A 113,695-nucleotide genomic window follows, 5' to 3' on the forward strand; every position below is an offset into this window, starting at 1 on the left:
GCGGCCCCGAACTCATTACGCGCCAGCCACGGAATGGCAATCATGATGACAATCAGCAGGGTTAAGAAGCCCTTCAGCGTGCCGCTTACGGAACGGTCGGCAAATTTCCCACCGAGATAGTTGCCAATCGAGAAGCCCACGCCAATCAGTACCAGCATCGCGGTCACAAAGAGAGGCGTTGCGTGGGTGATGTCATGCAATATCGGTGAAATATAGGTGTAGAGCGTAAACATCGCCCCTGCCCCCAGCACGGTGGTGAGCAGCGCGGAGAGCACCTGCGGGCGCATCAGCACCGACAGCTCTCTGCGCACGTCAGGACGTTCACCCGCGCTGCCTTTCGGCAGGGAGAAGAACAGCGCCACCATCGCGACCACGCCCAGCCCGGCCGTTGCCAGGAAGGACATCCGCCAGCCGATCGCTTCCCCCAGCCAGGTTGCCGCAGGCACCCCGCCGATGTTGGCAATCGTTAGCCCCATAAACATGGTTGCTACGGCGCTGGCCTGCTTATGTTTTGGCACCACGCTGGCAGCCACGACCGATCCCAGCCCGAAGAACGCGCCGTGGTTAAGGCTGGTCAGAATACGAGACAGCATCAGCGTGGTGTAGTCCGGCGAAATGGCCGAAAGCACGTTACCCAGGGTGAAAATCGCCATCAGGAAAATCAGCGCATTGCGGCGCGCGCGGTGCGAAAGGAGAAGCGTCATCAGCGGCGCCCCCACCATCACGCCGATAGCATAGGCGCTGATTAACATCCCTGCCGCAGGGATCGAGACGTCCACGCCACGGGCGATGACGGGCAGTAACCCCATCGGGGAGAATTCAGTGGTGCCAATCCCAAAAGCGCCAATCGCCAGGGCCAGCAGGGGAAAATTGATTTTCATGCGTCAACTCCGGATGCCGTGTCATGTGGTGACACAGAACAAAGAAGCGGAAAGCATGACATCAATCACAAAAAATGAGAAGTTAACAAAATGGCAAAAGATTTTTGCCAGAGAAGTAACAATCGGGTCGATCGGGAGGGAGAAGGCTCTCCCTCCGCGTAAATCAGTGCAGCGCAGCCGTCAGACCGGCCGCGACAATCAGAGCCAGCACAATAACGGTGGTGAACAGCGAAAACTTCAGATCGGAACTCATCAATTTTTCTCCTTTTAATCCCCCCACGAAAAGTGAGCCTGCTCATTTTTGCATAATTTACGTCAAAAATCTTCCTGGATTTAGGCTGATAAACACTTTACCTCTTCCCCTTTTCATCAAGATAGGACAAAATTCCACGCTAAATTTATTAGCGTACCGGCCATTGACCCCCTCCTGACGTCCCGTGTCGTTTTCCCGGCGTGCCGCAATTCAAGATTGCGTGATAAGGGTGAGAGAAGGCAAACGTTTACCTTCAAGTTTTTCAGGAGTTTAGGATATGGTCTGGAGTGACATTTAATGGCAACAATTAAAGACGTAGCAAAACGCGCAAACGTTTCCACCACAACCGTATCACATGTAATTAACAAAACCCGCTTTGTGGCGGAAGAGACGCGCAACGCCGTCTGGGCAGCGATCAAAGAGCTGCACTATTCGCCAAGTGCGGTTGCGCGCAGCCTCAAGGTTAATCACACCAAGTCCATTGGATTGCTGGCCACCAGCAGTGAAGCGGCCTATTTTGCCGAGATCATTGAAGCGGTTGAGAAAAACTGCTTCCAGAAAGGCTATACCCTGATTCTGGGCAACGCGTGGAACAGCATTGAAAAACAGCGCGCCTACCTGTCGATGATGGCGCAAAAGCGCGTTGATGGCCTGCTGGTGATGTGTTCCGAGTATCCGGAGTCCGTGCTGTCCATGCTCGAAGAGTATCGCCATATTCCGATGGTGGTGATGGACTGGGGAGAAGCGCGCGCGGACTTCACCGATTCCGTTATCGATAACGCCTTTGAAGGCGGCTATATGGCCGGTCGTTATCTGATCGAACGCGGTCACCGCGAGATTGGCGTGATCCCCGGTCCGCTGGAGCGCAACACCGGCGCGGGCCGTCTGGCCGGTTTTATGAAAGCGATGGAAGAAGCGCTGATCAACGTGCCGGAAAACTGGATTGTGCAGGGCGACTTTGAGCCGGAGTCGGGCTACCGCGCAATGCAGCAGATCGTCTCCCAGCCACACCGTCCGACCGCCGTTTTCTGCGGGGGTGACATCATGGCTATGGGCGCGCTCTGCGCTGCCGACGAGCTGGGTCTGCGCGTACCGCAGGATATTTCCGTGATCGGGTATGACAACGTGCGTAACGCGCGTTTCTTCACGCCAGCGTTGACCACCATTCACCAGCCGAAAGATTCGCTGGGCGAAACGGCCTTCAATATGCTGATGGACAGGATCGTCAACAAACGTGAAGAGTCGCAGTCCATTGAAGTTCACCCGCGTCTTATCGAACGCCGTTCCGTTGCGGACGGTCCGTTCCGCGACTACCGTCGTTAATCGCTTTACGGGGCCAGCTATGCTGGCTCCCGTAACCATTCCCGGTTTAGCGTTTCGCTGTCTCCCAGATAATCCAGCAGCCAGGCCATCGCAGGCGAGACATCACTTTGCTGCCAGGTCAGGCAGCAGGCCGCATCCGGGAACGGATTCTCCAGCGTCAGCTCAACCCACTCTCCGGTATCGATGCGCGGACGCGCGAAATGAACGGGCACCATCGCGACGCACAGTCCGGCGCTGAGGCACGTCGCCGACGATTCCCAGTCAGGGGCCACCACCCGCCGCTGGTTGTCCAGAAGCCAGGTGATACGCTTAGGCAATGAACGGGAGGTATCCTCCAGCACCAGCGACGGCCAGTTGCGTAGCGTATCATCGCTGAGCGGCCCCTCCATCGCCGCCAGCGGATGATCGCTTGCCACCACGCACTTCCAGCTCAGCATCCCCATATCGCGAAAGGCGTAACGTCCCCCGACCGGGATCGCCTGCGTGGCCCCGATTGCCATCTCTGCCCTGCCGTCCGCCAGCGCATCCCAGACGCCGTTGAACACCTCCTGCGAGACCAGCAGCTCGACATCTGAAAAATGACGATAGAAATCGACGATCATCTGCCGGGTACGTTCCGGCTTAACGATGTTATCCACCGCGATGGAAAGATGTCCCCGCCAGCCGTTAGCGATCTGCTGACACTGTTCGCGGGTGATCTGCATTTTTTTGATAACAGAACGCCCTTCCTTCAAAAACCACGCCCCTGCGGGCGTTAATTCCACATCACGATGGCGCCGCTCAAACAGCGGAACCGCCAGCCACTCCTCCAGCTGACGCACCGTGTAGCTGATGGCCGAAGGGACGCGGTGCAGCTCCTGCGCTGCACCGCTAAAGCTGCCATTACGCGCGACAGCATCGACCACTTCAAGAGAATAATCTGACCACATTTTCTGCCTGCAAAAAATTTGAATGCACCCGCCAAATATTAGCGTTTCACAAGCGGCTTTGCACTCCCTACACTCTGCGCCAACGTACACCTGCCTCCTCAGGAGAATAAGAGAATGCAACCCAGGAAAGGATTTTTAGTCTGGCTCGGCGGCTTAAGCGTGCTGGGCTTTTTGGCCACCGACATGTACCTGCCCGCGTTTGCCGCGATGCAGGAAGACCTGCAAACCCCTGCGGCGGCCATCAGCGCCAGCCTGAGCCTGTTCCTTGCCGGTTTCGCTTTCGCGCAGCTGCTTTGGGGACCGCTCTCGGATCGCTTTGGTCGTAAACCGGTACTGTTGCTGGGCCTGGCCATTTTTGCCGTGGGCTGCCTGGGGATGCTGTGGGTGCGCGATGCCACCTGGTTGCTGGTGCTGCGCTTTATTCAGGCCGTGGGCGTCTGTGCTGCGGCGGTGACCTGGCAGGCGCTGGTGACCGACTACTATCCGGCTAACCGCACAAACCGTATTTTCGCCACCATTATGCCGCTGGTGGGTCTTTCCCCTGCCCTGGCTCCGCTGCTGGGCAGCTGGATCCTCGCGCACTTTGACTGGCAGGCCATTTTTGCCACGCTGTTTGCCATCACGCTGGTGCTGATGCTGCCGGCGTTTGCCCTCAAGCCCGCGCATAAAAAAGAGGCGCATGCGGATGCGAAGCCGATTACCTTCACCTCCCTGCTGAGCGCCAAGGCGTATCGCGGGAATGTCCTGATCTATGCCGCCTGCTCGGCCAGCTTCTTCGCGTGGCTCACCGGTTCGCCGTTTATTCTGCACGATATGGGCTACAGCCCGGCGGCCATCGGCCTGAGCTATGTTCCGCAGACTATTGCGTTCCTGGTGGGCGGATACGGCTGTCGCGCGGCGCTGCAAAAATGGGAAGGTCAGCAGATGCTGCCATGGCTGCTGGTGCTGTATGCGCTGAGCGTCATCGGCACCTGGGCCGTCGGGTTTATTCCGGGCGCGGGCCTGGCTGAAATTTTGATCCCCTTCTGCGTGATGGCCGTGGCGAACGGGGCGATTTACCCGATCGTGGTGGCACAAGCGTTACGTCCGTTCCCGCAGGCGACAGGCCGCGCCGCCGCGCTGCAAAATACCCTGCAGCTGGGTCTGTGCTTCCTGGCAAGTCTGGTGGTCTCGGCGCTGATTGCGACGCCACTGTTAACCACCACCAGCGTGATGCTGGTCACCGTTGCGCTGGCGGTGATGGGCTATCGCCTGCAGGCCTCCGCGCAGCGTGAGCAGGATAGCGGCGCTCAGGTGGAAACCTCGCATGCCTGATTGCGCCAGAAATCATGTTACATTTCAGTGATTAGGTTGCTAACAATTTTCTATTGAATCACCAAATTTTGAGGCCTATACTAAATTTGGTTCGATTAAATACGATAAATATTAAGTGTTAACGGGAGCCGGAGCGCTCCCGTTTTACCATGGAAGGCATTTCGGCAAGGGTTATCTCCCTTCCTCTGTTCTACGTCGGATATTAGCCTCGCGGTATTTACCGTGAGATTTCTCACAAACCAAAAAAAGCGTCTACGCTGTTTGAAGGTTCTGATCACATCAGGGTGATGGAGAAGCTATGAGTTCATCGTGTATAGAAGAAGTCAGCGTTCCGGACGATAACTGGTCCCGGATCGTCAGTGAACTGTTAGGTCGAGCAGGCATCACTATCAATGGATCATCGCCATCCGATCCTCAGGTTAAACATCCCGACTTTTTTAAACGCGTATTGCGGGAGGGATCGTTAGGCCTGGGAGAAAGTTATATGGACGGCTGGTGGGAGTGCGAACGTCTGGATACCTTTTTTGCCAGCGTGCTGCGTGCCGGTCTGGAAAACCAACTCCCGCGCAATCTGAAAGACACCCTGCGCGTCGCCTCTGCCCGACTGTTCAATCTGCAAAGTAAAAAACGCGCGTGGATCGTCGGCAAAGAGCATTACGATCTCGGCAATGACCTGTTCAGCCGTATGCTGGACCCGTTCATGCAGTACTCCTGCGCCTACTGGAAAGACGCGTCGACGCTTGAGGAAGCGCAGCAGGCAAAGCTGCGTCTGATTAGCGAGAAGCTGCAGCTACAGCCCGGCATGCGCGTGCTGGATATCGGCTGCGGCTGGGGTGGGCTGGCGTATTTTATGGCGAAGCACTATGGCGTCAGCGTAGTGGGCGTCACGATTTCAGCGGAACAGCAAAAAATGGCGCGAGAGCGCTGTCAGGGTCTTGATGTGGATATCCGGCTGCAGGACTACCGTGACCTGAACGAGCAGTTCGACCGGATCGTTTCCGTCGGCATGTTCGAGCACGTGGGGCCAAAAAACTACGATACCTACTTTGAGGTGGTGGATCGTAATCTGAAACCGGACGGGCTCTTCCTGCTGCACACCATCGGCTCTAAGCGGACCGACAATAACGTTGACCCGTGGATCAATAAATACATCTTTCCGAATGGCTGTTTACCGTCCGTTCGCCAGATCGCCAACGCCAGTGAATCCCATTTCGTGATGGAAGACTGGCATAACTTTGGCGCGGACTACGACACCACCTTAATGGCGTGGCATGAACGTTTCCAGAAAGCCTGGCCCGAGATTGCGGACAACTATTCAGAACGATTCAAACGGATGTTTAGCTATTATCTGAATGCCTGCGCGGGGGCGTTTCGCGCACGGGATATTCAGCTCTGGCAGGTGGTATTCAGCCGGGGGATTGAACACGGACTGCGTGTCGCACGCTAAAAAAATAACCCCGGCTATCCGGGGTTATTTTTTATTCTTCTTCTGCGGTCTTTATTATTGCGGCTTCTTTTGCTGCCAGCACGCGCTCCACCGTATCCACCACCGCCTGGGTTTGCGGATCGATTTCGATATTCACACGATGCCCCAGTTTTTTGGTGCCCAGCGTGGTGCGCTGCAGCGTTTCAGGAATTAAATGCACGCAAAAACGCGTTGGCGTCACTTCTCCCACCGTCAGGCTAATCCCGTCAATGCCAATAAATCCTTTATAGAGGATGTATTTCATTAATGACGGGTCCTGCATTTTAAACCAGATTTGACGGTTATTTTCCGAGGTCACGATTTTCGCCACTTCGGCAGTGGTCATGATGTGGCCGGACATCAGGTGGCCGCCAATCTCATCGCTGAACTTCGCCGCGCGCTCAACGTTGACGGTATCGCCTACCACCAGCTCGCCCAGGTTAGTGATCCGCAGCGTCTCTTTCATTAAATCAAAGCTAATCTGGTTGCCGTTAATTTCGGTCACGGTCAGGCAGCAGCCGTTATGCGCAATCGACGCACCGGTTTCAATGCCCTCAAGCATATATTCCGGCAGCTCAACAACATGAGTACGGAAATTAGGTTTTTCATCAATGGACACCACTTTGGCGGTGCCCTGCACAATACCAGTAAACATGCTTACAACTCCTGTTTTTTCCGGACGGTGGTGACACCGTTTAATCCCACCACAATAACAGTTGGAAAAACAGGTTGCCAGCGGAGCGCATTTTCTGGCGATTTTTTCACTAGATAAATAGCTAAAGCCCGCTACAATAGCTGGCACCCCCCTGCATTTTCTTCTCGCTGCCCGTTTCGGCGGCTTTTTTAGTCTCTCAAATAACAACAAAATAAAGGTGTTCACGTGCAGAAGTACATGAATGAAGCGCGCCAGTTATTGGCACTGGCTATACCAGTGATCATCGCGCAAGTGGCCCAGACCGCAATGGGATTTGTGGATACGGTAATGGCAGGTGGCTACAGCGCCACCGATATGGCGGCCGTGGCTATCGGTACGTCAATCTGGCTTCCGGCCATCCTGTTCGGCCACGGTCTGCTGCTCGCACTCACGCCTGTTATCGCTCAGCTCAATGGCTCGGGTCGTCGCGAGCGCATTGCCCATCAGGTCCGTCAGGGGTTCTGGCTGGCAGGGTTTGTCTCCGTGCTGATCATGGTCGTGCTCTGGAACGCGGGCCATATCATCCGCGCGATGCATAACATTGACCCGGCCCTGGCGGATAAAGCCGTGGGCTATCTGCGTGCCCTGCTTTGGGGTGCGCCCGGCTACCTCTTTTTCCAGGTAGCGCGTAACCAGTGTGAAGGTCTGGCGAAAACCAAGCCCGGGATGGTGATGGGTTTTATCGGGCTGCTGGTCAACATCCCGGTTAACTATATCTTTATCTACGGTCATTTCGGGATGCCGGAACTGGGCGGCGTCGGCTGCGGCGTGGCGACAGCCGCCGTTTACTGGGTGATGTTCTTCTCAATGCTTACCTTCGTGAAGCACGCCCGCTCCATGCGAGACATTCGCAACGAGAACAGATTCAGCACGCCGGACTGGAGCATCATGACGCGTCTGGTGCAGTTAGGGTTGCCGATTGCCCTTGCGCTGTTCTTTGAGGTGACCCTGTTTGCCGTGGTTGCCCTGCTGGTCTCCCCGCTGGGCATTGTGAACGTGGCCGGACACCAGATTGCGCTGAACTTCAGCTCCCTGATGTTCGTCCTGCCAATGTCGCTGGCCGCGGCAGTGACGATTCGCGTGGGCTTCCGCCTGGGACAAGGTTCGACGCTCGATGCGCAAACCGCCGCGCGGACCGGACTGGGCGTCGGCGTCTGCATGGCCATTTGCACAGCGCTTTTCACCGTGGCGCTGCGCGAGCAGATTGCCCTGCTCTATAACGACAATCCGGAAGTCGTTACGCTGGCATCGCACCTGATGCTGCTGGCTGCGATTTACCAGATTTCGGACTCCATCCAGGTGATTGGCAGCGGCGTGCTGCGCGGTTATAAAGACACGCGCTCCATTTTCTTTATCACTTTCATCGCCTACTGGGTGCTGGGTCTGCCGTGTGGTTATATTCTGGCCCTGACCGACCTTGTGGTTGACCGCATGGGACCGGCGGGGTTCTGGATGGGCTTTATCATCGGCCTGACGTCGGCGGCGATTATGATGATGATGCGCATGCGCTTCCTGCAGCGCCAGCCATCAACGATCATTTTGCAACGCGCTGCCCGTTAAATACGCAGTAGCCGCCACCCGGCGGCTACTTTCTCTTCACTTTGCGCGGTAATACAGCAATCGCGTGAAATCAGAGAGAAAATTGCATTTTCCCTCTTGCCACCTCGGTGCTGTGCCGCTAATATTCGTCCCCGTTGTCACCGACAACACGTTGCGTTCATAGCTCAGTTGGTTAGAGCACCACCTTGACATGGTGGGGGTCGTTGGTTCGAGTCCAATTGAACGCACCATTCTGCGTCCGTAGCTCAGTTGGTTAGAGCACCACCTTGACATGGTGGGGGTCGGTGGTTCGAGTCCACTCGGACGCACCATTTCAGTCCTGAAATGGTGCAAATTCTCCTCTGATAGCCTGAATTTTCCTAATCCTTCATTTTCATTACTGTTCTCCTGCTACGCTTTTCTCATGGAAAAAAGAGAGGACAACCGTCGATGAAGAAAATCGCCATTATCGGTTCCGGCCCAACAGGGATTTATACCTTTTACGCCCTTCTTAAAAACCCGCAGCCGCTTTCGGTCTCCGTCTTTGAACAAAGTGATGAAGCGGGCGTGGGTATGCCCTATAACGACGACGATAACTCTCGTCTGATGCTGGCAAATATCGCAAGTATTGAAATCCCGCCCATTTTTATGACCTACCTCGACTGGCTCAAAGGCCAGAGCGAAGCCCATCTGGCACGCTTTAAGGTTGATAAAGCCCGCCTGCATGACCGACAGTTCCTGCCCCGGCTCCTGCTGGGTGAGTATTTCCGCGACAGCTTTCGGTCCATCGTAAAAGAGGCGGAAAAACGGGGATTTCAGGTTGATGTCCATAAATCCGCCCAGGTCACCGATATCGTGCCCTCGAAAGAAGGCGTTACGCTTTCCGTCAACGGCAGCGCCTTTCCTGAACGCTTCGACCTTGCGGTTATCGCCACCGGCCACGTCTGGCCAGAGGAGGATGAAGCCACGCGCACGTTCTTCCCCAGCCCGTGGTCCGGTCTGATGGACGCCAGTATTCCGCCCTGTCGCGTCGGTATTATGGGGACATCGTTAAGCGGTCTCGACGCGGCCATGGCGGTCGTAATGCAGCACGGTGCGTTTCGCGATGATAAATTTGTGCTAAATAAAGGCAGCGAGGCGCTGGAGATTGTCCTGATGTCCCGGACGGGCATTCTGCCGGAAGCCGATTTTTACTGCCCTATTCCTTACGAGCCGCTGTCGATATTGACCGAACGCGTGTTAGAAAGCGAGATTGCCAAAGGACCGGATGGCCTGCTCGATCGTATCTTTGTCCTGATGGTCAAAGAGCTTCAGCTTGCCGATCCGGCGTGGTGCGAAAAAATGTCTCTGCATACGCTGAATGCGGACACCCTTCGTGAGGCCTGGTTTGAGGATCGTAAACGGCACGGACCCTTTACCTGGGCGGAAGATAACCTGAAAGAAGTTGAGAAAAATAAACGCGAACGCCGTACCGTGGCCTGGCGCTATACCGTGCTTCGGCTGCATGAAGTGGTTCAGGAGATCGTTCCCCATCTCAGCGATCGAGACGTTGAACGCTTCAAACAGGGGCTGGCTCGGGTATTTATCGACAACTATGCCGCCATCCCTCCGCAGTCTATCCGCAGGCTGCTCGCACTTCGCGAAGCCGGCATCATCAGCGTGGCCGCGCTCGGTGACGACTACACGCTCGACGTTGGCAGCGATCGAACGGTGATAACCACACAAGAGACCGTTTACCGCTTCGACGTTTTTATTGATGCGCGCGGGCAAAGGCCGCTCAAAACGAAAGATCTGCCCTTCCCGACGCTGCGAAAACAGCTGGAAGCGACCGGCGATGAGATACCCGATATCGGCGAGGATTACACCTTAAAAGCGCCTGACACCGTTCGCGGGCGCATCACCTTCGGTGCGATACCTTGGCTGATGCACGATCGTCCCTTCGTTCAGGGGCTGGCGGAGTGTGCAGAGATTGCAGAGGCGATGGCGCAAGCGGCGGAAAAACCCGCGTCGGGGGTGCGGCGGAGATTGCCCTATTTTGAAAACTGACAGGGCATCCGTGCCCTGCTGTCGCGGATTACTCGAAGAAGACTTCCGGGTTTTCCGACAGCGAAACGAAGGTTTTCGTCTCTTTATTCAGGGCGAGGATTTCGCCGCTTTCAATGTCGTACACCCAGCCGTGCAGTCGGATGGAGTTATTACGCAGGCCCACCGCGACGGAAGGATGGGTCTTAATGTTGCTCAGTTGCGCAAACACGTTCTCCTGCACCATCGCATTGACCTTATCGATCGGCTTATCCCAAGTTTTTTTCTCCACCACGGCTTTCGCCGCGTCGGAATAGCGCAGCCAGTGTGACACGGCAGGCATCGGCTCCAGGTTCGCGTTATCGGCAATCGCCTTCATCGCGCCGCAGTTGGAGTGACCACAAATCACGATATCCGTGACGCCCAGCGCCACAACGGCGTATTCGATGGTAGCGGACACACCGCCAGGCTCGGGTCCGAACGGCGGCACGATGTTGCCAGCATTACGAATGACAAAGAGTTGTCCTGGCTCTTGCTGGGTGACAAGTTCCGGGACCAGACGGCTGTCGGAGCATGAGATGAACAGCGCTTTGGGATTCTGGCTGGACGCTAAACTGCGGAAGAGTTCTTTACGTTGCGGGAAAATCTCTTTTTGAAAGCTGAGAAAACCTTCAATGATATGTTGCATAGCAATGTCTCTTTTATCTGTTTTAGTTTAGGTATGATCGAGATCACACTCGTAAAGTTTACCCATCGGGGTTTACTTCAGACAAGCAATATATTTCTGGCCCGAGCGCTGCACAATTTCGTCCGCGTTAGCGAGGATGTTCTGCCCTTCGAACGCGCCGTACAGACGTTCAAACGTTCTGCCTTCCAGATGATTCACGACCGACGCCACGGTGCGGGCCGGCAGTGGAAGATAGTTCGGGTAGCTCCACATAAACGAGACGGCGTCTTTACCCGGCGTGACCTGCAGAATATCGCCCGCCAGCAGCACCCCGTCCCCCTCCTGCCAGTGCAGCACCGTTCCCCCGGCAAAATGCCCCCCCAGACGCAGCAAGGTGACCGACGGGAAAATCTCCAGCGCATCCCCCTCCCAGAAATGAATGGCCGGGCTGTCGCGCATCACCCACTCGCTGTCGCTGGCGTGCAGGTACACCGGCGCATCATACGCCGCAGCCCACTCCTGCATCGTGGTGTAATAGTGCGGATGTGAAATCGCAATCGCGCTGATGCCGCCGAGGGCGGTAATGAGCGTTTTGGTTGCGGGGTCGAGGTTGGCGATACAGTCCCAGAGAATATTGCCGTGGGGCGTTTGCAGCAGCAGCGCCCGCTGGTTGATCGCAAACGCCGGGACCGTTTTGATCCCAAACAATCGCGGCTCCAGCTGCTGCCATTTGTTGCTATGCGTGGCGGTGACGGTATCGAGATCGGTCCACGCCTGCCCCGTGCTGGGGACATACTGGCGTTCATCCTCGCAGATCGGGCATTTCTCAGGCCGTGTATCGTAAGCCGTTCCGCAGGTTTTACAGAGTGTAATCATGTGCTCTCCTCAGCGATAAAGCACTGAGTATGGCAGGGATTATCCTTATGTGCTGCGAGGTACATTGCTGGCTTTTTTTGCCCTATACTGTGCCAGTATCGAAAACTGAACAGAGCAGGTGCAACATGGAAATTGATCTCGATAATTTAGTCTTTAACGGTCTGGATGAAGCAGAAGAGCGTAATGCGGAACGTCTGGACGACGCGGATAAAAAAGCGCAGGCGATTGTCGCCGACGACGACTGCGGCGACGCCTGCAAGATCTAATAAAAAAGCACCGGGAAACCGGTGCTTTTTTATTTCACTCGTTAAACGTCACGCACACCTCGTTCCAGTACGTTTCGCGCGTGCGGCGCAGTTCAGCGTGACGTTTTATCATGGAACCACTCCGGGTCAATGTTGGCAACGTCTACGCCATACAGGCTGGCGACAGGCAGTATTGACTCAAGAACACGTTGCGCGCTGTTCTCCGCATTCACTGGTCGGGTCGCAAAAAACCGCCGTAACGTGCTGATCCACTTTTTCATCGCCTTACCCTCTCTCGCCGTGTCTGACCTCAGTTAAGCACTCAAATGCCGCGCGGGTGAAATACCAAAATCCACTGTCCATGTGCAGGATTTGCAAATAGCCTCCCGTTCTTTTCACGCTTCATTAACACCTTGTTCACTAATGCTTTTTTGCTCAAAGCAAAGAACGATTTCTTATTTGGCGATAGCTTTCGCTTATGGGAGCGTAGCGGGGTAAAACAAAAACAACGGGATGGCGTATGACTATGGCAGCAAACATGAAAGGGTTTACCAAACGGACACTGGTTCTGGGATTACTGGCGGCGGGGAGCCTGCTTTCAGCGCAGGCACAGGCCGATCAGCTGGCGGATATTAAGGCCGCAGGGGTGGTGAAAGTGGCCACGTTTGACGCCAACCCGCCGTTTGGCTCGATTGATGCCAAAACGCACGAGATCGTGGGTTACGACGTGGACTTCGCCAAAGCGCTGGCAAAATCGCTCGGCGTGAAGCTTGAACTGGTTGCCACCAATCCGGCCAACCGTATTCCGCTGCTGCAGTCCGGGAAAGCAGACCTGATCGTGGCAGATATCACCATCACCCCGGAACGCGCGCAGGTGATTGATTTCTCGACGCCTTACTTCGTCACCGGCCAGCAGTTCCTCGTTCCGGTGAAATCACCGGACAAGCTCGATGACTATAGCCGGGCGCGCATTGGCGCGGTCAAAGGCACGACGGGCGAGCAGGCGCTGCACCAGCGTTTCCCGCAGTCCCGCGTCCTCTCTTATGACGACATTCCCCTGGCGTTGACCGCACTGCGCAATGGTAACGTCCAGGCCATTACCCAGGACAGCACCATTCTGGCCGGTCTGCTGGCGCAGGCGCCGGATAAAGCGAACTTCAAAATCCTGCCCGATCTGCTCAGTAAAGAAGAGATTGGCGTGGGGGTGAGGAAAGGTGAAACGGCGCTGCTGAAGGCCGTTAACGACGAGCTGGTTAATCTCGAGAAGAACGGTCAGGCAGCAAAAATCTACGATGTCTGGTTTGGCCCAAACACGCCTGCCCCGCAGCCTCGCGCCTTTAAAATAGAAGCCAGATAATTATGCTCTCAGGTTTATTTTCACACTCCGCGGCCGGTGCCGCGGATTTTTCACATCTGGAACAGGCCAGCGTCGAGTTTCGTCATGTGGACAAACGCTACGGTGACCATCAGGTTTTAAACGACATTAATCTCACCATCACCCCCGGTGAAGTGGTCGCCATCCTCGGCCCGTCGGGTTCCGGTAAATCCACCCTGATTCGTCTCATCAACCAGCTTGAAACCCTGAGCGGCGGGGAGATTCTGATCGATAACAAGCCTACCGGAAAGCTCTCCGGTACCGGGCTGCGTCAGCTGCGTAGCCGCGTGGGGTTTGTGTTCCAGCAATTCAATCTTTACGCCCATCTCACCGCCAGCCAGAACATCACCCTGGCACTGGAGCACGTTCACGGCTGGAATCCACAGCCTGCCCAGGCGCGCGCGCTGGCCCTGCTGGAGAAGGTCGGGATGCTGGAAAAAGCCCACCATTTCCCGGCAGAGCTTTCCGGCGGGCAGCAGCAGCGCGTCGCGATTGCCCGTGCCCTGGCCTCTTCACCACAAATCATCCTGTTCGATGAGCCCACCTCGGCGCTGGATCCGGAGATGATTGGTGAAGTGCTGTTTGTGATGAAAGCCCTCGCCCACAGCGGGATCACGATGATTGTCGTAACCCATGAGATGCAGTTCGCCCGGGAGATTGCCGACAGAGTCGTCTTTATCGACGGGGGGCAAATTCTGGAAATTGCGCCGCCGGCGCAATTTTTCAGTCGGCCCTCGCATCCGCGCGCGCAGCGGTTCCTGCAAAAGGTGCTCAACCCGCTGCATCAGGAGCATCTGTAATGCCCGCGCTCGACTGGCAGGGGGTACTGACCGGACAGCCTCTGCAGTGGATACTCTCCGGATTCCTCACCACCCTGTGGGTAACGCTTGCCGGGATGATGCTGGCCAGCCTGCTCGCATTGCTCTTTATGCTTCTGCGCCTTTCCGGCGGACGCCTCGGGAACGCGGTCGTTAGCAGCTGGGTGTCGCTGTTTCGCAATACGCCGCTGCTGGTGCAGCTGCTGTTCTGGTATTTTGCCGCCTGGAACGGTCTACCGCAGGCGTTCCGCGACGCGGTGAACGCGGATCACAGCTGGTCAATTCTGCCCGGCGACGTCTGGTGGTTTACGCCCGAATTTTTATGTTCTGCCTGGGGGTTGGGTGTCTTTACCTCGGCGTTTTTAATTGAAGAGGTGGAGTCGGGCTTACGTTCCGTACCTGCCGGACAGCGGGAGGCGGCGCTCGCTCAGGGATTCTCCGCGTGGCGCCTGTTTCGCTACATCCTGCTGCCGCAGGGGCTGGCCAACGCCTGGCAGCCGGTCGTTGGCCAGTACCTTAATCTGATGAAGCTCTCCTCGCTCGCCAGCGGGATTGGCTTCGCCGAGCTGACCTATCAGGTCAGGCAGATTGAGAGCTATAACGCGCACGCGCTGGAAGCATTTACCTTCGGAACCGCACTCTATCTGCTGACCGGCCTGGTCATGGGGATGGTGCTGGTTCGCATTGGACCTGAAGCGAAACGTAAACGCCCAAACGTCGCCACCTCAGGGAGTGAAAAACATGATTGCCGGACTTAATGTCATCACCGATAACCTCGATTATCTGCTGTGGGGACGCGCGGCAACGGGTGAACCGGGGGGCGTATTGCTCTCGTTGATGATGGCGATTGGGGCCGCCGTCATTGCTCTGCCCGGTGGGATAGTGCTCGCGTGTCTGGCCTGGCGCTTTACCGGGCTCGTGCGCAAGACCCTCTTTTTGTGGGCAGAGCTGATTCGCGGTATCCCGCTCATCTTCGTAATTTTCTGGATGTGGTATCTCCTGCCGCTCATTACCGGGGGCGATCTGCCGGGGGCGCTGACCGTCACGCTGGCGCTGGCCTGGTTTACGGCGGCTACCGTAATGCACTCGGTACTGGCCGGACTTAATGCGCTACCGTCCGGGCAGTACGAAGCTGCACTGTCACAGGGATTCAGCACGCAGCAAACCCTGTGGCGCGTGCTGCTGCCACAGGCGCTGAGGAACATTCTGCCGTCGCTGGTGGGGATTTTTATCAGCCTGCTGAAGGATACGTCGTTGGCGTTTATCGTGAACGTCCCGGAACTGACCACGGTGGCGGGACAGGTCAACAACCGGGTGCAAATCTACCCGGCGGCCATTTTTATCTTTACGGGCGTGGTCTACTACCTGCTCTGCTGCTCGCTCGAGCAGCTTGCGAAGCGCTGGCGCTTTACCCGGCCAGCGCTTTAACCACCGTTTCCATCGCTTCGGTTGTCAATTCACTGCGTTTCACGCGCTGGTTCGCCAGCGCGGTACGCAGGACTCCGGCAATGACAATATGCTTTGGCTCCTGCCCTAAATCACGCATCTCAAGCACCACCTTCCCGACCACCCGGCACATCTCCTGGTACAGCGCTTCATCTTTGGTCACGTTACCCATCGTCATCACTCCATTGCCTGTTAAACGTTGAGCTTAAATGATTCTCCAGCCGGATACAAAAAAGAAGCCCGGCGAGAAACTCGCCGGGCTTCATCTGTAAAATCAGTAAATTAGTTATTTACTGGAATGACCGCGCCTTTGTACTTGGTGCGGATCCAGTCCTGAATCTCTTTTGAGTGCAGCACGTTCACCAGCGCGACGATGTCTTTCTTCTTCTCGTCACCGCGATGCACGGTGATGATGTTGGCATACGGGTTGTTTTCACCGCTCTCAACCGCAATCGGGTCGTGAACCGGATCCAGACCCGCGTCAATCGCATAGTTGGCGTTAATCACCACCGCGTCGCCTTCGTTGTTGTTGTACATCTGCGGCAGCAGAGACGCTTCAACGTTAGGCGTGAACTTCAGCTTTTTCGGGTTCTCGACGATATCGCTGATGCGCGCGGTCACTTTATCGATGCCCGGCTTCAGCTTGATCACGCCCTCTTTTTCGAAGATAGAGAGAATACGCCCCTCTTCAGAAACCGCGTCACGCATGATGATTTTGCCGCCTTCCGGCAGGTCTTTCAGCGACTTGTATTTTTTGGAGTAGATGCCGATTGGCTCAATGTGGATCGCGCCCGCACTGACAAAATCGTAGTCTTTATCGCCCGCATGATCTTTCAGCACGCTGTTCAGGTAAGGAATGTGCTGGAAATAGTTCGCGTCGATGTCATGACCCGCCAGCGCGGTGTTCGGCAGAATGTAGTCCTGGAACGGTTTAATCTCCAGGTCGATCCCCTGCTTCGCCAGAATCGGCTTTGCCTGCTCCAGAATTTCGGCGTGCGGCGTGTTGGATGCGCCCACGGTCAGGGTGTCAGCCCAGGAAGCGAAGCTCAGGGCGCTCAGGGTTGCGGCAGCGATCAGTGTCAGTGTCTTTTTCATGATGTGGTTCCTGTGTGTATTTATTAGCGTTTATCTAACAGTGAAGTAATGACATCGCCGCAGAACTGGATAATGAAAACGATGATTAAAATGGTCACCGTTGCCACCAGCGTGACGTCACCATGGTTGCGCTGGAATCCTTCCAGATAAGCCAGATTTCCCAAACCACCGGCGCCAATCACCCCCGCCATTGCGCTGTAGCTCACCAGCGCAATGAGCGTCACCGTAATACCTGATACCAGTGCAGGTGATGATTCCGGCAGTAAAACCCGAAACACTAACGTGCTCAGTCGTGCGCCCATCGAGCGCGTTGCTTCTATGACGCCTTTATCCACTTCACGCAGGGCGATCTCCACCAGGCGTGCGTAGAACGGTGCGGCACCCACAATCAGCGCCGGCAGCGCCGCGTTGGCGCCAAGGATGGTGCCGACGACGGTCTTGGTGAACGGGATCAGCAGGACAATCAGAATGATGAACGGAATCGAGCGGAACACGTTCACCACAATCGAAATGACGCTGTAGACCGTCCGGTTGTGGAACAGCCCGCCGCGTGCGGTTAAAAACAGCGCCAGACCCAGCACGATACCCAGTACAAAAGTCGCCACGCCGGACAGCGCGGTCATGTACAGCGTCTCCAGCGTCGCCGCCCAGAGCTGGTCCCACTTGAGATGCGGAAAGAGATCCTCAGCCATGTTTAATCACCTCGCCTTCAATATCGCTGTGCTTCAGGTCGGCGAGGATATTGTTCAGTTGTTCATCGGATGCCACTACATGTACCCAGAGCTGGCCAAACACGCCGTGGGCGGTTTGCGTCATTTTCCCGTGCAGGATATTAAACGGCAGGCCATAGCGCAGGGTCAGTTCACCCACGATCGGCTTATGCGTGCTGTGCCCGGTAAAGGTCAGTCTGATGACCGTACCTTCCAGATCGTTTGCCAGTTCTGTATTGAACGTTTCTTCTTCAGCATACTGGCTCACCTGACGGACAAACTGCTGCGTAATCGGCTGCTGCGGATGGGTAAAGACGCTCAGCACGTCGCCCTCTTCAACGACTTTACCGTTCTCCATCACCGCCACGCGGTCGCAGATTTTGCGCACCACATGCATCTCGTGCGTGATCAGCACGATGGTCAATTTGAACCGGCGGTTAATATCGAGCAGCAGATCGAGGATCTGATCGGTGGTCTGCGGGTCAAGCGCGGACGTGGCTTCATCGCAGAGCAGCACGTCAGGGTTGTTAGCCAGCGCACGGGCGATGCCGACGCGCTGTTTCTGGCCGCCACTGAGCTGAGACGGGTAGGCATGCTCGCGACCTTTCAGGCCGACCAGCTCCACCAGCTCGGCGACGCGGGCGGTGATTTTTGCTTTCGGCACGCCGGCAATCTGCATCGAGAACGCAATATTCTCGCTGACCGTGCGCGACCACAGCAGGTTGAAGTGCTGAAACACCATGCTGATTTTCAGGCGCGCCTGACGCAGCGCTTCACCTTTTGCCGCCGAAATGTCCTGTCCATTAATGGTGACGCTACCGGCGCTGGGTTTTTCCAGGCCGTTGAGCAGACGAATCAGCGTGCTTTTACCTGCCCCGCTGTAACCGATAATCCCGTATATCTGTCCCTGTGCTATCGTCAAATTGACGTTATCAACGGCTGTGAGTGCCACCTTTCCGTTGTCAAAAACCTTCGAAATATTGCTCAGTACAATCATTATTATTCGTTATCCGTGCCGCTCATGGCGGTTTAGCAGTATGGATGTCCAAACGATAGTAAACAGGCGTTATCAGCTTTTAAATGAACAAAAAAGAATTTGTTATAACTTTCGTAAATAAACAGCGGATTTACCGGGTGGGATGCATTTAGACCAATTTCAGCAATGATTATCTGCCGGATGCATATCTGCTGGCGAATGCCTGCGAAAAACGGTCATTTTTTCAGCATTTCATGCCAATATAGCCATCCTCACATCCAGACAACTTTACGTCTTGCTGTCCTGACTTCCAAAAACGGCATTTATATTCCTTTCTGATCTAAAGAGCAGTGAATGGTTCTTTATTGAGAAAATTTCACCGCCCTATCATCCCGTCATGACATCCAGAAAGGAAAACATCATGACGATTTATCACTCCGTCACTGAACTGATTGGTCGTACCCCGCTGATCCAGCTGCATAAGCTTGATACCGGTCCCTGCTCGCTGTTCCTGAAGCTGGAGAACCAGAATCCGGGCGGTTCGATTAAGGATCGCGTTGCGCTGTCGATGATTAACGAAGCGGAACGCACCGGGCAGCTGCAGCCGGGCGGCACGATTATTGAGGCCACGGCGGGCAATACCGGCCTCGGTCTGGCCCTGATCGCCGCCCAGAAAGGCTACTCGCTGATCCTGGTGGTGCCGGACAAAATGAGCCGCGAGAAGATTTTCCACCTGCGAGCGCTGGGTGCCCAGGTGGTGCTGACCCGCTCCGACGTCAACAAGGGCCATCCTGCCTATTACCAGGATTACGCCCAGCGTCTGGCGAACGAACTGCCCGGCGCGTTTTACATCGACCAGTTCAATAACGAAGCCAACCCGCTGGCGCACCGCACCACCACGGCGCCGGAACTGTATGAGCAGCTTGACGGCAGGATCGACGCCATCGTGGTGGGCGTCGGCTCAGGCGGTACCCTGGGCGGCCTCCAGGCGTGGTTCGCCGAGCACTCTCCGCACACGGAGTTTGTCCTGGCTGATCCGGCCGGTTCCGTTCTGGCCGACCAGGTGGAGACCGGACGCTACCACGATGCGGGCTCCTGGCTGGTTGAGGGTATTGGCGAAGACTTTATTCCGCCGCTGGCCCACATTGAAGGGGTGAATCGCGCCTGGCGTATCACCGACCGGGAAGCGTTTACCACCGCGCGCGAGCTGCTGAAAACGGAAGGCATTCTGGCGGGCTCCTCCAGCGGCACGCTGCTGGCGGCCGCGCTGAAGTATTGCCAGGCGCAGACCGCGCCGAAGCGCGTGGTGACCTTCGCCTGTGACAGCGGCAATAAATATCTCTCGAAGATGTTCAACGACGACTGGATGCGACAGCAGGGACTCATCACGCGCCCCCAGGCCGGCGATCTCTCTGACTACATTGCCCTGCGCCACGATGAAGGCGCCACCGTCACCGCCGCCCCGGACGACACGCTCTCCACCGTCCTGGCACGGATGCGCCTGTATGACATCTCCCAGTTGCCGGTGCTGGAGAACGGCAAGGTGGTGGGCATTATCGACGAGTGGGATCTCCTGCGGCACATCGGCGGCGACGGCGATCGCTTCGCGCTTCCGGTGACGGCAGCCATGACGCGTCAGGTGGAGTTCCTGGATAAACACGCCCCGGAAAGCGCCCTGAACGCCATCTTCGACCGCGGTCTGGTGGCCGTGATTAATGACAACGACCGTTTTCTCGGTCTGATTACGCGCAGCGACGTTCTGACCGCCTGGCGCAACCGTCTTCAGCAATAAAGGAATTAATGATGAAAAATCTGGCCACCCTCAGCGTCCACAGCGGCGAGTTTAACGACCAGCACGGCGCCGTCATGCCGCCGATTTACGCCACCTCGACTTTTGCGCAACCCGCGCCCGGGGAGCATACCGGATATGAGTACTCCCGCAGCGGCAACCCTACCCGCCATGCGCTGGAAACGGCGATTGCCGAACTGGAAGGCGGCACGCGCGGCTACGCCTTTGCCTCCGGTCTGGCGGCCATCTCCACGGTGCTCGAACTGCTGGATAAAGACAGCCACATCGTCGCTATTGATGATGTATACGGCGGCACATACCGTCTGATCGAGAACGTGCGCAAGCGCAGCACCGGCCTGCAGGTCAGCTGGGTTAAACCGGACGACTTAGCCGGGCTTGAGGCCGCCATTCGCCCGGATACCCGCATGGTGTGGGTCGAGACGCCAACCAACCCGCTGCTGAAGCTGGCGGATCTGGCGGCCATCGCGGCAATCGCCCGTCGTCATAACGTCATCAGCGTGGCGGATAACACCTTCGCGTCGCCGGTGATCCATCGTCCGCTGGAGTCGGGTTTCGACATTGTGGTGCACTCCGCCACCAAATACCTGAACGGCCATTCTGACGTGGTGGCCGGGCTGGCGATTGTCGGGGACAACAAGGAACTGGCGGATAAGCTGGGCTATCTGCAAAACGCGGTGGGCGGCGTACTGGATCCGTTCAGCAGCTTCCTGACGCTGCGCGGTATTCGCACGCTTGCGTTGAGGGTCGAAAAGCACAGCACCAACGCGCTGGCGATTGCGCAATGGCTCGATCAGCATCCTCTGGTCGAAAAGGTGTTCTATCCCGGCCTGGAATCACATCCGCAATATCAGCTTGCCCGTACGCAGATGGCCCTGCCCGGCGGGATGATTTCTGTCGTGGTCAAAGGCGATGCGCAACGCGCCACCGAGGTGATACGCAACCTGAAGCTGTTCACCCTCGCGGAGAGCCTGGGCGGCGTGGAAAGTCTGGTGAGTCAGCCTTACAGCATGACGCACGCCTCGATTCCGCTGGAGCAACGCCTGGCAAACGGCATTGTGCCGCAGCTGATCCGTCTGTCAGTCGGGATTGAAGATCCCAAAGACCTGATTGCCGACCTCAGCCAGGCGCTGCAGAAATAAGCAAATGGCGGCAGGTCTATCACCTGCCGCCACAAGTTGTCATCATGGCTTAACGCCTTGATAACAATATTATGAGAAACAGCACAGATTATTTCTGAAACACCGTTTCCATTTTCCTTTTATCTTAAAATCAGCGTATAATGCGCGCCAAATCCCTGGTGAATGGTTTCAGCGCTTGGAATACAAAAAACAACGTACAACTTCTCCACTCCTTCGTTGGGCTGTCACTCAGGCACACTTTCTTCTGCACGCTCATTTGATGTCTCCTATCCTTAGTGCGTGTCATATACTCTTTTGCAACACAGGTTTGACTCCGCGGCGGTGCGCCCCCGGAGCGAGATTTCCATATCCTTCCCAACTTAAAGACTAAGACTGTCATGAAAAAGACGAAAATTGTTTGTACTATCGGCCCGAAAACCGAATCTGAAGAGATGCTGACCAAAATGCTGGACGCCGGCATGAACGTGATGCGTCTGAACTTCTCCCACGGCGATTACGCAGAACACGGTCAGCGTATCCAGAACTTGCGCAACGTAATGAGCAAGACCGGTAAAAAAGCCGCGATCCTGCTGGATACCAAAGGTCCAGAAATCCGTACCATCAAACTGGAAGGCGGTAACGACGTCTCTCTGAAAGCGGGCCAGACCTTCACCTTCACCACCGACAAAACTGTTGTCGGCAACAGCGAAATCGTTGCAGTGACCTACGAAGGTTTCACCAGCGATCTGTCCGTCGGTAACACCGTGCTGGTAGACGATGGTCTGATCGGTATGGAAGTCACCGCGATCGAAGGTAACAAGGTTATCTGTAAAGTGCTGAACAACGGCGACCTGGGCGAAAACAAAGGCGTTAACCTGCCGGGCGTTTCCATCGCGCTGCCAGCCCTGGCTGAAAAAGACAAACAGGACCTGATCTTCGGTTGCGAGCAAGGCGTTGACTTCGTTGCTGCCTCCTTCATCCGTAAGCGCTCCGACGTGGTTGAAATTCGTGAGCACCTGAAAGCCCACGGCGGCGAGAAGATCCAGATCATCTCCAAAATTGAAAACCAGGAAGGCCTGAACAACTTCGACGAAATCCTCGAAGCGTCTGACGGCATCATGGTTGCACGTGGCGACCTGGGCGTAGAAATCCCGGTCGAAGAAGTGATCTTCGCGCAGAAGATGATGATCGAGAAATGCGTGCGCGCGCGTAAAGTGGTTATCACCGCAACGCAGATGCTGGACTCCATGATCAAAAACCCACGCCCAACCCGCGCTGAAGCAGGCGACGTGGCAAACGCCATCCTCGACGGTACTGATGCCGTTATGCTGTCCGGCGAATCCGCGAAAGGTAAATATCCGCTGGAAGCGGTGTCCATCATGGCCACCATCTGCGAACGTACCGACCGCGTTATGAAAAGCCGTCTGGACTACAACAACGACAGCCGCAAACTGCGCATCACCGAAGCAGTATGCCGCGGTGCTGTAGAGACGGCTGAGAAACTGGAAGCACCACTGATCGTGGTTGCCACCCAGGGCGGTAAATCTGCTCGCGCGGTGCGTAAATACTTCCCGGATGCGACTATCCTGGCACTGACCACCAACGAAACCACTGCCCGTCAGCTGGTGCTGAGCAAAGGCGTGATCCCTCACCTGGTGAAAGAGATCGCGTCTACGGATGATTTCTACCGTCTGGGTAAAGAAGTGGCGCTGGAGCTGGTGGATCGTGGTCTGGCACAGAAAGGTGACGTTGTGGTCATGGTTTCTGGTGCGCTGGTACCAAGCGGCACCACCAATACCGCATCTGTTCACGTGCTGTAATAATTTCCGAACGAATTAATTTTGATAAAAAGCGCCCGCCGGGCGCTTTTTTTATTCCTCGCATTAGCCAAAGTCATTCAAATTGCAAATCGGGTTTTTCTATTTAATTGCGAATTATCTAAGATGAATCCGATGATAAATGCCTTTTTTTACTTAGATTTTTGCCCGAAAAGGGCTGATTCGATGCTTCTTTGAGCGAACGATCAAAAATAGGTGTATTCCCATCAAAAAAATATTCTCAACCCAAAAAACTTTGTGTAATACTTGTAACGCTACATGGAGATTAACTCAATCTAGAGGGTATTAATAATGAATCGTACTAAACTGGTACTGGGCGCGGTAATCCTGGGTTCTACTCTGCTGGCTGGTTGCTCCAGCAACGCTAAAATCGATCAGCTGTCTTCTGACGTTCAGACTCTGAACGCTAAAGTTGACCAGCTGAGCAACGACGTGAACGCAATGCGTTCCGACGTTCAGGCTGCTAAAGACGACGCAGCTCGCGCTAACCAGCGTCTGGACAACCAGGCTACTAAATACCGTAAGTAATAGTACCTGTTAATAAAATGGCGCACATTGTGCGCCATTTTTTTTGCCTGCGTCAAACCACTACTGCGTCACCTTCTCCCCTTCATCTTCCGCTACCGCTGCGGACATCCGACTGTTCTGCACCGACAACACGCTATTGCTGGCTGACGGGCCGCTGCCTGACGACACGATAACCGGGATCCCGGCACGGCGTGACAGGGCTTTATCAATCAGCGCCTTGTCGCTTCCCGCCTGAGAAACAAAGGTGGCAAAGTCTGCGGAATGGGTAATGGGCGAGACCTGCGGGTTTTCTCCCTCAGCCTGCGCCAGCGGGCGGTGGACTTCAATATAGCGTTTACCATCCGGCTCCACAGAGAACTTAACGGGTTCATTGATAATCTGTACCCGCGTGCCCACCCGCACCTGTTCGAACAGGGCTTTGATGTCCGGGGCATTCATCCGCATACAGCCGGAGCTGACCCGCAGGCCGACGCTGTCCGGTGCGCTGGTGCCGTGGATGAGATATTCCCCATTGCCCACGCCTAAACGCAGTGCGAAGCGTCCCAGGGGGTTATTGGGCCCGGCAGGTACCACCGGAGGTAATTTAATTCCCTGCTCCAGAGAGCGTGCTCTGATGCCCGGCGTAGGTGTCCAGGTAGGATTAGGGATTTTCTGGCTCACGCGCGTGGTCGTGACCGGCGTTTCCAGCCCCAGCTGTCCGATGCCGAGCGGGAAGACCTGAACGATGTTTTCTCCCGGCGGGAAGTAGTAGAGCCGAAGCTCTGCGAGGTTCACCACAATGCCCTCGCGCGGCGTGTCCGGCAGCAGCATCTGCGACGGGATGGTAATCACGGTTCCCGGCGCAGGGTTTACCGGCGCAATGGTATTGTTCGTTTCCAGGATCACCTGTGCCGCCGTATTAAACCGACGGGCGATGGTCTGCAGCTTATTATCCCCTTCCTGTATCGTGTAGGTTTGATTTTGCCCAATCAGACGACTGCCTGCGGGCGGCAACGGATAGTCCATCGCGCGGGCCGAATTAAGGGCGCCGAGCGAACTGAGGAGTAATAGAGTTATTAGAGACGCGCGCTTCATGCTGAGATTCCTTATTCACTGACAGAACGCCAGAAAGCTGAAAAACCAGCGAGGCGGGAACCACCTCGCGAAACAGAATGAATGCTGTTCTGTAAGTCTAGCTAAGGATTGCAGCTTTGGCGCGGATGGCGCGAATCATCGCTTCCAGTCCCTGGGAACGAGACGGGGTGAGGTGTTGGGTCAGGGCCATTTTTTCAAACCACGGGCGGACATCAAACGCGACAATATCCTGCGCCGACATCCGGTGATAAAGAATAAAGACGACCGCAATAAGCCCTTTTACAATGGCCGCATCGCTGTCGCCGTGCAGTTCGACAGTGCCGTCATCCGACTGCGCCATCACAATCCACACCTGGCTCTGACAGCCCTGAATACTGTTCTCCGGGGTATGCGCCTCTTCGCTGAGCGGCGGCAAGCGCTGTCCCAACTCAATGATATAGAGATACTTCTCTTCCCAGTTTGCGCAACGCGAGAAGTTACGCAGCAGTTTATCTTTGTCCGGCAGTTCTGCCATCTTTCGCCTCTCCGTTAGCCCAGCAGCTGATGAATGCGCTTAAGCCCCGCCACCAGCCTGTCGACCTCTTCCGTTGTGTTGTACATCACCAGCGACGCGCGGCACATTGCCGGCACCTGGTAAAACGCCATCAGCGGCATGGCGCAGTGGTGCCCGGTACGGACCGCCACGCCGTAGTTATCGAGGAAACTGCCCACGTCATAGGCGTGATGTTTCCCGAGATTGAACGCGATCACCCCTTGCCGGTCGGCAGGCCCGTAGAGGGTCAGATCCGGCACGCCGGCAAGCTCCTCAAGCGCATAGTGCATCAGCAGCTGTTCGTACTCCTGAATGCTATCAAGGCCGATTGAGGAGACATAAGAAATCGCCGCTCCTAAACCGATAATCCCACCGGTGTTGGGCGTGCCCGCCTCAAAACGCCACGGCGCGCGCGCATAGGTGGTGCCTTCCGTCAGGCTGACGGTGGCGATCATCGACCCGCCCCCTTCCCACGGCGGCATCGCCTGCAGGATCTCTTCTTTCACATACAGCACGCCAATCCCGGTCGGCCCGTAGAGCTTGTGGCCTGAAAAGACGTAGAAATCGCAGTCCAGCGCCTGGACGTCAATCGCGTGATGCATCACCGCCTGGGCACCGTCAATCAGCACCTTTGCACCTGCCTGATGGGCCTTTTCGACGATATCTGCCACCGGGTTTTCCGTCCCCAGCACGTTGGAGACCTGGGTGACCGCCACCAGCCGCGTTTTATCGTCAAGCAATGCGTCTAGCTGCTCGAGCTGCAGCGTCCCGTCGGCATTTAACGGGATCACCCGCAGTTGCGCACCCACGCGCTCGCAGAGCATCTGCCACGGCACGATATTGGCGTGGTGCTCCATCTGGGTGATGATGATGTTATCCCCCGCGTGAACCTGAGCGTTGCCCCAGCTGTTAGCGACAAGGTTAATCCCTTCGGTGGTTCCGCGCACGAAGACCAGTTCTTCCGGCGAGCGGGCGTTAAGGAAGGCGGCCAGCTGCGTACGCACGTTTTCCATTCGCTGGGTCGCCTCGGCGCTCAGGGTATGAATACCGCGATGCACGGCGGCATAGCCGTGGCGATAAAACTCGGCTTCCGCATCCACCACCTGATTCGGCTTCTGTGCGCTGGCCGCGCTGTCCAGATAGGCCAGCGGCAGACCGTTTACTTCACGGGTCAGAACCGGGAAATCTGCCCGTACTTTCTCGACGGGAAAACTCATGCTTCGCCTCCAGGCAGGCGCTGACCGATCCGATCCAGCACCTGCAGTTTTAACTGACCATCGTGCAGCGCTTCCGTCAGTTCGGCGGCAAACGCGTAGATAATCATTTTCTGCGCCGCCTGCTGGTCGATGCCGCGCGAGCGCAGGTAGAACATCTGCTCGTCGTCGATTCGCCCGACCGTCGCACCGTGGCTGCATTTGACGTCGTCGGCGTAGATCTCCAGCTGCGGTTTAGTGTCCACTTCCGCAAGGCGGCCTAACAGCAGATTATTGTTGGTCATCTGCCCGTCGGTTTTAATGGCGTGCTGCGCCACGTTAATCAGTCCGTTAAACACCGCGCGGCCTTTATCACTGACGATGGTTTTGTGCAGCTGGCGGCTGTTGCAGTAGCCTTTGTTGTGCTCCAGCCAGGTGCGCGTGTCGCACACTTCCGATTTAACCGGCATCGCCAGGCTGTTGATGCGCAGCGTGGTGTTTTCACCGTTAAGCTGCGTGCTGGTGTTGTGGCGCAGCACCGCCCCGCCGAGCAGGAAGCTGTGGCTGTACGCCGCGGCATCCTGGCCAAGGACAATGTCGTTATGGGCAAAGTGGTGGCTCTGCGCATTCTCAAACGCCAGCTTGACATGATGAAGCTGCGCATTCGCGGCAACATTCATCGTCAGACGCGATCCGGTAAAGTGACGCGTCTCATTGAGGCTGACGTAATGTTCGATGACCGTGGCCTCCGCCCCCTCCGCCAGCTCCAGATGGTGGCGATAGTGCGCGGTATTGATTTCATCGCCGTTCAGCCCCTGAGTGATGTGCATCAGCAGCAGCGGTTTTGCCGGACGCTGGTTACGCTTCACGCGGATGTGCGTCACGCTGCGGGCCAGACTCTCGGTCAGGTGCAGGAAGACCTCAGGCTGAACCGGGGCGCTCAGGCGCTGGCGATCGTCGTTTATCTCAATCTCAAAGCCGCTCTCCTGAACCGTGTCGCTCAGTTCCGGACGGAACTGACCGTCGACGAACACCAGGCGCAGGGCATCGACACGCAAGGCCAGCGCGTCGCGCTGTACTGGGGTGAGATCCGCCAGACGAGTCACAAACTCGGCGTTCAGCAGACCCTCAAGCGGGGTGTATTTCCAGTTCTCGTGCTTACGCGTCGGCAACCCGAGACGCAGCATTTGCTGGAGATGCTGCTGCGCCTGCTCGGAGCGCGTGCCCCCCTGGGCTTCAAACAGCCGGTGCCACTGCTGGAGCGCATTACTGCTGTTCGGTAAGCCAGCCATAACCCTGCTCCTCCAGTTGTTTAACCAGCGTGAAATCACCGGATTTCACAATACGTCCCTGGTAAAGCACGTGGACGTAATCCGGCTTGATGTAGTCCAGAATGCGCTGGTAGTGGGTGACGATAATAAACGAGCGCTTGCCGTCGCGCAGGGAGTTCACTCCGTCAGCGACAATCTTCAGGGCATCGATGTCCAGACCGGAGTCGGTCTCATCCAGAATGCACAGCTCGGGTTCCAGAACCGCCATCTGCAGAATATCGTTACGCTTTTTCTCACCGCCGGAAAAACCAACGTTCACCGAGCGGGTCAGCAGATCTTCCGGCATTTTCAGCAGCTTAATCTTCTCTTCCATCAGATCCTGGAAGTCGAAGCGGTCCAGCGCCTCCAGCCCGCGATACTTACGCACCGCATTCAGCGCCGTCTGCAGGAAGAACTGGTTGCTGACGCCCGGAATTTCGACCGGGTACTGGAAGGCCATAAAGATGCCCTCGCCCGCACGGTCTTCCGGCGACATCTCCAGCAGATCTTTGCCGTTAAACTCGACCGAGCCGTGGGTCACCTCATAATCTTCGCGCCCCGCCAGCGTCGCAGAAAGCGTACTTTTCCCGGAACCGTTCGGCCCCATGATGGCGTGGACTTCCCCCGGCTTGACGTCAAAATTGAGGCCACGCAGGATGGCTTTGTCTTCTACGCTGACCTGTAAATCTTTAATGCTTAACATGTGCTTTCCTTAACCGACGCTGTGTTCAAGACTAATGGCGAGGAGTTTCTGGGCTTCAACGGCAAATTCCAGCGGCAGTTCAGAGAACACATCCTTACAGAAGCCGTTAACGATCATCGAGATGGCGTCTTCTTCGCTGATCCCGCGCTGCAGGCAGTAGAAGAGCTGATCTTCTCCTATCCGCGACGTGGTCGCCTCGTGTTCAAGCTGGGCCGTGTTATTACGGCATTCGACGTACGGGAAGGTATGCGCCCCGCAATCTGCGCCAATCAGCATCGAGTCACACTGGGTGAAGTTTCGCGCATTGGTGGCCGTCGGCATGATTTTCACCAGCCCGCGATAGCTGTTCTGGCTGTGACCGGCGGAGATGCCTTTCGAGATAATGGTCGATTTGGTGTTTTTACCAATGTGGATCATCTTGGTGCCGGTATCGGCCTGCTGATGGCCGCTGGTGAGCGCCACCGAGTAAAACTCGCCGATGGAGTTATCCCCGCGCAGAATGCAGCTTGGGTATTTCCAGGTGATGGCCGAGCCGGTTTCTGACTGGGTCCAGGACATCTTGCTATTTTCCCCTTCGCACAGCGCACGCTTGGTGACGAAGTTCAGGATACCGCCGGTATTGCCGTCGCCCGGGAACCAGTTTTGCACCGTGGAGTATTTCACCTCGGCATCTTTGTGGATGATGACCTCCACCACCGCCGCGTGCAGCTGGTAGCTGTCGCGAACCGGGGCGGAACACCCTTCTATATAGCTGACGTAGCTGCCTTCATCTGCGACCAGAATCGTGCGTTCGAACTGACCGGTCTTTTCGGCATTGATGCGGAAATAGGTGGAAAGCTCCATCGGACAGCGCACGCCTTTCGGCACGTAGATAAAGGTGCCGTCCGAGGCTACCGCCGCATTGAGCGCCGCAAAGAAGTTGTCGTTAGAGGGCACCACGGTCCCGATGTACTTTTTCACCAGTTCCGGATGATCGTGAATCGCTTCGCCGAAGGAGCAGAAAATGATCCCCTGCTCTGCCAGCTTCTCGCGGTAGGTGGTCGCCACCGAGACGGAGTCGAAAATGGCGTCTACCGCCACCTCTTTCCCTTCGCGCACCGGCACGCCCAGCTGATTAAAGGCTTCTTCCACCTCTTTGCTGAGGAAGCTGTTCTCCGCGCCGGTTTGCTGCACCGCGCCGGGCTGCGAAGCGCAGGTGTCGTCACAGCTGCCGCAGGAGGGCGCAGAGTAGTAGCTGTAATCCTGATAGTTCAGCTTGTCATAATGCGCTTTCAGCCAGTGCGGTTCTTCCATTTCCAGCCAGGCACGGAAGGCGCTCAGGCGAAACTCCAGCATCCACTCCGGCTCGTTACGTTTCGCCGAGATCGCCCGCACGACATCTTCATTGATGCCTTTTGCCAGCTCATCGGTCTGCAGCTGGGTGAAGAACCCCTCTTTATAGTTGAGGTGCCCACCGCTCCAGGTATTTACTTCACTCGTTGCTTCAGTATTACGAGACATAGTTCCGCCTATACCCCAAAGCTTTCGCCGCAGCCGCATTCGTTCTGGGCTTTCGGGTTATGAAATTTGAATAACTGGTTTAAGCCTTCGCGGACGTAGTCCACTTCGGTGCCGTCAATAAACGGCATGGCCTGCAGCGCGACGTACAGTTTCGCGCCGTCGGTCTCGAATACCAGGTCATCTTTCTCGGGTTCGGTGACGGTATCGAGCACGTAGCCAAAACCCGCGCAGCCGGTCTGTTTGACACCCAAACGCACGCCGAGGATCTCGGGCTTTTTCGCCACCAGCTCGTGAATATGTGCCGCCGCCGCTGGCGTGAGCGTTAACCCGCGCCAGGCAAAATCGGCTGGATTAAAGGTTTCTGAATGCAGTTCCATAGGTCCACCTCATCTGATAAGCCATCAGGGCATAACACCATGTTAGTGATAACGATTATCACTTCAACCCTCTGTCAGCAGGGGCATTCGGTTAAACCGCCCTTTTTGCCTACTTTTATTAAGCATAGACCCTGTGGCAGGATGCAGGCAGGATGGATTTAATTGTTCAATGCATTGATTAATAATGCATTTCGTTGTGTCATTTTTGACGGAGAGGAGAAAAGTAAAATATGCATCGGAAATGCCTATTTTTGAGATAGCCTCTTTGATTGTCGTGAACTCAGTCTAACAGATGCGATTTGGCGCACTAAAAGAAGGCCAGGGCTTCAGGTGCCCGGCCAGCAAGCGCTCCTCAGCAGTAGACAACCTGTTGATGCGAGTCTTTTTCTGAAAATCATACGCACACTCTGGAACACATTATTAATCACTGTAGCATTAACCACACTCTTGCAAAGGAAGTAAGGTGGCATATGGCGTTACAGGGGATGATGATTCATAACGCGCTAATGAATACATCGCTTATTCAGGTTCCATGCATGCGGTCACTCATGGCGCGAGGCTGGGTGGAGGTAGTAGCGGGTGGCTACATTAAAAAACCTTGCTCGTAGGGCAAGTAAAATTATTTACTTTCTCATTTTATTACTCGCTCTTGGTCATATGCTACCAGGCCCAGAGTTATATATTAACTATGATGTAGCCAGAACAACAGCAATCATTATCGCCGGAAATGAAAATGCAGAATCAATGTATGATGCCTATTCACTTATTGACTGGCTTACAATGCTAATTATCGCTACCCCTCTCTATATTTTAACAATGAAGTTAATCAAAAATTAAGGAGACAATAAAATGCCTATACCTCCCTATATGTGGCTTAAAGACGATGGCGGTGCAGATATCAAAGGATCTGTTGATGTACAAGATCGTGAAGGTAGTATTGAAATTATCGGTCTGAGCCACGGTATAAATTTACCCGTTGACAGCGCAAACGGCAAAATCACCGGCACCCGCCAGCACTCATCCATGATGATCGAGAAAGAAGTTGATAGCTCTACGCCATATCTTTACAAGGCTGCAGCAACTGGGCAGACGTTGAAAAGCGCAGAAATAAGATTTTATCACATCAATGATGCAGGTCAGGAGGTTTGCTACTACACCGTTCTTATGGAGAATGTGAAATTAACTGGCGTCCACTGTAGCGTTCCGAATATTAAGCTGGCGGGGAACGATAAAATGAATCACATAGAAAGTGTCAGCATTCAATATGAAAAAATCACCTGGAGAATTCTTGACGGTAATATTCAATTTTCAGATGCATGGAATGAGCGCCATACTCGCTGAGTATTAATAAGGGGACACCGTCCCCTATTGAACAAGTTGCCGACAGCAAAGCCCCCAGAAAAAAGCAGATGTCGTTTAAAATTAACCGGGTAAATCTCATCCGCAGGAATAATGCCTATTCTTAAGATAGCTTTTTGCAAGGAAAGTGACAAAGACAAAAAAAGGCCCTTAAGGCCTCTTACACTCAGTGATGAAATGAGACAGCAAACCCCTGCTCACGCCAGTGGTCAAGCTGTTCCTGCTGGCGAGGCGTTGGGGATTTCCCGGTCCAGACAAAGATTTTTTGCCCCGGGAAGAGTTCAGGACGCGGCGAGTCAATGGGCTCTGCCAGCACGTCAATGTGCCAGCCCTTTTGCGACAGGCGCGCGGCTTCCAGCCACAGGTGGGTGCGGTCATCACATTCCCAGCCAATCAGGAGCGCGTCTTTGCCGGCTTTTTTGCGGGACTCCGCCAAGCTTGCAATCGCAAATTCGATCAGTACGCCGTCAAACAGGCTCGCCATGTGACGCACGGTATTTTGATCCTGGTTCATACGCTGACGGACGGGAGAGATAATATTGTCAATCAGCGCATCCATCGCGTGATCGCGGCGGAATTCACCTATTTTGGCCCGCAGCTTTGCAGGACTGGCGTAGCGCAGAACGGTCATCATCTCTTCCTGGAACGAGACCCAGTTGCCCTGCGTCAGCACTTCCTTGTTTTCCAGCAAGGCTTTAACTTTTCCGACCGAAACGCCGCTTTTCATCAGGCGTTTGATCTCTTCAATGCGCAGGATATCTTCATCGTCAAACTGACGATGGCCCCCTTCGCTGCGCTGCGGCTTCAATAATCCATAACGGCGCTGCCAGGCACGCAGCGTAACGGGGTTGATACCGCATCGTTCGGCCACTTCGCCGATACTGTAATAGGCCATTAACTCCCTCACGCTCAGAACTTCCATACCTAACTGCACCAACCTTATCAGATTGTACACATCATTTGTATAACTAAGACCGCATTTTGAACGGGCGAACGGGGTTCTTTTCCATCCACCTGTTAATACATTGTTGTATAAAATTTGCCGTTCGTACAGTTAAGTCTGCCGGATTGTGTACAGCTTTATCCGAAGTCGAACTTTTTCTCCGGCCACGCAATCGCGGGAATACCCCCGTGTCGTGGGCTGGCAAAAAGATGTCCCTGGAACTGGGAAATCCCCGCGGACTCCAGCCACATCCACTCTTCCGCCTTCTCTACGCCCACCGCGCAGAACTGGATCTCAAGCGAGGAACAGCATTTGATAATCGCCTGAATAATGGCCTGACGAGGGCCACTTTTATGCACGTTCGCGACCAAATCGCGATTAATCTTAATTCTGTCCGGCTGGAACTGGGCCAGCAGCTGCAGCCCGGCAAAACCGGCACCAAAGTGATCGATCGTCACGCTGATACCCGCACTTTTTAGCTGCCTGACCGAATCCGTGAATTCATCAAAACGAGATATAGCTTCGCTCTCGGTGAACTCCACCACAATTTGCTCGGGCACAAACCCATTAGCTTCAATCGCGGTGAGCAGGAAATCCACGGCGTTAGGAATGTTTACCAGCGTCATGGGCAGCAGGTTCAGGGATAACGTCTGGTCCTGTAGCCCCAGCGCGCTGGCCATAGAAAGTGCCACCTGCTTGCTTTGCAGATCAGACGCGTACACTTCCTCCTGCGGAAGGCTGGCGAAATAGGCCCCCGGCGAGTCGCCGGACGGGGTGCGGAGAAGCGCCTCCCAGGAGACAACCTGCTGCATAAACGGATCGACTATCGGCTGGAACGCGAAGCTGCAATCCGCCCCCTTCGCGACCACCTCAGGCTGCGCGGACAAGCGCGTTTCTTCGCGAACGAATTCCCATGAGTCCGCAGGCGGCAGTTCAAAATAGTTCGCTTTTTCCGTGGCCTCGACAAAGGTGCGGAAAAACTGCAGAGGGCGGTCGTTATACGTCAGCTGGTAGCGTGTCGTCCCCTTATTGAGCACCTGCTGCAGTACCTCGTCCCGGTCGAAGTGGCGCAAGTCAAAAAGCTCCATGCCCACGTTGCCAAAACGCCGGACAGGGCCGTGATCGCGCATTAACTCGACCACGTTATGGTGGCGCGGGTCGTTGCAGATCTGCTCATAGATAGCAGAAACCTGCTCCACCGGCCCTTCAAGCAATTGAAAAAAGTGTGTGCCGTTAAACAGCAAGATCCCCGTGACATTGGATTGCCGATTTTTACGATTTGCAGCAGCGACCATTGATTCCAGCGCTTTCACCGGAACGTCCTCGCAGATATGACTGCGGTAAATGATGGTTGTGAGCATGCTTTTCCTGGGGTTAGGGTTTTGGCCACAGTAGACGTGGGTAATTTTCACTTATAGCACATTAATTGCCTGACAAATAATTTACATCTCAATCATTTACGGCAGTTGATGGGACCGTTCTTCTCGATTGTATAACTTACCAGCGCCCGACCTTTTTGTACAATATATCCTGTCACATTACCGATTCATGACAATTCAGTAACACAATGAAAATAAAGTGATTTATAAAATATATCATAAAAACATTAAAAATCTGTACATTTTATATGTACAGATTTAGGAATTGTGTATACCTTAATTGTAACGTTAGTGATTACAAAATTTTACAGGAGCGAAACATGCAGCAGAAAGGTTACGCCACAGATTCCGCAGCAGCAATCGCGCAGTACTTCGAAAAAGCCGCGCTCCCTACCCAGCAGGAGACGCTGGGCCAGGTGGTTGTAGAAATTCTCAGCGACGGGCGAAACCTTAATCGCAAATCGCTCTGTACCAAACTGCTCAGCCGCCTCGAAAAGGCCGATGGCCCGGAAGAGGAAGAGCATTACCATATGCTGCTTGGTCTGCTCTTCGAACGGTAACGTGATGAATAGCAGTGACGCAGACCGACTGATCGACACGCTTATCGGTGAAGCCGTTCTTTCTCTTCTGAAAGAGCGGGGGCCAGTGACAACCGAAGGATTGCTGCAGCGTCTGCGGGTAATGAAAGAGCATGAAAAGGATCCCCGGCGGCGGGAGACACTTGCGGTGGTGATTGCCGATATCGGCTCAAACAGCATCGCCTTTACACGTCGCAGAACCGCGCAAGGACGAACGAACAGAGAGGGACCTCTCAACGATAACCGAGACAATGTAGTGCCGTTATTTGGAAGTGGAAAACCGTCCGACCCCAAAAAAATACATTGACTGCAATTTAACAGCTACGGTGAGAACAAATGAGACAAAATATTCAGCTTCAACCCGAATACCATTCTGCTTTTTTAGACAGTGCGCTGTCGGAATATTTCCGTCACGCAGGCGATCGTTTTGCTGAAGAGTCCGCTGTTTTTTCTACTGCAGTACGCTGTGTTCTGGCCTCCGAAGGTCATCTGTCCAATAAAGCGATCATCCTCTGGCTCATTCAGACGCTGGAAGCCACAAACGACGTGGTTCAGGCGGATGTGATTCGTAAGACGCTGGAAATCGTGGTGGGTTACACGATGGACGATCTCTAAGTTCCTGCTCGCCACGCCCCTAACGTGTCATCGTCAAAACTGACGATCGGCCTGACGATGACACGCGTCTTTCCCGCTTAACACCCTGTAAAACCAGCAAAGCCAACCTGGCACGGTTCCTGCTTAACACCGTTTACGGGACTGGGTTTTCCAGTCAACTTTGCTTCATTTCTTAACAGGTCTGTTATTGATGAAAAAGATCGCCAGCGTCTGCCCCTACTGTGGTGCAGGCTGTAAATTAAACCTTGTCGTTGAAAATAACCGTATTATCCGTGCCGAAGCGGCAGAGGGCGTCACAAACCAGGGCACCCTGTGTCTGAAGGGCTTTTACGGCTGGGACTTCCTCAACGATACCCGTCTGCTCACCCCGCGCCTGACTCAGCCGATGATCCGCTACCACAAAGGCGAGGCTTTCACCCCCGTTACCTGGGAAGAGGCTATCCGCTACACCGCCCACAGGCTCACCAGCATTAAAGCGCAGCACGGGCCCCGGTCGATCATGACCACCGGCTCCTCCCGCGGAACCGGCAATGAAACAAACTATGTGATGCAAAAATTTGCCCGCGCGGTGCTGAACACCAACAACGTGGACTGCTGCGCGCGCGTCTGTCATGGCCCTTCCGTGGCCGGTTTACAGGAAACGCTCGGCAACGGCGCCATGAGCAACTCCATCAACGATATTGAAAACTCAAAATGTCTGCTGGTGTTTGGCTATAACTGCGCGGACTCCCACCCTATCGTCGCCCGGCGCGTGCTGAAAGCGCGTGAAAACGGCGCGAAAATTATCGTTTGCGATCCGCGGCGCATCGAAACGGCGCGCATCGCCGACCAGCATCTGCAGCTGAAAAACGGCAGCAACATGGCGCTGGTGAACGCCTTCGGCTACGTGCTGCTGGAAGAGGAGTTATACGACAAAAGCTACGTGGCGCGCTTTACGGAGGGGCTTGAGGCCTACCGCCAGACGGTGAAAGACTATGCGCCGGAGAAGGTTGAGCATCTTACCGGCATTCCCGCCCGCGACGTTCGCCAGGCGATGCGCACCTTCGCGGCGGCCCCTTCCGCCACCGTGATGTGGGGTATGGGCGTGACCCAGTTTGGTCAGGCTGTGGATGTGGTCAGAGGGCTTTCCAGCCTGGCGCTGCTGACCGGTAATCTCGGTCGCCCTGCCGTCGGCGTCGGGCCGGTACGCGGTCAAAATAACGTCCAGGGTGCCTGCGACATGGGCGTGCTGCCGAATATGTTCCCCGGCTATCAGGATGTGACCGATCCGGCGGTCAGGCAGAAGTTCGCCGACGCCTGGGGGATTGACGTCAATAAAATGGACGATCGCGTCGGGACGCGCATTACCGAGGTGCCTCATCTGGCGCTGGAAGGTAAGGTCAAGGCCTACTACATCATGGGGGAAGATCCGCTTCAGACCGAGGCCGATCTCGGTCTCGTTCGCAGCGGTTTTGAGGCGCTCGACTTTGTTGTGGTTCAGGACATCTTTATGACCAAAACGGCAGAAGTGGCGGACGTTCTGCTCCCTGCCACTTCCTGGGGTGAACACGGTGGCGTCTTTACCTGTGCCGATCGCGGGTTCCAGCGTTTCGGCAAAGCCATCGAAGCCAGCGGCAACGTGAAGCGCGACTGGGAGATCATCAGCCTGCTCGCCACCGAGATGGGCTACCCGATGCATTATGACTCCGACCAGCAGATCTGGGATGAGATGCGCGAGCTGTGCCCGCTCTTCTTCGGCGTGACGTATGAAAAAATGGGCGAGATGGGCCACGTGCAGTGGCCGTGCCCGACGCTGGATCATCCGGGCACGCCTTACCTGTACAAAGACAATCAGTTCGATACCCCAACCGGTAAAGGACAGCTCTTTGCCGCACCGTGGCGCGCGCCGGCGGAAACCCCGGATGAAGATTTCCCGCTGGTGCTGTGTACGGTACGCGAGGTGGGACACTACTCCTGCCGCTCGATGACCGGGAACTGCGCTGCGCTGCAGAGTCTGGCCGACGAGCCGGGCCGGGTGCAAATGCACCCTGCCGATGCGGAAAAACTGGGCATCAAGGAGGGTCAACTGGTCTGGGTACGTTCACGTCGCGGTAAAGTGATTACCCGCGCCAGCATCAGCGAGCGTATCAACAAGGGCGCGGTTTATATGACCTATCAGTGGTGGATTGGCGCCTGCAACGAGCTGACCCAGGATAATCTCGATCCCATCTCCAAAACGCCGGAAACGAAGTACTGCGCGGTACAGCTGGAGGCGATTGAGGACCAGCGCTGGGCGGAGGACTATGCCGCGTCGGCGTATCAGTCCATGAAGTCGCGGCTGATTAACGCGGTGAATGTCTAAAGAAATGTCGGGTGGCGTCACTGCCACCCGGCAACTAAACGACTACAGTCCCACCGTCTCTTCCGCTCATCCGTCGAAACCGATCAGATGGTCACGCAATTTGTTCGGGTAGGCATTTTTTTCGACCATCCTGTGAATGAGCGCCATAAGCTCATAATCACTGCGCAGATCGAATTTTTGCATCAGCAAATACTTATGCGTAAATATCGTTTTATCACTCGTCCTGAGTACATCAGCAATCTGCCCTACCGAGAATCCTCTGTAAAAATTCACCGTGACGCGGATCTGCTGCGGCGAAAGTATTTTATGCTGGCACTCGAAACAGCCGTTATGCTGCCAGCGATATCCCGGCAGTTGCGTCCGGTACCATGCAATAAAAAGCATCTCGCTAACCTGACCAAGCGGGGCGCGGCGGGAGATAAAAATGATATCCTGAAAACAGGATGTAAAAGCGGAAAAACGCCGCTCATCGTCCACCAGCCCAATCACAATCCCTTTTTTTCGCGCTTTCAATTCAGGAACACAGGTCAGCGTTTCCCCGGGGCATAGAGCGAGAATAATAATATCCGCGGCACTGACGCTGTCATAAGTAAGCTCAGTGTCAAAATGAATGTGATGCCTGAAATTATGCAGGAAAAAATCCACAAGAAAATATTGCAGGCCATTTTTAAAAAAAGAATCCGGTTCTTTAATCAGGATATTCAACATATCAATTACCAACATCTGCATATCAATAAGGACAACCAACGCGCGTGCCGATCAGTTGTATTGCATCGTCATGACCACGACGGCACTGATGCTCCCCGGCGTCGCACCGCCGGTGACAGATTTGACTGATGCCTGCATGACCATCGTCGCGGTTCTGTCTGACGCAATAGTCTGCGTAATGCTTGTCCCTGTGCCCTTTAACGCACCGGTTGCGGCCTCGCTCATCGCAATCGCGACGTTCGTGGCCGAACCGCTGTTCATGTAGTAACTCGCCCCCAAGACGGGATCGGGGTTGCCGGTAAAGGAGACCGTAACGCTGCGCGTGCCTGCCGGACACTGGGTAAACGGCAGGCTAAAAAACACAGGATCGGATGTCGACCCCGGCGTGGCCATATTGGATGCCTGAATATTGCCGAGGTTAATATCCAGACTGGTATTGCCCCCATTGAATACGCAGGGAGAGGCAATAATATTGCCAGCGACGCTGACGTTAACGCTATCCGCTGCAATAACATTGCCGCTTATTACTGCCGCGATGAACGCTGCCGTGCGCATTATATGCATCGTCATCCCCTTTACTGGTAGGTCAAATTTAAGGTTGCTGACGCATTTGCGGTACCGGGTTCTACCGTCGTTTGCGTCTGGTAATAACGCGCCGTTAATGGGAACGCTTCCTGCCCCCCTGCCGCAAGCTTCAGCGGCAAACGCGCATTGAGAGTGAGCGGTGTACCGTTATAGAGCAACTGAACGCCAACCCCTTTCGCCGTACCGGTATTACCCTGCCCCGTAAGCGCGAGCACGCTGGGTGTTGCAACGTCAGGATTCTGAATGCCGCTGAGTGATACGTTGACGTTAGCCCCCGCATCGCAGTTAAGCCCGAGATTTTGCGTATTTTGAGCGCCAGCCGGTGTGGTGCCTATCGTTGAGCCAAAAAGCGCGGCAGAAATATCGCCTATCGGAAATGTCAGTTGCGGTGTTGTAATATTGCAGGCCAGTACATTAATGGTTCCGCCCAGCAGGGTGGTCGTCAGGCCATCACGGTAAACGCCGTCACTGCCCTGCAGCATCACTACCCCCAGCACGCCCGGCGTCAGCGACCCCGACGAGACCGGTCCGGTAACGATAAGTTCTATTTTACCGCCCCACCATTCGACATAACTTGCCTGCGCATTATAGGAAAAGGTATTGGCCGGGTTTTCAAAATAATTACCCGACGAAAAACGCACGCCTATACCGTTTACATTCGTGTCATAAACATGATTACCGTAAGCACTCGGTGTCGCATTCAAATACCGCATGCTAAAACCCAGCATTAATGGATTGGCACACCCCGTTAAATAGGAACCGGTTATTGTCGCGTTTCGCGAAAATAATACGGTTCCAACTGCCACGTCACGTTGAACCGTAATGGTGCCGATGGACAAAGTTGATTCCTGCGGCGTAATCGTCGTGCAGGTTCCTGCATGAGCACTGTTCCAGCCTGCTGCGATACACAGCAGGAATATGATGTTAATTAAGCGCATGTTAAAAAACCCTAAAGACAATTGACGTTAATTTCGGTAATTCCCCCCGCCGACGGCTGCGGGGAAAGCACGTAAGGTGCGCGGCATTGCCGTTCGCTTTCCGCTCCCCACGTGACGAAGACGGTTCCCTGAGTATCCAGGCCGGTGAGATAAGCCTGGCCTTTATCGCCAACAATAACGCTGCTGCCGTCGGCGCCCTTAAGGCTTGCCATCGCGCCAAAGGGAACAAACTGGCCGTTATGCAGTAAATTAAATAACACCCGCCGCCCCACCTTCGCCTTATAGTCGGCCAAAACGATCGCTCCACGCGTCGGCGTCACCGTCCGGGTATTAATATCCAGCTCAACATCATCCGGCAGACTTTCCGGGGCAAGGGTGATGTCATTTTTACGGTATACGGAGAGATTGCTGACCACCGTATATCCGCGGTAATCCGTTTTAACGCCCGCCTGATTGCGGATATCGACGCCGTGTGCGCCCGGCGCGCTAATCAGAACATTGGTCTCGCCCAGGGGTTGCGAAAGCGTGATCCCCTCTCTGTGAGCAAGAATGCCCCCTTGCAGGCCGTAATTAAGGCGCTCGCTGTTTTTATCGTAGCTGTAGCCCGCCGTCGCTTCGCCGTAGGTTCCCTTATAATCACCGTTCAGATTGCCCGTGTAGCCGACGCCGTCCGATCCAAAGCCTTGCTGCACGTTCCAGTTCAGGGCGTGGTTTTCCAGCGCTACGCCGTTCAGGCCGATGTTGTGGGTGGTGCCATTATTCTTGCTGGCGCTTACGCCATAGTTAGCCCAGGTCTGCGGCAAAAACGTCTCCAGCGGGATACTGACGTTAAAGGCCAGCAGCTGATCTTTGTCGTACCGTTTATTGTTATCATATGAACCCGCACTGCCGTTTTTACTGTAGGTCCAGGTGAGTCCGTAACTGATGTTGTGCCAGTAGTTGTTGTAGCCCAGGCTGTATGACGCCATTGTTTTACCCGAATTCCAGTAGTCTTCACGGGCCGCGCTCAGCGTCAGCGAGCCAAGATTACCGCCCAGCGTCTGGCTCATCGTCAGCTCGGCGCGGTTTCGGCGTCGGTCCTGAAGCGCGGAGCTGTCACCGTACGAATCAAGGATCTCCTGCATACCGTAGTAACCACTGGTCGAGTAGCGGTAACCCGCAATCGAGAAATGGGTTCCGGTCCCCACAATGTTTTTGCTGTATCGTGCACGCCAGGACTGGCCATTGGATTTCTCACCGCCCTGCGGGGTGGACCAGGCCTGGGACATGTCCGCAGAAATCGCGCCGAAATCACCCATGTTTTTTCCAAGCCCGGTGGCGATCGACTGATATTTGCTCGACTCCTGCAGCCCGCCATACAGCGTTAGCCCATACGGCAGACCATAGATCCCGGTGATTTGCCCGAAAGGTGTCTTATCGACGCTGCCGTTATAAGAACGGTATTGTCCTCCGGTTACTGAATACTTGAGCCGTCCTTCGCGCTGTAAAACCGGTAATGACGCGTACGGGAGAGTGAAATGTTGCTCACTGCCATCAGCCTCTTTAACGGTGACGTCCAGATCCCCTGCGCCGCCCGTGGGGTACATATCGGTAATCTCAAAAGCGCCTGGCGCCACGTAGGTCTGATAAATCTGATAGCCGTTCTGCCGCACCACCACCTGGGCATTGGTGCGCGCGATCCCCCGCACCACGGGTGCATAGCCTTTCAGCGAATCCGGGAGCATGTCATCATCCGAAGCCAGCTGTCCGCCGCGAAACGGCATACTGTCGAACACGTCGGCTGGCGCGGAGCTATCCCCCAGGGTGAGCTGCGCTTTGAGCGGAATAATGGCCCGCTGCGCATAGGTGTAGACGGTATCCCATTTGTCCTGACCGGTTTCATCCCGCGACCAGGTGGTGTAATTTCGCAGTCGCCACGGTCCAACGTTGAGACCCGGGCGCAGGTTGGCATATTGACTGTTGCTGTTTTTACTGCCGTTTTGTTTTGCCCGGCTGTTTGCGCCGCTCAGGCTGTAATTCAACATGGCGGCGGCGATCCCTTCATCCCATAGCGCTGGCGAGACATACCCGCGTGCCGGCATATCAATGGCGGCCTGAGGAATGCTGACGATCAGTCGCTGCGCGGCAAACTGAAAATCCGTGCTGGCGTGAGGAATAGCCTGAAGGTTGACACAGGACGCGTCCTTACTGGCTAAGTCGGGAAAAAGCGCGGTTTTGACGCCCCATCTGTTGAGCTGTTCAATACTCAGACAAGGCTTAAGGCTATCGCCCTCTTCCCCACTTTTTACTGCGGTAAAATCAATATCGCTGGTCTCGATGAGTTGGTCGTCAAGGATGATGTCAACGTGGTATTTCCCTGGTGCCTGCGAACCTGATTCAAAAGCAGATAAATCAGCTTTACCCGTGCCCGGATTGTCCAGTTCAACCAACTCGGCGTTGAACGAATCACGGGCATAAACAGTCTGCATTGCATTTACCAGCGCAAAGGCGATACAGATCGCCAGACGCGCAGGCTGCATTTTTTTAGTTTTCGTTGCCATCATCATTAACCTGACCTGCTATGAGGATCGCCGCTTTTGATGAATTAAAAGCTGGCCTGATACATTCTTCCGGGGCTGCCGTAATCATTAATGACTTTGAATGAAATGTGGCTACCATTGGCACCTGCGGGTAAGCTAAATACCGCCGTTGCACCCGGTGCCACCCAGGAGACCTCATCCAGTTTTTTATCACCGACGCTTATTTCATTAAAGTTGATGACATATTGCGTTGGATTGGTGACCATGAGCTTATTCCCGCTACGCGACCAGGTTAATTTATTCGCTTGTTCTTCCGGCGTTGTTCCCTTCAGACCTGACGGGCGATAAATAAGCTTGATGCGCGTTTTGACAGCAATTTGCAGTGAGTTTTCCTGTTTTGAGGCAGACGGTATGGCTTTAATATTCAGCCAGAAAAGACTTTCTTTATCCTGGGGTAGTGAACCCGAGAGTAAAATACGTTCAATGTTTTGCTGCCCGCCATCCAGTCGATATAAAGGCGGCGTTACAATAAAAGGTGCTTTATTAGCATTACCCTCTGGCATGTCAACCCAGGACTGGATTAAATAAGGCACGCTATCAGCATTATTGATACTGATTGATGCCTCTTTTTTCCCACCATCAAAAATAACGCGGGTACCGCCAATAATGACCCCGGCATAAGCGTTCGAAAACGATGCTGTCAGGGCGGCCGATATGAGCAGGGCCTTGCTAATAAAATGCATGTTACACCTCTTGAAACACGGGGGCAGAGACTGCCCCCACGCAGAACGTCATGGAACCAACTCGTGTTCTGCTTAATGACTAGTTATAAACAACGGAGAAATTTGCCACGGAGTTTGCAGGACCGGCCGTCACCGATGCAGCCGTTGAAATATACTGCGCGTAGAAATTCAGCGTATTATCGGCGGTGCTGCTTAGCACATAGCTATAGCTGTTACTGCCGTGCAACGGCAGATCCGCTTTATCAGCGGTCATCAAATTAATAGCAACACCCGTTGCCGCTCCGGCGACGGAGGTATCAATAGCAAGCAGATCGGCGTTAGTCAGATCGGGCGTACCGTCAAAACGGACTTTGGCACTGTTGACCGTAACCGGGCAGTTCTTCAGGACGATATCGAATTTCGTTGCCGCAGTGCGGGATCCTGTTGCTGGAAATTCTGTTTTATTGTAATCGCCTAATACCACCACCTGATTTTGAGAAGCAACCGCGACATCGCAGGCAGAATCCAGGATGTTACCGTTAAAATTAACGGTTCCTGCAGCAGCGAGTGCATTGCTCATCATCAAGGCAGAACCTGTCGCAACCATCGCTAAAATAATGTTCTTTTTCATAATCTTCATTTTCCTGTTTACGGGATAACTTTATTTATTATTAAAACGTACGCAGCAGAAAGTTGATAAATAAATCACAGTGGATTCATCTTCTTTTTAATTAACGCTATAAGGTTTTTCTGACTGGCTGATTAAAATTTATATAATCATTTTGGTGAATACAACTTTTTGATGGTCTAGCTGTAGACTCTGATTTAACGTAATTTCAACAATTCTTTCAGGATACGCTTACGTCTTATTTCCTGGTCTATTAGTAGACTTGATCGTCTTTATGTTTTCATTCAAGGGGTTAGATATCAGATGCTCAACGGTCTACTTTTGGACCTTGCCGAAATATTCCCTGACTCCTTCATTTTTAAGATAATTCTCCAGGCAGATCAAAAAACGATCAGACCCGTAGTCGCTGTGAGGTATCTTATGAATACGCGTTTAACCACGCCATTGAATAACCACGAATCAACCGTTCTGGGTTTAAAACCGTTTATCCATATAGATACCCTGATTAAATCAGTGCTACCTGCTGCGGACAGAATGGTCATCTGTCGGGGAGAAACCGTACATTATTATAAAGATGATGTGCGCCAGTGTTTTTTACTTCTCCAGGGAAGCGTGGCGCTTCATCGTCGCGGCGACGGCATTGTTTTAAACTCTGAATCAGCGCCTTTTATTCTTGGCGTCAGCAGTCAATTTTCTTCGGAGCATCTCTATGTCAGGGCCCTGGAGACGGCAGAAATCGCCCGCGTGTCGCTGGAGACGTTTAATCAGATTGTTGCGCAGCAGGATTTATGGGAGCACTTTTCAAAGCTGCTGATTTATACGGCCTCACGGGTGTATGAGCACTGCGCGCAAATATCGCAAATGTCTGCCTACGACATCATTCGCTTCCAGCTTGTTGAACTCATGCAGGAGCCCGATGCCATACGGAAAAATACGACGGCCGCCGCGTACATCAAAAGCAGGACCTATCTTTCACGTAGCGGAATTATGCGTATTCTGGCAGAACTGCGGACCGGGAAGTACATCACCATGGAACGTGGGGTGCTGCTTGACATTCATCATCTGCCGCGAAAATATTGATAGCCAGCGTGCCTGTACCCGGGAGAAGCGCTATAATTAGCCAGGTTATTTTTAAGGTTGTCGGCTGCCATGTCCCTTCCAGAAAAGTCTCAACGGGGTTCTCCCTACGCGCAAGAGCTTATTTCACACCTGTTGCCTGATTGCACAACACGACATAGCGCCCGCGGCGAGCGACTGGACCTGCAAATTAACGGTCAGGGCATGTGCTATTTAATTCTCGAAGGAACCATCGCCATCTACAGAAGAAGCGATGACATGATGCTGTCTACGGCTCGCAGTCCGGCCGTGTTCGGCCTCGCCAACCTGACCGACATCTATTTCAATGATTATATTAAGACCGTCAGCCCTTGTCTGATAGGGACGCTCACCACCGAGCGGGTGAATGAAATTATCAAAGAGAAGGCGCTATGGGGACTGCTTTCTAAGCAGCTCATCTTTGTGTATAGCCGTCTTTATAACAACGTGATGCCGCAGGGCGCGCCGACGGCGTATGAGATGATTCGCCAGCAGCTGGTCAAGCTGATGGAGGAAGATGAGAGTTATCGGCTCAGCGTGACGGCGGAAAGGTATATCAGAGAGAAAACCCAGCTCTCCCGCAGCGGCGTGATGCGCATTCTGGCGGATTTAAAAACCGGCGGATTCATCGAAATGGAAGAAGGCAGGCTCATCAAAATCAATAAACTCCCCGCCCGATACTGAATGTCAGACACAAAAAAGGCCGCATTCGCGGCCCTTTGATTCTCATGTACTCAATGGACGTGAACGCCCAACCGCCAGGCAAAGTAGATCTCTTCTTTCAGCTCATTTGAAGAGAGCGCCAGCAAATCTGTAAATTCCAGCTCAAGCTGTTTCAGCTTTTTCAGGTACTGCGCCGGAGACAGGTTGCTCTTATCGCGACGTAAATATTCAATTGCCAGCTGTGTTGGGGTTATTTCAGTATCCATGATGTCCTCGCTTATGTACAAAACCTGACCAGTATACCACAACGTACTGGCTAGTTTTTGACCAAAGGCAAGACATCTGAAAACTTTACACAACCGCCGTGGTCAGCCGCGACGAGCAGCACAGGCGATCCTGCTCATCGAGGATATCTATTTGCCACACCTGATGGCGGCTTCCGGCGTGCAGCGCGCGGCAAACACCGCGCACGCGTCCGCTGCGCACCGAGCGAATGTGGTTAGCATTCACCTCAAGTCCGACAACCTTCTGCTCCCCTTCGGTGCAGAGATACCCCGCCACCGAGCCCAGCGTTTCGGCCAGCACGACGGACGCTCCGCCGTGCAATAAACCAAACGGCTGGTGGGTGCGGCTATCGACGGGCATGGTGGCCTCAATCTCATCGTCGCCAATGCGGATAAACTGGATATCCAGCAGCCCCACCATATTCCCCTCGCCCATGGCGTTCAGCGCCTGCAGCGTCACGGCACGTTTCCAGATCATCCAATTATCTCCAGTAAAGCCTGCAATGGGTGACGTACACCGTTGCCTTCTACCCGTTTTACCTGGCTGCGGCAGGAGTAACCCGTCGCCAGACAGCGGTTTCGCGGCAAACGCTGCATCGCCTGATGCCAGGATAGCTCATAGATGCCGAGCGAGTTGGCGTGGTTTTTCACTTCGTGTCCGTAGGTACCGGCCATCCCGCAGCAGCCGACGCTGACGCTCTCCAGCTTCGCACCGAAGCGGGCAAAGACAGACGCCCACTGCGCGGGGGCACCCGGCAGCGCGGTCACTTCCGTACAGTGACCGAACAGATACCACGGTTCACCACTGACATCCTGAACAGCCTTATCTTCCAGCGCCATCGGCAGCCACTCGTGCACCAGCATCACGTTGAAGTCGCCGCGCTTATCGCCCAGGGTCTGCTTGTATTCATCGCGATAGCACAGCACCAGCGCCGGATCGACGCCGACCATCGGTATCCCGAGTTGCGCCACGCGATTCAGGAAGTCAGACGTTTTCTGCGCGGTCTTCGCAAAGCGATTCAGGAAACCTTTAATGTGCTGCGCCTTGCCATTCGGGGAGAACGGCAGCACAACCGGCTGGTAACCCACTTTCTCCGCCAGACGGACGAAATCGGCCACAACCTGCGCATCGTAGTAGCTGGTGAACGGATCCTGCACCACCAGCACCACCTTCGTTTTTTGCTCAGGCGTGAGTGCCTCCAGTTGCTCCAGGGTCATGTTCGCCGAGCGATGCCCGACGAGCTGGCGCTGCAGAGACGGCACCGACAGCAGCGGCAGATCGACCATGCCGATATGTTTTTCTGAGAGCTTGCGCACCAGCGGCTGGTTGATAAAGAAGTTGAAGGTCTTCGGCGCGCGCGCCATCAGCGGCGCGTAGCTTTCCACCGTCGCCACCAGATGGTCGCGCACCGGGCGGAGGTAGCGGGTGTGATACAGCTGCAGGAAGCGCGAGCGGAATTCCGGCACATCGATTTTAATCGGGCACTGGGTGGAGCAGGCTTTACAGGCCAGACAGCCGGACATCGCCTCTTTCACCTCATGGGAGAAATCATACTCGCCCTTGTTGGCATGCCAGCTGTTGCGGGTGCGCTCAATCAGCGAACGCAGGCTAGCCCGTTTTTCCGGCAGCTCCTGCTCCAGCCTCAGCGGATCCACCCCGCGGTCGGCCAGCAGACGCAGCCACTCGCGCACCAGCGTCGCCCGCCCTTTTGGCGAGTGGATACGGTTGCTGGTGATTTTCATCGACGGGCACATCGGGCTCTTCACATCAAAGTTGAAGCACAGGCCGTTGCCGTTGCACTCCATCGCGCCGCGCCAGGAGGAGCGCACCGCAATCGGGATCTGCCTGTCGTAGGTGCCGCGCTTGACGGCATCCACCTGCAGCATTGGCGCGTCCACGCCTTCAGGCGGGCAGATTTTACCCGGGTTGAGGCGGTTATGCGGGTCGAAAGCCGCTTTCACCTTGCGCAGCTCCGCGTAGAGCTGTTCGCCGAAGAATGCCGGGCTGTATTCCGCGCGGAACCCTTTCCCGTGCTCTCCCCAGAGCAGACCGCCGTATTTGGCGGTTAAGGCCACCACGTCGTCGGAGATCTGCTTCATCAGGATCTCCTGCTGCGGGTCGCACATATCCAATGCAGGACGCACGTGCAGTACCCCGGCATCGACGTGGCCGAACATGCCATAGCTCAGGCCGTGGCTGTCCAGCAGGGCGCGAAACTCGACGATATAATCCGCCAAATGTTCAGGCGGCACGCAGGTATCTTCGGCAAAGGGAATCGGCTTCGCCGCCCCTTTCGCATTGCCGAGCAGGCCCACGGCTTTTTTACGCATCCCATAGATACGCTCAATCCCGGCCAGATCGTTACAAAGCTGCCAGCCGATCACGCCGCCCTGACCCTGCGCAATCAGCTCGTCCAGACGCTGGCAGAGCGTGGTGACCTGGCGCTCAATCAGCTCCGCATCATCGCCGGCAAACTCCACGATATTGAGACCGAGCATCTCTTTATCCGGCACGTCGGTAATCAGCTCGCTGACGGAGTGCCAGACAATGTCTTCCCTGGCCAGATTAAGCACTTTGGAGTCGACCGTTTCCACCGACAGCGCTTTCGCTTCCACCATAAACGGCGCATTGCGCAGCGCAGAGTCGAAGGAGTCATATTTCACGTTCACCAGACGACGCACCTTCGGCAAGCGGGTGATATCCAGCCGCGCCTCGGTGATAAAAGCCAGCGTCCCTTCGGAACCGGTCAGCACGCGGGTTAAATCAAACTGGGTCAGGTCGTCGTTAAAGACGTGACGCAGGTCGTACCCGGTTAGGAAGCGGTTTAGTTTGGGGAACTTATCGAGGATAAGCTGGCGGTTGTCGCGGCAGCGTTCCAGCACGGTACGATAGATGCGTCCGCTGGCGGTGTTATCTTTACCCAGCGTTTCCGCCAGTTCGACCGGCATCGGCTGGGTATCGAGGATATCGCCGCCCAGCAGAACGGCACGCACGCCCAGCACGTGATCGGAGGTTTTACCGTAGACCAGCGAGCCCTGACCGGAGGCATCCGTGTTGATCATCCCGCCAAGGGTCGCGCGGTTACTGGTGGAAAGCTCCGGGGCGAAAAAGTAGCCGTAAGGCTTGAGATACTGATTAAGCTGATCTTTGATAACGCCCGCTTCGACCCGCACCCACCCCTCTTCCGGGTTGATCTCAATGATGCGGTTCATATAGCGCGACATATCAACAATGATGCCCTGATTCAGCGCCTGACCATTGGTCCCGGTGCCGCCGCCGCGCGGCGTAAAGACCAGTGAAGCAAAGCGCTCCTGCGTCGCCAGCCGGGCGATAAGCGCCACGTCGGCCGTTGAACGAGGGAAAACCACGGCATCGGGAAGAAGCTGGTAAATACTGTTATCGGTCGCCATCGTCAGCCTGTCGGCATAGTTCGTGGCGGTATCACCTGTAAAACCCTGTTGCTCCAGTGCTTGCAAAAAATTAAGCACCAGCTGAACGACGCCAGGTGCCTGAGAAATCTGTGGGATCATGACTGTCGACCCTAATTAGAGTTGTATGAAATCGTTTGCGTGTATCTTAAAAGTTTTATCACATTTTTTTCTTATAATCTCTGCTGAATTACAGGCAAAATCCGCCTGTCAAAAACCGCCGAGATCATCAATGATTAGAGAGACGCGGTTTTCCGTTCCCGCCAGTCGTACTGGCGTTCTTTTAAGGAAAGTTTCATTTATGGTCAATCTTCGCCAGCCCAGGGATGTTGCGCAAATTTTACTGTCGGTGCTGTTTCTGGCCCTCATGATTATTGCGTGTCTGTGGATTGTTCAACCCTTTATTCTCGGCTTCGCCTGGGCCGCGACCGTGGTCGTGGCCACGTGGCCTCTGCTGCTGCGTTTGCAGAAGCTGCTGTTCGGCCGCCGCGGGTTAGCCGTGCTGGTCATGACGCTCCTGCTGTTCCTGCTGTTTATTATTCCGATTGCCCTGCTGGTGAATAGCCTGGTGGATTCCAGTGGCCCGGTTATTCGCGCCATTAGCAGCGGCGACGTGACGCTGCCGGATCTGGCCTGGCTGAACAGCATTCCGGTGGTGGGCGCCAAGCTCTACAGCGGCTGGCATAGCCTGCTGGAGATGGGCGGCAGCGCGCTGATGGCAAAAGTCCGCCCGTACATTGGTACCACGACCACCTGGTTTGTTGGTCAGGCGGCACATATCGGCCGGTTTATGATGCACTGTACCCTGATGCTGCTCTTCAGCGCCCTGCTCTACTGGCGCGGCGAGCAGGTCGCTTTAGGCGTTCGTCACTTTGCCACCCGCCTGGCGGGCAAACGCGGTGATGCTGCGGTACTGCTGGCTGCGCAGGCCGTGCGCGCGGTTGCGCTGGGCGTGGTGGTCACCGCGCTGGTGCAGGCGGTGCTGGGCGGTATCGGTCTGGCGATTTCCGGCGTACCGTACGCCACCGTATTTACCGTTGTTATGCTGATGACCTGTCTTGCGCAACTGGGACCGCTGCTGGTGCTGGTCCCTAGCATTATCTGGCTGTACTGGACGGGTGATACCACGTGGGGAACGGTGCTGCTGGTCTGGAGCTGCGTGGTCGGCACCATGGATAACGTCATTCGTCCGATCCTCATCCGCATGGGTGCTGACCTGCCGCTGATCCTGATCCTCTCCGGGGTCATTGGCGGTCTGATTGCCTTTGGCATGATTGGCCTGTTTATTGGCCCGGTTCTGCTCGCCGTTACCTGGCGCCTGTTCTCCGCCTGGGTGCATGAAATTCCGCCTCCGGGAACAGACCCGGACGTGATTCTGAGCGAACTGGAAGAGCTGGAAGAGAAGAACACGCATTAAGTTTTTTGCCGGGTGGCGCTAACGCTTACCCGGCCTACATTCCCCCTCACAATACTTTAACGCTGCTAAAGTATTTATTCGTTGCACACTGGTCAGACCCGCCGTTTCTGCATTAAACCCGCGATTAACCTCAAGAAATCTTTACGCCTCTTTAACTATTGAGACGAATCTGATCGACGCTAAAGATCACAATGCCTACTATTAGCTCACGGTTATAAATCAACACCTTGATTTATAAGCATGGAAATCCCCTGAGTGAAACAACGAATTGCTGTGTGTAGTCTTTGCCCATCTCCCACGATGGGCTTTTTTTTATCCTGACTACGCGCGTGTCACCTTACAGGTACTGAGCATCCGCCACTCGGCAGGCAGCACGCGGGTTTCCCCGGTTACCCTGACCGTCACCCTCTCGCGGATATCCGCCGACGATGCGCCAACCTGCAGTTCAAACTCGCCCGGCTCAACGATGCGTTTCCCGTCCCGGCGGGTAAAGTTGAACATCTCAACCGGTAGCGTAAAGCTGAGCGTGGCGGTTTCGCCCGGCGAGAGCGTGACGCGCTGGAAGGCTTTCAGCTCCTGGAGCGGCCGAACCTGGGTGGCGACCTTATCCCTGACGTAAACCTGCACCACCTCGCTGCCGCTGCGTTCCCCGGTATTGGTGATATCCACACTCAGCGTCACCTCGCCGTCGACCGCCGCGCTGCTTTCCGCTACGCGGGCAGCCCCCCAGCTAAACGTCGTCCAGCCGAGGCCGAAGCCAAACGGGTAACGCGAACCGAAGTGGAACGCAAACGGCGTGCCGCCGCTTTTGAGCTTGTGATTGTAGTAATACGGCATTGCCCCGGCGCTTTTCGGCACGCTCACCACCAGACGCCCCTGCGGCTCCGCCCGCCCCGTCAGCACGTCCGCAATCGCCCAGCCCCCTTCCTGCCCCGGCGCCCACGCCATTATTAGCGCCGCGACCTTATCTTCCAGCCCCTGAAGGTTGTACGGACGCCCGCCGGTCATCACGACAATCACCGGCTTGCCTGTCGCTACAAGCGCCTCCAGCAGCTGTTGCTGCACGCCCGGCAGATTCAGGGAGTCGGTGTCGGAACCTTCCCCCACGGTGCCGCTCTGGAACAGCCCGGCGAGATCGCCCACGCAGGCGACCACCACATCACTCTCCTGCGCCGCGTTCACGGCCTCGGGGATCAATGCGGTGCTTTGCGAGACCGGCGACTGCTGCATCGGTTTGCTGCCGCTGTCGCCAGGGAAGACCGGCGCGCCCGCCATCCGTTTTTCGATGATGTGACACCCTTTGGCATAGCGGACGTTCGATTCCCCGAGATACTGCTCCAGCGCCGCGCGCGGGGTCATGACCTGCAAGGTCTCTTCCACCATATCGCTGATGATCAGATGCACCGGGAAGCTGTAGCCGCTGAGTAACGCCAGCGGATCGTCTGCCGTCGGCCCCACTACCGCCACGCGGGGTTTGCCGCCTAGCGGTAAAATGCCGTTGTTTTCCAGCAGCGTGACCGATTTTGTCGCCACCTCCCGCGCGGCCTGGCGGGTCAAATCATTTTGCAGATCGATACCGTTTTCATCCGCGTACGGCTTTTCAAACAGCCCCAGGCGGAATTTTTCCGTCAGTACGCGCGCCACGATCTCATCCACTTTGGTCATAGAAATTAGCCCGCGCTCAACGGCGTCCGCCAGATGTCGCGCGCAGTCGTCTTTCGGCAGCTCAACGTCCAGCCCGGCGTTGAACGCCAGCGCGGCGGATTCGGCCGCATCGTGGGAAATCCCGTGATGCTGGTGCAGCAGGCTGACGCCGCCGTAGTCCGCCACAATAATCCCGTCGAATCCCCACTGTTCGCGCAGGACGGTGGTCAGCAGAAAGCTGTCGCTGTGCCCCGGCTGATTGTCGATATCGTGGTAGGCCGGCATCACCGACCCGGCATTGGCCAGCTTCACCGCCATTTCAAACGGCAGCAGGAAGGTGTCGTTCAGTTCGCTAAAGCCCAGATGTACCGGCGCATGGTTGCGCGCCCCTTCGCTGAACGAGTGACCCACGTAGTGCTTGAGCGTCGCCAGCAGATCACGCCTATCGCCCTGCAACCCTTTCACGTAGGCGGTTGCCATCACCCCCACCAGCCAGGGATCTTCCCCGAAGGTCTCTTCGGTCCGCCCCCAGCGCACGTCGCGGGACACGTCCAGCACCGGGGCCAGCCCCTGCTGGCAGCCGACGGACCGTGCCTCTTTACCGATCTGCTCTGCCGCGCGCTGCACCAGTTCCGGATCCCAGGTAGAGCCGTAGTTCAGCGACGACGGGAACAGGGTGGCGTCTTTACACAGCAGCCCCACCAGACACTCTTCATGAAACAACGCCGGGATGCCGAGGCGCGTCTCTTCCATCATCATCCGCTGCAGGCGGTTCGCGGCGCGCACGCCGGTTTTCGCATCAACGATGTGGGTGCCCAGCGGACGGGTGATCTGCCCGACGCCCAGCTTCAGCCGTTCGCTCAGCGCGGCCTGCTCGCTCACGCCGGCGAATTCATCGCTCAGATCGCTGCGCTCGCGGTGGTTGCCGTTTTCATCGAGAATCAGCCAGTACGCATGCATCTGGGCGAATTTCTCTTCCGGGGTCATACGCGCCAGTAAATCGGCGACGCGCTCGTGCACGGGACGTCCCGCGTCCTTATAGATAGAAGTCATATTTTACTCCTGTAGTGCGGAAGGGGTTGCCGGGCTGAGCTGCCCCGCGTCGGGTCTTACCTCACGCTTGCTGGCCAGCTCCCGGGCGATGGAATCCACCAGCCGGCTGTTGAGCTTGTAGATGGCAAGCAGCGCGACCATGCAGAGGAACAGCGCGCACGGGATAAGGGTGAACAGCGCGTTAATCGTAGAGAGTACGTGGGGTGCCTGAGTTGCCTGTCCCGGGGCGTAATCCACCATGCCAAGCACCCAGCCGACCACCGCTCCACCCAGCGCCAGACCGAATTTGATGGCAAACAGCGCGGTAGAGAAGACCAGCCCGTCCAGGCGACGACCGCTGCGGTGCTCTTCGTAGTCGACCACATCGGAAAACATGGTCCACTGCAGCGGCGTGGTCAGGTTTTGCACAAAGCTAAATACGATGTTGAGGCCAAAAATCAGCCACACCTGTGAAGGCGGCAGGAAGAAAATCAGCGCGCCGAAAATGACGAAGGAAATAATGGTCCACTGATAGGCGCGTACGCGATCAAATTTCCCCAGCAGCCGTTCAGATAATAAAGCGCCGCTTAAGGAGGCGACCATTCCGGAAACAATAAAGGCAAAAACCAGATCCGGACGCAACAGCACGTAGTTCACGTAATACATCGTGGCGGAACCGCGCGTCACCACCGCCGTTAACAGCAAAATATTAAACAGGAACACAATACGCCACTGGCTGTTACCGGCCAGCAGTTTTAAATCGGTCAGCATGGAGCCGGAGGTATCATTGCGCGGCGAATAGCGCTCGCGGGTCATCAGGAAACAGCAGAAAAAGAGCACAATGCCCAGCAGCCCCATCAGGCTCATGGCATAGAAATAGCCTTTCTGCACGTTGCCCTGGCCTAACAGTGAAACCAGCGGCAGGGCGATGACCGTCACAATCAACCCGCCGATAAACGACAGGCCAAAGCGCCACGACTGCAGGGAGTGACGCTCGCGCGGGTCTAACGTCAGCGCGCCAGGCATGGCGCAGTAAGGCACGTTAATGGCGGAATAAATCAGGCTTAAGATCGCGTAGGTCAGGCAGGCATAAACGATTTTCGCCGTCGGTCCCACGTCCGGTACATAGAAAGTGATAAGGCAGCTTACGCCAAACGGAATGGCGAACCACAGCAACCAGGGACGGAAACGACCGTGACGCGTCTGGGTGCGATCCACCAGGGCGCCAATGCACGGGTCGACAAACGCATCGACCACGCGCACCACTAAAAACATGGTGCCCATAATCGCGGCGGGCAGCCCAAAAACGTCCGTATAGAAATAGGCGAGAAATAACGTTGCCGTTTGCCAGACCAGCGCGCTGGCCATATCACCTAAGCCATAACCTATTTTATCTTTGGTACGCAATACAGAGGAGAGTGTCATTGTTATTTGCCTTTTTATCAGGTTAAAACGTATTTCAACCAGTTGCGCATCATCTGAAGGGAAATGCGCATGTAAGGCTCAAGTATTAGCAACGGTTTGCGCGCTAACAATTGTCTAAATTGACAGGCAAATTATGATATTTGGTTTTTTACTTTATTTGTGATGGGGAGCAAATAAGAGGGGGAAATAAAAAAGGCGAGGAATAATATCCTCGCCTTTTCGGGTCAACGCGGCGTTACTTGTTCAGTTCCGCCAGGCTCAGCCAGGTTTGCACCACGGTGTCCGGGTTCAGGGACAGGCTATCAATCCCCTCTTCCATCAGCCATGCGGCAAAGTCTTCATGGTCGGATGGACCCTGACCACAAATCCCAACGTATTTACCCTGCTTCTTCGCCGCACGGATGGACATGGAGAGCAGCGCTTTCACCGCCTCGTTACGCTCGTCGAACAGCTCGGAGACCACGCCGGAATCGCGGTCCAGACCCAGCGTCAGCTGCGTCATGTCGTTCGAACCGATAGAGAAGCCGTCGAAGTGCTCCAGGAACTGCTCGGCCAGCAGGGCGTTGGACGGAATTTCACACATCATGATGATCTTCAGCCCGTTCTCGCCGCGCTTCAGCCCCTGACGCGCCAGCTCGTCCACAACCGCTTTCGCCTGATCTACGGTACGTACGAACGGGATCATGATCTCCACGTTGGTCAGCCCCATGTCGTTGCGCACGCGCTTCACCGCCTCACACTCCAGCGCGAAGCAGTCGCGGAAGCTGTCGGACACGTAGCGTCCGGCCCCGCGGAAGCCCAGCATCGGGTTCTCTTCTTCCGGCTCGTAGCGCTCGCCGCCGACCAGGTTGGCGTATTCGTTAGACTTAAAGTCAGACAGACGCACGATCACGCGTTTCGGATAGAAGGCGGCGCCCAGCGTCGCGATCCCTTCGGTCAGACGGCCGACGTAGAACTCTTTCGGCGAGTCGTAGCCTTTCATCATCTCGCGGATTTCGTTCTGCAGCTTCGGATCCTGAGCGTCAAACTCCAGCAGCGCACGCGGGTGAACGCCGATCATACGGTTGATGATAAATTCCAGACGCGCCAGGCCTACGCCTTCGTTCGGCAGGCAGGCGAAGTCAAACGCGCGATCCGGGTTACCGACGTTCATCATGATCTTCAGCGGCAGGTCCGGCATGGTATCTACGCTTGAGCTCTTCACGCTGAAGTCGAGGATATCGGCGTACACGTAGCCGGTATCGCCTTCGGCACAGGAGACGGTCACGTTCTGTCCGTCCTTCATGCGCTCGGTGGCGTCACCGCAGCCGACAACCGCAGGGATACCCAGCTCGCGGGCAATGATCGCCGCGTGACAGGTACGGCCGCCGCGGTTGGTGACGATAGCCGCCGCTTTCTTCATGATCGGTTCCCAGTCCGGGTCGGTCATGTCGGTCACCAGCACGTCGCCTGGCTCAATACGGTTCATCTCGCTGATGTCGTGGATCACTTTGACCGGACCGGCACCGATGCGGTGACCGATGGCACGGCCTTCCGCCACGATTTTGCCCTGGGCGTGCAGCGTATAACGCTCCATTACCTGACCGCGTGAGCGGACGGTTTCCGGACGCGCCTGCACGATAAACAGCTTGCCGGTGTTCCCGTCTTTCGCCCATTCGATATCCATCGGACGGCCGTAGTGTTTTTCAATCTGCACCGCCTGCTTCGCCAGCTCCTGCACTTCGGCGTCGGTCAGGGAGAATCGGTCGCGCTGTTCCTGCGGTACATCTTCAATTTTAACCTGCTTGCCATGCTCCTGGGTCGGGGCATAGATCATGCGGATTTTTTTCGAGCCCATGGTGCGGCGCACCACCGACGGACGGCCAGCGGCCAGCGTAGGCTTGTGGACATAGAATTCGTCAGGGTTTACCGCGCCCTGCACGACCATCTCACCCAGACCCCACGCGGAGGTGATAAACACCACCTGGTCGAAGCCGGATTCGGTATCAATGGAGAACATCACGCCGGATGAGCCCACGTCCGAGCGCACCATGCGCTGCACGCCAGCGGAGAGCGCGACGCCGCGATGGTCGTAGCCCTGGTGCACGCGATAGGAGATGGCGCGGTCGTTGAACAGGGAAGCAAAAACGTGCTTCACCGCCACCAGCACCGCATCGTAACCCTGGACGTTCAGGAAGGTTTCCTGCTGCCCGGCAAACGAGGCGTCCGGCATATCTTCTGCGGTTGCAGAGGAACGCACGGCAAAGGAGGCCTGCGCATCGTCAGCAGAGAGCTGGTTGTACGCGTCGTGAATGGCTTTTTCCAGTTCCGGCTGGAAAGGTGTGTCGATGATCCACTGGCGGATCTGCGCCCCGGCCTTGGCAAGCTCGGTAACGTCATCAATATCCGTTTTATCCAGCAGGTCGTAAATGCGCTGGTTAACACCGCTCTGGTCTAAAAACAGGTTAAAGGCATCGGCGGTGGTGGCAAACCCGTTCGGTACGGAGACACCCATACCCGACAGATTTGTAATCATTTCACCCAGGGAGGCATTTTTGCCCCCAACTCTGTCTACATCATTCATGCCGAGTTGGTTATACCAAAGCACCAGCGGTGACGAGCCATTGTTGGACATCGAAACAATCCTTTTGTGATATTTGATCGGAGTAAGTAACACCTGACTACGTATTTATACTGGCATATTTATTAGCGCTAAAAAAACGGTGAATCGTGTAAGCAATTTAAAATTTCAACTTTTCGGATACTTTCCCACCAGGCATTAACCCGATGATTCCTATATTTTCAGCCAGAAACCCCAAAAATAAAGTCGCTATTTGAAAAATGAAATCCACTTTTCAGGAAAATCAAAAACGCCGTTTCATTTATAATTAAGATAAGTTCTTTGCTGTGTAATTTACTTTTTTAATTTATGCTTTCAGACAATTAGGTCTGATATTCAGGGTGAGTAAAATGGATAGTGCTGTCGATCGCCACGTTTTTTATATTTCTGATGGTACGGCGATCACCGCCGAGGTCCTGGGCCACGCGGTGATGTCGCAGTTTCCCGTTTCGATAAACAGCATCACGCTGCCGTTTGTCGAAAACGAGAGCCGCGCCAAAGCGGTGAAGGACCAGATTGACGCCATCTACCAGCAGACCGGCGTCCGCCCGCTGGTGTTCTACTCGATCGTGATCCCCGAGATTCGCTCCATCATTCTGCAAAGTGAAGGCTTCTGCCAGGATATCGTGCAGGCGCTGGTGGCTCCGCTGCAAAGCGAACTTAAGCTCGATCCGACGCCTATCGCCCACCGCACCCACGGGCTGAACCCCGGCAACCTGACCAAGTACGACGCGCGTATCGCCGCCATTGACTACACCCTTGCACATGATGACGGTATCTCTCTGCGTAATCTCGACCAGGCGCAGGTGATCCTGCTTGGCGTGTCGCGCTGCGGCAAAACCCCGACCAGCCTCTATCTGGCGATGCAGTTTGGCATTCGCGCCGCAAACTACCCGTTTATCGCTGATGACATGGATAACCTGGTGCTGCCTGCCGCCCTTAAGCCGCTGCAGCACAAGCTGTTCGGCCTGACGATCAACCCGGAACGCCTTGCGGCCATCCGCGAAGAGCGCCGCGAGAACAGCCGCTACGCCTCTATGCGCCAGTGCCGTATGGAGGTCTCCGAAGTGGAAGCGCTGTACCGCAAAAACCAGATCCCGTGGCTGAACAGCACCAACTATTCGGTTGAAGAAATTGCCACCAAAATTCTCGACATCATGGGGCTTAATCGCCGCATGTACTAATATGCTAGTACATTAGCTCAGATTCAGGTATCATCATCTGCAACCACGGGGCGGTGTCGCCCCGAACTTGAAATCAGCAGGGATTGGTTTAAGGTGATGCCCATCACTTCCCGGTAGTCTGCCGATGAAGCAAAAATTTTCTGAGACATTCCATGAATAAAACCGATGAACTCCGCACTGCGCGCATTGACAGCCTTGTCACGCCGGCTGAACTGGCCCAGCGGCATCCTGTTTCCGCCGCCGTCGCGGAACACGTGACGGCTTCCCGCCGCCGCATTGAAAAAATCCTGAATGGTGAAGACAAACGTCTTCTGGTGGTGATTGGGCCTTGCTCCATCCACGCTCTGGATGCCGCGATGGATTATGCAAAACGACTTCAGGGACTGCGGGATAAGTACCAGCATCGCCTTGAGATCGTCATGCGCACCTACTTTGAAAAACCGCGCACCGTGGTGGGCTGGAAAGGGCTGATTTCCGATCCTGACCTCAACGGCAGCTATCGCGTGAACCACGGTATCGAGCTGGCGCGGAAGCTGCTTTTACAGGTCAACGAGCTGGGCGTGCCGACGGCGACCGAGTTTCTCGATATGGTGACCGGGCAGTTTATCGCCGATCTGATCAGCTGGGGCGCGATTGGCGCACGCACCACCGAAAGCCAGATCCACCGTGAGATGGCCTCCGCCCTCTCCTGTCCGGTCGGCTTTAAAAACGGGACCGATGGCAACACCCGTATCGCGGTTGATGCCATCCGCGCAGCCCGTGCCAGCCACATGTTCCTGTCGCCGGACAAAAGCGGTCATATGACCATCTACCAGACCAGCGGTAACCCGTACGGGCACATCATTATGCGCGGCGGGAAGAAACCCAATTACCATGCAGAAGATATTGCGGCGGCCTGTGAAACGCTGGCCGAGTTCGACCTGCCGGAACATCTGGTGGTGGATTTCAGCCACGGCAACTGCCAGAAGCAGCATCGCCGCCAGCTGGACGTCTGCGACGAGATCTGCCAGCAGATCCGCAGCGGTTCAACCGCCGTTGCAGGGATTATGGCCGAGAGTTTTATCAAAGAAGGCACGCAGAAAATCGTTGCCGGACAGCAGATGGTGTACGGCCAGTCGATCACCGACCCGTGCCTGAGCTGGGAAGACAGCGAACTGCTGCTGGAGAAACTCGCAGCAGCCGTGGACACACGCTTTTAAAATCCAGTCCTTCTCCCTCTCCCTGTGGGAGAGGGTTGGGGTGAGGGCATCAGACCGCATCTCACCCCAAATTTGATCCCCTCACCCTTTTTTCACAAAAATGCTTGCCGTGAATTTGCAGTTTATTGATAATGATTATCATTGTTACATTGATTGTTATTTATAAACATTATGTCACGTACGGATAACAGCGCGGCAACGCCAGCAAAAACAGACACAGCACCAGCCCCTACCGAGCGTCGGATTGACAGCAAAACCCTGCTCGGCGATGAGGGCCGGGTCATTATCGAGCATGACGGCCAGCGCTATCTGCTGCGCCAGACCCATGCCGGAAAACTGATCCTCACAAAATAAACAACACAAAAAACTTCGCCAGCCACCCAGGTAACCCCCAGGCAGCCAGCGCTTTTCACTTCTTATGGAGAGTTGCTATGCCACACCTACCTTCCACATCTTTACGTCCGTCACTTCTGGCGCTGGCGATTGTCAGCACCCTGCCGGGCGTCGCGTTCGCCGCCGCAGACGACATTACCGTCACCGCCACGGGCAACGCCCGCAGCGCCTTTGAAGCCCCTATGATGGTGAGCGTGATTGACGCCAGCGCGCCGGAGAAACAAACCGCCAGCTCGGCGGCCGAACTGCTGCGTAACGTCCCCGGTCTGACGCTGGACGGCACCGGGCGCACCAACGGGCAGGACGTCAACCTGCGCGGCTATGACCGTCGCGGCGTGCTGGTGCTGGTTGACGGCGTGCGCCAGGGGACCGATACCGGCCACCTGAACAGCACCTTCCTCGATCCGGCGCTGATTAAACGTATCGAAGTGGTTCGCGGCCCGTCGGCCCTGCTGTACGGCAGCGGCGCGCTGGGCGGCGTGATCTCCTATGACACCGCCGACGCCAACGATCTGCTCGAACCGGGTAATAACAGCGGCTACCGCGTGTTTGGAACAGGCGCGACGGGCGATCATAGCCTCGGGATGGGGGCCAGCGCCTACGGCCGCACCGACACCCTGGACGGTCTGGTGGCCTGGTCCAGCCGGGATCGCGGTGACATCCGCCAGAGCGACGGAGCAACCGCCCCTAACGACGAATCCATCAACAACATGCTGGCGAAAGGCAGCTGGAAACTCGACCCGGCCCAGACCCTGAGCGGCTCCCTGCGCTACTACAATAACGCCGCTCAGGAGCCGAAAAACCCGCAAACCACCGGGGCGGACAGCAGCAACCCGATGACCGATCGCTCCACCATTCAGCGTGACGCGCAGGTGGGCTACCGCATCGCCCCGGAAGGTAACGACTGGCTGAACGCCGACGCGAAGGTCTACTGGTCCGAAGCGCGCATTAATGCCCAGAATATCGACAACAGCGGCGAGTTCCGCAAGCAGACCACCAAAGGCGGTAAGGTGGAAAACCGCACCCGCCTGTTCAGCGACACCGTTGCAGCACACCTTCTGACCTACGGCGGAGAATACTATCGTCAGGAGCAGCATCCGGGCGGGGCAACCACCGGCTTCCCGGACGCGAAAATCGACTTCAGCTCCGGCTGGCTGCAGGATGAGATCACCCTGCGCGATCTGCCTGTTACCCTGCTGGGCGGCACGCGCTATGACAACTACCGCGGCAGCAGCGACGGCTACAACGATGTGGATGCCGATAAGTGGTCTTCCCGCGCCGGGTTAACCGTCAGCCCAACCGACTGGCTGATGCTGTTTGGCTCTTACGCGCAGGCCTTCCGCGCGCCGACCATGGGCGAGATGTATAACGACGCCAAACACTTCTCCATTGGCCGCTTCTATACCAACTACTGGGTGCCGAACCCGAACCTGCGCCCGGAAACCAACGAAACGCAGGAGTTTGGTTTTGGCCTGCGCTTTGACGATCTGATGCTTGCCAACGATGCGCTGGAGTTTAAAGCCAGCTATTTCGATACCAAAGCCAAAGACTATATCTCCACCACCGTCGATTTCGCGGCGGCAACCACCATGTCTTATAACGTCCCGAACGCCAAAATCTGGGGCTGGGACATGATGGCAAAATACTCGGCCGACCTCTTCAGCCTCGACCTGGCCTATAACCGCACGCGCGGGAAAGACACCGATACGGGCGAGTACATCTCCAGCATCAACCCGGATACCGTCACCAGCAAGCTGGACGTTCCGGTGGCGCAAAGCGGGTTCTCCGTCGGCTGGATTGGGACCTTTGTCGATCGCTCAACGCATATCAGCAGCAGCTACAGCGAGCAGCCGGGCTATGCGGTCAACGACTTCTATGTCAGCTACAAAGGCCAGGAGCGACTCAAAGGCGTGACCACCACGCTGGTACTCGGCAACGCCTTCGACAAAGCGTACTGGTCACCTCAGGGCATTCCACAGGACGGTCGTAACGGCAAGATTTTCGTAAGCTATCAGTGGTAATTCCCTTCGGGGCAACTTTTCAGAAGGAAGAGACAATGAATCACTACACGCGCTGGCTTGAGCTAAAAGAAGCCAATCCGGGTAAGTACGCGCGCGACGTCGCGGGGTTAATGAACATCAGTGAAGCAGAGTTGACCTTTGCCCGCGTGGGTCACGATGCCTGGCGACTGCGCGGTGACATCCGCGAGATCCTGGGCGCGCTGGAGGCGGTGGGCGAAACCAAATGTATCTGCCGCAACGACTACGCCGTTCACGAACAGGTCGGGAACTTCACCAACCAGCACCTGAACGGCCACGCTGGGCTGGTGCTGAACCCGCGCGCGCTGGATCTGCGCCTGTTCCTCAACCAGTGGGCGAGCGCGTTTCACATCAGTGAAGCCACCGCCCGCGGCGAGCGGCAGAGCATTCAGTTCTTCGATCACCATGGCGATGCCCTGCTGAAGGTCTACGCCACGGATAACACCGACGTTTCCGCCTGGGGCGACGTGCTGACCCGCTTTATCTTTGCCGACAACCCGCCGCTGGCATTGAAGGTCCCCGATGCCCCTGCTCACGCGGAAAATGCGGAGGCTGCTCTCGTGGATAACGAGTGGCGCGCCATGACCGACGTTCATCAGTTCTTCAGCCTGCTCAAACGTCATAATCTCAGCCGCCAGCAGGCGTTTCGCCTGGTGGGTGACGATCTGGCCTGCCGGGTAGAAAACACCGCGCTGGCGCAGCTGCTGGAAGCGGCGCGCCGGGACGGTAACGAAATCATGGTCTTCGTAGGCAACCGCGGCTGCGTGCAGATTTTCACCGGCGCGGTGGAAAAGCTGACGCCGATGAAAGGCTGGCTGAACATCTTTAACCCAACCTTTACCCTGCACCTGCTGGAAGACGCCATTGCGGAGACGTGGGTCACGCGCAAGCCGACGGCTGACGGGCATGTCACCAGCCTGGAGCTGTTTGCCGCCGATGGAACGCAGATCGCCCAGCTGTACGGCCAGCGTACGGAAGGCGAACCGGAGCAGAACCAGTGGCGCAGCCAGATTGACGCCTTAACGGCGAAAGGGCTGGCGGCATGAAACGGTGGCTTGCCCTGCTCAGCGCCCTGCCCCTGCTGGCGTTTGCTGCGCCGCAGGAGAAAATCGTTACCCTCGGCGGCGACGTCACCGAGATCGTCTACGCCCTCGGCGCGGCGTCTTCGCTGGTGGCCCGCGACAGCACCAGCCAGTGGCCGCAGGCGGCGAACGACCTGCCTGACGTGGGCTATCTGCGCCAGCTCAATGCGGAGGGGATTTTGTCCATGCGCCCCACGCTGGTGCTGGCCAGCGCCCAGGCGCAGCCGTCTCTGGCGCTAAAGCAGGTTGAGCAAAGCCACGTCCGGGTAATCGCTATTCCTGCCGGTAACGACCTGAACGTCATTGATGAAAAGGTGCGGATCGTCGCTGAAGCGACGCACCGAGAGGCCGAGGGAGAGGTCCTGCGCAGCACGCTGCGCCAGGCGCTGTCGGCGCTTCCCGCGTCACCGCTCAATAAGCGGGTGCTGTTTATTCTTAACCACGGCGGGATGACCGCCATGGCTGCCGGACAACAGACCGGCGCGGACGCGGCCATTCGTGCGGCGGGCCTGCAGAACGCCATGCAGGGGTTCACCCGCTATCAGCCGCTGTCTCAGGAGGGCACGATCGCCAGCCAGCCTGACCTTGTGGTGATTTCGCAGGACGGGATCAACGCCCTTGGCGGTGAAGCGAATCTGTGGAAACTGCCCGGCCTGGCGCAAACCCCGGCAGGACGGAACAGGCAGGTGCTGGCGATTGACGATATGGCGCTGCTGGGCTTCAGCGTGCGAACGCCGGAAGCCATCCGGCAGCTGCGTGCCAAAGCGGAGCAACTGCCCTGATGTCCCGGCGGATAGCCTTATCGTTATGGATGCTGACCGCGATCCTGACCGTCATGACGCTCGCAGCGACCGGGGTTGGGGCATTACACCTGCCGGCCAGCCTGCTGTGGGACGGCAGCGACGAGGCGCTGCGTCAGATCTGGCTGACGATCCGCCTGCCTCGCGTGCTGCTGGCGCTGGCGATCGGCGGTTCACTGGCGCTGGCAGGCTGCGTGATGCAGGGGCTGTTCCGCAACCCGCTGGCGGACCCGGGCCTGCTCGGTATCAGCAGCGGCGCGGCGCTCGCCGTTGCGCTATGGGTGGTGCTTCCGCTCTCGCTGCCTGCCCTGGTAATGCTGTATGCCCCGATGCTGGCGGCGTTTCTCGGCGCGCTGGCCGCCACCGTCGTGATTTTCCTGCTCAGCCGGCAGCGTGACGCTTCCCTGTCGCGCCTGCTGCTGGTAGGCATTGCCATCAACGCCCTGTGCGGCGCGGCCGTCGGCGTGCTGTCATGGCTCAGCAATGATGCCCAGCTTCGCCAGCTTTCCCTCTGGGGAATGGGCAGCCTCGGCCAGGCGCAGTGGTCGACGCTGCTGGCCGTCGCGTCTCTGATGATCCCCACCCTGCTGGCGATCTGGCGTCTGGCAGGGCCCCTCAACCTGCTGCAGCTGGGCGATGAAGAGGCGCACTACCTCGGCGTGGAGGTTGCCGCCGTGCAGCGGATCCTGCTGCTGTGCAGCGCCCTGCTGGTGGCCGCCGCCGTGGCGGTCAGCGGCGTGATCGGCTTTGTCGGCCTGGTGGTGCCGCACCTGGTGCGCATGTGGCTGGGGGCCGACCATCGGGCCGTGCTCCCCGGCTCGGTGCTGGCCGGTGCGCTACTCCTGCTGGTGGCCGATACGCTGGCGCGCAGCCTCGTCGCCCCGGCGGAAATGCCGGTTGGCTTATTGACCAGCCTTCTCGGCGCGCCGTGGTTCCTGTGGCTTATCTTTCGTCGCGGAGGTGCGCATGGCTGAGCGCTACTGTGCAGAAAACCTTGTTTTTCGCGCCGGACAACGCACGCTGATTAACGACGTGTCGCTGACCTTATCTCAGGGCGAGCTGGTGGCGCTGATTGGCCCCAACGGCGCCGGGAAATCGACGCTGTTGCGGCTGCTGACCGGCTACCTTAAGCCTGCGGGCGGACGGTGCAGCCTGGCGGGCACACCGCTTGCGGCCTGGCAGCCTGACAGGCTCTCCCGCTACCGGGCGGTGATGCGCCAGAACACGCAGCTCGGATTTGACTGGCCGGCTGAGGCGGTGGTCGGTATGGGACGAGCGCCCTGGACCCGCACGCCAGAAGCGTCGGTTATTGAGGAGGTTATGGCCATCACCGGCTGTTTACCGCTGGCGGGCAGGCAGTTTGCCGCACTTTCCGGCGGCGAGCAGCAGCGCATCCAGCTCGCCCGCGCGCTGGCTCAGCTCTGGTGCGACGGTGCCCCGCGCGGCTGGCTGTTCCTTGATGAACCCACCTCTGCGCTGGATCTCTATCACCAGCAGCATCTCCTGCGCCTGCTGAAATCCCTGACCAGCCGGGGACATCTGCACGTGTGCGCGGTGCTGCACGACCTCAACCTGGCGGCGCTGTGGGCGGACCGCATCCTGCTGCTGCATGGCGGCACAATCGTGTCCCAGGGAGCACCGGAAACCGTTTTGCAGGCCGATGCGCTGGCGCGCTGGTACGGCGCACAGGTTCACGTCGGCAGGCATCCGGCTCACGCCGCGCCGCAGGTGTTTCTCGCCCCTTAATCGGGCTGGTAAAAATCCTTCAGCGTTTCCAGCAGGGCATGCGCCGCTTTTGAAAGCTGCGTGTGCCCGGGATGGATCACTCCGATACACTTTTCAATGGGCGGACTGTCCAGCGGAATACAGACCGCGCCCAGCGACGCCATCTGCGTCTTGCAGAGCGCCGGTACGGCGCTGCCGCCCAGCCCGCTTGCGACCATCCGCCCGACCGTCACCAGCTGATGGCTCTCCAGCGCGACGTCCAGCTTTCTGCCGCTTCGCGCCAGCTCCTCTTCCATCATCAGACGCACCGCAGAGGGGCGCTGCAGGGTGATGAAATCCAGCGTCAGCAGCGCTTCCCATGTCAGGCGTTTTTTGCCCGCCAGCGGGGAATCTTTCGGCACAATGGCCACAAACCGGTCGAGGCCCAGCGGGGTAAACAGCAGGTTGTGCGTGGGCGCGGGCTCAAAGGCGATGCCCATCTCGACCCGCCCTTCCCGCACCATCTCAATCACCTGCTCGTTAATCACGTCATGCACGGTGACGTTGATCCCGGCATGGCGATCGCGAAACGCTTTTAGAACCTCGGGCAGAACATTCGCGGCAAACGACGGCATCGCCGCGACCGAGATTTTACCGCGCTGCAGGGTAAAGCACTGGTGCATCGCCTCTTCGACGTTATCCCAGTCGGCAAGCAGCTGCCGCGCCATCGGCAAAAACGTCTCGCCCTCCTGCGTCAGCGCGACCTTGCGCGTGCTCCGCTGCAGCAGCGGTCCGCCCAGCGCATCCTCCAGCGCTTTAATCGTCAGGCTCAGGGCCGGCTGGGAGAGATTCAGCCGTTCGCTGGCGTGGGCGAAATTCAGAGTGTGAGCTACCGCTAAAAACGCGCGTAACTGTTTGACACTCATTCTCATTTTTCATCCTGTTAACTAATTGAAAAAATTTAGTTAACAGGAAATTAATAAAAAAACCAAATGAGTGGGTCACAAATTCAAAATTAACAAATGAGTCGCCGCCCCTAATGATACCGCCACGGTTAAGAGGAGGAATGACGATGGCGGGACTGGATAAGCGCGTCGACAGCTATGCGCAGGCGCTGGATGGGCTGACGGACGGGATGACTTTGCTGGCGGGCGGCTTCGGCCTGTGCGGGATTCCGGAGAACCTGATTGCAGAGGTCAGACGCCGTCAGGTGAAAGATCTGACGGTGGTATCAAACAACTGCGGCGTGGACGGTTTCGGTCTCGGGCTCCTGCTCGAAACGCGGCAGGTTCGCAAAGTAGTGGCCTCTTACGTCGGCGAGAATGCGCTGTTCGAGCGGCAGGTGCTGAGCGGTGAACTGGAGATTGAACTCACGCCTCAGGGCACGCTGGCGGAAAAGGTGCGCGCGGGCGGCGCGGGCATTCCGGCATTTTACACGGCCACCGGCTATGGCACGCCCGTGGCTGCCGGCAAAGACGTGCGCCAGTTTGCCGGTAAGCATTACATCCTTGAAGAGGCCATTACCGGTGATTTCGCGCTGATCAAGGGCTGGAAAGCGGACTGGTACGGCAACGTCGTCTACCGGCATACCGCGCAAAACTTTAATCCGCTGATGGCAACGGCGGGCAGGATAACGGTCGTCGAGGTGGAAGAGATTGTTCCCCCGGGCGAGCTGCCCCCGTCGGCCATTCATACCCCGGGAATTTACGTCGACAGGCTGATTGTCGGCCAGTTTGAAAAACGCATTGAACAGCGCACGCTGCGCGCGGAAGGAGTGTGACGATGTTAACCCGTGAACAGATGGCCATGCGCGTCGCCCGCGAGCTGCGCGACGGGTATTACGTCAACCTGGGGATTGGTATCCCTACCCTGGTGGCGAACTACATTCCGGAAGGAATGGACGTGATGCTCCAGTCGGAAAACGGACTGCTGGGGATGGGGGCTTTTCCTGACGAGCAGAGCCTCGACGCCGACATGATCAACGCCGGTAAACAGACCGTGACCGCACGGACAGGCGCGGCCATTTTCGACTCGGCCCAGTCGTTTGCCATGATCCGCGGTGGCCATGTTGACCTGACCGTGCTGGGCGCGTTTGAGGTGGACGTCGAGGGCAATATCGCCTCGTGGATGATCCCCGGAAAGATGGTGAAGGGCATGGGCGGCGCGATGGATCTCGTCGCCGGGGCGCAGAACATCATTGTGGTAATGACCCACGCGTCAAAAAACGGTGAATCAAAGCTGCTGTCGCGCTGCACGCTGCCGCTCACGGGCGCGGGCTGCATCCGCCGGGTCTTAACCGACCTCGCGCTGCTCGAGATCGCGGACGGCGCGTTCATCCTGCGGGAATACGCCCCCGGCGTCAGTATCGACGACATTGCGGCTAAGACCGCCGGAAAATTAATTGTGGCGGACGACGTTCGCGAGATGCGCTTCAGCTGAGGACTTACGATGAAAGAGGTCATGATTGTCGGGGCAACGCGAACCCCCATTGGCAGTTTTCGCGGATCGCTATCTTCCCTTTCAGCGGTTGAGCTGGGGGCCATAGCGGTGAGTCGTCTGCTGGAGAACAGCGGTCTTCCAGCTGAGACGATAGATGAGGTGATTTTCGGTCAGGTGCTGACGGCGGGATGCGGACAAAACCCTGCGCGCCAGACGGCCATCAACGCCGGATTGCCCGTCCGTACTCCAGCGACAACGGTCAACCTGGTCTGCGGTGCGGGCTTGAAAGCGGTGCAGCTCGCCGCGCAGGCGATCCGCTGCGGCGACGCGGATGTGGTTATCGCTGGCGGTCAGGAGAGCATGAGCAATGCCCCTTATCTGCTGGACGGCGCACGTTCAGGGATGCGTTTTGGCCATACGGGCCTGCAGGACAGCATGATTACCGACGGTCTGTGGGACGCGTTCAACGATTACCACATGGGGAGCACCGCTGAAAACGTCGCCCGTGAGAATGACATTTCCCGCGAGCAGCAGGACGCCTTTGCCGCCCGGTCGCAGCAAAAAGCGGCCGCCGCCATCGAAGCGGGTCGCTTTGACACCGAGATAGCGCCGGTGACGGTGAAACAGGGTAAAAAACCGCCGCTTATCGTCAGCCGTGACGAACAGCCCCGGCCAGGGACCAGCGCTGAGCAGCTTGCGCAGCTGCGCCCCGCCTTTTTGCAGGAGGAAGGCACGGTCACGGCGGGAAATGCCTCCACGCTCAACGACGGCGCCGCTGCGGTGCTGCTGATGAGTGGTGAAAAGGCGCGGGAGAGCGGGTTGCCGATCCTCGGTCGCATCGTGAGCTATGCCGTGACGGGCGTTGACCCGTCGGTGATGGGCATCGGTCCGGTCAGCGCCTGTCAGACCGCGCTGGCGCGGGCGGGCTGGACGCTCGATGACGTGGACCTCATTGAAGCCAATGAAGCCTTTGCCGCCCAGGCGCTGGCGGTGGGCAAGCAGCTCGGCTGGGATGCGCAAAAGGTGAACGTTAACGGCGGCGCTATCGCCCTCGGTCATCCGATTGGCGCCTCCGGCTGCCGCATCCTCGTGACGCTGCTGCACGAAATGCAGCGCCGTGACGTTAAAAAAGGGCTCGTCACCCTGTGCGTAGGCGGCGGGCAAGGCATTGCCCTGACCGTTGAGCGTTAAACATCTCGTTGGTACCCGAATAATAATGACAGTGAGGAGTCGTGATGAGTGTATTAATTGCCCTGGCGGCGCTGGCGCTGCTGATGCTGGCGGCCTATCGCGGATACAGCGTGATTTTGTTTGCGCCGATTGCGGCGCTCGGCGCCGTGCTGCTGACCGACCCGGGCGCCGTCGGCCCGACGTTTACCGGCCTGTTTATGGAAAAAATGGTCGGCTTCGTCAAGCTCTACTTCCCGGTTTTCCTGCTGGGAGCGGTGTTTGGCAAACTGATTGAGCTTTCCGGTTTCTCACGGTCCATCGTCGCTGCGGCGATTCAGATCCTCGGCCGTCGCCACGCGATCCCGGTAATTGTTCTCGTGTGCGCGCTGTTAACCTACGGCGGCGTGTCGCTGTTCGTGGTGGCGTTTGCGGTTTATCCGTTCGCCGCGGAACTGTTCCGCCAGAGCGGCATCCCTAAACGGCTGATACCGGCCACCGTGGCGCTGGGGGCATTCTCATTTACCATGGATGCCCTGCCCGGCACGCCGCAGATCCAGAACATTATCCCCACCAGCTTCTTTGGTACCAACGCCTGGGCCGCGCCGTGGCTGGGGCTGATTGGCTCGCTGTTTATTATCTGTTTTGGCCTGCTCTGGCTGGAGCGCCAGCGTCGTAAGGCGCTCAGCAACAACGAGGGTTACGGCACGGAACTGAAAAATGAACCGGAGACGCCGGACAACATTAATCTCCCTCACCCGCTGATTGCTATCTCCCCGCTGCTGGTAGTGGGCATACTAAACCTGCTGTTTACCCGCTGGATCCCCGGCTGGTACGGCACAACCCACGAGCTTACGCTGCCAGGTCTGGCGAAACCGATTGTGACCGAGGTGAGCAAGATCACCGCCATCTGGGCCGTGGAAGCGGCGCTGATCTCCGGTATCGTGCTGGTGCTGATTTTTGGCTTTCGCAATATCCGGGGGCGTCTGGCTGAAGGCAGCCGGACCGCGGTGAGCGGTGCCATTCTGGCGGCGATGAATACCGCCTCGGAATACGGTTTCGGCGCGGTTATCGCCGCCCTGCCCGGTTTTCTGGTGTTATCCCACGCGCTAGCGGCCATTCCGAATCCGCTGCTGAATGAAGCCATCAGCGTGACGGTGCTTGCGGGGATCACCGGCTCGGCATCCGGCGGGATGAGTATTGCCCTCGCCGCCATGGCCGACTCGTTTGTCGCCGCCGCCCACGCCGCCAATATCCCGCTTGAGGTGCTGCACCGCGTGGCCTCAATGGCGAGCGGCGGTATGGATACGCTGCCCCATAACGGCGCGGTGATTACTCTGCTGGCGATTACCGGCCTCAGCCATCGCCAGGCCTACGGCGGCATTTTCGCTATCACCATCATTAAAAGTCTGGCAGTGCTTTTTGTCATTGCCGTGTTCTATCTGACCGGCATTGTGTAAGGAGAGAAAGATGAATCTGAACGGTAAGACCGCACTGGTGACAGGCTCGACCAGCGGCATTGGTCTGGGGATCGCCCGAGTGCTGGCGAAGGCCGGGGCGCAGCTGATCCTCAACGGTTTCGGCGACAGCGAATCAGCACGAGAAGAGATTGCGCAACTGGGCAAAAAGCCGGGCTATCACGATGCAGACCTGCGTGACGTGCTGCAAATTGAAGCCATGATGCGCTACGCCGAATCGCAGTTTGGCGGCGTGGACATTCTTGTCAACAACGCCGGGATACAGTATGTCGCCCCGGTTGACGCGTTTCCGGTGGAGAAATGGAACGACATTATCGCCATTAATCTCTCCTCGGTGTTTCATACCAGCCGGCTGGCGCTGCCCGCCATGCGCGAGAAAAACTGGGGGCGCATCATTAATATCGCCTCCGTTCACGGACTGGTCGCGTCAAAAGAGAAGTCGGCTTACGTGGCCGCCAAGCATGGCGTAGTGGGCTTTACGAAATCGCTGGCGCTGGAAACCGCGCGCACCGGCATTACCGCCAATACGATCTGTCCCGGCTGGGTGCTGACGCCTCTGGTGCAGCAGCAGATCGACAAACGTATCGCTGAGGGCGTACCGCCGGAGCAGGCTCGCGATCTGCTCCTTGCAGAAAAACAGCCTTCGGGCGAGTTTGTCACCCCGGAGCAGCTGGGCGAACTGGCGCTGTTTTTGTGTAGCGACATCGCCGTGAACGTTCGCGGCGCCGCGTGGAATATGGATGGCGGCTGGGTCGCGCAGTGATGTTCAGGCCGGGTTAGGCGACGCCGCCGCCCGGCAAAAATCGCTAGCTTGAGCAGCTGACCTCCAGCCGCTTGCCCCAGTCAGGCGGGCGGCTGACGTAGTCGTCGTCCCGATCGGCAAACGGCGTGCGCAACGCCACGTGCAGACGGTGTAACTCGTCGTACTCGCCCTGCTCTGCCTGCTCAATCGCCCGCTGCGCCAGCCAGTTGCGCAACACCATCGCGGGGTTCGTCGCGTTCATCTGCGTCTGGCGGGCGGCGTCATCCACCTGCTCCTGCTGCAGCCGCGTGCGGTAGGATGCAAACCAGTCGTCAAACGCCTGTCTGTCAATAAACTCATCGCGCAGCGGCGAGGCGGCGCTGTACTGCTCCGTCTGCCCCAGCATCCGGAAGGTGCGCGTGTAATCGCTGCCCTCGCGCGCCATCAGGGCAAACAGGCCATTGAGGATGTCGTTATCGCCCTTCTCCTGCGTCACCAGCCCCAGCTTGTTGCGCATCAGCGTGCCATATTCCCGCAGTAAGATCTCCTGATAGCTGTCGAGGGCATCATTCAGGGCATCAACGTCGATAAACGGCGACAGGGTTTGTGCAAGCCGCTGCAGGTTCCACAGGCCCACCGCGGGCTGATTGTCAAAACTGTAGCGCCCCTGATAGTCGGAGTGGTTGCAGATGTACCCAGGCTGATAATCATCCAGGAAGCCAAAAGGACCGTAGTCAAAGGTCAACCCGAGAAGCGACATGTTGTCCGTATTCATCACGCCATGGGCAAAGCCTACCGTTTGCCAGCGGGCAATCAGGGTTGCGGTACGAGCCACCACGTCCCTGAACCAGAGAACGTATTTATCCGCCTCGTCCTGCAAATGTGCCCAGTGGTGACGAATGGCAAAGTCAGCCAGCTGGCGCACCTTTTCCGGCTCGCGACGATAGTAAAAATGCTCAAAATGACCGAAGCGCAAATGGCTTTGCGCGATACGCATTAGCATTGCACCCTTTTCCACGGTTTCACGCACAACCGGGGTATCGCTGGTCACGATCGACAGCGCGCGGGTGGTGGGGATACCCAGGGCATGCATCGCCTCGGAGCCCAGGCACTCGCGAATCGTTGAACGCAGTACCGCGCGCCCGTCGCCCATCCGCGAATAGGGAGTCAGGCCGGCACCTTTCAGGTGCCAGTCAACCGTCTCCCCGTTTGGAAGCTGTTGTTCGCCGAGCAGGATCCCCCTGCCGTCGCCCAGTTGTCCCGCCCAGACGCCAAACTGATGTCCGCTATAGACCTGAGCCAGAGGCTGCATACCGGCAAGAAGCGTTTCACCGCCCCAGACGCCAGCGCCCTCTGAACGCTGAAACAGCTCAGGCGGAATCGCCAGTTCTTCAGCCAGCAAATCGTTATGCCAGATAAGACGTGAATTGTGTAACGGTGTAGGTTTGAGTGCGGTGTAAAAGCCAGGCAACTCGTCATGCCAGTGAGCAGTAAAAGACAGGGTCATAAGTCCTCCTGCTTTTAGTGTAGAGGGTTTACCCGGACTTAAACACGGGCGAAAGCAAGGGTTATCGCTGCTGAACCAGCGTAGTGACGTGTTCTGCTGAGACGGCTGGCCAGAGAGCCCCCTGCATTGCACCAAAATTGAAGGACAAAACGCGCTGCAACAGGCCGTGGTCGTCAATGCCCGAGACAATCACTGACTGGCAGTGCGGCGTGATTTGCCAGAGGATTGCGCGCATAAAAGGCTCAAAAGAGAGCTCCGGGGCACGCTGCTGAATGAATCCTTTATCAAGGATGACCCGTTTAAATAATCCATCATAGACCGCTTTGAGCGAGGCGGCGCCTGCACCAAAGTTTGCCAGGACCAACGGGAAATGGATTGCCATTCTCGCCAGCTGCAGGTCGTCCTTTCCGTTATTTAAACCTGGATAATTCTCATTAACAGTAAACTCAAGAAACGGATAACGCTCAAGGATTGAAACAGCGTTTCCATTACTTAATAAAAATTCAACTATTGCAGGTGTAATATTGATCCATGCAATTAACTGATGCTGAATAAAAAACAGTTTACAGGTATCAAGCAATTGCAGTTTTTCGTCAAACAGCGCTAACTCTTCAGCCGCTGAAAGCCGAGGGATAACAAGCTCAGTGGGGATCCGCACATTGCTGCCGACGCCAGTAAAGTTAACCAGAATTTCTAAACCTTTCAGCTCACCTGCGCTATTACGGGCAGGCAGAAGCAGCAGTTCAGACTGGTAAGCATTATCTAGCGTAATAATCATTGCACTCGCCCCGCATTAAAGATGAGAGAGGACATCCTGGAGCAATTGCCGACACAATTCCACTGTCTTGATTTTAATAAGATTAATTTCATTAGTTCCGTATTAATTTTCAGATTTATCCCTGAATCTAAAATAATTTTATCCTGGTTGCAGAATAATAGCCAGTTTTAGATAAAACAGACACATGCAGGATTCGCTAATTTTAGGTAAATTTAACTTTAAGCATCTTATTTGAGAAAAAACGGCATGATTTATTCTTATCATGCCGTCATAAGAGAAGTATCCGACAAAGACTATATACGTCGTGCCTGCCAGAAATTTTTACGCCAGTAAACATTATCAAGAGAGGAGCGCATCACCCCGCGACTGGTCGAGGCGTGAATGAACTGATTGTCTGTATCATATATGCCCACGTGAAGACCGCTTTCACCCGAACCAGTTTTAAAGAAAACCAGGTCTCCGGGCAGAAGATCGTCTTTATCAATTTCAGTGCCGATTTCTGCCTGCTTGCGCGTTTCGCGCGGAAGCTGTAAATCAAACTTATCGCGAAACGTCATCAGAACGAAGCCGGAGCAATCCACACCGCCGCGGCTCATGCCGCCGTAGCGATAAGGCGTGCCGCGCCAGTTGCTCAGCTGATCGTTAAGGCTGGCAATAACGGTGATCGAATCTGAAAGCCGTGGGTTAGGCGGCGGCGCACGATGGCTACTGCATCCCGCAAGAAAGAGTGTGGCCATCAGGAGAAACCAGAATCGCATTTTCAGACGAATCCTCTGCTTTTATTGTTCTTTTCGTAATTTAGCGTGCAATTGTGCTCACAGGCAAGAAACGGTTACGCCTGCCCGGTAGAAATCAGCATCTTATGTCCTTCTATATCCAGCCTGCGGAACGACATGTTGTATGCGCGGGCAAGATGGGGTGGCGTAAGAACCTGATCCCGTGCACCGCTGGCGATCATCTTTCCCTTCGAGAGCAGCCATACCCGGTGGGCATGACGCAGGGTGTGGTTGAGGTCATGGCTGCTCATCACCACGGCAATGCCTTTTCGGCTCAGGGTGCTTAACAGCGTATCCAGTGCCGCCTGCTGCGCCACGTCCAGACCGCTCATGGGCTCATCGAGAAGCAGCATCCGCCCGTGAGGATTGCCGGCCGGGTGGATCTGAAGGATGACAGCCGCCAGGCGAACCCGCTGCCACTCTCCGCCGGAAAGCTGGCTGGCGTGCCGGGACAGTTTATCTTCCAGCCCCAGAGCCGCGGCCACGTCCGTCAGCAGTGACGTTTGTTGTTTGTCGTGCAAATGCAGCATCAGATAGTGCCAGACCGGCATAGCAAAGGGCGGCATCTGCTGCTGCACGAGGTAACTGCGCCGATGCGCCAGCGAGACCGGCGACCAGTCGGCGAGCGTATGCTCCAGCAGCGTTATCTGCCCTTCTCCGTCGGTCATGCCTGCCATCCGTGCCAGCAGCGTGCTCTTCCCCGCACCGTTTGGCCCGACGAGATGCAGAATTTCTCCCGCATTGACGGCACCGGATATCGCCTCCAGACGCCCCTTCTCGGCAACGTCCGTGAGCTGCATCAGCAATGACATTATTTCGCCAGCGCCAGCTTGATAGATTCCATGACGATCGGATCCTCAGGGGTCATATCCGGCGAAAAGCGCTGAACCACCTGGCCGTCGCGACCAATCAGGAATTTTTCAAAATTCCACAGGATATCGTCCGGGTAAAGCGGCGCGCGGCCTTTGCTGGCCATGCGTTCATAAAAACCGCTTCCTTCCGGCGCAACGGCCTTCGGTGCGGCAGCAATAAGCTTCGCATACAGCGGATGGCGGTCTTCACCGTTGACATCGATTTTGCTGAACATCGGGAACGTCACGCCATAGGTGGTGCTGCAGAAGGTTTTGATCTCCTCTTCGCTGCCCGGCTCCTGGCCGAGGAACTGGTTGCACGGGAAGCCCAGCACGGTGAAACCGTCTTTCTCCCAGGCCTTCTGAATGTTTTCCAGCTGCTCGTACTGCGGCGTCAGGCCACATTTGGATGCAACGTTGACGACAAGCAACACGTTGCCTTTGTAGCCTTCCAGCGTAGTTTTCTCGCCGTCAATGGTGGTCACTTCAGTATTCAGGATAGTTGACTGCATAGCATTCCCTCAGGTTGTCTTACGGCTAGTTGATTTAACGTCCAGCTTTTAATAGTAGCCAGATAAAGACCGGCGCGCCCAGCGTGGCGGTCACCACGCCAATCGGCAGCTCTGCGGCCGTCAGGGCTAGCCGGGCGATGATATCGGCCACCAGCAGCGTGACGGCCCCGGCGACCGCCGAGGCCGGAAGCAGAGTCCGATGGTCCGTGAGGCCCCACAGACGCAGCATGTGCGGAATAACCAGCCCGATAAAACCGATCGCGCCCGCCAGAGCCACGCTGACGCCAACCAGCCAGCCAATGACGATCACCAGCACATTACGCCAGAACCCAATCGGCATGCCGAGCTGGCGGGCAGAGGTTTCACCCAGCGCGAGCATATTCAGCGGCTGCGCCTGCAGGGCAGCCCACACGATGGCCGGTACCAGCAGCGCCATCAGCCAGCCCTGGTGCCAGTCAACGCCCCCAAAGCCACCCATCATCCAGTACATCAGCTGACGCAGGTCAAAGGATGTTGAGAAGTAGACCGCCCAGGTCATCAACGCGCTACAGATGATCCCCAGCGCCACGCCGGCAAGCAGCAGACGGCTGGTCGATAAGTGCCGTCTGGCGAAGCGAAGAAGGATCGCTGTGATCAGCAATGCGCCGAGAATAGCGCTCAGGCTAATACTCCATCCGGAGAGTTCTCCCCCGCCCAGCATCACCGCTGCAATCAGCCCCACGCCTGCCCCGTTCGACACGCCAAGCAGCCCTGGCTCCGCCAGCGGGTTATCAAACAACGCCTGCATAATGGTGCCGCACAGCGCCAGCGCGGCACCCACCAGAACCACCGCGACGGTGCGCGGCAGGCGAATTTGCCAGACGAAGAGCTGCCCGTCCGGCCCCCACCAGCTTTCAGGCCCTATCCATCGGTCTCCGGCACAGAGGCTCACGGCCGCGGCGATAATGAGCAATAGCACCAGCAAAAGCAGGCGACGCTTATCGGAACGGTGCTGGCGATGGGCATAATCAAGCATGTGTACGGTTTTAGTAGCGTGAGATGTAATTGATTTTACGGCGGGTTTGCCGGAGAGCGCAAAGAAAAAAGGCCGCGTGGGCGGCCTTTTTAGTTAGTTCATATTACTCTGCTTTGGGCGTTGCGTTTTCGACACGGCTTTTTAACTTCTGGCCGGGTCTGAAGGTCACCACGCGGCGGGCTGTAATGGGAATATCTTCCCCCGTCTTCGGGTTGCGGCCCGGACGTTGGTTTTTGTCTCGCAAATCAAAATTGCCAAAACCGGAGAGTTTTACCTGCTCACCATTTTCCAGAGCACGACGGATCTCTTCGAAAAACAGCTCTACCAGCTCTTTGGCATCCCGTTTGCTAAGCCCAAGCTTATCAAACAGATATTCTGACATTTCAGCTTTTGTAAGCGCCATAGGTTCAATCCCTCAATGATGCCTGGAATCGCTCTTTTAATGCCTCTACACATTTGGCGACGGTAGCGGCAATCTCCTCTTCTTCGAGTGTACGGCTGGTATCCTGAAGGATAAGGCTAATAGCGAGGCTCTTGAAACCTTCTGCTACGCCCTTGCCGCGGTACACGTCAAATAAGTTTACGCCAACTACCTGATTTACGCCAACTTTCTTACATTCGGCCAAAATATCTGCTGCGGGCACATTTTCCGCGACCACAACCGCGATATCACGGCGGTTTGCCGGGAAGCGGGAGACGTCCTGAGCCTGAGGAATAACGCGGTCAGCCACCGGGTTCCATTCCAGCTCAAACACGATGGTACGGCCGTTCAGGTCCAGCTTGCGCTCCAGCTCAGGGTGAACAACCCCAATAAAACCAACGCGTTTGCCGTCTAAATAGATAGCTGCGCTCTGGCCCGGATGCAGTGCCGGGATGGCTTCTGCGCGGAATTCAATTTCAGATAATTTACCGGTCAGATCCAGAATTGCTTCCAGATCGCCCTTCATATCGTAGAAATCAACCGTGCCTTTTGCCAGGTCCCAGTGCTCTTCATAGCGGTTGCCGCTGATGGCGCCAGCCAGCATGAGATCCTGACGGATGCCTAAATTTGCCTGATTATCCGGTACAAAGCGCAAACCGCTTTCGAAAATTCGCACGCGGTTTTGCTGACGATTCTGGTTATAAACGACAGTGCCCAGCAGGCCCGTCCACAGAGACAGACGCATCGCGGACATTTCGCTGGAGATTGGGCTTGGCAGGATCAGCGCCTCCTGGCCCGGGTGGATCAGCTGCTGCAGCTTTGGATCCACAAAGCTGTAGGTGATCACTTCCTGGTAGCCTTTGTCATTCAGCATGGTTTTCACACGCTTCAGGGACAGGTCGGCTTCACGGTGGGTGCCCATCACCAGACCTGCCTGGACAGGCTCATCAGGGATGTTGTTATAGCCGTAAACGCGGGCCACTTCTTCCACCAGATCTTCTTCAATTTCCATGTCGAAACGCCATGATGGCGCAACGGCTTTCCACTCGTCCTGGCCTTCGGTCACTTCGCAACCCAGACGCGTCAGGATATCGGTCACCTGCGCATCGGCAACGTGGTGACCAATCAGGCGATCCAGCTTGCTGCGGCGCAGGGTAATGGTGGCACGCTTCGGCAGGGTCGCTTCGTGGGTGACGTCGATAACCGGGCCCGCTTCACCGCCGCAGATATCGATCAGCAGGCGAGTCGCACGTTCCATCGCTTTATACTGCAGCGCCGGGTCAACGCCACGCTCGTAGCGGTGAGAGGCATCGGTATGCAGGCCGTGACGGCGTGCGCGACCGGTGATGGAGAGCGGGCTGAAGAACGCGCATTCCAGCAGGACGTTTTGCGTCTCGTCGTTCACGCCTGAATGCTCGCCCCCGAAGATACCGCCCATTGCCAGCGCTTTGCTGTGGTCAGCAATCACCAGGGTGTCGGCGTTCAGTTTCGCTTCGCTGCCGTCCAGCAGAACCAGGGTTTCACCCTCTTTCGCCATGCGCACAACGATGCCGCCGTCGATACGATCTTTATCGAACGCGTGCATTGGCTGGCCCAGCTCCAGCAGAACGTAGTTAGTCACGTCAACCACGGCGTCGATAGAGCGGATACCGCAGCGGCGCAGCTTCTCTTTCATCCACAGCGGGGTTGGCGCTTTTACGTTAATGCCTTTCACCACGCGACCGAGGTAGCGCGGGCAGGCATCCGCAGCGTCAACCTGAATAGGCAGCACGTCACTGATGGTCGCTTCAACCGGCACAATGTCTGGCGCGTTCAGTTCGGTCTGGTTCAGCACGGCAACATCGCGCGCCACGCCGATGATCCCTAAGCAGTCGGCACGGTTTGGCGTGACGCTGATTTCGATGGTGTTGTCATCAAGCTTCAGGTACTCACGGATATCGGTGCCAATTGGCGCATCCAGCGGCAGCTCAATGATGCCGTTGTGGTCGTCAGAAATACCCAGCTCGGAGAAGGAGCACAGCATGCCTTCAGACGGCTCGCCGCGCAGCTTAGCCGCTTTAATTTTGAAATCGCCCGGCAGCACCGCACCGACGGTCGCCACCGCCACCTTCAGGCCCTGACGGCAGTTTGGCGCACCGCAGACGATATCCAGCAGACGGTCACCGCCCACGTTCACTTTTGTTACGCGCAGTTTGTCAGCGTTAGGGTGCTGGCCGCACTCTACCACTTCGCCGACGACCACGCCGTTGAAGGCACCGGAAACCGGCTCAACGCCGTCCACTTCCAGACCCGCCATGGTGATCTGGTTAGAAAGCGCTTCGCTGTCCAGCGTGGTGTTCACCCACTCGCGTAACCACAGTTCACTGAATTTCATTGTTCTGTCCTGCCCTTATTTAAACTGTTTGAGGAAACGCAGATCGTTTTCGAAGAATGCACGTAAGTCGGTCACGCCGTAACGCAGCATAGTCAGACGCTCCATGCCCATGCCGAAGGCAAAGCCGGAGTAAACTTCCGGATCGATACCCACGTTGCGCAGCACGTTTGGATGCACCATGCCGCAGCCCAGCACTTCCAGCCATTTGCCGTTTTTACCCATCACGTCAACTTCTGCAGACGGTTCGGTGAACGGGAAGTAGGACGGACGGAAACGAACCTGCAGATCTTCCTCAAAGAAGTTGTTCAGGAAATCGTGCAGCGTGCCCTTCAGGTTGGTGAAGCTGATGTTTTTATCAACGATCAGACCTTCCATCTGGTGGAACATTGGGGTGTGGGTCTGATCGTAGTCGTTACGATAGACGCGGCCCGGCGCGATAATGCGGATTGGCGGCTCCTGATCCTTCATGGTACGGATCTGAACGCCGGAGGTCTGGGTACGCAGCAGACGCGTAGCGTCGAACCAGAAAGTGTCGTGGTCAGCGCGTGCCGGATGATGGCCAGGAATGTTCAGGGCGTCGAAGTTATGGTAATCATCTTCGATTTCCGGGCCAGTCGCCACGGTAAAGCCGAGCTCACCGAAGAAACTTTCAATGCGATCGATGGTGCGGGTAACCGGGTGCAGACCGCCGTTTTCGATGCGGCGACCCGGCAGAGAAACGTCAATCGTCTCTGCGGCCAGACGCGCATTCAGCACCGCGCTTTCCAGCTCGGCTTTGCGCGCGTTCAGCGCCTGCTGTACCTGCTCTTTGGCTTCGTTAATCACCGCACCCGCAGCCGGGCGTTCTTCTGGCGGCAGCTCACGCAGGGTTGTCATTTGAAGGGTCAGATGCCCTTTCTTCCCAAGATATTCGACGCGGACATTGTCTAACGCGGCAACATCTGAGGCCTGATTAATGGCGGCTGTTGCACTGGCAACCAGCTCTGCGAGATGTGACATGATTTTCCTCATTATGTCGGTGCAGACACCGATTTGGTGGAGTTATTCTCTCAAATTCAGGCACAAAAAAAGCCTCCATCGGGAGGCTTATCTGGCGCTGTTTTTCGTTTCATCTTTCACGCGCTAGCCTCCTGAAATCAGGTGCTAAAGTAAAAGAAGAAGCGGAAAATAGCAGCATTCATGCTTGCGTTACCTTGTTGGGTAAAAACCGTTAAGACCTTATTGAAAAGCCTGGACGGATAAATGTCAATCTTCTGATGGTGTTAAATGAAAAGAGGGAGCCAGGCCCCCTCTCTCAACTGGCTTATGCCAGTGCTGCTTTCGCTTTTTCGACCAGAGCGGTGAACGCTACTTTGTCGAATACTGCGATGTCAGCCAGGATCTTACGGTCGATTTCAACAGAGGCTTTTTTCAGGCCGTTGATGAATTTGCTGTAAGAAATACCGTTCTGACGTGCTGCTGCGTTGATACGCGCAATCCACAGTTGACGGAACTGACGCTTACGCTGACGACGGTCACGGTAAGCGTACTGACCTGCTTTGATAACAGCCTGGAAGGCAACGCGGTATACGCGTGAACGCGCACCGTAGTAGCCTTTAGCTTGTTTCAAAATTTTCTTGTGACGTGCACGTGCAATTACACCACGTTTTACGCGAGCCATATGTGCTCTCCTGTATCTATATTCTTAGTAAAAAATTAAACGTTAACGGCTTATGCGTACGGCAGGCACGCGATAACCAGACCCAGATCGCCTTTAGAAACGAGGCCTTTTGGACGCAGGTGACGTTTACGCTTAGTAGATTTTTTGGTCAGAATATGACGCAGGTTTGCGTGCTTACGCTTAAATCCACCACCACCGGTTTTTTTGAAGCGCTTAGCAGCACCGCGTACGGTCTTAATTTTTGGCATCTTAATAACTTCCACTTCGCATTGTTAAATAAACGAAACATAGGCGAACAAAACCTATGAAACCCGAAGGCTCCACAGATTTTGCTGCTTGAAGGCCTTACTGTTTCTTCTTAGGAGCGAGCACCATGATCATCTGGCGGCCTTCGATCTTCGTAGGGAAGGATTCGACTACTGCCAGTTCACTCAGATCGTCACGGACGCGGTTAAGCACTTCCATACCAATCTGTTGGTGGGCCATCTCACGACCGCGGAAACGCAGTGTGATCTTGGCCTTATCGCCATCTTCCAGAAAGCGAATCAGGCTGCGGAGTTTTACCTGATAATCGCCATCGTCGGTACCAGGACGGAATTTGATTTCCTTAACCTGGATAACTTTTTGCTTCTTCTTCTGTTCCTTAGAAGACTTACTCTTTTCATAAAGGAACTTGCCGTAGTCCATGATACGACAAACTGGCGGTTCGGCGTTAGGGCTGATTTCAACTAAATCTACTCCAGCTTCTTCAGCCTTTTCGATTGCTTCTCTCAGACTCACAATCCCCAGCTGCTCGCCTTCCAGACCTGTTAAGCGAACTTCCTGGGCGCGAATCTCGCCATTGATACGATTCGGACGTGCCGTTTGAACTCGTTTTCCGCCTTTAATACCTTATTCCTCCAGTTGTTGAAGACTGCGGCTGCGAATCTCTTGTTGCAGCTTCTCAATCACTTCACTTACGTCCAGGCTGCCCAGGTCTTTACCACGGCGGGTGCGAACGGCAACTTTGCCTGCTTCCACCTCTTTATCACCACAGACCAACATATACGGGACACGACGTAAAGTGTGCTCGCGGATTTTAAAGCCAATCTTCTCATTTCTCAAGTCTGCTTTTACGCGAATGCCCGCATTTTGTAGTTTCTGCGTCAATTCTTTAACGTAATCCGCCTGAGAATCGGTAATGTTCATCACCACGACCTGCACTGGCGCAAGCCAGGTTGGGAAGAAGCCAGCGAACTCTTCGGTCAGGATGCCGATGAAGCGCTCCAGAGAACCGAGAATTGCGCGGTGAATCATTACCGGTACCTGACGCTCGTTGTCTTCGCCAACATAAGAGGCGCTTAAACGCTGCGGCAGGGAGAAGTCCAGCTGTACAGTACCGCACTGCCATGCGCGATCGAGGCAGTCATACAGGGTAAATTCAATTTTCGGACCGTAGAATGCGCCCTCGCCCAGCTGGTATTCGAACGGAATGCCGTTCTCTTCCAGCGCCACGGCGAGATCCGCTTCTGCGCGATCCCAGGTCTCATCGCTACCGATACGTTTTTCCGGACGCGTTGAGAGTTTGACCACGATCTTCTCGAAGCCAAAGGTGCTGTACATATCGTAGACCATACGAATACAGGCGTTAACTTCGTCACGGACCTGATCTTCAGTACAGAAGATATGCGCATCATCCTGCGTAAAGCCACGAACACGCATCAGACCGTGCAGCGCACCTGATGGCTCGTTACGGTGACAGCTACCGAACTCCGCCATACGCAGCGGCAGGTCGCGGTAGGATTTCAGACCCTGGTTGAAGATCTGAACGTGGCCCGGGCAGTTCATTGGCTTGATGCAGTATTCACGGTTCTCAGACGAGGTGGTGAACATCGCATCTTTGTAGTTGTCCCAGTGGCCGGTTTTTTCCCACAGCACACGGTCCATCATGAACGGGCCTTTCACTTCCTGATACTGGTACTCTTTCAGCTTGGAGCGTACGAAAGTTTCCAGTTCACGGAAGATAGTCCACCCGTCGTTATGCCAGAACACCATACCCGGCGCTTCTTCCTGCATGTGGTACAGGTCAAGCTGCTTGCCGATTTTACGGTGGTCACGCTTCGCCGCCTCTTCCAGACGAAGCAGGTACGCGTTTAGGGCTTTTTTATCGGCCCACGCGGTACCATAAATACGCTGCAACATCTTGTTGTTGCTGTCGCCACGCCAGTAGGCGCCTGCGATCTTCATCAGCTTAAAGTGATGACAGAAGCGCATGTTCGGCACGTGCGGTCCACGGCACATGTCGACGTATTCTTCGTGATGGTACAAGCCAGGCTTGTCATCATGCGAAATGTTTTCGTCAAGAATAGAGACCTTGTAGCTCTCGCCGCGCTTCACGAAGGTTTCACGCGCTTCGTGCCAGCTGACTTTCTTCTTGATGACGTCATAGTTGGTTTCGGCGAGCTCGTGCATGCGTTTTTCGAGCGCGTCGATATCTTCCTGAGTCAGGGTGTGGTCGAGGTCAACGTCGTAGTAGAAACCGTTGTCGATAACCGGACCGATCGCCATTTTGGTGTTTGGCCACAGCTGTTTGATGGCATGGCCTAACAGGTGCGCGCAGGAGTGACGAATGATCTCCAGACCTTCTTCGTCTTTCGCGGTGATGATGGCAAGCGTCGCATCGTTTTCGATCAGATCGGAGGCATCCACCAGCTCACCGTTCACACGGCCAGCGATAGTCGCTTTCGCGAGACCAGGACCAATGTCCAGGGCAACATCCATTGGGCTAACAGCACGGTCGAAATGGCGTTGACTGCCATCAGGAAGAGTAATTACAGGCATTTTATATCCTTATTTGCAGTGATGCCCCACACATAAGAGCATATACAAAGAAAATAATCGTGATTTGACAATAGATTACGACACCATCTGACCAACAATCGTCAAATTGGTTCGTCATCATTCACCTGCCGAATTCAGATTAATGTGGATTTACGGCAAGCGACGTAATGTTAACACTAACGCAAAGGAGATTGCACCCTCTGCGGCCAGATTGATGGGCTGGCACTTTCGTACGAATTTGCGGGTTGCTTCTCCCCTGCGCTCGCATTTCGAAGATGCTGAGCTACTCTTGAACAGGTCCTTAAACCCAAAGGTGCATACCATGAACGTATCCAGCAGAACGGTTGTGATATTGAATGTCCTTTCCGCCACAGGTTTATTGTTGATTCTCGCCGAACGATTCCACTGGTTCTGAGCCGAACCCTATGCTGGCATAACCCAATCGATCCCGAGAAGGGGCATATTTCGGCCCTGTTTGATAGACTGTGGGTATCAACGAACAAGGATTAGGTTATGCCAACAAAACGATTTGCCGTAAAACACTGGAAAATGGTGCTGGTGCTGATTGCCATCTGCGGCGCAATGCTGCTACTCCGTTGGGCGGCAATGATTTGGGGCTAGGTGCGAAGACAGGTCATCAGAAGGGACGTCAAATAGCCACTGACAATAAACGGGCCGACAGCAACATCGGCCCGCTTTTATTACATTCTGTAACCCAGTGAAACCGTGGTTCTGCGGTCGGTATGATCCGGCGCAGTTTCTGGTGGTGAAGAGTTCCAGGTCACGTTGTAGGCCACTTTCAGACCAAAGTGTTCGTTGATAGCCACGTTCAGCGCCGTCTCAGAGTTCAGCGTCGTGTCGTCGGCGCCAAATACGGAAACACCCTGGGTAAATTTGGTGTTGTCAGTCATCTGCCAGGCATAGGTACCGGAAGCGTAACCGAGCGGTTGGGTTTTGGTATCGCCATTGGTGTACTCGTCATAACGCACACCCGGACCGAATTCAAAACGGAGGCTGTGTACCGGACCGTTCAGGAACTGGCGACCATAACCGGCGGTGAACACATCACGCTGGCGATAACCGTTGTAACGGTCGGTTAACCAGCTTGCCTGTCCAAACAGGTAGTCATAGTCGGTCATGTTGTAACGGCTACGTCCGCCTACCGCATATTTCTCGGAAGAACGTTCGTCATTAGCGGAAGTGTTGCTGGCATTACCCCACAGAGACCAGGCGGTGGTGTTGCCGTACCAGGTGAGCGTACTGTCCGCCGTCAGAGAAGAGCTTTTCGTGTTACCGGATTGTGCCAGGTACCCGGCGTTGAGGTTACCTTCAAACGGTTTTTTCGCGGTGGAAGGATCGTCCATGACAGTAAAAACGGTATCATCAGCGGTCGCGTTCATAGCCGCAAACACGCCACCCGCCAGCATCAGTGCAGCGGGCACTGTCTTTAAAAGCTTCATTTTATTAAGGAGTCCGTACAACAAAAAAAGAGACCACACGGTCCCGGAATCTTTCTTGAGGATCAATGACAAGGCGTCCAGAGAAAGGTAACAAATTATAAAAAGCCGCAAATAACATAGCAATGTTTTCTTATTTCATTTTTTGAATAAGAACGATCTCAAAAAGCGTTTTATTTTATATATCCCCCGCCTCACTTTTTGTCAGTATTCATATTTAAAATCATACTGTTATTTACATTGCCTTCCTGTCAAATGGTGCCAGGCTAATAAGAACCCATACTAAAAGGAGGTAATGATGGTTTCTATCTATACCCTGACGCTCTCCCCTTCCCTGGATTCCGCCACCCTGACGCCGCAGATTTACCCGGAAGGTAAATTGCGCTGTAGCGCCCCGGTCTTTGAGCCCGGCGGCGGCGGGATCAACGTGGCGCGCGCTATTACCCACCTCGGCGGCAAAGCTACGGCAATTTTCCCCGCAGGCGGTGCCACCGGTGAACATCTGGTCTCTCTGCTGGCAGATGAACAGGTGGCCGTAGAGACCGTCGAGGCCAAAGACTGGACGCGGCAAAACCTGCATGTCCACGTGGAGTCCAGCGGCGAGCAGTACCGTTTTGTCATGCCGGGTGCGAAACTTAGCGATGACGAGTTTCGTCAGCTTGAAGAGAAAGTGCTGACGATAGAGAGCGGCGCGCTGCTGGTGGTAAGCGGCAGCCTCCCGCCCGGCGTCAGCACGGAAAAATTAACGGCGCTTATTCAGACGGCGCAGCAACGCGGTATCCGCTGCATCGTTGACAGCAGCGGCGAGGCCCTGCAGGCGGCTCTGGTGCCGGGCAATCTGGAGCTGGTCAAACCCAACCAGAAAGAGTTAAGCGCGCTGGTCAACCGCGAACTGACGCAGCCTGATGATGTTCGCACCGCCGCGCAGGAGCTGGTACGCAGCGGCAAAGCGCGACGCGTAGTCGTTTCCCTTGGTCCTCAGGGGGCGCTGGCCGTCGATGAAACGTCGTCCGTTCAGGTTGTCCCACCGCCGATGAAGAGCCAGAGCACGGTTGGTGCGGGCGATAGCATGGTGGGCGCGATGACGCTAAAACTGGCGCAGGGCGCGTCTCTGCTGGAAATGACGCGCTACGGCGTGGCGGCGGGTAGCGCCGCAACTATCAATCAGGGCACGCGTCTCTGCTCACTTGCCGATACGCAAAAAATCGTCGATTACCTGTCCCGAAATTAACGCCTTTCCCCTTCGTCTTTACGGAGGGGAATGTCCGCTCTGAGTCGCCAAACGCAAACTATCGACTATGCTAAGAAAACTTCCATGATAACAATGAGGTGAATTATGAGCAGTGGTGACATCACACGTTACGTCGTGACCATCAACCTTCATGAAGCATCGCTGACCGAGCTGAATGAGCTCAACAACGCCTTCACCCGGGCTAATTTTCTCCTCACGCTCACGGATGACGAGGGCAATATTCATGATTTAGGCACCCTGGCATTTGGTCTCATCGGCGCCCTGAGCCAGGAAGAGGTTCATGCGCTGGCCGCCAGTCTGGTAGAGAGCGTGACCGACAAGCCTGCCGAAATTGACGTGGATACCTGGGAAAGCTGGCGGAAAAAAGAACAATAAGTGCGCTGTATGAATTTAAACCGCTCAGGTGTGCGTTAGTTCGTATTTTTTTACCGCCATTATGCGCTAACTTTATGATCTGGCAGACAACATGGGAGAGACAACATGTGGCAGGCTATCAGTTATCTTTTACGTGAGCAGCTGGGTGAAGGTGAAATTGAACTGCGTAACGAACTGCCAGGCGGTGAGATCCACGCCGCGTGGCATTTACGCTACGCAGGACGCGATCTTTTCGTTAAGTGCGATGAACGAGAACTGCTTCCGATATTTACCGCCGAAGCCGACCAGCTGGAGCTGCTGTCGCGCAGTAAAACGGTGACGGTCCCGCAGGTGCTGGCCGTCGGTAGCGACCGCGATTACAGTTTTCTGGTCATGGAATATCTCCCCGCCCGACCGCTGGATGCCCATAATGCGTTTATCCTCGGCCAACAGTTAGCGCGCCTCCATCAATGGAGCGACCAGCCGCAGTTTGGTCTCGATTTTGACAACGATCTCTCTACCACGCCACAGCCCAATGCCTGGCAGCGTCGCTGGTCGACATTTTTTGCCGAGCAGCGCATTGGCTGGCAGCTTGAGCTGGCCGCCGAGAAAGGGCTGGAATTTGGCAATATTGATGCCATCGTCGAGCACGTTCAACAGCGTCTGGCCTCCCACCAGCCCCAGGCGTCTCTGCTTCACGGCGATTTGTGGTCTGATAACTGCGCGCTGGGTCCCAACGGCCCCTACATCTTCGACCCGGCCTGCTACTGGGGTGACAGAGAGTGCGATCTTGCCATGCTGCCGCTTCATCCGGAGCAGCCGCCGCAAATATACGACGGATACCAGTCTGTTTCCCCCCTGCCGCCCGGTTTCCTCGACCGCCAGCCGGTGTATCAGCTTTATACGCTGATGAACCGTGCCATTCTTTTTGGCGGAGAACACCTGGTTAACGCCCAGCGGGCACTCGAGCGTATGCTTGCCGCCTGAGACGCGAACGGGTGGCCTTGCCGCCACCCTTATCACTTACAGAAAACCGAGCAGTGAGAAGAAGAAGTATCCCGCCACAATGATGATCACGGGAAGGATATAGAGCGGGAAAATTTGCAGGAAAATGGTGTGACGCGGCACAACAATGCGGGATTCAATCTGCTCCCGGCTCATGCCTTCCGGGCCTTTGGCCTGCTCCAGAATCAACTGATCCTCAACGCCTTCGCGTAAAAAGCGCGTCTGACGGCTCATTCTCGCGCCAGAGGCCTGCAGTGCCAGCGCGACAAAGATCAGGGCGTATATCACCCAGAAGCCGATATTCAGCTGTTGATGAAAATCCGGGGTGGGTGAGTTAAACCAGAAGACATTCAAAAATGGCGTATTAAAACGCATCATCTCAATCATGACATGAGCGAAATCAAGCATTACCGCATTGATACCCGGCTGTTTTTCGCTGTGATCGTACATAAATTTGAGTACAGAAATCAGCGTAGAAATGACGGCAGGAATAAAAATCACCCAGCCAGCAATACGTTTTAAGACCGCAATGCGTCCAGCTTGTTGATACGTCATCAGTTCCTCTTCATAAAGACGCGTTATTTGTGCCTAAGTCTACCTGCTGGCCATCAATTTCGCCCGCTCTTTAAAAGCAATATGCTAAATTGCAGATTGTGCTTAGCACGTATCGTCTGTCGAACACCCTGGATAAGGAGACGTTGTGATGTCGACACCGCGCCAAATTCTTGCCGCAATTTTTGACATGGATGGATTACTGATCGATTCCGAACCGCTGTGGGATCGCGCCGAACTGGATGTGATGGCCAGTCTGGGCGTCGATATCAGCCGCCGTAATGAACTACCCGATACGCTGGGCCTGCGCATCGATATGGTGGTTGACCTGTGGTTTGCCCAACAGCCGTGGGTGGGTCCCGATCGCAATGAGGTGACCGCACGCATTATCAGCCGCGCCATTTCTCTGGTGGAAGAGAGCCGGCCGCTGCTGCCCGGCGTACGTGAGGCTGTCGCGCTGTGTAAAGCCCAGGGGCTGAAGGTTGGCCTGGCTTCCGCTTCACCGCTGCATATGCTGGAAAAAGTGCTCACGATGTTTGAACTGCGCGACAGTTTTGACGCGCTGGCGTCCGCTGAGAAATTGCCTTACAGCAAGCCGCACCCGCAGGTCTATCTGGACTGTGCCGCTAAGCTCGGCCTGGATCCCCTCAGCTGCGTTGCGCTGGAAGATTCCGTTAACGGCATGGTGGCCACTAAAGCCGCGCGGATGCGCTCCATTGTGGTGCCTGCGGAAGAAGGCCGTCACGACCCCCGGTTTGCTCTTGCCGACGTGAAGCTTAATTCACTAGCAGAACTGACGGCGCATCATCTGCAGGGCGGTTAACGCCCTCCTCCGGTTTGTGACAAACAGTTACACCGTCACCTCTTCCGCCTACTGTATAAAAACCCTATACTGTATGAATTGACAGTTTCGTGGGTTTTATCATGACGGCGGAAGGCCACCTGCTTTTTTCTATTGCGTGCGCAGTATTTGCCAAAAACGCTGAACTTACCCCCGTGCTGGCACAGGGGGACTGGTGGCATATTGTCCCTTCCGCCGTATTGACCTGTCTGCTGCCCGACATCGACCACCCTAAATCCTTCCTCGGACAGCGTCTGAAATGGGTGTCGAAACCCATCGCCCGCGCGTTCGGCCACCGGGGGTTTACGCACAGCCTGCTGGCCGTGTTTGGCCTGCTGACGCTGTTCTATTTAAAAGTGCCTGAAAGCTGGATAGTCCCCGCCGATGCCATCCAGGGGATGGTGCTGGGCTATTTAAGCCATATTCTGGCCGATATGCTGACGCCTGCGGGCGTGCCGCTGCTATGGCCCTGCCGCTGGCGTTTCCGTTTTCCCATCCTTGCACCGCAGAAAGGTAACCAGCTTGAGCGGGTATTGTGCATGGCGCTGTTTGCTTACGCCGTCTGGATGCCGCAAACCTTGCCCGAAAACAGTGCAGTTCGTTGGTCATCCCAGATGATTAATTCGCTGCAATTTCAGTTTAATCGCTTTATTCATCACCAGATTGAACAGTAAACCGACAAAATTATCCCATTTGTCATAACCCATTCCATTTGGATATAAGCGCTACATCACACTTCTGCTAACCTTCCGCCAACAGGATCGGTAAAAACCGACCCAATAATAAATCAGGAGAACGGGGATGAATTTTCCACTCATCGCGAACGTCGTTGTGTTCGTTATATTGCTATTGCTTCTCGCGCAGGCGCGCCACAAACAGTGGAGCCTGGCGAAAAAGGTGCTGGTTGGTCTGGCCATGGGTGTCGTATTTGGTCTGGCATTACAGGCAATTTATGGCTCCGATAATCCAGTTCTGAAAGATTCCATTCAGTGGTTCAACATTGTCGGTAACGGCTATGTCCAGCTGCTGCAGATGATCGTTATGCCGCTGGTGTTCGCCTCTATTCTGAGCGCCGTGGCCCGCCTGCATAACGCCACTCAGCTGGGAAAAATCAGTTTCCTGACCATTGGTACGCTGCTGTTCACCACGCTGATTGCCGCGCTGGTGGGTGTGCTGGTCACCAACCTGTTTGGCCTGACCGCAGAAGGTCTGGTTCAGGGTACCGCTGAAACGGCACGTCTTACCGCAATTCAGACCAACTATGTGGGTAAAGTAGCTGACCTGACCGTGCCGCAGATGGTGCTCTCCTTCATTCCGAAGAACCCGTTTGCTGACCTGACCGGTGCGAGCCCAACCTCGATCATCAGCGTGGTTATTTTCGCCGCGTTCCTGGGCGTCGCGGCGCTGAAGCTGCTGAAAGACGACGCGCCAAAAGGCGAACGCGTGCTGACCGCGATTGACACCCTGCAAAGCTGGGTGATGAAGCTGGTTCGTCTGGTTATGCAGCTCACCCCTTACGGCGTGCTGGCGCTGATGACCAAAGTGGTTGCCGGCTCTAACCTGCAGGACATCATTAAGCTGGGCAGCTTCGTTGTCGCCTCTTATCTGGGCCTGGGCATTATGTTCGTTGTGCACGGCATCCTGCTGGGCGTGAACGGCGTCAGCCCGCTGAAATACTTCCGTAAAGTCTGGCCGGTACTGACCTTTGCCTTCACCAGCCGTTCCAGCGCCGCGTCTATTCCGCTGAACGTTGAAGCGCAAACCCGTCGTCTGGGCGTGCCTGAATCCATCGCCAGCTTCTCTGCCTCCTTTGGTGCCACCATTGGTCAGAACGGCTGTGCGGGTCTGTACCCGGCGATGCTGGCCGTAATGGTCGCGCCGACAGTGGGTATCAACCCGCTGGATCCGGTATGGATCGCCACGCTGGTCGGGATTGTTACCGTAAGCTCCGCAGGCGTTGCGGGCGTTGGCGGTGGCGCAACCTTCGCCGCACTGATTGTGCTGCCTGCGCTGGGTCTGCCCGTAACGCTGGTCGCCCTGCTGATCTCCGTTGAGCCGCTGATCGACATGGGTCGTACCGCGCTGAACGTGAACGGCTCCATGACCGCCGGTACGCTGACCAGCCAGTGGCTGAAGCAGACCGACAAAGCGATTCTGGAAAGTGAAGACGACGCCGAGCTGGCGCACCGTTAATCACGGTAGAAATAAAAAAACCGCCATCAGGCGGTTTTTTTATGGCTGTTATTCTTCAACCTCTTCATCCTGGCGGATCTGCATCGCCCACCGCTGTGCGGACTCCGGCACCGTAAACGTGGGAGAGCGACGGAAATGTTCGCCGATCAGCACAAAGGCCACGTATTTCCCCCGCAGCAGCCAGACATCACGAAAGCCCTCCACTTTCAGGGCATGGTCAGGCGGCGCGGGCTCAACGCGGGGCACATAGCTAATAACCTGGCGGTTTTGTTGACGAAGAGGTTTCATAAGCGACGGATTCACTAAAGCAAAATTCTTGAAGCAGGAAAATTCTATGATAGCCGATCCTGCTGCCTTCCGTCGCGCTCCGAGTGGGTGAGATGGCTCCTTTCGCTAATCACGGCATGTGAAAACTCTTAGTTCGCGAACCATGTCGCGACATTGTTCTATCCTTAATAGGGTTTTTAGCAATGGATAAAGGAGAAGCGTGCAATGTCGAACAAAGATAAAACACATCAATCACCGATTCATGGCACTGAAGAATCTCAACCGGGTATGGACTCTCTCGCCCCTGCAGACGGCTCTCACCGCCCCTCCCCTGGCCCCTCAGCACCGGGCGAACAGCCTACCGCACCGGGAAGCATGAAATCGCCGGACACGGGAAACGAGAAGCTGAAATCTCTTGAGCCACACCGTAAAGGCGGCGAGGGTTTTGCGCTCACCACCAATCAGGGCGTGCGTATTGCTGACGATCAGAACTCCCTTCGCGCAGGCGTGCGCGGCCCAACCCTGCTGGAAGACTTTATCCTGCGGGAAAAAATCACCCATTTTGACCACGAGCGGATACCAGAACGCATCGTCCACGCGCGCGGTTCCGCTGCGCACGGCTACTTTCAGCCCTACAAGAGCCTGAAAGCGATCACCAAAGCGGATTTCCTCTCCGACCCGGATAAAATTACCCCGGTGTTTGTGCGTTTCTCCACCGTGCAGGGCGGCGCGGGGTCGGCAGATACCGTCCGGGATATCCGCGGCTTTGCCACCAAGTTTTATACCGAAGAGGGTATTTTCGATCTGGTCGGCAATAACACCCCGGTGTTTTTCATTCAGGACGCGCATAAATTTCCTGACTTTGTCCATGCGGTAAAACCGGAGCCCCACTGGGCCATACCGCAGGGACAAAGTGCGCACGACACCTTCTGGGACTATGTTTCCCTGCAGCCTGAAACCTTACACAACGTGATGTGGGCGATGTCAGACCGCGGCATTCCGCGCAGCTATCGCACCATGGAGGGGTTTGGCATCCACACCTTCCGTCTGATCAACGCCGAGGGGAAAGCCACGTTTGTCCGCTTCCACTGGAAGCCTGTCGCGGGTAAAGCCTCGCTGGTGTGGGACGAGGCGCAGAAGCTGACCGGGCGCGATCCGGACTTCCATCGCCGCGAGCTGTGGGAATCCATTGAAGCGGGCGACTTCCCGGAATACGAACTGGGCCTGCAGCTCATACCGGAAGAGGACGAATTTAAGTTCGATTTCGACCTTCTGGACCCGACGAAGCTGATCCCGGAAGAGCTGGTGCCGGTGCAGCTGGTGGGTAAAATGGTGCTCAACCGCAACCCGGATAATTTCTTTGCCGAAAACGAGCAGGCCGCGTTCCACCCGGGGCATATCGTGCCGGGGCTGGACTTCACCAACGATCCGCTCCTGCAGGGACGCCTGTTCTCCTATACCGATACGCAGATTAGCCGACTCGGCGGGCCGAACTTCCACGAAATTCCGATTAACCGCCCAACCTGCCCGTATCACAACTTCCAGCGCGACGGGATGCACCGTCAGGATATTGATACCAACCCGGCAAACTATGAGCCGAACTCCATCAACGATAACTGGCCGCGTGAAACGCCTCCCGGACCGAAACGCGGTGGATTCGAATCGTATCAGGAGCGTATCGATGGCAATAAAATTCGCGAGCGCAGCCCCTCGTTCGGTGAGTATTACGCCCACCCTCGCCTGTTCTGGAACAGCCAGACGCCGATTGAGCAACAGCACATCATAGGTGGCTTCAGCTTTGAGCTGAGTAAAGTGGTGCGTACCTACATCCGCGAGCGGGTGGTCGATCAGCTGGCACATATTGATATTCAGCTTGCCCAGAGCGTCGCGGATAACCTGGGCATTACGCTGACCGACGAGCAGCGCAACCTTGCTCCGCCGAAAGAGGTTAACGGCGTGAAGAAAGATCCGTCGCTGAGCCTGTATGCCGTGCCGGGCGGCTCGATTAAAGGCCGCGTGGTCGCCATTCTGCTGAATGACAAAACACGCGCCAGCGACGTGCTGGGGATTATGCAGGCGCTGAAGACTCAGGGCGTGCATGCCAAACTGCTCTATTCCCGCATGGGTGAAGTGACGGCTGACGATGGCTCTGTGCTGCCGGTCGCGGCGACCTTTGCCGGGGCGCCATCGCTGACCGTCGATGCGGTGATTGTACCGTGCGGGGATATTGCCAGCCTGCTGACCAACGGGGACGCCGTGTATTATCTGCTGGAAGCCTATAAGCACCTGAAACCGATCGCGCTGTCCGGCGACGCGCGACAGTTCAAAGCGCAGCTGAAGGTGGCCGATCAGGGTGAGGACGGGATTGTCGAGGGAGATAACGTTGACGATGCCTTTATGACGAAGCTGTTTGATTTGCTCGCCGCACACCGCGTCTGGTCGCGCAGCAGCAAGATCGATCAGATCCCGGCGTAAAAAAAGCCGGGTGGCGCTTGCGCTTACCCGGCCTACATTCGATTGGTTTTGTAGGCCCGGTAAGGCGAAGCTGCCACCGGGCTTTATCTCAAAGATCCCCAAACGTCCCCAACCGATACCCGCGCTCGGCAATCGCATACTTCAGCGACGCCGACGTCAGCACGTCCAGCTCCGCCAGGCGCGGCCAGCAGTAGGCGCTTTTCAGCACGGTGTTATCGACAAAAGCCGGATGCGCCATCACTTCTACCGACTTTTCCCCCCGCGCGGCGGAATCGTCCAGCACCTTCAGGAACAGCGCGTCGTCGATCTCGTCGCCGTAAAATGCGCTGCTGAACCCCTCAGTGGTTGTCACGTCGCAGTCGGGCACGCCGCGCGCCTCCCTATCCACGCGCATCGCCACGCCTTTGCGCTGGGCAAACCCGGCGACAATCGGGAAAATCGCCGGGATCATATGCACGTGGTGATGGCTGTCGATATGCGTCGGCGCCTGACCAAACACATCAACGAAGCGGTTGAACTGACAGTCCAGCTCGCGGGCAATCTCTTCGAGCGGCAGAGCATCCTGCTCCGCCAGTTCCCAAATCCACTTTCCAAGCTGGCCGTCGCGCGTCAGGCCCGGCATTGGCGAAAGCGGCATCCCGAGCGTCAGCACAAAATGCATGCCGACGCCCAGCGCCGGCACCTCGCGTCTCAGCTGCGCCGCGTGTTCAACCGCCTCACCATTCACCAGTGCCGTGGTAGAGGTCACAATCCCCCGGCGACAGGCTTCAATAATGCCGTAGTTCTGGCCTTTCGAGAGACCAAAGTCATCAGCATTAACGATCAGCAGGTTTTCCATTGTGCGTCCTCTTAGTGGTGTTTGAACTTCAGCTTCTCGATCGTGGCGGCAAAATTCGGCAACCATTTTTCATGTGCCAGGATCATCTCGCTGGCCAGCTGCTCCGCGTCGCGGTCAGAATGCACCAGCGGGCTGAGGTTCAGGGCCAGCAGCACGTCATTGAGCTCACCGCTCAGCGCCGCGTTGCTTGCCGCCACTTCAAAGCCCTTAATGGTGTGGATCAGGCCCATGACCTTGTCATCAAAGTGGGTGATACGAGGATGCGGTTTAGCGCCCTCGCGCCCCAGGATGCAGGTCATCTCGACGGCCCAGTCCGCCGGGATATTGTCGATATGGCCGTGGTGCGGCACGTTGACATAGTGTTCCGCCTGCTTGTCGTTATAGATGGCGTTGATCACTTCACACGCCGCATCGGAGTAGTAGGCCCCGCCGCGCTGCTCCAGTTCTTTCGGTTTGACGTTCAGGTTCGGGTCTTTATACAAATCGAACAGCTGCTTCTCGACCTTCTGAACGATCTGCGCGCGCGCGCCGCCCTTATAGTACTCGCCCATTTCGATAGCCAGCATCTCTTTCTGCTTGAAGTAGTAAAGCAGGTACGAGCACGGCAGCAGGTTCAGCGAGCGGATCAGCCCTTCGCTGAACGGCAGGTCAAAGATGTTTTTCACGGATGCCGCCGTCAGGCGACCGGAAGCCACGCCGTCGAGGAGCTCGGCAAAGCGCGATTTTCCGTTCACGATGACATCTTTAATAAACACCATGTGGTTCAGGCCGAACAGATCGATGGAGAGATCGTCGCTGTCGGTCAGCGCCAGCACGTCGCGGATAAACATCTTCATGCCGATCGGAATGTTACAGACGCCGATAAAACGTTTGAAGCCGGTATGACGATAGACCGCTTCAGTGACCATCCCGGCCGGGTTGGTGAAGTTAATCACCCACGCGTTCGGGCAGATCTCCTGCACGTCTTTGACGATGTCGAAAATGACCGGGATGGTACGCAGACCTTTAAACAGGCCGCCTGCGCCGTTGGTCTCCTGCCCCAGATAGCCATGGCTCAGCGGAATACGCTCGTCCAGCTCGCGCGCCTTCAGCTGGCCAACGCGCAGTTGGGTGGTGACGAAATCCGCATCTTTCAGCGCCAGACGACGGTCCAGGGTTTTATGCACGGTCAAAGGCACGCCCGCTTTTTCCACCATGCGCTTGCACAGGTCGAAAATAATATTCAGCTTCTCCTGACCTTCCTCAACGTCCACCAGCCATAATTCGCTGACCGGTAATTCATGATAACGTTTCAGGAAACCTTCAAGTAATTCCGGGGTATAGCTGCTGCCGCCACCAATGGTTACGACTTTTAATTTCTTCTGCATAATATCTCCCTTAGCGTATCAGGTTAATCGCCTGCAAGGTATAGCGTACTCTTCCCGCTATTTGGGCAAGCCATTAAAGCAATATTTGTGGCGGATAATCCGCCGAAAGTTAATTCATTACCGTTAAATTCTTCCGGTAACTGTTCGGTGTGAATGACGTCAATTTTTTAAAGGTCTTAATAAACAGGCTGGGACTGCTGTATCCTGACTCGTACGCAATATCGGTGACAGAATAGTTGGTAATTTCCAGCTGTTTTTTGGCAAAGTTAATGCGGATTTCATTAATAATTTGCACGGGCGTTTTACGATAATAGCGCTGCGTTGCACGGGTCAGATATTCCTGGGATTTGCCCGACAGCGACACCATATTTTCCAGCGCATTTTCGCTGAACTGGCCTTTATCGTGCATCAGCTCAACGGTGCCACGCAGCCATTGCGGAATATCATCCGTCACCTGCTGCTCTTCACGATGGTGGCGCAGCCGGTTCATCACGTAGAAGGTCACCGTTTCAATAAACTCATCAAATTCATTGTCGCGGAAGTTAAGCGAAGCGATAACCGTCTCAATCCAGGTCATGAACTCGTTTTTGACCCGATAGACCTGGGAGGCAACGAAGCAGAACGGCACCAACGGCAGATAGTGCTTCTCGAAGAAACGTCTGCTGACGCCCACGTTCAGAATGCGGGTGGCACCAAATTCGTAAAAGCTCTGGTGATAAGACCCCATCGGCAGGAAGACAAAATCCCCTCGCTCAAGCAGGACGCGCTTACCGTTGATCTCCTGGTAGTAGCGACCGGTCAGAACAATCGTGAACTCGTAGTAGTCATGCTGGTGCAGACCACTGGCGCTCTCCGTTTTGTTGTAGATAACCACATGAAAATTTTTGCCATTAAACAGCTGCTGTTCAAGTGCGGTTTTAATTTCCATCGTGCTGACCTCCTGCTGCTCAGTCTGACTTACTGCATCTTCTCGTGAAGCTCAATGAGCTCCGCCACCAGCTCACGCGCCAGCATCGAGGTCATCAGGTGATCCTGCGCGTGGACCAGCACCAGGCTGACCTTCATCTTCCCTTCGCCCTGATCGCTTTCAATCAGCTTTGTCTGCACCAGGTGCGCTTCATTCAGCGCCGTGCGGGACTGCTCCATCATGGTTTTCGCGGCGGCGAAATCCCCCTGCTTGGCCTGCTTCAGTGCGGCATAGGCCAGGCTGCGGGCCTGTCCGGAGTTGATGATAAGCCCCATCACCACTTCTTCAAGATCGTTCTCGGCGGCTTCGTCTGCGACAATACTATCCAAATCTAACATGTTTAAGCTCCTTGTGGCTGGCGCGGGCTTCCCCGCGCCGGTCAATCTTAGAATTTCAGTGAGAGGGCAATATCCTCTTCGCTCTCTTCTTCATCAATGATGGTGGCGGCTTTGTTGGCAATCGCCACGAATGGCATGTACAGCAGGGTGGCAATCCCGAGGTTGAATATCGCCAGCAGGAAGGCTGCGACGCTGCCGTTGGTGTTGAAGAAGGCGCCCAGACCTGCTGGCATGGTCCACGGTGCAATGTTGGTAATCGGTGGAATGATGCCCATGTAATACGCCGTCAGAGTGATAGCGGCCAGCAGCGGCTGAATCAGGATGAACGGAATGAACATTACCGGGTTCATGATGATTGGCAGACCGAACAGAATCGGTTCGTTAATCTGGAAGATGCCTGATGGCAGCGCCAGCTTCGCGACCTGACGGTAATCAGCACGACGAGAGACAATAAAGACCGCGATGATCAGACCCAAGGTCGCCCCGGTACCGCCCAGGAAGATATAGGAGTCAAGCATCGGCTTCGCCCACACATGGAAGGTTTTACCGGCTGCCAGCGCCGCGTCAACGGAGCCGTACTGCTGGTAAAGCGCAACGTTTTCCAGTGCCCAGGGGGTCATAATCCCGCTGTCCAGCGCGGCCAGTGCCAGTGAACCATGCACGCCAAAGAACCACAGCAGAGAGGTGAAAATCACATACGCCCAACCGACCACGCCACCCATCGACGCCAGCGGCGTAGAGATAGAGTCCATGATGATCTGGTGGAAGTTTGTGCCCCAGTGGGAGAGCGCCCAGGCGATAATCCCCATGATAGAGAGAATAATGAAGCCCGGAATCAACGCGGAAAATGAACGGGAAACGGAAGCCGGTACGCTATCCGGCAGGCGGATAACCCAGTTGCGACGGATAATAAAGGTGAACATTTCTGCCACCACCAGGCCGATAACAATACCGGAGATAATGTTGGCCCCACCCAGCCAGTTGGCGCCGACGGCATAGGCTTCACCCACGCTGTATGGCGTCACGGTCATGAAAGCGGCGACGGATAATAACCCGGCGGCCAGCGGATCGACTTTACGCTCTTCTGCCAGTGCCATCCCAATAAAGAAAGGCGCCATCAGCGACATAATCCCCAACGTACCGTTATAGACGTTGCCGCCGATGGCTTTAAAACCATTAAGGGTTTCAATAGTGGAAGCGTCTAACCGAATTCCTAATGAATAAAAGAAGGAACCTTCACCAAAGCTCAGAAAAACGTTGTTAATTAAAACGAACATGGCCCCGGCCAGCGTCAGCGGCATTAATTTAATAAAGCCGTTTTTGATGGCATTAACGTGAGGCTGCTTTCCTATTTTAACAGCAAAAGGAAGGAGTACCTTTTCAAGTGAAGCGATGACTTTACTCATAGGAAAATACCCTTAAATGCCGTAACGCATGTTACGGCGTATTGTGTGTGAAATAACTCTTTGACGGGAAAAATAAAAATTAATTAGCAGCTTTTTTAATGGCTGCCACAGCAGCTTTAAGAACACCTAAACCATCAATCTTGCCGTACAGCCCCGAGTCGATCACTTCGACCGGTTTATTCGGTAACAGTCGTTGAATTTCGGGCAACATATAGGCAATTTGCGGCCCCAGTAAAACGACATCGGCTGTCTGGCCTTTTTCGCCCGCCAGCGTCTCTGGAAACGCTTCAATCACCACAGGGACTTCATACTTTTCAGCCTGCGCACGCATCTTTGACACCAGAAGCGAGGTTGACATGCCCGCTGAGCAGAACAGGTAGATATGTTTCTTTTCCATCGTGTTTTCCCTCTTTTATGACTACCTGCCATCGCGCTATCACTCGACTCGCTGTCCCGGCAGACAGGTAGCTTGCGTACTGTTGTTTATCGTTGGAGTGAGTATACGCAATGGTACAGACAGGGGATAATTCTGGATAGACTCAAATTGTCTCTCATTGACCTGGCTTGTTGACTCCCTTCACATTTCGGGCAAATAATTCGCGCAAAGAAATAAGATTTACGTATGCATAAAAAAACCGGCCCCTGGGCCGGTTTGTTAACATCCTCAGGCAAGGAGGGTTACTGCGCCTTAGGTGCCTGCGGATCGGTGTCGTATTCAGCACAGGTCTGATAGCCGGAGTTGATCACATGACCGGTATCATCCAGCGCGACAAAGTAGGTTTCTGCCTTACCATCACGTTGACCCAGGATATAGGTCTGGCAGGTCCCTTTCGCATGAATCATGGTCACTTCAGAAGAAGGTTTACCGGCAATCGCGGCCACCTGCGAACGGGTCATCCCTTTTTTAACGTCTTTTACTACGGGCTGCGTAAACTGATCCTTGGTGCGATCGTAAGCCGTACACCCTGCCAGCATAGTCAGTACCGCCGCTGCGCTAAGAATTCCTGCTACGTTCTTGTTCATATTCCGTCCTCTTGTTTATCAGCGTGTTATCTAAGCATGGGATAAAAAGTACTATTGTTCAACTTTGTGAGTTACGCCAGACGAATTTCGGAAAATTCTAATAAAACAACGATAACCTGCTAAATCGGCGCAAATTAGCGCACTCGAAACTGTGATCCTTGTCGTTTCTCGCCCAAAGGGTTAGTTTTAACAGCTAACACATTCTGTTTATGTACTGCATATGGAGGGCGTGATGGCTCTGCAACAAGAGATTATTCAGGCACTGGGCGCGAAGCCCACGGTAGATGCACATGAAGAGATCCGCCGCAGCGTGGATTTTTTAAAATCGTACTTAAAAAAGAACGCTTTCCTGAAATCCCTGGTGCTGGGCATTAGTGGCGGCCAGGACTCTACCCTGACCGGTAAACTCTGCCAGATGGCGATTTCAGAGCTTCGCGAAGAGACGGGCGATGAGACGCTGCAGTTTATCGCGGTGCGTCTTCCTTATGGCGTGCAGGCGGACGAGCAGGATTGCCAGGATGCCATTACCTTCATTCAGCCTGACCGCGTGCTCACTGTGAATATTAAGGGCTCGGTGCTGGCAAGCGAGCAGGCGCTTCGCGAAGCGGGCATTGAGCTGAGCGATTTTGTTCGCGGCAACGAAAAAGCCCGCGAGCGCATGAAAGCGCAGTACAGCATCGCCGGGATGACCAAAGGCGTCGTCGTCGGCACCGACCATGCGGCAGAAGCGATCACCGGTTTCTTCACCAAATACGGCGACGGCGGCACCGACATTAACCCTATCTTCCGTCTGAACAAGCGTCAGGGTAAGCAGCTGCTGGCCGCGCTGGGCTGTCCTGAGCATCTGTATAAGAAAGCGCCGACAGCGGACCTTGAAGACGATCGCCCTTCCCTGCCGGATGAAGCGGCCCTTGGCGTCACCTATGACAACATTGATGATTATCTGGAAGGCAAAAAGCTGGATGAAGGTACCGCGAAAATCATCGAAGGCTGGTATCTGAAAACCGAGCACAAGCGCCACACGCCAATTACGGTGTTTGACGACTTCTGGAAGAAATAAAAGCAAAACGGTAACCCCAGGTTACCGTTTTTAGTGTTTGCGCCCTCTCCCGTGGGAGAGGGTTGGGGTGAGGGCATCAGGCCGCACGTCATGACCGGGTAAGGCGTCGCCGCCACCCGGCTCTTTTTTAACCACCACACTCCTGCTACACTGTATACCTGAACAGTATATGGAGCAGTATGTGAGCAGGCGTCAATCCGCCCCGCGTCTTGAGTTTGAAGCGGCGGCTATCTACGAATATCCCGAGCACCTTCGCCCCTGGCTTGAAGCATTGCCTAAACAGCCGGGCGTGTACATCTTTCACGGCGAAAGCGACACCCTGCCGCTCTACATCGGCAAGAGCGTTAACATTCGCAGTCGGGTGTTATCCCATCTGCGTACGCCGGACGAAGCCGCCATGCTGCGCCAGTCGCGACGCATTACCTGGTTCCAGACGGCAGGAGAAATGGGCGCGCTGTTGCTGGAGGCGCGGTTGATAAAAGAACAACAACCGCTGTTCAACAAGCGCCTGCGCCGCAACCGTCAGCTCTGCTCCCTGCAGATCAGCGAGGGCAAGCCGCAGGTCGTCTACGCGCGCGACGTCGATTTTTCTCATGCCCCGAATCTCTACGGGCTGTTCGCCAATAAACGTGCCGCACTCCAGGCGCTGCAGACGCTGGCGGACGAGCTACAGCTTTGCTACAGCCTTTTAGGCCTGGAGGCGACCACCCGCGGACGCGCCTGTTTTCGATCCGCGCTGAAGCGCTGCGCCGGTGCCTGCTGCGGGAAAGAAAGCGTTGAGGCGCACCAGGCCCGCCTCCTCAGCGGTCTGGCAGCCATCAGCGTGAACTGCTGGCCCTGGGAAAGCGCCGTTGCGCTAAAAGAGGTGGGCGAGGCAATGACCCAGTATCACATCGTCAACAACTGGCTCTGGCTGGGCGCCGTCGACGACATCAACGACGCGGCAACCCTGCTGCGCACGCCCGCCGGATTTGACCACGATGGCTACAAAATTCTCTGTAAACCGGTCCTGGCCGGTAAGTTTGAAATCATTGAACTCAATGGCCTGGCAGCCATGTGATTTCGCTGAACAATAAGGTACCCTGAGCCTCCAGCAGACGCAGCGTATGGGTACCCTCCTCCCAGCTGGCGCCCTGATCGGCCATCAGCAACTTATCGCCCAGTTGCCACGCCCCGCTTAACACAAACACCACGCCCCCGCGTGTGCCAAAGGTGGTAAAGGTACGGTCAGCCACGCGCACCTTCGCCCGGCAGCAGTCGCGGCGGGTCATGATGTTGAAGTCCATCGCCATCCGCCCATCGGACAGCAGCGCTTTCACCGGCAGGTCGCCGGCAAAGCTATAGGGCTGATGGTGCTTCAGGGTATGGAAGAACGCCTGACCGGCATCCAGGGTCACCTCCCCGCCTTCCAGCAAGGTAATCACCCGATCGACGCCGGGAAACGAGGAGAATTCGCCGTTGCTGGCGATAGTCGCGATACTGGCACGCCAGTGAAAATCCCTCGTCGCGGGAGGGAAGCAGCAAATCTCACGCGTTTCGCCAGCACCATTACGCCAGAGGCTGACCGGCATCTTACGGATATCAAAGAACTCCATCACCACTCCTGAATGGCACAACCCGTGCCAGGGCAAGGATATTGCTATCGTTGCTGTCTTGATTGTTATCGTTGGGTATTCACAGAAACAGTATCGGCAGCAGAGCGGGCAGGCCTTAGCGCAACGTTAATAAAAATGCTAACGCCATGACTCTACGAACATTCTCTGAAGCGACTACAGGAGGATACCGCGCTGGCGGCGGCAGGCAAGAGGGCAGGAAAGAAAAACCGCCGGTCCTGTCCACAGCGATTGCGCTTTTGTGGACAGGATCCCGGCGGTCTTAAGAGTGTGAACCGATTATTCGGTTGGTGCTGGCATTTTACCTTCCATCGCCGGACGTTCTGTCAGACGCTTCTCAAAATTCGCATTAAATTGTTTTTTCTGTTCCGGGGTCAGAATGTTGTAGATCTTGTTCTGAGTTTCCATGTGAGCCAGCATGCGGGCTTTGTGCTGCGCGGCCATTTTGTCAATCTGCGCTTCGGCTTTCGCCTTGTCGAAGCTGTCGCTGGCGATGATGTCATGCATCGCACGACGCTCTTCAAGCGGAGGACGTTTCATCTGGTCGCGTTCACCTTTTCTGATGTCGCGGATCTGCTGCTTCTGCGCATCCGTCAGGTTGAGATCCTTAAACATCATCATCTCGTTGTGCATACCCGGACCTTTATGATGCATCATCATTTTGCCTTCAGCAGGCGCGGCAGTGGTGGTGGTCGCAGTATCTGCGGCGAACGCCATGCTGGTAGCGCCCAGAGCCAGGGTAGAAGCAACAAACAGTGCAGTAAACTTACGCATAATTTATTTCCTTTCTTTCAGTTATTCTTCGGCGCTATGCCGTGTTGACGAGATTAACTTTACGGGGTTTATCGTCAATTAGTCAGAGCAACGGTAAAACAATGAAAGTGTAAAAAACAAATTTTCGCCAAATGTGGAGGAAATAAGGATAAAGCGTGGAGAGTTGCAACAAAAAATATTCAATGCGATGATTTTAAAGCGATTTAGCAGAATTATAACGGAGTGAAGGTGAATAATAAAGCAATTCACCAGGAATATTCTGCAAAACAAGCGCAAGCGCTTTAATCGTTAAGAAAAGTTTTTTACTTCCCCCTCCCGAATGATGAGAGGGGAAAGGTTCAGGATATTTTTTCCAGCATCAGCCCGGCCCGCAGGCCAAACGCGACGGTGGGGTTAGGGAATAAAACATACTCGGTGGTTTTCTGCACCTCGTAACGCTCCTCGCCATCCTCGGCCAGCAGCGCCCCTTTGCGGAACGGCGTGAAGTTGAGGGTATGTGCGGCCATGTGGAGCAGGAAGGCATCGCTGCGGCGCGTGATCTGCTGTACGACCCGGTACCGCTCAACGGGTTGATGCGCGTGCTCGGGAGCCTTTCCTCCCAGCAGCGCCCGAAGGGCGAGATGCGTAGGCGCAAAGCGGGTGAGATCGTTCTGGCCAAACGGCAGCGCTTTCCCCAGTTCCAGCGTACAGGACAACGCACCAAAGTTCTCACAGGTGAAGTGCGTAAAGGTTCCGCCCGGCGACTGGTGAAAGACCAGCGCCTCCAGCCCGGCGTCTCCCAGCCAGCTCAGGAAATCTTCCTCCCACGGCTGATTGCGCTGCGGCAGAACGCCAAAGCGAACATGGTAAGACGCGCGGATGGCCGTATGCAGATCCAGATGCCAGCGCACGGGCCCCGCAGCGGCAAAAAACGCGGTCACCACGTTCTCCAGCCACGCTGCCCGCGCCGTTTCATCGCTCTGCGGAAACTGCGCCCAGCGCCCGCCGAACATGCGGTTAATGTCGCTGACCAGATACCGTTTGTTTTGCGCCAGCGCAGGGGGATTGCCCAGCACCACCAGCACGCGGCACGTCAGGGCAATTTCATTGCGATACAGCGCGCGCAGCAGCAGATCGACAATCTCAACGGGTGCCGTTTCATTCCCGTGAATGCCCGTTGAAAGCAGCAGCGAGAGATCGCTTTTTGCGGTCGGCGTCAGCTCAAGCACCCCGCGCCCCAGCCACCGCCAGCGAAATGAGGGGCCGTCCCCCTCTTTCTGTTCCGGCGTCTCATCGGCCAGGGTCAGCGCCAGTAAATTTTCCATATCCACTCCTTTAGCGCTGGAACGGGTAAACCGATCCCAGCTGCAGGATTGTCGATAATGCGTCCAGCGCCTCGCGTCCTTCACGCAGAAGCTGCGGGTCAACCAGATCCGCCTGCGTTAGCCGATCGCGATAGTAGCGATCGACCCAGTCATTCAGACGGGTAAAGAGCGTATCGTTCATCATGACCGCCGGATTAACCGCCTGCATTTCGTCCTGGGTCAAGACCACGCGCAGACGTAAACAGGCTGGGCCACCGCCGTTGGCCATGCTTTCGCGCAGATCAAACACGCGCAGTTCGTCAATCGGGTTATCGGCCTTCACCAGCTCGGTCAGGTAGCGCCACACGCCCTGATGATCCCGGGACTCCTGCGGCAGGACCAGCATCATGCTGCCGTCATCGCGGCTCAGCAGCTGGCTATTGAACAGATACGTTTCGACCGCGTCCTGCACGCTTACCGCCGCCGTTGGCACCTGAATGGGCGTAAAGCCGCGCACGCGCTCATGCAGCGTGGCGAGCAGCTTTTCCTGATGGGCAAACGCCTGCTCGTGGCAGAACAGCACCTGGCGGTTGGAAACGGCAATCACGTCGTTGTGGAACACGCCCTGGTCGATCACGTGCGGGTTCTGCTGGGCAAAAATCACCTGGGAAGGATTGACCTGGTTCAGGCGGGCAACCGCCTGGCTGGCTGCCAGCGTCTGACGCGCAGGATAACGGGTTGGCGCGGCGTGGCCCCCCTCTTCTCGCCCGTAGATAAACAGCTGCAGGCCCGGGTCGCCATAATCGCCCCCCAGGCGGTTATGGTTAGCCGCGCCTTCGTCGCCAAACATCGCCACCTGCGGCAGAGCCTGATGCACCTCAAAATGGGCGTCCTGGCTGAAAATGGCGCGCAGCACGCGCTCGGTGGTTTCCGCTTCGGTGGCGCGGTGGAATTTATTGTTCAGGTTCGCCACCGTCAGATGAACTTTGCCATCCAGCGTATCGGCTGACGGCGCGACGGTCGCGGCGTTGGCCACCCACATCGAAGAGGCCGAGCTTGCCGCCGAGAGGAGGTGCGGCGTCTGCGTACCCGCTTTTTCAACCACCTGCTCATCGGTGCCGCTAAAGCCGAGCTGACGCAGCACCGCCACGTTCGGACGCTCCTGCGGCGGGATCACCGCCTGCGGGAAACCGGCATCAGCCAGCGCCTTCATTTTTAGCAGCCCCTGCTTCGCCGCCAGCTTCGGGTTCGAGACCTGAAAGCGATGCTTCGTCGAGGCTTCATTACCAAAAGAGAGACCGGCATAGTGGTGCGTCAGCCCCACCAGCCCGTCAAAGTTAACTTCACGCGCTTTCATGACGATCCCCTCCGGTAAAATCCAGCCCCGGATTAAGCGTCTCCGGCAGCGTCAACGCCGGGGTTTCCAGGCTCGCCATCGGCCACGCGCAGTAATCGGCGGCATACCACGCGCTGGCGCGATGGTTGCCCGACGCGCCCACGCCGCCGAACGGCGCGGTGCTCGCGGCCCCGGTCAGCGGTTTATTCCAGTTCACAATACCGGCGCGCGCTTCCAGCAGCAGTTGTTCAAACTTCTCGCGATGCGGTGAAATCAGCCCGCTCGACAGGCCGTAGCGGGTGTTATTCGCCATCGCAATCGCCGCATCGAAATCGTCATAGCGCCAGACGCACAGCAGCGGGCCAAAGACCTCTTCATCCGGCACGTTGCTCGCGCCGCTCATCTCAACGATGCCCGGCGTCAGCAGCGAGGTGCCCGGCTGAACCTGCTTTGGCTCGAGCAGGGTTTTCGCGCCGCGCGCGACGTGGTCATGCCAGGCCTTCAGTACGTTCAGCGCGGCCTGTTCGGAAATCAGCCCGCCGATAAACGGCTGCGGATCGGCATCCCACGCGGCAGGTACCAGCCGCGCGCTCACTTCTACCAGACGCTTCAGGAAGGCATCGCCCTGCGCGCCGCGCTTGACCAGCAGGCGGCGGGCGCAGGTGCAGCGCTGTCCGGCGGTAATAAAGGCGGACTGAATCGTCAGGTGCACCGCGGCGTCGATATCATCAGGATCTTCCACAATCAGCGGGTTGTTGCCGCCCATCTCCAGCGCCAGAATTTTCTCCGGCTGCCCTGCCAGCTGGCGGTGCAGCTGATAGCCCGTCCCGGCGCTGCCGGTAAACAGCAGGCCGTCGATATCGCTCAGCGCGCTCAGCGCCTGGCCGGTTTCACGTCCGCCCTGCACCAGGTTCAGCACGCCCGGCGGCAGGCCGGCCTGTTCCCACAGCTTAACCACCGCCTCGCCGGTTAATGGCGTGAGCTCGCTCGGTTTGAAAATGACGGTATTGCCCGCCAGCAGCGCGGGCACAATGTGGCCATTCGGCAGATGCCCCGGGAAGTTGTACGGACCAAACACCGCCAGCACGCCGTGCGGACGGTGGCGCAGCGTGGCCGCGCCGTCCGGCATGTCGGTATGCTGTTCGCCGGTACGGGTATGGTACGCCTTGACCGAAATGGCGATTTTATTGATCATCGCCGTCACTTCGGTTGTCGCTTCCCAGCGCGGTTTACTGGTTTCAGACGCGATGATGCGCGTCAGTTCAGCCTTGTTTGCCTCCAGCAGCCCGGCGAACTTTTCAACAATTGCCTGGCGCACGGCGAAAGGCTGTTTTGCCCACGCCGGAAACGCGCGGCGAGCGGCATGGCAGGCCTGATCTACCTGCGCGGCGCTGGCGTCATGCCCCTTCCAGAGCACCTCTTTTCCAACCGGATTGGTCTTTACGCGCTGTTCGCCTTCACCCGTGACCCAGTCACCGTTAATCCATAATGTCATGCTGTTTTCTCCTCAGGGCAGAGACGCACCAGGCGAACCGTATCGCCGGCGTTACATTTCAGGGCATCGAGCTCAGCAGCCGTCAGCACCAGACGTTCACATTTCGGGTTGGTTCGCACCAGCATGGCGCGGAAGTTGGCGTAATTTTCATTCGCCACCAGGCATGCGGGCCAGTCGCCCGGCGCGGGCTGGCCTTCAGAGACCTCAACCAGCCGGCTTTTACGGATCGCGCGCACGCGGTCGATATCGCACTCAAGCGTAGGCCCGCCGTCAAAGATGTCGACATAGTTGCGGTAGCGGAAGCCTTCTTTCTCCAGCACCGCGCGGGCGGGGGCGGTTTGCGGATGCACTTCGCCGATCACCGCCTGCGCTTCCGGGCTGAGGAAATGGGTATAGATAGGATGCTTCGGCATCAGCTCGGCAATAAAAGCTTTCTGGCCGGTACCGCACAGGTAGTCCGCCCGGCTGAACTCCATCGAGAAGAAGCGCTCGCCCAGGCTCTCCCAGAACGGCGAGTAGCCGGTGTCGTCGATCACGCCGCGCATCTCTGCGACCACTTTTTCGTTAAAGCGATCGCGGAAGGCGGCCATAAACATAAAGCGCGATTTGGAGAGCAGATAGCCGTTACCCTCTTTGCGCCACGCCGGATCGAGGAACAGCGTGCACAGCTCGCTGGCCCCCGTGTGGTCATTGCAGAGAAACAGCGTGGGCAGCGCGTTATAAACGTTCAGCTCTTTCGAGGCGTGAACCATGGTGCCGACGCGGTAGTTGTACCACGGGTCGTTAAGCCCGACGGCCACTTCAATGGCGCAGATCCCGGCCACGGTTCCCGTGTCGGTGTCTTCCAGCACGAACACATACCCCTGCTCGCTTTTTGGCAACGTCCCCTGCCAGGTTTGCAGGGCGCGCTCGATGCGCGCCGACAGCGTTTTTTCATCGGCAGGAAGCGAGGTCAGCCCGCCTCCCGTCTTACCGGCAAGCTGCATGAGCCCGGCGAGATCGCCGAGCTCAACGGGACGGATGACCATCATGATGACACCCCAGATTTCACTTTTTCACACGCCAGCGCAAAACGGTCCAGACCGGTTTGCACTTCTTCTTCGCTGACGATCAGCGCAGGCGCAAAACGCACCACGTTGGCACCGGCAATCAGCACCATCACGCCCACTTTTGCCGCTTCCTGTGAAATAAGTTTAGCTTTCCCGGCAAACTCAGCGGTGAGCTCGCAGCCGATTAACAGCCCCAGACCGCGAATTTCTTTAAACAGCCCCGTTTTGCTGTTGATGGCATTCAGACGCTCGACAAACCAGTCGTGACGCTGCTTAACGCCTTTCAGCACCTCAGGGGTGTTAATGATATCGAGAACCTGTCCGGCAACGGCGGTAGCCAGCGGGTTGCCGCCGTAGGTGGTGCCGTGGGTGCCCACGGTCATTACGCTGGCGAATTTATCTGTGGTCAGCATCGCCCCAATCGGGAAGCCGCCGCCCAGCGCTTTGGCGGTCGAAAGCACGTCCGGCGTCACGCCGTAGTGCATATAGGCATACAGCTCGCCGGTGCGGCCCACGCCGGTCTGCACTTCGTCGAAAATCAGGACCGCATCGTGACGATCGCACAGCTCGCGCAGCCCCTGCAGGAAGGCTTTTTGCGCCGGAAGCACGCCGCCTTCGCCCTGCATCGGCTCGACGATCACCGCGCAGGTGGTGTCGTTAATCAGCTCGCTGGCGGACTGCAGATCGTTATAAATACCGTGACGAATATCCGGCGGCAGCGGCGCGAAATCCTGCGAATAGGAAGGCTGACCGCCCGCGCTGACGGTAAAGAGCGTGCGTCCGTGGAAGGCATTTTTAAACGCCACGATGCCGCTCTTGTGGGTTCCAAATTTATCGTGCGCATATTTGCGCGCCAGCTTCAGCGCCGCCTCGTTGGCTTCCGCCCCCGAGTTACAGAAAAAGACCTTCTCCGCAAACGTCGCGTCGATCAGTTTTTTGGCCAGGCGCAGCGCGGGCTCGTTGGTAAAGCCGTTGCCGGTATGCCAGAACTTCGCCGCCTGGTCGTTCAGCGCCTGACGCAGCGCCGGGTGCGCATGACCCAGCGCGTTGACCGCAATCCCACCTGCAAAGTCGATGTACTCTTTACCCTGCTGATCCCACAGGCGCGAGCCTTCCCCACGAACCGGAATAAAAGCCGCCGGAGCGTAAACCGGCATCATCCATTCATCGAAATTTTCACGCGTAATTGACAGAGACATAGCGACCTCATCCGGTAAATAAAAGGTTATTTGAATGTTAAATAATTGAGTGTTTGCACTGTGAATGTAGATTGCAGCCTTCGTGCCAGCCAGCGATAAAAATGCATAAACGGGTTGAGGTAACAGAATATCAACAAGTTACGACATGGAGTTATTCACTGTTAGTGCATAAAAAGTGAATATTTTTACGACAAGCGGCGCTTTGCCGCATGAAAATCAGAAAGAGTATGCACAGGCCAAATATAATTCTGGAATTGTGATCGCTCGCGAAATTTATCGGTCATTTACGCCCTGTTTGGGGGCGAGACGCGTCAGAATGGTGCAAATATTGCACCACCGGCATTATCTGTCGCAGTTATTGGTCGAACCCGGTAACAGTTGACGCAAATTCTGCTACCATCCATGCACTATTCACCTTGCACTGGCAGCGACTATGAAATTTGTCTCTTTTAATATCAACGGCCTGCGTGCCCGTCCTCATCAGCTTGAAGCTATCGTTGAGCAACATCAGCCAGATGTGATCGGCCTGCAGGAGACAAAGGTTCACGACGACATGTTCCCCCTCGAAGAGGTGGCGAAACTCGGCTACAACGTCTTCTATCACGGTCAGAAAGGACACTATGGGGTCGCGCTGCTCACCAAAGCGCCGCCGGTTTCCGTGCGTCGCGGCTTCCCTGGCGACGGTGAAGAAGCGCAGCGTCGCATCATCATGGCGGAAGTGCCTTCTGCGCTCGGGAATATCACGGTCATTAACGGGTATTTCCCGCAGGGTGAAAGCCGTGACCATGAAACCAAATTCCCGGCCAAAGCGAAGTTTTATCAGGATCTGCAGGACTTCCTGACAACTGAACTCAAAAAAGAGAATCCGGTGCTGATCATGGGCGACATGAACATTAGCCCGACGGATCTCGATATCGGTATTGGCGAAGAGAACCGCAAACGCTGGCTGCGTACCGGCAAATGCTCCTTCCTGCCGGAAGAGCGTGAGTGGATGGAGCGCCTGCTGGGCTGGGGCCTGGTGGATACCTTCCGCAATGCCAACCCGGAAACGCAGGATCGCTTCTCCTGGTTTGACTACCGCTCAAAAGGCTTTGACGACAACCGTGGCCTGCGTATAGACCTGCTGCTGGCCAGTTCGCCGCTGGCCGAGCGCTGCATCGAAACCGGGATCGACTACGATATCCGCAGCATGGAAAAACCGTCCGACCACGCGCCGGTGTGGGCTAAATTCAAGCTGTAATGACGCGTGAACATTCGAAAAATCGCTTTCCTGTGCGCCCTTCTGGGCGCATTTATTCTGACGTTTGTCATGCTTCCCCCGGGAACCCTCTCCCTGGAAGGGATTAAAACTCACCAGCAGGCGTTACTTTCCCATGTCGACCACGCGCCGCTGCGCAGCGCGCTGATCTTTTTTGCGCTCTATGTCGCGGTCTCCGCCCTGTCGATACCCGGCGCGGCGATCCTCACCCTGCTGGGCGGGGCGTTATTTCCCCTGTGGGAAGGCACCGCGCTGGTCTCGTTCGCCTCCACGCTCGGGGCCACGCTGGCCATGCTCGCCAGTCGTTATCTGCTGCGCGACGGGGTCCAGCGGCGGTTTGCTCAGCAGATGAAAACGGTGAACGCCGGTATGTCGCATGACGGCGCGGGCTATCTTTTTGCCCTGCGCCTGATGCCGCTGTTCCCGTTTTTTCTGGTGAATTTGCTGATGGGGCTGACCCGGATTGGCGTATTTCGCTACTGGTGGGTCAGCCAGGTCGCCATGCTGCCCGCGACGGTTGTCTTTCTGAACGCCGGGCGCGAGCTGGGAAAAGTGACCTCGCTGCGCGATATTTTGTCGCCGGGCATGATATTCGCCTTTACACTACTGGGGTTATTACCGCTGGTCACCCGCCGGCTGTTTTCCCGTTATCTCCCGTCTGCTAAAAAGTGAGGCATTATGCGCCGTGTGCGTTTTTGCGCGTTCCTGATCGGTCTGCTGCTGGCAGCCCCTCTCTCTGCCGCCGAAAGCTGGCACGCTATCCAACAACAGGCCAAAGGCCAGACCGTCTGGTTTAACGCCTGGGGCGGCGATCCGGCGGTCAACCGCTACCTTGAGTGGGTCAGCGGTGAGATGCAAACGCACAATGCCATTACCCTCAAAATCGTCCCGCTGGCGGATGCCGCCGACGCGGTAAAACGTATTCAGACCGAAGCCGCCGCGGGGCGCAAGGCCAACGGCTCGGTTGACCTGCTGTGGGTTAACGGCGAAAACTTCCGCACGTTAAAAGAAGCGAACCTGCTGCAAACCGGATGGGCGCAGACGCTGCCAAACTGGCGCTATGTCGATACCCGCAAGCCCGTTACGGAGGATTTTGCAATTCCCACAGACGGCGCGGAATCCCCGTGGGGCGGTGCGCAGCTGACCTTTATCGCCCGCAAAGCCAGCATGCCGACGCCGCCGGAGGATCCTCAGGCGCTGCTGGCTTACGCACAGCAGCACCCGGGCAAGGTCAGCTATCCTCGCCCGCCCGATTTTACCGGCACGGCATTTCTTGAGCAGCTGCTTCTGACGCTCACCGATCGCCCTGAGGCTTTACAAAAAGCACCCGATGAAACGTTTGACCACGTTACCGCGCCGCTCTGGGCCTACCTCGATAAGCTGCACCCGCTGATGTGGCGCGAAGGCAAAGACTTCCCCCCTTCACCCGCGCGCATGGACACCCTGCTTGCCCGCGGCAGTCTGAACCTGTCGCTGACCTTTAACCCGGCCCATGTGCAGCAGAAAGTGGCGAGCAGCGAACTGCCCGCCGACAGCTACAGCTTTGGTTTCCAGGGCGGGATGCTCGGCAACGTCCATTTTGTGGCGATTCCGGCCAATGCCAGCGCGAGCGCGGGGGCGAAAGTGGTCGCTAATTTCCTGCTGTCACCGCGGGCGCAAATCCGCAAGGCCGACCCGGCCATATGGGGAGACCCAAGCGTACTGGATGCGAAAACGATGCCCGAAGGTGAAGCGAAACAACTGCTCGCCCACACGCCGCAGGGGCTGCCGAAGGTGCTTGCAGAGCCGCAGTCCGCCTGGGTGAACGCGCTGGAGCAGGAATGGCTGCGTCGTTACGG

General features: G+C 56.1%; 114 protein-coding genes, 2 tRNA genes, 1 other RNA gene, 2 pseudogenes and 1 other annotated feature (3 of these 120 running past the window's edge). Of the genes and pseudogenes, 55 read left to right on the forward strand and 64 right to left on the reverse strand.

All coding sequences use genetic code 11. The annotated features are described in order from the left end of the window. Together BM007_RS03265 and BM007_RS03270 are read right to left on the reverse strand one after the other, a co-directional pair. Positions 1-881: the 5' portion of an MFS transporter gene (locus tag BM007_RS03265; RefSeq protein ID WP_090417250.1), read on the reverse strand. 286 nt of this gene lie to the left of the window's left edge; only the first 881 of its 1,167 coding nucleotides appear in the window; its start codon is at positions 879-881; its stop codon lies off the left edge, out of view. 163 nt (positions 882-1,044) lie between these two features. Further along, on the reverse strand, positions 1,045-1,134 hold the full coding sequence (locus BM007_RS03270) for a cytochrome bd-I oxidase subunit CydH (protein ID WP_020688313.1): 90 nt from the start codon (positions 1,132-1,134) through the stop codon (positions 1,045-1,047). 297 nt (positions 1,135-1,431) lie between these two features. On the opposite strand from BM007_RS03270, the gene purR reads away from it, so the two are divergent. After that, on the forward strand, positions 1,432-2,457 hold the full coding sequence (gene purR / locus BM007_RS03275) for an HTH-type transcriptional repressor PurR (RefSeq protein WP_023335431.1): 1,026 nt from the start codon (positions 1,432-1,434) through the stop codon (positions 2,455-2,457). Between the two features lie 17 nt (positions 2,458-2,474). Here purR and punR read toward each other — a convergent pair whose 3' ends face one another. After that, the gene (punR, locus tag BM007_RS03280; RefSeq protein ID WP_090417252.1) at positions 2,475-3,386 is read right to left on the reverse strand and encodes a DNA-binding transcriptional activator PunR; all 912 of its coding nucleotides are present in this window, start codon (positions 3,384-3,386) and stop codon (positions 2,475-2,477) included. A 114-nt stretch (positions 3,387-3,500) separates the two neighbouring features. Here punR and punC point away from each other — a divergent pair, with 114 nt between their 5' ends. Together punC and cfa are read left to right on the forward strand one after the other, a co-directional pair. After that, the gene (punC, locus tag BM007_RS03285) at positions 3,501-4,700 is read left to right on the forward strand and encodes a purine nucleoside transporter PunC (RefSeq protein ID WP_090417254.1); all 1,200 of its coding nucleotides are present in this window, start codon (positions 3,501-3,503) and stop codon (positions 4,698-4,700) included. 298 nt (positions 4,701-4,998) lie between these two features. Continuing rightward, on the forward strand, positions 4,999-6,147 hold the full coding sequence (cfa, locus tag BM007_RS03290) for a cyclopropane fatty acyl phospholipid synthase (RefSeq protein ID WP_061715421.1): 1,149 nt from the start codon (positions 4,999-5,001) through the stop codon (positions 6,145-6,147). 31 nt (positions 6,148-6,178) lie between these two features. Here the strand turns inward: cfa and BM007_RS03295 are convergent, their stop codons facing one another. Then, positions 6,179-6,820 (reverse strand): riboflavin synthase, encoded by a 642-nt coding sequence (locus tag BM007_RS03295; protein ID WP_024909373.1) that lies wholly within the window; start codon positions 6,818-6,820, stop codon positions 6,179-6,181. A gap of 225 nt (positions 6,821-7,045) precedes the next feature. Here BM007_RS03295 and mdtK point away from each other — a divergent pair, with 225 nt between their 5' ends. From mdtK to BM007_RS03315, 4 genes are all read left to right on the forward strand, one after another. After that, positions 7,046-8,419: an MdtK family multidrug efflux MATE transporter gene (gene mdtK, locus BM007_RS03300; protein ID WP_024909374.1), complete on the forward strand. Its 1,374-nt coding sequence runs from the start codon at positions 7,046-7,048 to the stop codon at positions 8,417-8,419. A 153-nt stretch (positions 8,420-8,572) separates the two neighbouring features. Further along, a tRNA-Val gene (locus BM007_RS03305) sits at positions 8,573-8,649 on the forward strand. 4 nt (positions 8,650-8,653) lie between these two features. Then, positions 8,654-8,730 (forward strand) — tRNA-Val (locus BM007_RS03310). Between the two features lie 118 nt (positions 8,731-8,848). Beyond that, on the forward strand, positions 8,849-10,444 hold the full coding sequence (locus BM007_RS03315; RefSeq protein ID WP_090417256.1) for an FAD-NAD(P)-binding protein: 1,596 nt from the start codon (positions 8,849-8,851) through the stop codon (positions 10,442-10,444). Between the two features lie 28 nt (positions 10,445-10,472). Here BM007_RS03315 and BM007_RS03320 read toward each other — a convergent pair whose 3' ends face one another. Together BM007_RS03320 and BM007_RS03325 are read right to left on the reverse strand one after the other, a co-directional pair. Then, a complete protein-coding gene (locus BM007_RS03320; RefSeq protein WP_024909376.1) occupies positions 10,473-11,108 on the reverse strand; it encodes a carbonic anhydrase in 636 nt (211 codons plus the stop codon). A gap of 72 nt (positions 11,109-11,180) precedes the next feature. Then, positions 11,181-11,963, reverse strand: a complete 783-nt coding sequence (locus BM007_RS03325; protein ID WP_090417258.1) for an MBL fold metallo-hydrolase — start codon at positions 11,961-11,963, stop codon at positions 11,181-11,183. Positions 11,964-12,088: 125 nt separating this feature from the next. On the opposite strand from BM007_RS03325, the gene BM007_RS03330 reads away from it, so the two are divergent. Further along, complete coding sequence (locus BM007_RS03330; protein ID WP_003857665.1) at positions 12,089-12,229, forward strand: hypothetical protein; 141 nt, start codon at positions 12,089-12,091, stop codon at positions 12,227-12,229. A 92-nt stretch (positions 12,230-12,321) separates the two neighbouring features. Here the strand turns inward: BM007_RS03330 and BM007_RS23190 are convergent, their stop codons facing one another. After that, positions 12,322-12,489: a hypothetical protein gene (locus BM007_RS23190; protein WP_014831607.1), complete on the reverse strand. Its 168-nt coding sequence runs from the start codon at positions 12,487-12,489 to the stop codon at positions 12,322-12,324. A gap of 245 nt (positions 12,490-12,734) precedes the next feature. Here BM007_RS23190 and BM007_RS03335 point away from each other — a divergent pair, with 245 nt between their 5' ends. From BM007_RS03335 to BM007_RS03350, 4 genes are read left to right on the forward strand one after another with little or no spacing between them, the layout of a single operon-like run. Beyond that, positions 12,735-13,565 (forward strand): ABC transporter substrate-binding protein, encoded by an 831-nt coding sequence (locus tag BM007_RS03335; protein WP_175557792.1) that lies wholly within the window; start codon positions 12,735-12,737, stop codon positions 13,563-13,565. Between the two features lie 2 nt (positions 13,566-13,567). Then, positions 13,568-14,383 carry an amino acid ABC transporter ATP-binding protein gene (locus BM007_RS03340; RefSeq protein ID WP_090417260.1) on the forward strand — a complete coding sequence of 272 codons (816 nt, stop codon included), beginning with the start codon at positions 13,568-13,570 and terminating at the stop codon, positions 14,381-14,383. Beyond that, positions 14,383-15,159, forward strand: a complete 777-nt coding sequence (locus BM007_RS03345) for an amino acid ABC transporter permease (RefSeq protein ID WP_032651006.1) — start codon at positions 14,383-14,385, stop codon at positions 15,157-15,159. Before BM007_RS03340 ends, BM007_RS03345 begins: the two co-directional genes overlap by 1 nt. Continuing rightward, positions 15,143-15,829 carry an amino acid ABC transporter permease gene (locus BM007_RS03350; protein ID WP_024909381.1) on the forward strand — a complete coding sequence of 229 codons (687 nt, stop codon included), beginning with the start codon at positions 15,143-15,145 and terminating at the stop codon, positions 15,827-15,829. Before BM007_RS03345 ends, BM007_RS03350 begins: the two co-directional genes overlap by 17 nt. On the opposite strand, the gene fumD is transcribed toward BM007_RS03350, so the two are convergent. From fumD to BM007_RS03370, 4 genes are all read right to left on the reverse strand, one after another. Continuing rightward, on the reverse strand, positions 15,810-16,019 hold the full coding sequence (gene fumD, locus BM007_RS03355; RefSeq protein WP_008500615.1) for a fumarate hydratase FumD: 210 nt from the start codon (positions 16,017-16,019) through the stop codon (positions 15,810-15,812). The two genes, BM007_RS03350 and fumD, sit on opposite strands and share 20 nt — an antisense overlap. A gap of 110 nt (positions 16,020-16,129) precedes the next feature. Beyond that, the gene (locus tag BM007_RS03360; RefSeq protein WP_008500616.1) at positions 16,130-16,942 is read right to left on the reverse strand and encodes a MetQ/NlpA family ABC transporter substrate-binding protein; all 813 of its coding nucleotides are present in this window, start codon (positions 16,940-16,942) and stop codon (positions 16,130-16,132) included. A gap of 23 nt (positions 16,943-16,965) precedes the next feature. Next, positions 16,966-17,634: a methionine ABC transporter permease gene (locus BM007_RS03365; protein WP_024909382.1), complete on the reverse strand. Its 669-nt coding sequence runs from the start codon at positions 17,632-17,634 to the stop codon at positions 16,966-16,968. Further along, entirely contained in the window at positions 17,627-18,649 is a 1,023-nt protein-coding gene (locus tag BM007_RS03370) for a methionine ABC transporter ATP-binding protein (protein WP_024909383.1), read from the reverse strand. Before BM007_RS03370 ends, BM007_RS03365 begins: the two co-directional genes overlap by 8 nt. A 400-nt stretch (positions 18,650-19,049) precedes the next feature. On the opposite strand from BM007_RS03370, the gene BM007_RS03375 reads away from it, so the two are divergent. The 4 genes from BM007_RS03375 to lpp all read left to right on the forward strand — a co-directional run bounded on the left by BM007_RS03375 (position 19,050) and on the right by lpp (position 23,922). Next, positions 19,050-20,420, forward strand: a complete 1,371-nt coding sequence (locus tag BM007_RS03375; protein ID WP_032651000.1) for a pyridoxal-phosphate dependent enzyme — start codon at positions 19,050-19,052, stop codon at positions 20,418-20,420. 11 nt (positions 20,421-20,431) lie between these two features. Next, the gene (locus tag BM007_RS03380) at positions 20,432-21,577 is read left to right on the forward strand and encodes a trans-sulfuration enzyme family protein (RefSeq protein WP_024909385.1); all 1,146 of its coding nucleotides are present in this window, start codon (positions 20,432-20,434) and stop codon (positions 21,575-21,577) included. Positions 21,578-21,954: 377 nt separating this feature from the next. Beyond that, complete coding sequence (gene pykF, locus BM007_RS03385; RefSeq protein ID WP_024909386.1) at positions 21,955-23,376, forward strand: pyruvate kinase PykF; 1,422 nt, start codon at positions 21,955-21,957, stop codon at positions 23,374-23,376. 309 nt (positions 23,377-23,685) lie between these two features. After that, positions 23,686-23,922 carry a murein lipoprotein Lpp gene (gene lpp / locus BM007_RS03390; protein WP_001082307.1) on the forward strand — a complete coding sequence of 79 codons (237 nt, stop codon included), beginning with the start codon at positions 23,686-23,688 and terminating at the stop codon, positions 23,920-23,922. A 60-nt stretch (positions 23,923-23,982) separates the two neighbouring features. Here the strand turns inward: lpp and BM007_RS03395 are convergent, their stop codons facing one another. The 7 genes from BM007_RS03395 to sufA all read right to left on the reverse strand — a co-directional run bounded on the left by BM007_RS03395 (position 23,983) and on the right by sufA (position 30,611). Beyond that, entirely contained in the window at positions 23,983-24,996 is a 1,014-nt protein-coding gene (locus tag BM007_RS03395; protein ID WP_090417262.1) for a L,D-transpeptidase LdtE, read from the reverse strand. A 97-nt stretch (positions 24,997-25,093) separates the two neighbouring features. Then, entirely contained in the window at positions 25,094-25,510 is a 417-nt protein-coding gene (gene sufE / locus BM007_RS03400; RefSeq protein WP_048991554.1) for a cysteine desulfuration protein SufE, read from the reverse strand. Positions 25,511-25,524: 14 nt separating this feature from the next. After that, entirely contained in the window at positions 25,525-26,745 is a 1,221-nt protein-coding gene (gene sufS / locus BM007_RS03405) for a cysteine desulfurase SufS (protein WP_090417264.1), read from the reverse strand. Further along, positions 26,742-28,013, reverse strand: coding sequence for a Fe-S cluster assembly protein SufD (sufD, locus tag BM007_RS03410; RefSeq protein ID WP_090417266.1), 1,272 nt, complete (start codon positions 28,011-28,013; stop codon positions 26,742-26,744). The genes sufS and sufD overlap by 4 nt, the downstream gene beginning before the upstream one ends. Next, positions 27,988-28,734, reverse strand: coding sequence for a Fe-S cluster assembly ATPase SufC (gene sufC, locus BM007_RS03415; RefSeq protein ID WP_014831592.1), 747 nt, complete (start codon positions 28,732-28,734; stop codon positions 27,988-27,990). Before sufC ends, sufD begins: the two co-directional genes overlap by 26 nt. Positions 28,735-28,743: 9 nt before the next feature. Further along, a complete protein-coding gene (gene sufB / locus BM007_RS03420) occupies positions 28,744-30,234 on the reverse strand; it encodes a Fe-S cluster assembly protein SufB (protein WP_024909392.1) in 1,491 nt (496 codons plus the stop codon). An 8-nt stretch (positions 30,235-30,242) separates the two neighbouring features. Beyond that, complete coding sequence (sufA, locus tag BM007_RS03425; RefSeq protein WP_008500631.1) at positions 30,243-30,611, reverse strand: Fe-S cluster assembly scaffold SufA; 369 nt, start codon at positions 30,609-30,611, stop codon at positions 30,243-30,245. A 488-nt stretch (positions 30,612-31,099) separates the two neighbouring features. Here sufA and BM007_RS23340 point away from each other — a divergent pair. The 3 genes and pseudogenes from BM007_RS23340 to BM007_RS03430 form a co-directional block, all read left to right on the forward strand. Beyond that, positions 31,100-31,219, forward strand: a pseudogene (locus BM007_RS23340) (DUF2778 domain-containing protein); the annotation flags it as partial. After that, complete coding sequence (locus BM007_RS22930) at positions 31,191-31,448, forward strand: hypothetical protein (protein ID WP_075201550.1); 258 nt, start codon at positions 31,191-31,193, stop codon at positions 31,446-31,448. The pseudogene BM007_RS23340 and the gene BM007_RS22930, both read left to right, overlap by 29 nt. A gap of 12 nt (positions 31,449-31,460) precedes the next feature. Next, entirely contained in the window at positions 31,461-31,952 is a 492-nt protein-coding gene (locus BM007_RS03430; protein ID WP_048991558.1) for an Hcp family type VI secretion system effector, read from the forward strand. Between the two features lie 184 nt (positions 31,953-32,136). On the opposite strand, the gene BM007_RS03435 is transcribed toward BM007_RS03430, so the two are convergent. Both BM007_RS03435 and BM007_RS03440 read right to left on the reverse strand, forming a co-directional pair. After that, positions 32,137-32,865 (reverse strand): MerR family transcriptional regulator, encoded by a 729-nt coding sequence (locus BM007_RS03435; RefSeq protein ID WP_032650989.1) that lies wholly within the window; start codon positions 32,863-32,865, stop codon positions 32,137-32,139. 185 nt (positions 32,866-33,050) lie between these two features. Next, on the reverse strand, positions 33,051-34,274 hold the full coding sequence (locus BM007_RS03440; protein WP_090417268.1) for a diguanylate phosphodiesterase: 1,224 nt from the start codon (positions 34,272-34,274) through the stop codon (positions 33,051-33,053). Positions 34,275-34,612: 338 nt separating this feature from the next. Between BM007_RS03440 and ycgZ the strand changes: the two genes are divergently transcribed. From ycgZ to fdhF, 4 genes are all read left to right on the forward strand, one after another. Further along, positions 34,613-34,852, forward strand: coding sequence for a regulatory protein YcgZ (ycgZ, locus tag BM007_RS03445; RefSeq protein ID WP_024909397.1), 240 nt, complete (start codon positions 34,613-34,615; stop codon positions 34,850-34,852). A 4-nt stretch (positions 34,853-34,856) separates the two neighbouring features. Beyond that, complete coding sequence (locus tag BM007_RS03450; protein WP_032650984.1) at positions 34,857-35,177, forward strand: hypothetical protein; 321 nt, start codon at positions 34,857-34,859, stop codon at positions 35,175-35,177. A gap of 29 nt (positions 35,178-35,206) precedes the next feature. Further along, positions 35,207-35,485: a biofilm development regulator YmgB/AriR family protein gene (locus tag BM007_RS03455; protein WP_023617825.1), complete on the forward strand. Its 279-nt coding sequence runs from the start codon at positions 35,207-35,209 to the stop codon at positions 35,483-35,485. 190 nt (positions 35,486-35,675) lie between these two features. Further along, complete coding sequence (gene fdhF / locus BM007_RS03460; RefSeq protein WP_090417270.1) at positions 35,676-37,826, forward strand: formate dehydrogenase subunit alpha; 2,151 nt, start codon at positions 35,676-35,678, stop codon at positions 37,824-37,826. Positions 37,827-37,892: 66 nt separating this feature from the next. On the opposite strand, the gene BM007_RS03465 is transcribed toward fdhF, so the two are convergent. The 6 genes from BM007_RS03465 to BM007_RS03490 all read right to left on the reverse strand — a co-directional run bounded on the left by BM007_RS03465 (position 37,893) and on the right by BM007_RS03490 (position 43,929). Further along, positions 37,893-38,534: a LuxR C-terminal-related transcriptional regulator gene (locus BM007_RS03465; RefSeq protein WP_024909401.1), complete on the reverse strand. Its 642-nt coding sequence runs from the start codon at positions 38,532-38,534 to the stop codon at positions 37,893-37,895. Positions 38,535-38,585: 51 nt separating this feature from the next. Continuing rightward, complete coding sequence (locus BM007_RS03470; RefSeq protein WP_090417272.1) at positions 38,586-39,098, reverse strand: fimbrial protein; 513 nt, start codon at positions 39,096-39,098, stop codon at positions 38,586-38,588. Between the two features lie 11 nt (positions 39,099-39,109). Next, positions 39,110-40,057 carry a fimbrial protein gene (locus tag BM007_RS03475; protein ID WP_048991562.1) on the reverse strand — a complete coding sequence of 316 codons (948 nt, stop codon included), beginning with the start codon at positions 40,055-40,057 and terminating at the stop codon, positions 39,110-39,112. Positions 40,058-40,068: 11 nt separating this feature from the next. Continuing rightward, entirely contained in the window at positions 40,069-42,597 is a 2,529-nt protein-coding gene (locus BM007_RS03480; protein ID WP_090418210.1) for a fimbria/pilus outer membrane usher protein, read from the reverse strand. Positions 42,598-42,641: 44 nt separating this feature from the next. Next, positions 42,642-43,319 (reverse strand): fimbrial biogenesis chaperone, encoded by a 678-nt coding sequence (locus BM007_RS03485; RefSeq protein ID WP_090417274.1) that lies wholly within the window; start codon positions 43,317-43,319, stop codon positions 42,642-42,644. A 79-nt stretch (positions 43,320-43,398) separates the two neighbouring features. Then, positions 43,399-43,929: a fimbrial protein gene (locus BM007_RS03490; RefSeq protein WP_024909406.1), complete on the reverse strand. Its 531-nt coding sequence runs from the start codon at positions 43,927-43,929 to the stop codon at positions 43,399-43,401. A 417-nt stretch (positions 43,930-44,346) separates the two neighbouring features. On the opposite strand from BM007_RS03490, the gene BM007_RS03495 reads away from it, so the two are divergent. Both BM007_RS03495 and BM007_RS03500 read left to right on the forward strand, forming a co-directional pair. After that, positions 44,347-45,006, forward strand: a complete 660-nt coding sequence (locus BM007_RS03495; protein WP_090417276.1) for a winged helix-turn-helix transcriptional regulator — start codon at positions 44,347-44,349, stop codon at positions 45,004-45,006. Positions 45,007-45,075: 69 nt separating this feature from the next. After that, positions 45,076-45,705: a helix-turn-helix domain-containing protein gene (locus BM007_RS03500; RefSeq protein ID WP_090417278.1), complete on the forward strand. Its 630-nt coding sequence runs from the start codon at positions 45,076-45,078 to the stop codon at positions 45,703-45,705. Between the two features lie 50 nt (positions 45,706-45,755). On the opposite strand, the gene BM007_RS03505 is transcribed toward BM007_RS03500, so the two are convergent. From BM007_RS03505 to BM007_RS03515, 3 genes are all read right to left on the reverse strand, one after another. Further along, positions 45,756-45,950 (reverse strand): YdiH family protein, encoded by a 195-nt coding sequence (locus BM007_RS03505; RefSeq protein WP_003857766.1) that lies wholly within the window; start codon positions 45,948-45,950, stop codon positions 45,756-45,758. A gap of 85 nt (positions 45,951-46,035) precedes the next feature. Beyond that, positions 46,036-46,446 carry a 1,4-dihydroxy-2-naphthoyl-CoA hydrolase gene (gene menI / locus BM007_RS03510; RefSeq protein WP_023311321.1) on the reverse strand — a complete coding sequence of 137 codons (411 nt, stop codon included), beginning with the start codon at positions 46,444-46,446 and terminating at the stop codon, positions 46,036-46,038. After that, entirely contained in the window at positions 46,443-49,499 is a 3,057-nt protein-coding gene (locus tag BM007_RS03515) for a D-2-hydroxyglutarate dehydrogenase YdiJ (RefSeq protein ID WP_090417282.1), read from the reverse strand. The genes menI and BM007_RS03515 overlap by 4 nt, the downstream gene beginning before the upstream one ends. 199 nt (positions 49,500-49,698) lie before the next feature. Between BM007_RS03515 and ydiK the strand changes: the two genes are divergently transcribed. After that, entirely contained in the window at positions 49,699-50,814 is a 1,116-nt protein-coding gene (ydiK, locus tag BM007_RS03520) for an AI-2E family transporter YdiK (protein ID WP_090417284.1), read from the forward strand. A gap of 208 nt (positions 50,815-51,022) precedes the next feature. Further along, positions 51,023-51,130: antisense sRNA RprA (rprA, locus tag BM007_RS03525), an RNA gene on the forward strand. A 5-nt stretch (positions 51,131-51,135) separates the two neighbouring features. On the opposite strand, the gene BM007_RS03530 is transcribed toward rprA, so the two are convergent. From BM007_RS03530 to ppsA, 3 genes are all read right to left on the reverse strand, one after another. Next, positions 51,136-53,511 (reverse strand): glycoside hydrolase family 3 N-terminal domain-containing protein, encoded by a 2,376-nt coding sequence (locus BM007_RS03530; RefSeq protein WP_090417286.1) that lies wholly within the window; start codon positions 53,509-53,511, stop codon positions 51,136-51,138. 3 nt (positions 53,512-53,514) lie between these two features. After that, positions 53,515-54,915, reverse strand: a complete 1,401-nt coding sequence (locus tag BM007_RS03535; RefSeq protein ID WP_024909412.1) for an MFS transporter — start codon at positions 54,913-54,915, stop codon at positions 53,515-53,517. A 235-nt stretch (positions 54,916-55,150) separates the two neighbouring features. Next, positions 55,151-57,529: a phosphoenolpyruvate synthase gene (gene ppsA / locus BM007_RS03540; RefSeq protein ID WP_090417288.1), complete on the reverse strand. Its 2,379-nt coding sequence runs from the start codon at positions 57,527-57,529 to the stop codon at positions 55,151-55,153. Positions 57,530-57,864: 335 nt separating this feature from the next. Here ppsA and BM007_RS03545 point away from each other — a divergent pair, with 335 nt between their 5' ends. The 8 genes from BM007_RS03545 to BM007_RS03580 all read left to right on the forward strand — a co-directional run bounded on the left by BM007_RS03545 (position 57,865) and on the right by BM007_RS03580 (position 65,957). Continuing rightward, positions 57,865-58,698: a posphoenolpyruvate synthetase regulatory kinase/phosphorylase PpsR gene (locus BM007_RS03545; RefSeq protein WP_023311315.1), complete on the forward strand. Its 834-nt coding sequence runs from the start codon at positions 57,865-57,867 to the stop codon at positions 58,696-58,698. A 152-nt stretch (positions 58,699-58,850) separates the two neighbouring features. Then, entirely contained in the window at positions 58,851-59,897 is a 1,047-nt protein-coding gene (gene aroH, locus BM007_RS03550; RefSeq protein ID WP_061715443.1) for a 3-deoxy-7-phosphoheptulonate synthase AroH, read from the forward strand. Positions 59,898-60,068: 171 nt separating this feature from the next. Next, complete coding sequence (gene hemP / locus BM007_RS03555) at positions 60,069-60,251, forward strand: hemin uptake protein HemP (protein ID WP_024909414.1); 183 nt, start codon at positions 60,069-60,071, stop codon at positions 60,249-60,251. A 77-nt stretch (positions 60,252-60,328) separates the two neighbouring features. Continuing rightward, positions 60,329-62,311, forward strand: a complete 1,983-nt coding sequence (locus tag BM007_RS03560) for a TonB-dependent hemoglobin/transferrin/lactoferrin family receptor (RefSeq protein WP_090417290.1) — start codon at positions 60,329-60,331, stop codon at positions 62,309-62,311. Positions 62,312-62,346: 35 nt separating this feature from the next. Beyond that, positions 62,347-63,375, forward strand: coding sequence for a hematinate-forming heme oxygenase ChuS (chuS, locus tag BM007_RS03565; protein ID WP_024909416.1), 1,029 nt, complete (start codon positions 62,347-62,349; stop codon positions 63,373-63,375). Continuing rightward, positions 63,372-64,193, forward strand: coding sequence for a heme/hemin ABC transporter substrate-binding protein (locus tag BM007_RS03570; protein WP_024909417.1), 822 nt, complete (start codon positions 63,372-63,374; stop codon positions 64,191-64,193). The genes chuS and BM007_RS03570 overlap by 4 nt, the downstream gene beginning before the upstream one ends. Further along, the gene (locus BM007_RS03575; protein WP_090417292.1) at positions 64,193-65,185 is read left to right on the forward strand and encodes a FecCD family ABC transporter permease; all 993 of its coding nucleotides are present in this window, start codon (positions 64,193-64,195) and stop codon (positions 65,183-65,185) included. The genes BM007_RS03570 and BM007_RS03575 overlap by 1 nt, the downstream gene beginning before the upstream one ends. Continuing rightward, positions 65,178-65,957, forward strand: a complete 780-nt coding sequence (locus tag BM007_RS03580; RefSeq protein ID WP_090417294.1) for a heme ABC transporter ATP-binding protein — start codon at positions 65,178-65,180, stop codon at positions 65,955-65,957. Before BM007_RS03575 ends, BM007_RS03580 begins: the two co-directional genes overlap by 8 nt. On the opposite strand, the gene BM007_RS03585 is transcribed toward BM007_RS03580, so the two are convergent. Next, positions 65,954-66,847: a LysR family transcriptional regulator gene (locus tag BM007_RS03585; RefSeq protein ID WP_032645461.1), complete on the reverse strand. Its 894-nt coding sequence runs from the start codon at positions 66,845-66,847 to the stop codon at positions 65,954-65,956. The two genes, BM007_RS03580 and BM007_RS03585, sit on opposite strands and share 4 nt — an antisense overlap. A 140-nt stretch (positions 66,848-66,987) precedes the next feature. Here BM007_RS03585 and BM007_RS03590 point away from each other — a divergent pair, with 140 nt between their 5' ends. From BM007_RS03590 to BM007_RS03610, 5 genes are read left to right on the forward strand one after another with little or no spacing between them, the layout of a single operon-like run. Next, a complete protein-coding gene (locus tag BM007_RS03590) occupies positions 66,988-67,695 on the forward strand; it encodes a CoA transferase subunit A (RefSeq protein ID WP_048991574.1) in 708 nt (235 codons plus the stop codon). A gap of 2 nt (positions 67,696-67,697) precedes the next feature. Next, entirely contained in the window at positions 67,698-68,354 is a 657-nt protein-coding gene (locus BM007_RS03595) for a CoA transferase subunit B (protein WP_024909422.1), read from the forward strand. A gap of 9 nt (positions 68,355-68,363) precedes the next feature. Beyond that, positions 68,364-69,545, forward strand: a complete 1,182-nt coding sequence (locus BM007_RS03600) for an acetyl-CoA C-acetyltransferase (protein ID WP_090417295.1) — start codon at positions 68,364-68,366, stop codon at positions 69,543-69,545. Between the two features lie 41 nt (positions 69,546-69,586). Beyond that, complete coding sequence (locus BM007_RS03605) at positions 69,587-70,981, forward strand: GntP family permease (RefSeq protein WP_208763791.1); 1,395 nt, start codon at positions 69,587-69,589, stop codon at positions 70,979-70,981. Between the two features lie 10 nt (positions 70,982-70,991). Next, on the forward strand, positions 70,992-71,762 hold the full coding sequence (locus BM007_RS03610; RefSeq protein WP_061715453.1) for a 3-hydroxybutyrate dehydrogenase: 771 nt from the start codon (positions 70,992-70,994) through the stop codon (positions 71,760-71,762). 43 nt (positions 71,763-71,805) lie between these two features. On the opposite strand, the gene selO is transcribed toward BM007_RS03610, so the two are convergent. From selO to thrS, 14 genes are all read right to left on the reverse strand, one after another. After that, complete coding sequence (gene selO, locus BM007_RS03615) at positions 71,806-73,248, reverse strand: protein adenylyltransferase SelO (RefSeq protein ID WP_061715454.1); 1,443 nt, start codon at positions 73,246-73,248, stop codon at positions 71,806-71,808. Between the two features lie 61 nt (positions 73,249-73,309). After that, positions 73,310-74,026, reverse strand: a complete 717-nt coding sequence (locus BM007_RS03620; RefSeq protein ID WP_024909427.1) for an EAL domain-containing protein — start codon at positions 74,024-74,026, stop codon at positions 73,310-73,312. Positions 74,027-74,319: 293 nt separating this feature from the next. Further along, a complete protein-coding gene (locus tag BM007_RS03625; RefSeq protein WP_023335377.1) occupies positions 74,320-74,784 on the reverse strand; it encodes a C40 family peptidase in 465 nt (154 codons plus the stop codon). A gap of 74 nt (positions 74,785-74,858) precedes the next feature. Beyond that, positions 74,859-75,614, reverse strand: coding sequence for a vitamin B12 ABC transporter ATP-binding protein BtuD (gene btuD / locus BM007_RS03630; RefSeq protein ID WP_024909428.1), 756 nt, complete (start codon positions 75,612-75,614; stop codon positions 74,859-74,861). Continuing rightward, a complete protein-coding gene (locus BM007_RS03635; protein WP_024909429.1) occupies positions 75,614-76,165 on the reverse strand; it encodes a glutathione peroxidase in 552 nt (183 codons plus the stop codon). The genes btuD and BM007_RS03635 overlap by 1 nt, the downstream gene beginning before the upstream one ends. 34 nt (positions 76,166-76,199) lie before the next feature. After that, a complete protein-coding gene (gene btuC / locus BM007_RS03640) occupies positions 76,200-77,180 on the reverse strand; it encodes a vitamin B12 ABC transporter permease BtuC (protein WP_024909430.1) in 981 nt (326 codons plus the stop codon). Positions 77,181-77,283: 103 nt separating this feature from the next. After that, the gene (gene ihfA, locus BM007_RS03645; RefSeq protein WP_003857805.1) at positions 77,284-77,583 is read right to left on the reverse strand and encodes an integration host factor subunit alpha; all 300 of its coding nucleotides are present in this window, start codon (positions 77,581-77,583) and stop codon (positions 77,284-77,286) included. A 4-nt stretch (positions 77,584-77,587) separates the two neighbouring features. Continuing rightward, entirely contained in the window at positions 77,588-79,975 is a 2,388-nt protein-coding gene (pheT, locus tag BM007_RS03650; RefSeq protein ID WP_090417299.1) for a phenylalanine--tRNA ligase subunit beta, read from the reverse strand. A gap of 15 nt (positions 79,976-79,990) precedes the next feature. Next, positions 79,991-80,974, reverse strand: coding sequence for a phenylalanine--tRNA ligase subunit alpha (pheS, locus tag BM007_RS03655; RefSeq protein ID WP_010426091.1), 984 nt, complete (start codon positions 80,972-80,974; stop codon positions 79,991-79,993). 62 nt (positions 80,975-81,036) lie between these two features. Further along, positions 81,037-81,161 (reverse strand) — a sequence feature (Phe leader region). After that, entirely contained in the window at positions 81,112-81,156 is a 45-nt protein-coding gene (gene pheM, locus BM007_RS23195) for a pheST operon leader peptide PheM (protein WP_001386830.1), read from the reverse strand. (Overlaps the previous feature by 45 nt.) A 117-nt stretch (positions 81,162-81,278) precedes the next feature. Continuing rightward, positions 81,279-81,635 carry a 50S ribosomal protein L20 gene (gene rplT / locus BM007_RS03660; protein ID WP_000124850.1) on the reverse strand — a complete coding sequence of 119 codons (357 nt, stop codon included), beginning with the start codon at positions 81,633-81,635 and terminating at the stop codon, positions 81,279-81,281. A gap of 50 nt (positions 81,636-81,685) precedes the next feature. Beyond that, positions 81,686-81,883: a 50S ribosomal protein L35 gene (gene rpmI / locus BM007_RS03665; RefSeq protein WP_003030583.1), complete on the reverse strand. Its 198-nt coding sequence runs from the start codon at positions 81,881-81,883 to the stop codon at positions 81,686-81,688. A gap of 97 nt (positions 81,884-81,980) precedes the next feature. After that, the gene (gene infC / locus BM007_RS03670) at positions 81,981-82,523 is read right to left on the reverse strand and encodes a translation initiation factor IF-3 (protein ID WP_023616141.1); all 543 of its coding nucleotides are present in this window, start codon (positions 82,521-82,523) and stop codon (positions 81,981-81,983) included. Positions 82,524-82,526: 3 nt separating this feature from the next. After that, positions 82,527-84,455, reverse strand: a complete 1,929-nt coding sequence (gene thrS, locus BM007_RS03675) for a threonine--tRNA ligase (protein WP_008500657.1) — start codon at positions 84,453-84,455, stop codon at positions 82,527-82,529. Between the two features lie 322 nt (positions 84,456-84,777). Here thrS and yncL point away from each other — a divergent pair, with 322 nt between their 5' ends. Together yncL and yniD are read left to right on the forward strand one after the other, a co-directional pair. Further along, the gene (yncL, locus tag BM007_RS22940; RefSeq protein WP_071886547.1) at positions 84,778-84,870 is read left to right on the forward strand and encodes a stress response membrane protein YncL; all 93 of its coding nucleotides are present in this window, start codon (positions 84,778-84,780) and stop codon (positions 84,868-84,870) included. 98 nt (positions 84,871-84,968) lie between these two features. Then, entirely contained in the window at positions 84,969-85,076 is a 108-nt protein-coding gene (gene yniD, locus BM007_RS03685; RefSeq protein ID WP_008500658.1) for a small membrane protein YniD, read from the forward strand. 80 nt (positions 85,077-85,156) lie between these two features. Here the strand turns inward: yniD and BM007_RS03690 are convergent, their stop codons facing one another. Continuing rightward, positions 85,157-85,915 (reverse strand): DUF481 domain-containing protein, encoded by a 759-nt coding sequence (locus BM007_RS03690; RefSeq protein WP_024909432.1) that lies wholly within the window; start codon positions 85,913-85,915, stop codon positions 85,157-85,159. 295 nt (positions 85,916-86,210) lie between these two features. On the opposite strand from BM007_RS03690, the gene pfkB reads away from it, so the two are divergent. The 3 genes from pfkB (at position 86,211) to BM007_RS03705 (ending at position 88,505) form a co-directional block, all read left to right on the forward strand. Then, a complete protein-coding gene (gene pfkB / locus BM007_RS03695; RefSeq protein ID WP_090417301.1) occupies positions 86,211-87,143 on the forward strand; it encodes a 6-phosphofructokinase II in 933 nt (310 codons plus the stop codon). Between the two features lie 105 nt (positions 87,144-87,248). Then, positions 87,249-87,539: a type V toxin-antitoxin system endoribonuclease antitoxin GhoS gene (gene ghoS / locus BM007_RS03700; RefSeq protein ID WP_047648044.1), complete on the forward strand. Its 291-nt coding sequence runs from the start codon at positions 87,249-87,251 to the stop codon at positions 87,537-87,539. A gap of 105 nt (positions 87,540-87,644) precedes the next feature. Beyond that, the gene (locus BM007_RS03705; RefSeq protein ID WP_090417303.1) at positions 87,645-88,505 is read left to right on the forward strand and encodes a fructosamine kinase family protein; all 861 of its coding nucleotides are present in this window, start codon (positions 87,645-87,647) and stop codon (positions 88,503-88,505) included. A gap of 36 nt (positions 88,506-88,541) precedes the next feature. On the opposite strand, the gene BM007_RS03710 is transcribed toward BM007_RS03705, so the two are convergent. Beyond that, positions 88,542-89,078 carry a YniB family protein gene (locus BM007_RS03710; RefSeq protein ID WP_023311291.1) on the reverse strand — a complete coding sequence of 179 codons (537 nt, stop codon included), beginning with the start codon at positions 89,076-89,078 and terminating at the stop codon, positions 88,542-88,544. A 148-nt stretch (positions 89,079-89,226) separates the two neighbouring features. Here BM007_RS03710 and hxpB point away from each other — a divergent pair, with 148 nt between their 5' ends. The 3 genes from hxpB (at position 89,227) to BM007_RS03725 (ending at position 92,109) form a co-directional block, all read left to right on the forward strand. Next, positions 89,227-89,898 carry a hexitol phosphatase HxpB gene (hxpB, locus tag BM007_RS03715; RefSeq protein ID WP_061715457.1) on the forward strand — a complete coding sequence of 224 codons (672 nt, stop codon included), beginning with the start codon at positions 89,227-89,229 and terminating at the stop codon, positions 89,896-89,898. Between the two features lie 101 nt (positions 89,899-89,999). Further along, positions 90,000-90,590, forward strand: coding sequence for a metal-dependent hydrolase (locus BM007_RS03720; protein ID WP_014883483.1), 591 nt, complete (start codon positions 90,000-90,002; stop codon positions 90,588-90,590). 127 nt (positions 90,591-90,717) lie between these two features. Then, a complete protein-coding gene (locus tag BM007_RS03725) occupies positions 90,718-92,109 on the forward strand; it encodes an L-cystine transporter (protein WP_090417305.1) in 1,392 nt (463 codons plus the stop codon). A gap of 48 nt (positions 92,110-92,157) precedes the next feature. Here BM007_RS03725 and cedA read toward each other — a convergent pair whose 3' ends face one another. Continuing rightward, positions 92,158-92,397, reverse strand: a complete 240-nt coding sequence (gene cedA, locus BM007_RS03730; RefSeq protein WP_024909438.1) for a cell division activator CedA — start codon at positions 92,395-92,397, stop codon at positions 92,158-92,160. Between the two features lie 204 nt (positions 92,398-92,601). Here cedA and katE point away from each other — a divergent pair, with 204 nt between their 5' ends. Beyond that, positions 92,602-94,851 carry a catalase HPII gene (katE, locus tag BM007_RS03735; protein WP_090417308.1) on the forward strand — a complete coding sequence of 750 codons (2,250 nt, stop codon included), beginning with the start codon at positions 92,602-92,604 and terminating at the stop codon, positions 94,849-94,851. Between the two features lie 88 nt (positions 94,852-94,939). Here the strand turns inward: katE and chbG are convergent, their stop codons facing one another. The 7 genes and pseudogenes from chbG to osmE form a co-directional block, all read right to left on the reverse strand. Continuing rightward, complete coding sequence (chbG, locus tag BM007_RS03740; RefSeq protein WP_090417310.1) at positions 94,940-95,689, reverse strand: chitin disaccharide deacetylase; 750 nt, start codon at positions 95,687-95,689, stop codon at positions 94,940-94,942. An 11-nt stretch (positions 95,690-95,700) separates the two neighbouring features. Then, on the reverse strand, positions 95,701-97,056 hold the full coding sequence (locus BM007_RS03745; protein ID WP_024909441.1) for a 6-phospho-beta-glucosidase: 1,356 nt from the start codon (positions 97,054-97,056) through the stop codon (positions 95,701-95,703). A 109-nt stretch (positions 97,057-97,165) separates the two neighbouring features. Further along, positions 97,166-98,002, reverse strand: a pseudogene (gene chbR / locus BM007_RS03750) (transcriptional regulator ChbR); the annotation flags it as partial. Between the two features lie 11 nt (positions 98,003-98,013). Then, the gene (gene chbA, locus BM007_RS03755; protein WP_024909443.1) at positions 98,014-98,361 is read right to left on the reverse strand and encodes a PTS N,N'-diacetylchitobiose transporter subunit IIA; all 348 of its coding nucleotides are present in this window, start codon (positions 98,359-98,361) and stop codon (positions 98,014-98,016) included. Between the two features lie 47 nt (positions 98,362-98,408). Next, positions 98,409-99,767 (reverse strand): PTS N,N'-diacetylchitobiose transporter subunit IIC, encoded by a 1,359-nt coding sequence (gene chbC / locus BM007_RS03760; RefSeq protein WP_028017210.1) that lies wholly within the window; start codon positions 99,765-99,767, stop codon positions 98,409-98,411. 79 nt (positions 99,768-99,846) lie between these two features. After that, on the reverse strand, positions 99,847-100,164 hold the full coding sequence (gene chbB, locus BM007_RS03765) for a PTS N,N'-diacetylchitobiose transporter subunit IIB (protein WP_008500676.1): 318 nt from the start codon (positions 100,162-100,164) through the stop codon (positions 99,847-99,849). A 281-nt stretch (positions 100,165-100,445) separates the two neighbouring features. Beyond that, positions 100,446-100,790: an osmotically-inducible lipoprotein OsmE gene (osmE, locus tag BM007_RS03770; RefSeq protein ID WP_010430142.1), complete on the reverse strand. Its 345-nt coding sequence runs from the start codon at positions 100,788-100,790 to the stop codon at positions 100,446-100,448. 232 nt (positions 100,791-101,022) lie between these two features. On the opposite strand from osmE, the gene nadE reads away from it, so the two are divergent. Both nadE and cho read left to right on the forward strand, forming a co-directional pair. Continuing rightward, on the forward strand, positions 101,023-101,850 hold the full coding sequence (nadE, locus tag BM007_RS03775; RefSeq protein WP_023335358.1) for an ammonia-dependent NAD(+) synthetase: 828 nt from the start codon (positions 101,023-101,025) through the stop codon (positions 101,848-101,850). 181 nt (positions 101,851-102,031) lie between these two features. Continuing rightward, a complete protein-coding gene (cho, locus tag BM007_RS03780; protein ID WP_090418213.1) occupies positions 102,032-102,910 on the forward strand; it encodes an excinuclease Cho in 879 nt (292 codons plus the stop codon). Here cho and ves read toward each other — a convergent pair. From ves to BM007_RS03815, 7 genes are all read right to left on the reverse strand, one after another. After that, positions 102,888-103,445 carry an environmental stress-induced protein Ves gene (ves, locus tag BM007_RS03785; protein WP_024908548.1) on the reverse strand — a complete coding sequence of 186 codons (558 nt, stop codon included), beginning with the start codon at positions 103,443-103,445 and terminating at the stop codon, positions 102,888-102,890. The two genes, cho and ves, sit on opposite strands and share 23 nt — an antisense overlap. 297 nt (positions 103,446-103,742) lie before the next feature. Next, positions 103,743-104,237, reverse strand: a complete 495-nt coding sequence (gene spy, locus BM007_RS03790; RefSeq protein WP_024908549.1) for an ATP-independent periplasmic protein-refolding chaperone Spy — start codon at positions 104,235-104,237, stop codon at positions 103,743-103,745. Positions 104,238-104,575: 338 nt separating this feature from the next. Further along, entirely contained in the window at positions 104,576-105,541 is a 966-nt protein-coding gene (gene astE / locus BM007_RS03795) for a succinylglutamate desuccinylase (protein WP_090417312.1), read from the reverse strand. A gap of 10 nt (positions 105,542-105,551) precedes the next feature. After that, the gene (gene astB, locus BM007_RS03800) at positions 105,552-106,877 is read right to left on the reverse strand and encodes an N-succinylarginine dihydrolase (protein WP_090417313.1); all 1,326 of its coding nucleotides are present in this window, start codon (positions 106,875-106,877) and stop codon (positions 105,552-105,554) included. Further along, positions 106,864-108,351, reverse strand: coding sequence for a succinylglutamate-semialdehyde dehydrogenase (gene astD, locus BM007_RS03805; protein WP_061715460.1), 1,488 nt, complete (start codon positions 108,349-108,351; stop codon positions 106,864-106,866). The genes astB and astD overlap by 14 nt, the downstream gene beginning before the upstream one ends. Beyond that, positions 108,348-109,382, reverse strand: coding sequence for an arginine N-succinyltransferase (gene astA, locus BM007_RS03810; protein WP_090417314.1), 1,035 nt, complete (start codon positions 109,380-109,382; stop codon positions 108,348-108,350). The genes astD and astA overlap by 4 nt, the downstream gene beginning before the upstream one ends. Further along, positions 109,379-110,599 carry a succinylornithine/acetylornithine transaminase gene (locus BM007_RS03815; RefSeq protein ID WP_048991592.1) on the reverse strand — a complete coding sequence of 407 codons (1,221 nt, stop codon included), beginning with the start codon at positions 110,597-110,599 and terminating at the stop codon, positions 109,379-109,381. Before BM007_RS03815 ends, astA begins: the two co-directional genes overlap by 4 nt. A gap of 433 nt (positions 110,600-111,032) precedes the next feature. Here BM007_RS03815 and xthA point away from each other — a divergent pair, with 433 nt between their 5' ends. After that, positions 111,033-111,839, forward strand: coding sequence for an exodeoxyribonuclease III (gene xthA / locus BM007_RS03820; protein WP_032645347.1), 807 nt, complete (start codon positions 111,033-111,035; stop codon positions 111,837-111,839). A 6-nt stretch (positions 111,840-111,845) separates the two neighbouring features. Beyond that, positions 111,846-112,529: a TVP38/TMEM64 family protein gene (locus BM007_RS03825; RefSeq protein ID WP_090417315.1), complete on the forward strand. Its 684-nt coding sequence runs from the start codon at positions 111,846-111,848 to the stop codon at positions 112,527-112,529. A 15-nt stretch (positions 112,530-112,544) separates the two neighbouring features. Next, positions 112,545-113,695, forward strand: the 5' portion of a protein-coding gene (locus BM007_RS03830) for an ABC transporter substrate-binding protein (RefSeq protein WP_254780645.1). It continues 10 nt past the right edge of the window; only the first 1,151 of its 1,161 coding nucleotides appear in the window; its start codon is at positions 112,545-112,547; the stop codon falls past the right edge of the window. After that, positions 113,678-113,695: the beginning of an ABC transporter permease family protein gene (locus tag BM007_RS03835; protein WP_090417317.1), read on the forward strand. It continues 1,512 nt past the right edge of the window; 18 of the gene's 1,530 nt are visible here — the first part of the coding sequence; the start codon lies at positions 113,678-113,680; its stop codon lies beyond the right edge, outside the window. Before BM007_RS03830 ends, BM007_RS03835 begins: the two co-directional genes overlap by 28 nt.

The sequence above is a fragment of the Enterobacter sp. NFIX59 genome (assembly GCF_900113755.1).
Lineage (GTDB): Bacteria > Pseudomonadota > Gammaproteobacteria > Enterobacterales > Enterobacteriaceae > Enterobacter > Enterobacter pseudoroggenkampii.

Coding starts and splice junctions, on each gene's coding strand:
- BM007_RS03330 (WP_003857665.1), top strand. CDS start 12,089: ATGGAAATTGATCTCGATAATTTAGTCTTTAACGGTCTGGATGAAGCA.
- BM007_RS03450 (WP_032650984.1), top strand. CDS start 34,857: ATGAATAGCAGTGACGCAGACCGACTGATCGACACGCTTATCGGTGAA.
- cfa (WP_061715421.1), top strand. CDS start 4,999: ATGAGTTCATCGTGTATAGAAGAAGTCAGCGTTCCGGACGATAACTGG.
- BM007_RS03625 (WP_023335377.1), bottom strand. CDS start 74,784: ATGCGATTCTGGTTTCTCCTGATGGCCACACTCTTTCTTGCGGGATGC.
- BM007_RS23190 (WP_014831607.1), bottom strand. CDS start 12,489: ATGAAAAAGTGGATCAGCACGTTACGGCGGTTTTTTGCGACCCGACCA.
- BM007_RS03470 (WP_090417272.1), bottom strand. CDS start 39,098: ATGCATATAATGCGCACGGCAGCGTTCATCGCGGCAGTAATAAGCGGC.
- BM007_RS03725 (WP_090417305.1), top strand. CDS start 90,718: ATGAATTTTCCACTCATCGCGAACGTCGTTGTGTTCGTTATATTGCTA.
- BM007_RS03710 (WP_023311291.1), bottom strand. CDS start 89,078: ATGACGTATCAACAAGCTGGACGCATTGCGGTCTTAAAACGTATTGCT.
- astE (WP_090417312.1), bottom strand. CDS start 105,541: ATGGAAAATTTACTGGCGCTGACCCTGGCCGATGAGACGCCGGAACAG.
- BM007_RS03530 (WP_090417286.1), bottom strand. CDS start 53,511: ATGACTTCTATCTATAAGGACGCGGGACGTCCCGTGCACGAGCGCGTC.
- BM007_RS03595 (WP_024909422.1), top strand. CDS start 67,698: ATGTTAACCCGTGAACAGATGGCCATGCGCGTCGCCCGCGAGCTGCGC.
- rplT (WP_000124850.1), bottom strand. CDS start 81,635: ATGGCTCGCGTAAAACGTGGTGTAATTGCACGTGCACGTCACAAGAAA.
- sufA (WP_008500631.1), bottom strand. CDS start 30,611: ATGGAACTGCATTCAGAAACCTTTAATCCAGCCGATTTTGCCTGGCGC.
- sufC (WP_014831592.1), bottom strand. CDS start 28,734: ATGTTAAGCATTAAAGATTTACAGGTCAGCGTAGAAGACAAAGCCATC.
- BM007_RS03295 (WP_024909373.1), bottom strand. CDS start 6,820: ATGTTTACTGGTATTGTGCAGGGCACCGCCAAAGTGGTGTCCATTGAT.
- BM007_RS03620 (WP_024909427.1), bottom strand. CDS start 74,026: ATGATTATTACGCTAGATAATGCTTACCAGTCTGAACTGCTGCTTCTG.
- BM007_RS03380 (WP_024909385.1), top strand. CDS start 20,432: ATGAAAAATCTGGCCACCCTCAGCGTCCACAGCGGCGAGTTTAACGAC.
- pheS (WP_010426091.1), bottom strand. CDS start 80,974: ATGTCACATCTCGCAGAGCTGGTTGCCAGTGCAACAGCCGCCATTAAT.
- ghoS (WP_047648044.1), top strand. CDS start 87,249: ATGAGCAGTGGTGACATCACACGTTACGTCGTGACCATCAACCTTCAT.
- hxpB (WP_061715457.1), top strand. CDS start 89,227: ATGTCGACACCGCGCCAAATTCTTGCCGCAATTTTTGACATGGATGGA.
- BM007_RS03545 (WP_023311315.1), top strand. CDS start 57,865: ATGGATAGTGCTGTCGATCGCCACGTTTTTTATATTTCTGATGGTACG.
- aroH (WP_061715443.1), top strand. CDS start 58,851: ATGAATAAAACCGATGAACTCCGCACTGCGCGCATTGACAGCCTTGTC.
- chbC (WP_028017210.1), bottom strand. CDS start 99,767: ATGAGTAAAGTCATCGCTTCACTTGAAAAGGTACTCCTTCCTTTTGCT.
- BM007_RS03465 (WP_024909401.1), bottom strand. CDS start 38,534: ATGTTGAATATCCTGATTAAAGAACCGGATTCTTTTTTTAAAAATGGC.
- BM007_RS03560 (WP_090417290.1), top strand. CDS start 60,329: ATGCCACACCTACCTTCCACATCTTTACGTCCGTCACTTCTGGCGCTG.
- ydiK (WP_090417284.1), top strand. CDS start 49,699: ATGGTCAATCTTCGCCAGCCCAGGGATGTTGCGCAAATTTTACTGTCG.
- pheT (WP_090417299.1), bottom strand. CDS start 79,975: ATGAAATTCAGTGAACTGTGGTTACGCGAGTGGGTGAACACCACGCTG.
- BM007_RS03610 (WP_061715453.1), top strand. CDS start 70,992: ATGAATCTGAACGGTAAGACCGCACTGGTGACAGGCTCGACCAGCGGC.
- BM007_RS03435 (WP_032650989.1), bottom strand. CDS start 32,865: ATGGCCTATTACAGTATCGGCGAAGTGGCCGAACGATGCGGTATCAAC.
- spy (WP_024908549.1), bottom strand. CDS start 104,237: ATGCGTAAGTTTACTGCACTGTTTGTTGCTTCTACCCTGGCTCTGGGC.
- yncL (WP_071886547.1), top strand. CDS start 84,778: ATGAACGTATCCAGCAGAACGGTTGTGATATTGAATGTCCTTTCCGCC.
- BM007_RS03815 (WP_048991592.1), bottom strand. CDS start 110,599: ATGTCTCTGTCAATTACGCGTGAAAATTTCGATGAATGGATGATGCCG.
- sufD (WP_090417266.1), bottom strand. CDS start 28,013: ATGGCTGGCTTACCGAACAGCAGTAATGCGCTCCAGCAGTGGCACCGG.
- BM007_RS03690 (WP_024909432.1), bottom strand. CDS start 85,915: ATGAAGCTTTTAAAGACAGTGCCCGCTGCACTGATGCTGGCGGGTGGC.
- chbG (WP_090417310.1), bottom strand. CDS start 95,689: ATGGAAAACCTGCTGATCGTTAATGCTGATGACTTTGGTCTCTCGAAA.
- fdhF (WP_090417270.1), top strand. CDS start 35,676: ATGAAAAAGATCGCCAGCGTCTGCCCCTACTGTGGTGCAGGCTGTAAA.
- astB (WP_090417313.1), bottom strand. CDS start 106,877: ATGAAAGCGCGTGAAGTTAACTTTGACGGGCTGGTGGGGCTGACGCAC.
- punC (WP_090417254.1), top strand. CDS start 3,501: ATGCAACCCAGGAAAGGATTTTTAGTCTGGCTCGGCGGCTTAAGCGTG.
- yniD (WP_008500658.1), top strand. CDS start 84,969: ATGCCAACAAAACGATTTGCCGTAAAACACTGGAAAATGGTGCTGGTG.
- chbB (WP_008500676.1), bottom strand. CDS start 100,164: ATGGAAAAGAAACATATCTACCTGTTCTGCTCAGCGGGCATGTCAACC.
- BM007_RS03345 (WP_032651006.1), top strand. CDS start 14,383: ATGCCCGCGCTCGACTGGCAGGGGGTACTGACCGGACAGCCTCTGCAG.
- xthA (WP_032645347.1), top strand. CDS start 111,033: ATGAAATTTGTCTCTTTTAATATCAACGGCCTGCGTGCCCGTCCTCAT.
- BM007_RS03375 (WP_032651000.1), top strand. CDS start 19,050: ATGACGATTTATCACTCCGTCACTGAACTGATTGGTCGTACCCCGCTG.
- nadE (WP_023335358.1), top strand. CDS start 101,023: ATGGCTCTGCAACAAGAGATTATTCAGGCACTGGGCGCGAAGCCCACG.
- BM007_RS03590 (WP_048991574.1), top strand. CDS start 66,988: ATGGCGGGACTGGATAAGCGCGTCGACAGCTATGCGCAGGCGCTGGAT.
- astD (WP_061715460.1), bottom strand. CDS start 108,351: ATGACATTATGGATTAACGGTGACTGGGTCACGGGTGAAGGCGAACAG.
- BM007_RS03720 (WP_014883483.1), top strand. CDS start 90,000: ATGACGGCGGAAGGCCACCTGCTTTTTTCTATTGCGTGCGCAGTATTT.
- hemP (WP_024909414.1), top strand. CDS start 60,069: ATGTCACGTACGGATAACAGCGCGGCAACGCCAGCAAAAACAGACACA.
- btuC (WP_024909430.1), bottom strand. CDS start 77,180: ATGCTTGATTATGCCCATCGCCAGCACCGTTCCGATAAGCGTCGCCTG.
- ihfA (WP_003857805.1), bottom strand. CDS start 77,583: ATGGCGCTTACAAAAGCTGAAATGTCAGAATATCTGTTTGATAAGCTT.
- BM007_RS03270 (WP_020688313.1), bottom strand. CDS start 1,134: ATGAGTTCCGATCTGAAGTTTTCGCTGTTCACCACCGTTATTGTGCTG.
- thrS (WP_008500657.1), bottom strand. CDS start 84,455: ATGCCTGTAATTACTCTTCCTGATGGCAGTCAACGCCATTTCGACCGT.
- BM007_RS03340 (WP_090417260.1), top strand. CDS start 13,568: ATGCTCTCAGGTTTATTTTCACACTCCGCGGCCGGTGCCGCGGATTTT.
- BM007_RS03485 (WP_090417274.1), bottom strand. CDS start 43,319: ATGCATTTTATTAGCAAGGCCCTGCTCATATCGGCCGCCCTGACAGCA.
- BM007_RS03370 (WP_024909383.1), bottom strand. CDS start 18,649: ATGATTGTACTGAGCAATATTTCGAAGGTTTTTGACAACGGAAAGGTG.
- BM007_RS03360 (WP_008500616.1), bottom strand. CDS start 16,942: ATGAAAAAGACACTGACACTGATCGCTGCCGCAACCCTGAGCGCCCTG.
- BM007_RS03350 (WP_024909381.1), top strand. CDS start 15,143: ATGATTGCCGGACTTAATGTCATCACCGATAACCTCGATTATCTGCTG.
- cedA (WP_024909438.1), bottom strand. CDS start 92,397: ATGAAACCTCTTCGTCAACAAAACCGCCAGGTTATTAGCTATGTGCCC.
- BM007_RS03440 (WP_090417268.1), bottom strand. CDS start 34,274: ATGCTCACAACCATCATTTACCGCAGTCATATCTGCGAGGACGTTCCG.
- BM007_RS03480 (WP_090418210.1), bottom strand. CDS start 42,597: ATGGCAACGAAAACTAAAAAAATGCAGCCTGCGCGTCTGGCGATCTGT.
- rpmI (WP_003030583.1), bottom strand. CDS start 81,883: ATGCCAAAAATTAAGACCGTACGCGGTGCTGCTAAGCGCTTCAAAAAA.
- ycgZ (WP_024909397.1), top strand. CDS start 34,613: ATGCAGCAGAAAGGTTACGCCACAGATTCCGCAGCAGCAATCGCGCAG.
- BM007_RS03705 (WP_090417303.1), top strand. CDS start 87,645: ATGTGGCAGGCTATCAGTTATCTTTTACGTGAGCAGCTGGGTGAAGGT.
- sufE (WP_048991554.1), bottom strand. CDS start 25,510: ATGGCAGAACTGCCGGACAAAGATAAACTGCTGCGTAACTTCTCGCGT.
- pfkB (WP_090417301.1), top strand. CDS start 86,211: ATGGTTTCTATCTATACCCTGACGCTCTCCCCTTCCCTGGATTCCGCC.
- pykF (WP_024909386.1), top strand. CDS start 21,955: ATGAAAAAGACGAAAATTGTTTGTACTATCGGCCCGAAAACCGAATCT.
- punR (WP_090417252.1), bottom strand. CDS start 3,386: ATGTGGTCAGATTATTCTCTTGAAGTGGTCGATGCTGTCGCGCGTAAT.
- chuS (WP_024909416.1), top strand. CDS start 62,347: ATGAATCACTACACGCGCTGGCTTGAGCTAAAAGAAGCCAATCCGGGT.
- BM007_RS03585 (WP_032645461.1), bottom strand. CDS start 66,847: ATGAGAATGAGTGTCAAACAGTTACGCGCGTTTTTAGCGGTAGCTCAC.
- astA (WP_090417314.1), bottom strand. CDS start 109,382: ATGATGGTCATCCGTCCCGTTGAGCTCGGCGATCTCGCCGGGCTCATG.
- BM007_RS03475 (WP_048991562.1), bottom strand. CDS start 40,057: ATGCGCTTAATTAACATCATATTCCTGCTGTGTATCGCAGCAGGCTGG.
- BM007_RS03515 (WP_090417282.1), bottom strand. CDS start 49,499: ATGATCCCACAGATTTCTCAGGCACCTGGCGTCGTTCAGCTGGTGCTT.
- BM007_RS03570 (WP_024909417.1), top strand. CDS start 63,372: ATGAAACGGTGGCTTGCCCTGCTCAGCGCCCTGCCCCTGCTGGCGTTT.
- BM007_RS03315 (WP_090417256.1), top strand. CDS start 8,849: ATGAAGAAAATCGCCATTATCGGTTCCGGCCCAACAGGGATTTATACC.
- BM007_RS03395 (WP_090417262.1), bottom strand. CDS start 24,996: ATGAAGCGCGCGTCTCTAATAACTCTATTACTCCTCAGTTCGCTCGGC.
- BM007_RS03580 (WP_090417294.1), top strand. CDS start 65,178: ATGGCTGAGCGCTACTGTGCAGAAAACCTTGTTTTTCGCGCCGGACAA.
- fumD (WP_008500615.1), bottom strand. CDS start 16,019: ATGGGTAACGTGACCAAAGATGAAGCGCTGTACCAGGAGATGTGCCGG.
- BM007_RS03490 (WP_024909406.1), bottom strand. CDS start 43,929: ATGAAAAAGAACATTATTTTAGCGATGGTTGCGACAGGTTCTGCCTTG.
- BM007_RS03575 (WP_090417292.1), top strand. CDS start 64,193: ATGTCCCGGCGGATAGCCTTATCGTTATGGATGCTGACCGCGATCCTG.
- katE (WP_090417308.1), top strand. CDS start 92,602: ATGTCGAACAAAGATAAAACACATCAATCACCGATTCATGGCACTGAA.
- BM007_RS03325 (WP_090417258.1), bottom strand. CDS start 11,963: ATGATTACACTCTGTAAAACCTGCGGAACGGCTTACGATACACGGCCT.
- selO (WP_061715454.1), bottom strand. CDS start 73,248: ATGACCCTGTCTTTTACTGCTCACTGGCATGACGAGTTGCCTGGCTTT.
- ppsA (WP_090417288.1), bottom strand. CDS start 57,529: ATGTCCAACAATGGCTCGTCACCGCTGGTGCTTTGGTATAACCAACTC.
- ves (WP_024908548.1), bottom strand. CDS start 103,445: ATGGAGTTCTTTGATATCCGTAAGATGCCGGTCAGCCTCTGGCGTAAT.
- sufS (WP_090417264.1), bottom strand. CDS start 26,745: ATGAGTTTTCCCGTCGAGAAAGTACGGGCAGATTTCCCGGTTCTGACC.
- chbA (WP_024909443.1), bottom strand. CDS start 98,361: ATGTTAGATTTGGATAGTATTGTCGCAGACGAAGCCGCCGAGAACGAT.
- BM007_RS03535 (WP_024909412.1), bottom strand. CDS start 54,915: ATGACACTCTCCTCTGTATTGCGTACCAAAGATAAAATAGGTTATGGC.
- purR (WP_023335431.1), top strand. CDS start 1,432: ATGGCAACAATTAAAGACGTAGCAAAACGCGCAAACGTTTCCACCACA.
- BM007_RS03500 (WP_090417278.1), top strand. CDS start 45,076: ATGTCCCTTCCAGAAAAGTCTCAACGGGGTTCTCCCTACGCGCAAGAG.
- BM007_RS03600 (WP_090417295.1), top strand. CDS start 68,364: ATGAAAGAGGTCATGATTGTCGGGGCAACGCGAACCCCCATTGGCAGT.
- sufB (WP_024909392.1), bottom strand. CDS start 30,234: ATGTCTCGTAATACTGAAGCAACGAGTGAAGTAAATACCTGGAGCGGT.
- BM007_RS03745 (WP_024909441.1), bottom strand. CDS start 97,056: ATGCAGAAGAAATTAAAAGTCGTAACCATTGGTGGCGGCAGCAGCTAT.
- lpp (WP_001082307.1), top strand. CDS start 23,686: ATGAATCGTACTAAACTGGTACTGGGCGCGGTAATCCTGGGTTCTACT.
- btuD (WP_024909428.1), bottom strand. CDS start 75,614: ATGTCATTGCTGATGCAGCTCACGGACGTTGCCGAGAAGGGGCGTCTG.
- osmE (WP_010430142.1), bottom strand. CDS start 100,790: ATGAACAAGAACGTAGCAGGAATTCTTAGCGCAGCGGCGGTACTGACT.
- menI (WP_023311321.1), bottom strand. CDS start 46,446: ATGATCTGGAAACGTGCCGTGACGCTGCAGGCGCTGAACGCCATGGGC.
- BM007_RS03505 (WP_003857766.1), bottom strand. CDS start 45,950: ATGGATACTGAAATAACCCCAACACAGCTGGCAATTGAATATTTACGT.
- BM007_RS03430 (WP_048991558.1), top strand. CDS start 31,461: ATGCCTATACCTCCCTATATGTGGCTTAAAGACGATGGCGGTGCAGAT.
- BM007_RS03495 (WP_090417276.1), top strand. CDS start 44,347: ATGAATACGCGTTTAACCACGCCATTGAATAACCACGAATCAACCGTT.
- BM007_RS03320 (WP_024909376.1), bottom strand. CDS start 11,108: ATGCAACATATCATTGAAGGTTTTCTCAGCTTTCAAAAAGAGATTTTC.
- BM007_RS03635 (WP_024909429.1), bottom strand. CDS start 76,165: ATGCAGTCAACTATCCTGAATACTGAAGTGACCACCATTGACGGCGAG.
- BM007_RS03365 (WP_024909382.1), bottom strand. CDS start 17,634: ATGGCTGAGGATCTCTTTCCGCATCTCAAGTGGGACCAGCTCTGGGCG.
- BM007_RS03455 (WP_023617825.1), top strand. CDS start 35,207: ATGAGACAAAATATTCAGCTTCAACCCGAATACCATTCTGCTTTTTTA.
- BM007_RS03335 (WP_175557792.1), top strand. CDS start 12,735: ATGGCAGCAAACATGAAAGGGTTTACCAAACGGACACTGGTTCTGGGA.